We start from the raw sequence: 115,343 nt of genomic DNA on the forward strand, positions 1-115,343 counted from the left end.
TTGAAGGATTTGTGTTAACCCATTGGTCGATCTCTAGGCGTTTGTTCAGGTGATAAGGTATTCTTAGTCGACTCGATAAGTTATCCACCTAACTATTTACTTAAGATCGTCGAACATTCGCGGGTACCAGATATGAAACTTGGTTTGACACTGCCACTGATCGCTTGCTTGTGCATATCCCTTAGCTGTATGGCGGGAAATGATAAACAGGATGATCGCAACCAATCTCGTAATCAAGGGGCTAAACATGAGCAGCGTCGCCTCGTGGTTAACAGCCCAGATCAGGCCGTGGCTATGGTGCAGCGCCAATACCGTGGCAAAGTGCTGAGTGTGCAATCGAGTGGTACTGGCTATCGCGTCAAAATCCTCAATAACGATGGGCAGGTCTTTTCCGTATCGGTAGATGCCGCCACGGGCCGGGTGTCGAGGAACTAACTATGCGACTCTTATTGGTTGAAGATGATATCGAACTACAGAGCAACTTAAAGCAACACCTGCTCGACGCCCAGTACAGCATAGATGTTGCTAGCGATGGTGAAGAGGGGCTGTTTCAAGCGCTTGAATATAATTACGACGCCGCCATTATCGATGTTGGCTTACCCAAACTCGATGGTATCTCCCTGATCCGCAGTGTGCGTCAAAAAGAGCGCGATTTTCCGATCCTAATCCTCACCGCAAGGGACAGCTGGCAAGATAAAGTCGAGGGTCTAGACGCGGGTGCCGATGACTACCTGACAAAACCCTTCCATCCCCAAGAGCTAGTCGCCCGCCTGAAAGCGCTGATCCGCCGCTCGGCAGGTAAGGCGAGTCCGTTGATTTATAATGGCCCTTTTAGCTTGAATACCAGTAGTTTAGAAGTGCGCAAGGGCAAGCTGCTCATTAATCTCAGCGGCTCCGAATACAAATTATTTGAAATTTTTATGCTGCATCAGGGTGAAGTGAAATCGAAAACTGTACTCACGGAACATATTTATGATCAGGATTTTGATTTGGACTCCAATGTTATCGAAGTCTTTATCCGCCGCCTACGTAAAAAACTCGACCCTGATAATCAATACAATCTGATTGAAACCTTGCGCGGCCAAGGCTATCGCCTAAGAGTGTTAACACCAGAGCAAGGTGCCGATGAGTAAACGCGCCTTGGCATGGCAACTACTAAATTCCCTTAAAGCACGGCTCGTTCTCAGTGCACTGTTATTTATTTTAGTGTTACTGCCACTGATCGGCGTCGCCCTCAACGACGCCTTTACCGAGCAGGTAAAGAGCGCGACTAAAAATGAGCTCAGTGCCTATGTTTATTCGGTATTGGCGGTCACCGAAGTTGAAAATAAGCGGATTTTCATCCCCGAGTTGGTACTCGAAAACCGTTTTAATCTTATTCAATCGGGGCTTTATGCCATAGCTACCACTGAAGATGCAAAGCAGGAGCAAACCATAGTCTGGCATTCGCAATCCTTTATGGGTATCACGCCACCCGAGCACTTTACCATTCCCCCCACGGGCAAAAGCGCCTTCGAACAAATCGACCTTGCTGGGGCGCCACACCTTATCTATAGCTTTAGCGTGAGCTTTGCGAGTTTGAATGAAAATGTGCCCGTCACTATCCATATCATTAAGGATGAGCGAGAATTCCAACAACAAATTGACCAATTTAATCAACAGCTTTGGACTTGGTTAGCGATTCTCATGTTAGTCATGCTCGTGTTCCAATTGAGTTGGTTATTGTGGACACTCAGACCGCTGGCACGCTTCACCCAAGAACTCCACGATGTTGAGCAAGGTAAATCGACCCAGTTAAGCAGCCAATATCCTAATGAATTACAGGCGGTGGCGAGGCAACTCAATATCCTGCTCAATACCGAACAGACCCAGCGCAAGCGCTATCGCAATGCCCTCGCGGATTTAGCCCATAGCCTGAAAACGCCACTGGCGGTTATTAAGAGCCAAGCGGATTTAAGCGAGGCCTCGAGTGAGCAAGTGTCTAATATCAGTCGGATCATTAGCCATCAGCTCAAGCGCGCCCAGACAGCCGCGGCGGCCTCTTGGCATTTGGGGATCCGGGTCGACGAGGTCGGCACAAAACTGCTGCGAACCTTAGCGAAAATCTACCGAGAGCCGCAGATAAACCTGACTGCTGACATGGCCGAGCACGCGGTATTTAAGGGGGATGAAGCCGATCTCACCGAGATTTTAGGCAACCTGCTCGACAATGCCTGTAAGGCGGCAAAATCCACAGTCAAACTAACCGTAACGGGTGATGCCTACCAATTGCAGATTTGTATCGAAGACGATGGCCCAGGGATCAGTGAAGCCCTGCAAACTCAAATATTTGAACGGGGGATCCGTGCAGATTCCTATCGCCAAGGAAATGGAATTGGGTTGGCGATTGTCCGTGACTTAGTTGACAGCTATAACGGCCGAATTTCCGTATCGCGTTCAGAAACTTTAGGTGGTGCCAAATTTAGCCTCAGTTTTATTCACTCTGCTTAATCTTTATTTTCAATAAGATAAATAACATTTAAATAAAAATAGCCCGGCGACACACTGTTGGGCACCGCAAAACACTTTCAGCTTATGTTCATATTCAAACGCCTATGATGCCAATAACATCCTCAAACAGGATTATTGGAGCACATCATGAACAGATTACATCGATGGAACTGGCTAGTATTATCGGTGGCATTAGTTGCCCTACCGTTCACTGCACCAACCCAAGCTGCAGGCGTATCGGTCAGTCAAGGTTCAAACACCGCGATAGGTCAGGCCGAACTCGAGCAAATGTTAGCACCGATTGCACTCTATCCCGACAGTTTGTTGAGCCATATTCTGATTGCCTCTACCTATCCACTCGAAGTGGTTCAGGCACAACGTTGGTTGGAGGATCATCCTAAGTTATCGGTCGAGCAAGTGATGTCACGCACCGAAGATAAGGAATGGGACCCGAGTGTTAAAGCACTGATGGCCTTCCCCAATGTATTGCAGAAAATGAGTGAAGATCTGGACTGGACCCAGAGATTAGGGGAAGCCTTTTTAGCCGATGAAGCTCAGGTTATGGATGGTATTCAGTCACTCAGACAACAGGCGGATAAGGCTAACAGTTTGGCCAATATGGACAATATGGCCATTACCCGCGCGAATAACCAGATCATCATAGAACCAGCGCGCCGTGAAGTCGTGTATGTGCCTTACTACGATCCCCGAGTTGTCTACGGCACTTGGCGTTGGGGCGTGGCCTATCCTCCCGTTTATTGGGAGTTTGGCGGCTATGTTGGCTACCCTTATCGCCCAAGCCATAGTTACTTCTACTGGTCACCCGGGATCCATATTTCCTTTAACTATTTTTTCAGCTCATTCCATTGGCATAACCACAGGGTCGTAGTGATTGACCACCATCATTCCCATCACTATCGCCCACGGGAGAGATACACTGTCAGCTATGGTGCTCAACCTTGGAAGCATAAACCCGAGCACAGACGCGGTGTGGTTTACCATAACCCCGTGGTGAAACAACGCTACTACGGTGACAGTAAGTTCCGAGGTCGCGATTCCCACTCTAGTGGCAGTGGTCAGCACTTTACTAGTCAGTATTCAAAATCGAGGGAAAACCAAGATGCACGGTATAATCGTGACAACAAAGTCCCTAGCAACAGAGGCCACGATAAGGACAAGGGCAATAACTACAGCCGTGAACGTGCCCCTAGCTTCCAAAACACCCAAGCCGAGTTAAAAGAGCGTCGTGTGGCACCAACAAACTCAGCACAAGCCAACAGGGAAGGTTACAAGAAAGAGCGTAATGACAATGCCCGCCATGATAATCAGGTAAGACAAATGCAGGCTAAGGCATCGAGGGAACAAACCAAGGACAACCCACAAAAGGCAGTATCAAAGCCGTGACTCGCAGCCACGCAATATTGAGACACGAGCTCAGCCACAAAGACAGGAAATACGCCCAGAGATAAAACGTGCCGAACCACAGCGCATGGAACAACCTCGTCAAACGGCTCCAAGACAGCGGGAAGAAGTACGAGTAAGACAGAGCGAACCCCGCCAAAATATACAAACGGCCCGCAGCGTCGAGCATAACCAAGGCAGATCGGCACAGAGCCAAGAGCGTCGCCACAGGGAATAAACATCAAGCATAAAAAAGAGCGCGAATATTCGCGCTCTTTTTTATGCTTAAGTGCTTAGAACTTTAAGGTCAAGGTCTGGCCTTCTCCTAAACCCTGCCACTCGAGGGTCAACTCCATTATCTCGTTGATAATATGTTCAAAGTCCGATTGAGATACCTCGGGCAGCGCTAATTTGCGATTACCGCAGCTCTGCTCTAACAGGTATAAAAAATCCGGCATAGGTCGGCGTATCGGCAGACCACAGCAGAGATTGCAGGGATTCGACTATCGACTCGGTTTGCCAGATTTGGGTCTTCTCCGCAACGGCGAGGGAGGCTTCATTATGCTCGAGGGAAAAGCTGATATCGGCGCCAGCTCGGACTTGAGCAAAAAATGCTCCTTGAATATGCAGACGTTTTTCAACTACATAATGGATCATATCGTGGGGTGCTATCCCCTGTTCGGGCATTTGAGTCTGGGTTGCGCTGCCATCCATACGGACACAGCGCAATTGTCCATAACGCTTCGAACCTTTGGTGAAGATAACTTGCATAAAGCCGTCCTTAATTTATCCATCTTTCCATCGCCAGATTTAGCCAAGTATAGTTCTAAATGGATAAAAAACGGCTTAAAAATTGCGCTCGATAAAACGGGAACAGTCATCTGCAGCCAGTGGTTTACTAAAATAATACCCCTGCACTAAATCACAGCCCATGCTCGAGAGCAGCACCAGTTGTGCCTCATTCTCGACCCCTTCGGCCACCACGGTCAGCCCCAGTTCGTGCGCCATTGAAATCGTCGCCGCACTGATGGCGGCATCGTTCGGATCGTTCTCAATATCCTTCACAAAGGATCTGTCCAACTTGAGTCTGTCTAAGGGCAATAACTTCAAATACGAAAGTGATGAATAACCCGTTCCAAAGTCATCAATCGCTAACTCGATACCATGCTGACGCAACTCGGCCAGTAACTTGGCATTTTGCTCGGGATACTGCATGGCGACACTCTCGGTAATTTCAAGTTCGAGCGCCCCCTTTGGCAGTTTGTGCTTGGTCAGCACATTGATAATATCGGCCACTATGGTGTCTTTGCGTAGTTGATGGGCCGAAAGATTAACCGCCATCCGCAGTCCTTTAGCGCCCTTTTCGTGCCATTCGGCCAACTGAACGAGTGCTTGTTCTAATACCCATTGGCCGATGGGGATAATCATGTCTATCTCTTCTGCGATAGGAATAAAACGATCGGGGGCAACCAATCCCAATTCAGGATGTTGCCAACGGATCAGCGCCTCAACACTCACCATTTGTCCGGTGTTGATATCGATTTGTGGCTGATAATGCAGTCGTAACTCATCACGGGCAATGACCTGCCTGAGCCCAGTTTCGATTTGCTGGCGCTCGGTCACTAAGGTATTCATCGCGGCGGTGAAAAACTGATAGTTATTGCGCCCCGCCGCTTTTGCGCGGTACATGGCCATATCGGCATTTTTCATGAGCGCCTCAACACTGTCACCATCGGTTGGGAACAGGCTGATGCCTATGCTAGGTGATGAATGTAAAGGCTTGCTATCAATGATGTAGGTCTGATTCAAACCACTACGCAGGGCTTCAGCCACCTTAGCGACCCTATCGTGATCCGTATCGGACAACACCACCACAAACTCATCGCCACCCAAGCGCGCAACGATATCGTCACTGCTCACAATACTCTTCAAGCGCCGCGCGACTTCGAGCAACAACATATCGCCGACATGGTGCCCCAAGGTATCGTTGATATTTTTGAAATGATCCATATCGATAAACATCACGGCAATCTGGGTTTGACTGACGAAGGCCTCCTGAAAAACCGTCTCCAGACGCGATTGCAGACTCAAGCGATTCGGCAGCAGAGTCAAAGAATCGTGGTGGGCCAAGAAGTGAATACGCTCCTCATTCACTTTGCGCTCGCTGATATCGGTAAAGCTGCCAATGTAATGACTGACCGACCCCGCTTCATCCCGCACCACTGACATCATCAACCATTTTGGAAAATCATATCCATCCTTATGCCGATCCCAAACTTCACCCTGCCAAAATCCGGTCTGCTCGAGGCCGGCACGAACTCTGGCATCGATACTGCGGTCGGTGCGGTCGGCTTCAAGGAAGCGGCAGTTTTTGCCTATGATCTCGTCCCTTGAGTAGCCAGTGATCTGCGTAAAGGCGCTATTCACATCCACTATGATGTCATTGGCATCCATGATGGTGATGCCTTCACCACTTTGTTGGAATACCTGAGCCAATAGATTCACCCGAGCGACGGTGCGCTCCTGTTCGGTAATGTCCTCCACAATAAACAGGATGAGCTGCTCACCATCGTCGGCAGTGACTAGGGAGCCATTCAGCCTCACCGCCACCATCCGCCCATCCTTATGGCGGTAATGCTTCTGGTATGGACCATAACGCCGTGTTTGCTGGAGGCGTTCGAGTTGCTCGATTTCACTCAAGCGATAACGAATAGGAGTGAGTTCCCAGGGGTCTAGGGCCTGCAATTCCTCAAGGGTATAACCGGTAATATCAATAAAGGCTTGGTTGATGGCGACAAACTGCCCATCCTCTAGCCGTTTTAAGGCGTGTCCCACCGGCGCCTTATCGAACAGGGTACGATACTTTTGCTCACTCTCCATTAAGGTGGCTTGGAAGGTCTGGCTACGGGCAATCTCCTTTGAGAGTGCCATGGTTTTTTCCGCTACCTTTTCGGCAATACGGTAGCGCTCCCCCGAAGACACTAACGTCATACCGCCTACTATGGCGCAGGTAATAAAGGCGAGCAGCAACATCAGCAGCGACAGGCTAAAGGTGTCACCCATCAAGGTGGAGTAAGACTCGTAAATCACTATATGCCAGTGCCTGTCGGCCAGCATTAGGTTAGCCTGATAATACTGGCCCATCCTGTCACTATGAATATTGCCTTCAAAATCAGGAAATTTCTTCTTACTATTGGTGTAGAGCAAGGCCCCGCCAGCACTCATGTCAGTCAGGCGCCAATGCAAGCCTTTGACCTGCTCCACTTCGTTGATAATCGATTGCAGATCGATCACCGCCGAGCAAAAACCCTCTATATTGCCTAAACGGTCGAATACTGGCGCAATGAAGAGTGTACCGCCTGGACCATTAGGCTCCTCCACTAACTGGATCTTACCCGTCATCACGGGCGATAACGTCATACGAACTTTTGCAATGGCGAGCGCCCTAGCTGGTTCGCCATTGATATCAATGCCAAGGGCGGCTCGGCTGGTATTCAAAGGTTGTACAAACTTAACCGGCACCAACCAACCATCGGGATTAGGCTCTCCACCGTCTAAGTATCTAATCTTATAGGGCTCACCTAACTCGGCGCTGGTCTCGGCCTCAAAACTGTCTTTATCACTCGCGGCAATCAGTGGCGACCAAGCCCAAGCCCGAAAGCCATCTAATTGCAGTTGGTTACGCTTACCAAACTGAATAAATTCGTCCTGAGAGACCTGTTCGCTATTATCGAATAAACTCGCGAGTGCAATCACTTGCTGTAGATTCGACTCCTGAAAACTCTCAACACTATTGATAATAGCATTAGACTGAATTTGAAACTTATCTTGCAGTTGTTGCCGTTGGTTCATATCCGAGTAGTAATAAATCCCGACACAGAATAAAAAACCGACTAACAGCGGAAGTCCTGTCTGAATGCGCCTTGAGCGCCAAATGGAACGGTGGTCGAATATCAGCATAGTGAGCGGGATAAAGATCACCGCCCCGAGTAAGTCACCAATCCACCAATTTACCGCACTCCCTAATACATCCTTAATAGGAATAGTGCCATTGGCCACCAAGGCGGCGTTAGCAAACAGCGTGGCAATCATGCAGGTCAAGGCGAGGCTGAGGCAGGATTTAATAACAGTGTTGGGTTTATCTAAGGTTACCAAGGGGTCAATACGACGGACCCAATTGGCGGAGACATAGGCCTGTAAGCTAGATGCAGATGCGATCACTAAGGGCAGCCAACCTAAATGAAGTGCTCCGCCGATATTGATATTAAGCAGCCAAGAACCGAGCAAGATGCCAAACCAAGGCGAATGCTTGCTCCACAGGAGGCAGGAGGCAATGGCAATTCCCGCCGCAGGCCAGATGGCAGCTGAATAACCTGGCGGTAAGGCAATCAACAACCCAATTTTGCCAACAGCAAAGTAAGCCAAGGCAAGGAGTAAATTGACCTTAAGAGAATGAGCAAATGCTTTGATATTCAATCCTTTTTATTACTAAGCCGCAACTCAGATAGGCTCCATAATGCCTTAATCCACAAATCAATCTCAAGCTTAGTAAATGCTAATTGTAAATTCAGTATTAAATCGCCTCCGTAAACTCCCCGTGAAGAGTCTGTTTGCTGCGGTGAAATCTGCTAGACCCGCGCCAAGCGCTCAATGAGGTATTGAAATGGAGAGCATTGAGGGAGATATTTAGTCAGCTCAAATTTCGTGTAGATAAGTGCGCTAAAATGGATGGAGCAGCGGTGCATTTAGGTGATTTTCACGCCTCAAATTGTTCACATTTAACCCAAGACATTTTCTGATTTAGCTCACATTAACCCTATTTTTGCGAGCGTAATCCATATAAATTAGGTTAAATTGGTTATCAAATTGTTTTAACTTGGTTTTAATTAAGGTTTTTTAATGCAAATGCCGTTTTGAGCCTGGGATCCACTTTCAATCAATCCCCGCTTCTTGTTATCCTCCCGCCCGCACAAAAAAGTTGCAGCTTGAATTTTTATTCAGCCAACGATTTCCTCCCGTTCAGCCGGACCTGTTAATTGAAATTCGCACTCAGCCAATTTATCGCTGAAGGATTGAATCTCGTTGCGAGGTTCTCCCACTTCAGTATGACAAACCTAACCCTACTTTTTGGGTTACTGTTTGTGCTGCCCGCAGCTGACTTAGTGTCAGTGATGGTCGGCGGCTGTATCGATATTGGTGAGTTAATCACCTTGAGCGATGGATTTTTAATCGAGTTTTTCGGCGCCACGCTGCTGAGCATATTACTGCTCGACCCCCAGATTATTAAGCAATTGTGGAATCTGTTCGACAATGGCTTCAAGTTTTTCAACAGCTTAGATTTAACTAATGCTGCCCAGTTTTTAGCACCCCCAAGGCTAAAATCCCTCGAGCACCTTGCGCACGGTTGTCGCGCCCCACCATTGTAACTCTCTGTTTTAAAATTCAAATTTAGCATTAAGCGCTGAAAGTCGATCCTCAATCTTGCATTGGGGTGGTAGGCATTTTTTGTGCCGCGCTCGAGCCACTTTCGGATTTGCCTTCGGATAACACCGCTCAATGCTACTGCCAATCTCTCTGGGCAGAGTTGTAAACCTTAGGGTTAGAGGAATCTTCCTTTGTTAATTCGAAATTTAAGTAAAGTAGCATTCGCGGCGATCGCCCTGATGCTCGCAGGCTGTGATGGCGGCGTATTGGATCCCAAGGGCCAGATCGGTGTCGATGAAAAGCACCTGATCATCATCGCTACCCTACTCATGCTGATTGTGGTTATCCCCGTCATCTTCATGACTTTGTTCTTCGCATGGAAATACCGCGATGGCCGAGATCATGAGGTTTACGCCCCTAAATGGTCCCATTCAAGTGCGATTGAAACCGTGGTTTGGATTGTGCCGATTGTGATCGTTGTGATTTTAGGCGTGATCACTTGGGGCTCGACCCATGATCTCGACCCTTATAAACCGCTCAAACACGAAGCAAAACCGATTACGGTTGAAGTGGTTTCGATGGACTGGAAATGGTTATTTATCTATCCAGAACAAGGCATCGCATCGGTAAACGAGTTGGCATTCCCAACCAATGTGCCAGTGAACTTTAAGATCACCTCAGATACCGCAATGAACTCTTTCTTTATCCCGCAGTTAGGTAGCCAAATCTACTCAATGGCTGGGATGACGACTAAGTTGCACCTGATTGCCAACGAACCCGGTACCTATGACGGTATTTCCGCTAACTATAGCGGCGCAGGTTTTGCGGGCATGAAGTTTAAAGCCATTGCCACGCCAACGGCGGCCGACTTCGATGCTTGGGTAGCCAAGGCCAAACAACAGGCGACTAAGACCTTAGACTCTGCGACTTACCAAGCCTTAGCACAGAAAAGTGAAAACAATCCTGTTGAATACTTTGGCTCAGTGAGTCACGGCATGTTCGATCAAATCGTTATGCAATACATGCACATGGACTCAAACGAGAACATGGCAGGCCATGAAGGTATGGAACACATGAGTGCCGACCACAATATGGCTGGCATGCACCACGATATGGCGCATATGGCGAGCGACCAGAAGATGGCCGACATGGAAGGCTCAACCCATTCTGACACTTCATCTACAGAACACTCATCCACTCACCAAGTGGAGGCGGAGTAATCATGTCTTTTCTCGGTAAATTAAGCTTAGATGCGATCCCGTATCATGAGCCTATCATCATGGTGACCCTTGCGGTTGTTGCCGTGATAGGCCTGTACGTCGCAGCCTTGATCACTAAACACAAAAAATGGGGCGTGCTTTGGCACGACTGGTTAACCTCGGTTGACCATAAACGCCTCGGTATCATGTACATAGTGCTTGCCTTCATCATGCTGATCCGCGGTTTTTCCGACGCCATCATGATGCGTACTCAACAGGCACTGGCCACCAATGGCGCCGCAGGTTATCTGCCACCAGAACATTACGACCAAATCTTCACTGCCCACGGCGTGATCATGATTATCTTTATGGCGATGCCATTTATGATCGGTCTAATGAACTTAGTGCTGCCACTGCAAATCGGTGCCCGCGACGTTGCCTTCCCCTTCTTGAACAACCTCAGCTTCTGGTTAACTGCGTCTGGTGCCGTGCTGATCAATATTTCATTAGGTTTAGGTGAATTCGCCCGTACCGGTTGGGTAGCTTACCCGCCGTTGTCTGAACTGGCTTACAGTCCGGGAGTTGGGGTCGATTACTATATCTGGGCACTGCAGATTTCGGGCATAGGGACAACCTTAACCGGGGTCAACTTTATCGCGACTGTGCTTAAGATGCGCGCGCCAGGTATGAAGCTGATGCAAATGCCAATCTTCACTTGGACTTGTACGTGGGCGAACATATTGATCGTTGCGTCATTTCCTATCTTAACCGCTGTGTTAGCTCTGCTGACACTCGACCGTTACATGGATTTCCACTTCTTCACCAATGACGGTGGCGGTAACGCCATGATGTATATCAACCTGTTTTGGGCGTGGGGACATCCTGAAGTTTACATCCTGATTTTGCCTGCTTTTGGTATTTTCTCCGATGTGATCTCAACCTTTACCTCTAAACGCCTGTTCGGTTACACCTCTATGGTGTGGGCGAGTGGTGCGATTTCAATTCTAGGTTTCATCGTTTGGTTACACCACTTCTTCACCATGGGCTCAAGTGCCAACGTCAACGCCTTCTTCGGGGTGATGACTATGGTGATTGCGGTTCCAACCGGGGTAAAACTGTTTAACTGGTTGTTCACTATTTACCGCGGCCGCCTGCGCTTAACTGTGCCAGTGCTGTGGACCTTAGGCTTTATGGTGACTTTCACCATAGGCGGTATGACGGGCGTGTTATTGGCCGTACCTGGTGCCGACTACGTACTGCACAACAGCTTGTTCCTGATCGCTCACTTCCATAACACCATTATCGGTGGTGCCGTGTTCGGTTACTTAGCCGGTTTTGCTTACTGGTTCCCGAAAGCGACGGGTTTCCACTTAAATGAGCGTTTAGGTAAAGCTTCATTCTGGTGCTGGCAAATTGGTTTCTATGTGGCCTTTATGCCGCTGTATGTACTCGGTTTTATGGGTATGACTCGCCGTATCAACCACATTGATAACCCTGCATGGAACATGTGGATCTATATCGCTGCCGTGGGTGCTTGCATCATCATGGTCGGTATCATTCTGCAATTCGTGCAACTGTACGTGAGTATCCGTGACCGCGACCAAAACCGTGACACCACGGGCGACCCATGGAATGGCCACACACTGGAATGGTCAACCGCCTCACCACCACAGTTCTACAACTTTGCTAAGTTGCCACAAGTGTCTGATATCGATGCCTTTACCGATGCCAAAGAAAAAGGCACCGCATATCAACGCCAAAAACACTATCAGCCAATCCATATGCCGAAGAATACCCCGAGCGGTATCTTAATGGCGCTGGGCATTACCGCCGCTGGTTTTGCTGCGATTTGGCACATTCTGTGGCTCGCGATTGTGGGCATGGTGGGCGCGTTTATCGTGTTCTTATTCCGTGCTTATAACAACGATGTCGACTATTACGTTCAACCCGATGAAGTGGCACGCATTGAAAATGCTCACTTAAACAATGTAGTAAGGGGCTGATATGAGTGTTGCAATCCCAGCTGATTTAGAAGTTGCTCACGCCGAGGAGCACCACGAGCACCATGATACGGGTGGCAACACCCTGTTTGGTTTTTGGCTCTACCTGATGACCGACTGCATCCTGTTTGCATCGGTATTTGCCACCTACGCCGTGCTCTATATGAACACCGACGGCGGTGTATCGGGTAAAGACATTTTCGAACTGGACTTTGTGCTGATCGAAACCGCAGCCCTGCTGCTCAGTAGTATTACCTATGGTTTCGCGTTGATTTTCGCTAAGCGCCACAACAGGTTGACGACTCTCACTTGGTTAGCCATTACCTTTGCACTGGGCTGTGTGTTTATCGGCATGGAAGTCTATGAGTTCCATCACCTGATCGAACATGGCAATGGCCCACAACGCAGCGCCTTCCTGTCATCTTTCTTCACCTTAGTGGGCATGCACGGCTTGCACGTGACCGCTGGGTTAATTTGGATGGCGATTATGATGATTGAAGTCGCCAAAACGGGCTTAGGTAACCGCAGCATCACTCGCCTGAGCTGCTTAAGCTTGTTCTGGCATTTCCTCGACATAGTGTGGATTTGCGTATTCACCGTAGTGTACTTATTGGGAGCACTGTAATGGGCGCACATACTCAATCACATGACCATAGCCATGGCGCAGATGATCTGGCCGCCAGCATCAAGTCCTACTTAGTCGGTTTTGTGCTGTCAGTGGTGTTAACTGCCATCCCATTCTGGGCGGTAATGACCCATCACTTCGAGCAATCGACGACGCTCGCCATCGTCGTTGTCGCGGCACTGGTGCAGATTTTGGTACACCTTAAGTACTTCCTGCACTTGGACTTCTCTAAGGAAGGCAAGATCAACACCTTCTCCTTCCTATTTACCGCGCTGATCATCGTGATGGTGGTTGGCTTGTCGGTATGGATCATTCTCGAAGCTAACGCTTTGATGATGTAACGAGACACAGCAAATGAACACACAAGCTAGATTGACATCGACGCAATGGAAAGCACGCTTCAAAGGGTATGTACAGGTCACTAAGCCTGGCATCATTTTCGGGAATCTGATTTCCGTTGCTGGCGGCTTCCTATTGGCCGCTAAGGGCGATGTGGATCTGGTCTTGATGCAGGCAAGCTTAGTGGGATTATCCTTAGTCGTCGCCTCAGGCTGTGCGATTAATAACTGTATCGACCGTGACATTGACGCCAAAATGCAGCGCACCTGCAAACGCGTCACCGTCACAGGCGAAATCCCCCTAAGCCATGTCTTGCTGTTTGGCATCGCCTTAGGCGTACTTGGATTCGGCATCTTAGCCCTGTTCACCAATGCCTTAGCCCTGCTGTTTGCCGCTATTGGTTATGTCGTTTATGTCGGGATTTATAGCCTCTATATGAAGCGAAACTCGGTTTACGGCACCTTAGTCGGCAGCTTTTCGGGCGCAGTACCGCCCGTGGTGGGCTATTGCAGCGTGACAGGTCAAATGGATATGGGCGCAGTGATTTTATTACTGATGTTCAGTCTCTGGCAGATGCCGCACTCCTACGCCATCGCGATTTTCCGCTTTAATGACTATGCAGCCGCGAAGATCCCCGTGCTGCCCGTCGCCGAAGGGATGGCCAAGGCGAAGCACCATATAGTGCTCTATATCGCAGTGTTCGCCTTGGTCAGCACCATGCTGCCACTCGCAGGTTACACAGGTACAGCATTTATGGCCGTGACCTGTGCCACCAGCCTCTGGTGGCTAACTATGGCCCTCAAAGGTTATCGTCAAGATGTGGATATGCCACGTTGGGCCAGACAAGTGTTTGGTTTTTCAATTATTACCATCACAGCACTCAGTGTAACTATGGCGCTGGATTTTCAAGCGGTCAGTCAAACCCCACTGTTTACCTTAGTGCGATAAACATAACCTTTATTCAAAAACAAAAGCGCTAACCTAGGTTAGCGCTTTTTTATTGCCATTCCCATCAAAGACAACCCAAGCTCTTGTTCTTAGAGCCAAATCAACCCAGACATCATTGCTTAAGCAAGTTAGCACGCGTCTGCTCGATATCCACACCTAGCATCTGTAAGAACCCATCGACGCCGCCATATGACGGTTCGATTGTCTCGAAGAATATTCCAGCTTAATTAACATTCTATCCAACCGCTTTTGCGAGCCTCCCCCATTCACTACTGACATCCTATAAGCTGCAGTATGCGCTTTGCCATCATAGGTATAAGTGTTCGAGGTTAAATAGCCGGCATAACACCCCAAACAACTACCTCTTTATGGGTAGTTGCAGCTAGGAACTACCTCTTTTTAGGTATATGATTTTAAAAGGGTTTTTGCACCAAACTTGTACAACCATTGTTAAACCTGCCCTGTTGTTGCGCAAAAGTTAAGCCTCACTAACTCGGTAAATTTTAAAAAATTGTTGTAAATCATCACTGTTTCATTTTTGGCCTAGCTGTTGCTTATACAGTTCTACTCAATAGAGGGGGACTGCCAGTGAAGCTAATTCAGACAAACTGTGCCTACTGCGGTGTAGGGTGTGGGATCAGAGTGACAGAACGTGCGCAACAATACTCACTTAAAGGTGATGCTGAGCACCCTGCGAACTATGGTCGTCTATGCCAAAAGGGCGAGCGTCTACTGCAGACGCTGCCAATGCCCAATGCACTGCGTTATCCCCGTCTGGGTGTAGATGGCAAACAACTCAGTTGGGATGAAGCAACAGCACTTATCGCCAACAAATTTAGTGCAACCATTGCTGAACATGGTAGTGATTCGGTTGCCTTCTACCTCTCAGGTCAACTACTCACAGAGGACTATTACGTCGCCAATAAACTCGCCAAAGGCTATTGGGGTACCGCAAACGTCGATACCAATTCGCGGTTATGTATGTCGTCGGCGGTCAGCGCCCATCTGCGCGCCTTTGGTGAAGATGTAGTACCTGGTTGCTATCAGGACTTTGATCTGGCCGATGTGATTGTCTTGGTCGGAGCCAATACTGCATGGACTCATCCAGTCTTGTTTCAGCGTATTCTGCGGGCCCGTGAAAGTCGCGGTACTAAGTTAGTGGTCATAGATCCTCGTCGCACAGCTACCGCGCGCCAAGCCGATCTGCATATCGCCATTAGCCCTGGCCAAGATTTGTGGCTATTCTCGCTGCTATTTAAACATCTCGCGCAAACTGATTGTGTCGATCATGACTATATCGCCCAACACACCAATGGCATGAGCGATGCTCTTGCGCAGTTAACTTCTTGGCTTGGCAGCGATACCGTCGCACTGCAACAATGTGGTGTGTCAGCCTCAGCATTCCAGCAATTGCTGGCGCTATACCGTGACCATCAAGCGGTGATGACCGCGAGCTGTATGGGCGTAAATCAGTCCATGACGGGCACAGATACCACCAATGCCATCATCAATTGCCATTTGCTCAAGGGTCATATCGGTCTGCCTGGCTGCGGCTTCTTTTCACTGACTGGGCAACCCAACGCCATGGGCGGCCGTGAAGTCGGCGGTTTAGCCACCCAGCTTGCAAATCACATGGGCTTTAGCATTGAGGAGCGTCAGTTACTGGCAGATTTCTGGCCCGCGAGCAACATAGCTTCGAAAGCTGGACTGACGGCGCTGGAGCTTTTCCAAGCCATGGATGAGGGAAAAATCAAAGCGGTATGGATTATGGCGACTAATCCTCTAGCATCCTTACCCGACTCAGCCCTTGTGCGCCGAGCGCTACAAACCTGCCCCTTCGTCGTGGTTTCCGATATTAGCAGCGATACCGATACCGCCAAGTTAGCTGATTTATTGCTTCCAGCCCAAGGCTGGTCAGAAAAATCGGGCACAACCACCAACAGTGAGCGTCGTATCAGTCGTCAACGCGCCTTTAAATCCGCCTTGGGTGAAGCACGCGCCGATTGGCAAATGGTGTGTGATGTCGCCAGCGCCATGGGCTATCCAGGCTTTGACTACCCCAATGCTGCCGCGGTATTCCGTGAATACGCCAAACTGTCAGCCAAGGTTAAGCAGGCATTCCCCTATAAACAATTTGATTTGAGTGAATTACAGCATCTGTCCGATGCCGATTATGAGGCTCTGAATCCAGTGCAATGGCCCGTCACTCAGCAGCTCACCCATTCCCGTTTATATAGCGATGGGCAGTTTTCCTTTGCAGACGGTCGCGCCCGATTTGTCTTGCCCGTAACAACTCCAGTTCATCAGCAAACGACGGAACATCAGGGCTCCTTGCTGCTGATCTCTGGTCGCAGTCGCGATCAATGGCACACTCGCAGCCGTACTGGTCATGTGGCGCAGTTGGTGTCCCACGAACAACAGCCCTGTGTGTACGCCCACCCAGAGACTTTGGCGGCGCAGCGGCTCACCTCGGGCCAGTTGGTCACGCTTACTAGCCAAAACCACACAGAATTTACCCGCGAACTCTTAGTGCAAGTGCTCGCCGACGAAACGGTACAATTCGGTCATCTGTTTATGTCGATGCACTGGACTGGCCGTGAAACCGGTATTGCCAGTGTGAATCAGTTACTCGATAGCCGCTTCGATCCGATCTCCAAACAACCCGCCTTCAAAGGTCAGAGGGTTTCTATTACCAGCCGCGCCGAGGTGTTGCAGGGCATTGAGTGGGGCAATATCACCGCGATTGCAGACCAGCTTTATCAGTTCGATCAAGTTTTGCTCGAAGGCTCATGCCGCCATTTGGCGATTCGCCAAGACGACTCACCCACGGCTACCAACGGCCTCAAATGGGCTGTGGGTGATGTTGAAATCCATTGCCAACTCAATGTTGGCCGTATTAGTGCTATTCGTCTGTTGTCACCACTGCGTATCGCTATCGATAAAGAAGCAGTGCTTCGGCTCATTGGTGACATTGCCAACGCCCAATCCATTGGCAAGTTAGAGCGGCTAGTATGCACAGGCGATAGCCCTTTGGTCTGTGTCTGCAAAGGCGTGAGCCGCGATCAAATCATCACAGTGGCACAAAGTTTCACGCCAGCAAAACGCTTGGAAGCGGTGCAGCAATTAACAGGTTGTGGCACAGGTTGTGGCAGTTGCCGCGGTGAGTTGCTGTCAATTCTGGAGCAAAGCTTTGCCGCATCCGTTTCAGCGGTAACCATGGGAGGAGTTCAAGATGCAGAATAATATGCACACTTCGTTGCAGGTGCTTTTGCAAAACAACACCTTACCATCACTCTGCGCGGGCAGCGTCGCGCTCGTAGGCGCGGGTTGCGGTAGTTTGGGCAATCTAACATTGGCCGCACTGAAACTCATCGCCAGCGCCGAAGCCGTGGTTTTTGACGCGTTAGTCGATAGCGATATTTTAGTGCTGCTTCCCGAAACCTGTGAGCGGTATGACATGGGCAAGCGCGGCGGCAATGTCTCTGCGAGCCAAGATGCGATCAACCATAAATTGCTGGAGTTGGCACAGCGCGGCTTAAAGGTCTTGCGTTTAAAAGGCGGCGATCCTGGGGTCTTTGGCCGTGGTGGTGAAGAAGCATTATTTCTAGCGCGCCACGGGGTGAAAAGTCAGTTTATTGCAGGGGTTACCGCGGCGTTGGGTTGCGCCGCCTCGGCGGCAATCCCCTTAACCCATCGTGGGGTTGCCCGCTCTGTGACCTTAGTGACAGGCCACCAGCAGGACGGTGAGACCACTCATCATTGGCGTACTTTGTTAGCACTGGGCAGCACTTTGGTGTTCTACATGGGCAAAGATCAGGCGCAAAAAATTGCCGCGTCCTTATTGCTTGCAGGCGCCGATGCCACATTGCCGATGGTATTTATCAGCGCAGGTTGCCGCGAGCAGCAACAGTTGTTTTACGCCACAGTCAGTACAATGACTGCGGCCGCCAAGCAAATCCATACGGATGGCCCGACACTGATGATCTTGGGCGAAGTGGTCGCCGTTGGCAGTGAGTTACAACAGTTGCTGACAGATATTGATAGCGGAGGACTACGCCATGCTGTCGCCGGTTAATGTTGAATGCAATATCAGCGCCCGCGAACTGGTACATGCGCTGGCCGCTGGCCCTAAAAAAGCGCGCAGCTTAAACGTCAATGAGGCCCGTGCCATGGTGCATCTGTGGGCCAAGGGCGAAATGGATGATGTGCAATTTGGCTCACTGCTGCTCATCATGCGTCATCGCGGTGAAACCGCCGATGAAGTTGCGGGAGCGGCATTGGCACTGCGGGATTTCAGTGTATTTACCAGTGTTCCAGAGCTGAATGCCACTTTAGATTGGCCCTGTTACGCGGGCAAACGTGAACAGTTTCCCTGGCTGCTATTTTCCGCCCTGCGCCTTGGTAAAAAAGGCCAACGCATTGTGCTCCATGGTGATGAATTGGCCTCGCCAAAGCGTAATCATGTCGGTGCCTTTGTGAAGCAAGTGGGGATTCCCGTTGCCATCGATGCCGCCAGCGCAGCCAAGGCCTTGGACGACCAAGGTGTCGTGTACATGGGCCTCGATAGCATGCTGCCATTATGGCCACGAATCCGCTCACTACACCGCATATTGGCGCTGCGCACATTACTCACTCAGGCGGTGCGCTTCTTTAATCCTGCCAACTGCCGTTACGGTGTTCGAACCTACTTCCATCATGGGTTAGATGTGCATTACCAACAGGTGTTGGCGGCGATGGCCCCCCATTGCCCTGAGCTGGAATTGGTGATTTTTCGCGGTCATCAGGGTGAGGCGGAAATCAATCCACGGGTGGAGAGCGAACTACTGTTCTGCCGCAGCGGAACCGTGCAAGCCATGACCTTGCCCATCTGCGCACCAGAAGGTACGCAAGCCCAGTTACAACAGCTTGGCAGTGATGACGAAGTGCTCCAACGCTTCACTCGCTGTGCACGTCCAGGTGCTGGCGATAATAGTCTGCAAGCAGCCACAGTTAACGCCACATTAGCCGTCATTCTGCTGTTACTTGGGCAAGAAAAGGACATCTGCACGGCCCTTAAACTCAGCTACGGCGGTAAAGTGGCAGCCAACCCGGCCATAGAAGCCCTGTGCCAAATGCTGGTTCAACAGGGATGCAGCAACGAATCCGAAGCCTTTCAATTGCTTCGCGCACAATCAATGCGTACTGGCATAGGGATGGAACAACTGGCAACACAACTGCTGGCGCAAGTCGCGGCAGCATAATGCTGAAAACGCCTACGGGCTCAGCATCGGGACAGGCAATTTAACGGCTCGTCCAAATAAAATCGGGTAATTAATCATGGCAATGGCGCCACACTCCTAACAGAGGAGCGTGGCGCTATTTGTTTTTATAGCTTTAGAAATGGCAGCGAAAGCACGGGAGATCCTATGTCAAACCTCAAACCCAAACTGGTTGTCGTCGGCAACGGCATGGTAGGCCACAACTTTGTTGAACAACTGTGCGAGCAGGGACTTCAACAGCAATTGGATGTACTGGTGATTGGCCAAGAGAAACGTATGGCCTATGACCGTGTGCAGTTGTCGTCTTACTTTAAAGGTGCCAGCTTAGATGATTTAGCGCTCAGCACCCGCGAGCAATATGCCCAGTGGGGTGTCCAAGTCAAACTCGGTGTTGCTGTGGTGGGGATTGATACCGAGACCAAACAGCTCTTCTTGGCCGATGGTAGCCGCGAAGCCTACGACAAACTGGTGTTAGCAACAGGCTCCTATGGCTTTGTGCCGCCGGTGAATGGCGGTGAGCGTCCTGAGTGTTTGGTCTATCGCACCACTGACGATCTACTCGCCATTGAAGCAGCAGCAAAAAATGCCAAAACTGGTGTGGTGATTGGCGGAGGCTTACTCGGGCTAGAAGCCGCACATGCGCTCAAATTGTTGGGCTTAAAAACCCATGTCGTTGAGTTTGCGCCACAGCTGATGCCAGTGCAATTGGACGCCAAGGCCGGAGCACTGCTTAGCGCGAAAATTGCTGCCCTTGGGGTCGACATTCACACAAGCAAAGCCACAGAAGAAATTGTCGATGGTGAAACCGGACGGCTACGCCTGAAGTTCGCCGACGGCGAACAGCTGGATGCCGACATGCTAGTGTTCTCCGCAGGCATCCGCCCCTTTGACAATCTGGCCGGCGGCGCGGGTCTTTGTAAAGGCTCCCGCGGTGGTTTTGCGGTAGATAACTATTGCCAAACTTCAGTCAACGATATCTACGCCATCGGCGAATGTGCCAGTTGGAATGATCGCATCTTCGGCCTAGTCGCCCCCGGCTACCAAATGGCTAAGGTGACCCTTGGACATATCGCCCAATCCCTCAAGCTAACCGATGCAGCGAGCGGCAGCTTCACCGGCGCCGATATGAGCACAAAACTTAAATTAATGGGCGTCGATGTGGCCGCTATCGGTAACAGCCGTGGTAGCGATACCAGCCGTTTTGTCGAATTAATGGACGAACCTGCGGGTATCTACAAAAAACTGTGGCTCAATGATGAGGGCAATGTCATCACTGGCGCCCTGTTGGTGGGGGACACCAGTGACTATGGCACGCTGCTCAATCTGTATCTCGGCGGCCAAAAGATTGAAGGCAGTGTAGCGGCGCTGCTGCTATCGGGTGATGCGCCTTCGCTGCCCAAATCCGAAAACGATCTTATCTGCTCCTGCCATCAGGTCAGTCGTGGCAACATCCTCAAAGCAGTGACTGCGGGTGCCCATAACTTAAGCGAAATCAAACGCTGCACTAAGGCGGCTTCAGGTTGTGGCGGTTGCGCCAATAGCGTACAGAAGGTGATCAACGAAGGCTTGGCAGCCCAAGGCGTTGAGGTGAGCAAGGCACTGTGCAGCCACTTCGATTACAGCCGTCAGGAACTGTTCCATCTTTGCCAGGTTGAAGGCATTAAGGACTTCGCTACCCTGCTCAAAAAACACGGTAAGAGCCATGTGCACGGCGTAGGTTGTAACACTTGTCAGCCGGCCGCAGCGTCAATTTTTGCCTCACTCTATAACGGCCACGTGTTGGCGGATAAACGCGATCAGCTGCAGGACACCAATGATGCCTTTCTCAGCAATCTTCAAAAGGACGGCACCTACTCAGTCGTGCCGCGTATCGCTGGTGGAGAAATCACCCCAGACAAGTTAATTGCCATAGGTGAAGTGGCTAAACGTTACGATCTCTACACCAAAATTACCGGCGGCCAACGTATCGATCTGTTCGGCGCCCAGCTCTCTGACCTGCCAAGTATTTGGGAAGAGCTGATTGCCGCAGGCTTTGAAACTGGCCACGCCTACGGCAAATCGCTGCGCACAGTGAAATCCTGCGTCGGCAGCACTTGGTGTCGCTACGGCGTGCAAAACTCGGTCAGCATGGCGATTGAATTAGAGAATCGCTACAAGGGACTGCGTTCCCCCCACAAGTTGAAGATGGCCGTTTCAGGTTGTACCCGCGAATGCGCAGAGGCCCAAAGTAAAGATATTGGTGTGATTGCCACCGACAAGGGCTGGAACCTGTATGTCTGTGGTAATGGCGGCATGAAGCCGCGCCATGCCGATCTATTTGCCAGCGATCTTAGCGACAGCCAACTGGTCGAACTCATCGACAAAGTACTGATGTTCTACGTGCGTACCGCCGACAAACTGCAACGCACCTCGGTGTGGCTTGAGAACCTCGAAGGCGGTTTGGACTACCTCAAGCAAGTCATTTTACAAGATTCACTCGGTATTGGTGCCGAGCTGCTGACCCAGATGCAAACCGTGGTCGACAGCTACCAATGCGAATGGAAAACCAGCGTCGAAAATCCTGAGCTTCGTGCTCGCTTCAATGAGTTTGTCAATCCGCAAGCTGCGCCAGTCAATGCACAGCTTAAGTACCAACGCATCCGGGAGCAACGGATCCCGGTGTCCATCGTCACAACAGCAACCGAGGAGGAAACCCTATGAGCTGGGAACGAGTATGTGATACCTCCGCATTGCCGGTAGGTAAAGGGATCGCGGCCTGGGTTGCCGGGCGTGCTATCGCGATATTCAACTTAGGGACACAGGGTGTTTACGCCTTGGATAACCGGGACCCTGCCAGCGGCGTTAGCCTGCTCGCGCGGGGGCAAGTATGTGAGTTGGACGGCGAGTTATACGTCTGCTCACCGCTGTATAAACAACACTATCGCCTGACAACTGGGGCGTGTTTGGAAGATCCACAGTTACGTGCTCAAAAAGTGGATATCCGTATTGATGAAGCCGGCGTTTGGCTGGCGGGAGCATAATCATGAGTCAGGTAGAAAAATTCAATCTGTTTTCCTTCAAGGGCAAAATGAAAATCATGCACCTGAGTTGGATGGCATTCTTCGTCTCATTTGTGGTGTGGTTTAATGCCGCGCCCTTGATGGGTCTGATCAGCGAAAGCCTAGGTCTGACTAAGGATGAGGTAAAAACACTTTTGATCCTCAACGTGGCACTGACCATTCCGGCGCGCGTGGTCATAGGTATGGTGACCGACAAGTTCGGCCCGCGCAAAGTCTACTCTGCACTGATGGTCATCTGCGCGCTACCCTGCTTTATGTTTGCTTTTGCCAACAACTTTACCCAGTTGGCTATTGCACGCTTCCTGCTGGGCTTTATCGGCGCGGGGTTTGTGATTGGTATTCGAATGATCAGCGAATGGTTCCCGGCTAAAGAACTCGGCACCGCCGAAGGCATCTATGGTGGTTGGGGCAACTTCGGTTCCGCGGCGGCCGCATTCTCTTTGCCAGTGCTGGCGTTAGCCATCGGCGAGCCCTACGGTTGGCGCGTCGCCATCGCCTTAACTGGGGTGATGAGCATTGTGATTGGTGTGATCTACTATTTAGGCGCCAGTGACACCCCCAAGGGCTCAACTTACTTTAAGCCCAAAAAATCCGGCGCGATGGAAGTGACTAGCACGGGCGACTTTTGGTTGTTACTGGTGATGAAAGTGCCCATGTACGCCACCTTGGGATTACTGTGCTGGAAGCTGTCACCTGGGGGCGTCAATATGCTCTCTAACACTCTGGTGTGGTTGATTGCAGCACTGCTTACCCTGTTACTGCTACTGGATTTTTACAAAACCTGGCAGGTTAACCATCACCTGTTCGACGAACCTGTGCCTGAGTTTGAGCGTTATCAGTTCAAGCAAGTTGCTGTGCTAAACGTGTTGTACTTCTCGACCTTTGGTTCTGAGCTGGCGGTAGTATCTATGTTACCAATGTTTTTTGCCGAGACCTTTAGCCTAGGATTAGCACAGGCGGGGATGGTAGCGTCATCCTATGCCTTTATGAATCTGATGTCCCGCCCCGGCGGTGGCTGGATTTCTGACCGCTGCGGCCGTAAGTCAACCTTAATGATCCTGACGATGGGGCTCGCCGTAGGCTACTTCACTGTGGCGCAAATCGATGCCAGTTGGAGTTTACCAATGGCCGTCGTTGCTGTGATGGCTTGTTCTTTCTTCGTGCAAGCGGGTGAAGGCGCAGTATTTGCCGCGGTTCCGTTAATCAAACGCCGTTTGACCGGGCAGATTGCCGGAATGACGGGCGCTTACGGTAATGTGGGTGCGGTGTTCTTTTTAACTGTGTATTCACTGGTATCGGTGCAGGCATTCTTCTACACCATAGCGGCATCAGCGTTGTTTGGTGTAGGCAGTTTACTGTTTATGCGTGAGCCTAAGGGTCATATGGCTGAAGTGGATGAACACGGCCAAGTCACTCTCATTAGTGTCGGTTAACAGGTAGCAGACAGTCTTTCACTGGGAGTCATGCAATGAACCAAGCAGCTCAAGCAAGTGTGCCATCAACCGCCCAAGGCGAGCTTCCCCAAGCCCATGGCTTGCGGCTGCTTGTAGGTCAGTGCACAGAAGCGGGACTTAAACCTCGCAATGAAGATGCCATCGGTGTGCGTATGCCACAGGATGAGCTGCTGCACAGCAAAGGGATTGCTGCGGTGATTTGCGATGGTGTCAGTGCCGCCGAAGAGGGACAGCAGGCAGCTAGGGTGGCAGTGAGCAGTTTTCTCTCCGACTACTATTCGACGCCCCAAAGCTGGTCGGTCGAAACGGCCAGTCAACGGGTGCTTGCCGCCATCAATCAATGGTTGCTGGGACTGGGGCGGGATTACCGCGATGCCAGCCGCGGCTTTGTCTGTACCTTCAGCGCGGTCATCTTCAAATCATGCAGTCTACATTTGCTGCATGTTGGCGATGCCCGTGTATACCTGTGGCGTAAGGGAGAACTGTCACGTCTCACCCGCGACCACTCCTGTGGCAGGGGGAACGGCCAAGGTGTGTTCCTCACCCGCGCGTTGGGATTAGCTCCCAAGCTTGAAATTGATTACAGCAGCTTATCCCTAGAGGAGGATGACGGCGTGCTGCTCGTGACAGATGGTATTTATGGCAATGTCCCCGACACTGTAATCGCCGCACACCTGCGCAATCATCCCACCCACGATGACAATGATTGTGAAAATCTGTGTCGTGCGTTGGTGTTACTGGCAATGGCGGCAGGCAGCGACGATAACCTCAGTTGCCAATATCTGCGGGTTAAAAACTTACCTTCGATGGATAAAACCGATCTGTATTTGAGCCTCGCTAGCAAGCCTTTTCCACCACCACTTGCCGTTGGACATCTGCTCGATGGCTACCGCGTAAAACAGATCATCCATGAGAGTGAACGCAGCCAAGTGTATCTAGTACAAGATACGGATGGCAGATTTGCCTGCATGAAAACCCCTTCGGTGAATTATCTGGACGATGCGGCTTATATTGAACGCTTTATGCAGGAAAGCTGGATTGGCAGCCGCATTCGACATGGCAACGTGGTGGCATTGCTCGATCAACAAAAGCCCAAATCGGCACTCTATTATTTGACTGAGTATCTTCACGGTAAACCGCTGGATCAATGGCTGGCGGGAGAATGTTGCGATGCCGACACTACCCTGCATCTAGTAGCACAAATGGAAGCAGGGCTACGCGCCATGCATCGCCGTGAAATGATCCATCGCGATCTAAAGCCAGGCAATATCATGGTGACGGCTGATAAACACATCAAGTTGCTCGACTTTGGTTCTTGCTATGTAAAAGGTCTAGCTGAGATAGCGTCACCGTTGGAGCGCGATCATATACTCGGCACCGCCGATTACTCAGCGCCAGAACTGTTACTTGGCCATAGCGGAAATGTTCAGAGCGATCTGTTCTCGCTGGCCGTCATCACCTACGAGATGCTTGCTGGCAAATTGCCATTCTACGGTAAACAAGCCAGTTGCCGCAGCCCCAAGGATTTTGCCGCGCTTAAGTATCAACCCATCAATGAATTAGCACCTAACGTGCCATCCTGGATGGACAATGCCCTGCGGCGCGCGCTCAGTATCGACCCACGGGCGCGGCAGATCGATAGCCATGAGTTTTTCCATGAGCTTTCTACCCCAGCGCGCGCGGCCAATTCTGGGCAATTTGTCCCCTTTATCCAGCGTGAGCCGCTACGTTTTTTTAAACTTATCTGCGGTGTGCAAAGCCTAGTCATCATACTGCTGTTGCTGCTCTGGCTTGGCAATTAATGGCATTGAAAACAATGCAGAGTAATACCTCGTCTAAGTAGGCTTTTCAGCCACGCGCGTTTAGCGCGCAATAAATTGTTGAGACGAGAGCACAGGGATGCGAAATACCGTTTATCGTTTGTGATGTTCTTTGGGAAACGAGGATTAGTCATATATTTCTAGCGTATGCGGACAAGGTCCGTGATTGCGATGAAAAACTGGCGGTATTCGCTCCCAATGGCCAAGAGTATCCGTAAAAAGCCACTCTCTACGAAAATTGAATGGCTTACGATTATTTTGGCGAATGCTCAGGCCGAATCGCTATTTCGCTGTATCGGCATCCGCTTCGGTATCAGCACTGAATGCTACATTAATGCAATTCAGTTGGAGATTACCCATGCTGGTAATGTCAAACAGATCTTCAGTGCTAGGGAGGTTCTCGAAGTGGACGGCGACACCCATCGAGACAGCAGAGCCAGCCAAAGCACTTGCAGAAGAGTTAGCCGCAGCTTGGATATACGCGATAATATTCATCGCCACACCCATATTAATTTCCTCACCTAGGATCGAAAGTTATTTAAATAGCGATAGAAATACAAGTCGTTTACTGGCCCTTTGCTATTAATCCTTGGGGCCAGCCGCTATTAGTTCAGGAAAGCCCCGACCACGTGTTTGATAAAATCGGCCATTGTCCCAGGCCCGGACGCTCGGTCTTTAATGTGAATGGTCAAATCTTCACGCTTGGACCAAATTAGCCGGCACAGCTCGGCCCGAATGTCATCCGCCAAGCCGCCGCCCATTACCACAATATCAATAGCATGGGTGTCCAGTTGCTGTATCACCTCCTCGGCATTTGTGGCTCCGTGGATGAGAACCCGCTCGTCGCTGAGCTCATCGGTCAGCTTGTCGACTATGCTGGTCAAGCGGCCCAGTAATAATATATTTTTCATGATGATTCACTCCTATGGCTCTGGATTAAATAAAGCTTTGCATGCCGTTGTTATTTCTGGGCTCAGAATCAGCTCAGGGAAGCCAGTGTGTTTTCGAGATTGCCATTCGAGGCTGCTGGTCCATCTCATTGACAATACGTTTAGCCACCTCGCCGACATCAACCTCGGGGCGCCTCCGGTTTAACTCGGCGCCCAAGGTTTGGTAATTCTCATAGCCTGTATGGCTGAAGCCTTGCTGCGTTTCGACCAATTTGGTGTTCATCCCCGGAGGTTCTAGGTTCAGTACCTGGATCCCGAACGGCATGACCTCCTGCCGCAGGGTTTGGCTGTAGAAGGTCAGCGCAGTCTTGCTCACCGCGTATGCTCCCTGCAGCGGCGGTGCACCTCTGGCACTGGCCGATGAGATGTTCACTATGAGTCCACTGCCGCGCTTGCGCATGGCTGGCAAAAAAGCACGCACTAGGCGGTGTGGACCAATGAGATTCACATCTATTAGCCTAGTTAGCTCCTCCGCCGGAATTGCCTCCAATGGGCCGGAAATGGAATAGGCCGCATTGTTGATGAGGATATCTATATCCCCTATCCGTCTGGCGGCCTCGACAATAGATCTCTCATTGGTGACATCCAATGCGCAGCTTGAGGTCACCTTCAGATCGCCGAGATCGTCAAGGTTGCGCGCACTTGCCACCACCTGATGACCAGCTTTCATGAGCTCCTGCGCTAGGGCCCGACCCAAGCCCCGGGACGCACCGGTAATTAAGACTCTTGCCACGCTGCCTTCCATCCATCATCAACGACCATGAAGCAAGCATAATTAATTCATATCATCTGGTTAACAGCGTCTTTTTGTTTTCTTTATTTCACGTATGAAATAATCTGCACATTCCGGCAACACATGGGGAAGAGTCATGATCGACCTGAATGAAATGTTGGTATTTGTGAAACTGGCTGAAACGGGTAGCTTTATTCAAGCATCGCGGGCGCTAAAAATGCCGGCCGCCACCGTCAGCCGTCGCATCGCCAGCCTTGAGCAACGGCTCGATGTGCGCCTAGTGCATAGAACCACCCGCCACGTCGGCTTAACCGACGAAGGGCAGCGGCTGTTTCTGCGCGCCGCCCCAGTGATACGTGAAGCTTTGGAGGTTGAGCAATCCATATTGGCCATGCAGCCGGAACCCAAGGGACTGTTGAGGATCACCTCTACGCCACTGTTCGCCAAGGAGTTTCTTAGCCCTACCATCGCTAGGTTTCTGCAACGCTATCCTGACGTCGAAGTGGATCTGGTGGCGACAACCCGCAGGGTAAATCTGATTGATGAAGGCTTTGATCTGGGCTTTCGCAGTGGCCCGCTACAGGATTCAAGCTTGAAGATGAGGCATTTGTTCCCCGGGCAATCGGTCATTTGTGCCAGCCCGGACTATATAGCGCAGCACGGCAGGCCAGAAAAGCTGGAAGATCTGCAGACCCATGATTGCATCATCTTCGCCCAACCCGGGCGAACGATGATCGAGTGGAGTTTTGACACCGATAAGGGGCCACTAAAACTGCCCGTCAATGGTAGGCTGAAAGTCAATTCCCTAGAACTTGCCTGCAACGCCGCAGTCAATGGCGTTGGCATTGCCAAAATCCCGGCCTTTATTGCTGAGCCGGAGATTAAGGCAAATCGACTGTGCCTGTTGCTGGAGGGGATGGCCGAGTCGTCACTCACCCTGTTCGCCGTCTACCCAGCCCACAGACAACTTTCGGCTAAAACCCGCAAGTTCATAGATCTATTAATTGAGCATATGGAGAAAAATCAATGATCTAAATATCCATAGTTACAGTAGTCTCTCAAAATGGGTCAACATGTCTGTGCTTAATTTCTTATAGCTAGCTTTCCTGACAAAGGGCATTTTCATTTTTACTAATTTTAGTTAACTGCCATCCACTCTTGTAGCGTGTAGTGGCATAGTGAACTTGGCCACCTAATAAGAAATATTATGATCTCACTCATAACCCATTTAGGTGACAACATGAATAAAAGTAAACGTGCACGATATAGCGCTGCGATTAAGCTCGAAACTGCTCAATTAGTCGTTGATCAAGGCTACACAAGAAGCGGCGGCGAAAGCCATGAACGTGGGAAAACCGACGGTCAATAAGTGGGTAACACAGCTTCAAATCGAGCGCCAAGGGCTTGCTCCTAAAGCCTCACCAATGACGCCTGAATAGATTGAAATCCAAGCACTTAAACGGGAAATTGAGCGCATAAATCTCGAGAAAGAAATCCTAAAAATACCCAAGGGGCACACCGAGGCTACCGCTCTATTGATGTTGGACTCGCTGAACAATTCTCGATAATCGAGAAACTCAATCGGAGCAACAAATACCCTATTTCAGTGTTATGCCGTGTATTTGATGTACACCGTAGTAGTTACCGTTATTGGACGAGCCGCGAGCTTTCTGTAACACCAGAGTAGCGGCTTTTAGAATGTGAAATTTAAAAGTTTTATTTTGTTATAATTTTTCAAAAAGTCCAAAGTATGCCAGCTTATGGTTATAACGACATTTCTGTTGTAAGAGTACCAAGGCTAGAGCCTCAGCGTTATTTCATGGCCGATTTCACATAGACATCGAAACGGTTTTTCTTTGTTTCGATCACCATACTGGGCTTAACACCCGCTAAATCTTCGGCGTAATCGGGGCGCTTTACTACCACGCGTTTTGTAGCCAACGCCATCGCTGGGGCGAGTAGGCCATCGGCATCGAGATCGGCGCCGACTAAGGTTTGGAATACCCGCATTTCCTTTTTAACCAAGGCTGATTTGTCGCGGTGAGGATACATAGGATCGAGATAAACCACATCGACGACTTGGTTCAGCTTAGCTAGCGCTTCGAGGCTCGAACCATGGAAAAGCTGCATACGCTCTCGCATCCAATCGCCAATTTCAGCATCTTGGTAGGCACGGCGCAGACCGTCCTCCAGTAAAGCGGCCACTACAGGATGACGCTCTACCATAGTCACAGTACAACCAAGGCTTGCGAGCACAAAGGCATCACGCCCCAATCCCGCAGTGCCATCGACAACACTCGGCGTTACTCCTTGCTTTAACCCAACAGCTTTGGCGATGGATTGGCCGCGGCCACCACCGAATTTACGCCTATGGGCCACGGCACCAGTAACAAAGTCCACCATTATGCCATCGAGCTTAGGTTCATCCCGCTTATGCAGAGTTAAAGCATCTGATTCAAAACGCAACTCAAATGGCGCTTTCGCATCAAAAGCGAGTTGCCAACGGGCACAAATATCCACAAGTGTTGGGTATTGCTGATTAAAAAAATCGGGGTCACAGGCTGTCTTCAAACCAACGAGAATGATGGCCATTATGCCTAAAAATCTCGCTCATGAATATGTAAGTAAGCAAATCACCTTGCTAAGGTTCATCATTGTCTTAGTCAATTTGTCTAAGTATTCCCTTAAAAAATCAAATAAGAATCACAATGTAATCCACTGATTTATATAGACAGAGAACTATTTGTATAACAATTTAGTGATTTATGCTATATGTCACAGTCCCAGTCAATCTTAGCGACTTCTGTATAGAATAAGGACTTTTATTGCTTCAACGGCTGAAAGGTTTTTTGTTTATCAGGGAGCAAGACTTTTTAAATCCCGATAGAACGATATTAAAAACCAGTTTATTGCGGATTATTCTGCTTAGTGGCGCGGTGCTGACCACTAGCATAGTGCTGCATAGCTCATTCATTGCGTATGAGTTAAACCTCACTTTTATTATCTGCATTACAGTCAGTTTTTTAGTAGTACTGTTTTTGTCTTTATGGTTTACGCGCAAATATTTACTTGCCAGCTCAATCAGCTTGCTGGCAATGGTGATCGCCGCCTGTTTATCTATACTGTTGTTTATTCCAGACTTTAACTTATCGCAGGCGGGAATTACTTTTCTATATACGCTACCGTTAATGGCACTTTTCCTATTTAGCAGGAAAGCGGCCTTCGTTATGATGTGCTTCAATGTATTACCTTTTTTACTGCTGCTGCGTAACCAAAATCTCCCCACCATTATCGATATTGATATCAGCCTGCCCGCGACCCACGCTTATCTGAACGGGTTGCTATTTATGTTTTTTAATATCTGTATTCCCTTATCTGCGATGCGCCTGTTAAAGACCCAAAAAATCCATGCACAGCAGATGATTCGACATCAAAAAACCCTGCAACGCACCTTAGATCAATATGCTGAAATTTTTGAGAATAATGGTACAGCTTCTTTCTTCTGTAATGAGGAGGGGGTTATTCTCAACCTGAATAATGCAGCGAAAGACATTGCCGCAAATGTCACACTCAACAACACTCACCTATGTGATATTTTTGAGCTGAACGAAGATACCAGCATCAATTTACTTGCGGCGTCATTTCAGACCCGTTTGAAAAACAACGACAACTGTCGATATCTGCTGCAAAAAGCCTCATTGGAACACCATGATACTTTGTTGTTCCACTGCCACGATATTACGGCACAGGCAAACCATGCGATGGAATTAAACAGGCTCAAAAAACATCATATCAGCACACATTTCTATGATTTAGTGACCGGGTTACCAAACGAAAACCACTGGTATAATCCGGCCCCAAGCACCCTCCATCAAGAAATGACAGTAGCCTTAATTAAAATTGATAATCTGAGTCAAATCAACACTATATTTGGGATCAGCATCGGAGATGCCATTCTAAAAGCCTTTGTCAGCGAGCTCAAAGATCGCTTCGGCCATCAGGCAAAAATATACCATTTTAGGGGCTCATCCTTTGTACTTGAATTGACTAACCTACCGCTGATCTCCCCTGAAACCCTCGCACAACAGTTACGCCAGCACATTCCAACTAGCATAAAGTTAAAGCAAGAACAGCAGATTGAATATCATCTCGAATGCCGAGTGGGCTGCTGTTTGGGTAAAAAATCTGCGCCGCAGCAGGCAGCAGAGCAATGCTTAATGGCCATAAAACAAACCACTCAAGCTAACCCTATCATGGTGTATTACATTGGTTTGATTAGTAATTTGCTAGAGGCATCATCACAAGAAGTCAAAATCCGTGACGCGTTAAAGCACAACCGCCTAGCAATGTGGCTACAACCCAAAGTCATGGCAGATGGTCATATCATTAGCTTTGAAGCACTCGCCAGAATGTTTGATAACGACGGCAATATGATCATGCCCAACACTTTTATCCCCATCATAGAATCATCGCAATTACAGGCGATTTTTGCGATAAAAGTGTTTAGGCAGTTACTACAACTGATCCGTTCTTGGCCAAAAAATGTGCCTATGGTCAGAATCGCCTTCAACCTATCAGGGCAGGATATTCTGTCGGATCGCTTCTTTAAGGTGTTGATTCAAACCTATATGAATCATCCCGAACTCATCCCATTATTAGAAATTGAAATTACTGAAACCTCTGTATTTTCAACTCATAAAGAAACTGGCCGACGCTTAAACACCCTTGCCCGTATGGGCGTTTCGATTGCGATTGACGATTTTGGCACTGGCCATGCGTCATTGAGTCAGTTGGTTGATATCAGTGCTGACACGATTAAAATCGACCGTTACTTCGTTAGCCAACTGGGCATTAGTGAGCGTCACACGCAAATTGTTAACGCCGCAATTCTGTTAGCAAAGAGTTTAAAACTGAATGTGATTGCAGAGGGAATAGAAACCGAAGCCCAATTATTACAGCTTACAGCACTGGGGTGTGAACAATTTCAAGGCTATTTATTTGGTAAACCGGCGCCCGCAGCGCTTTGGCTAAAAACGTTTCAACTGCAAACACCCACCCACTGGCTCACCCATAAAAAGAGTGCTAACTGAGGCATTAATTTTACGCACTAGCGCATCCTAGGTATAATTGGCGACATGCATTTGCCTCCCTTTGCTTTGTTTGCAAATAACTAGGATCCCCCATGTTAAGTTACCGCCACGGTTATCACGCCGGCAATTATGCCGATGTGTTGAAACACGCTATTTTGCTACAAACCTTGCAGCTGATGCACAAGAAAGACAAACCGCTCGTGTATATCGATACCCATGCGGGTGCGGGTGGTTATGCCTTAACGGATGAATTTGCCCAAAAAACCGGTGAATACCTCGAAGGTGTGGCCAAGCTTTGGGATAAAACAGACCTGCCGCAATCGCTGCAGGACTATGTTGCCGCCGTGCGTCATTTTAATGAAGAAAATCCTGACGAACTCAACTTCTACCCAGGTTCGCCTGCCATTATAGACATGGAATTGGGGCCTAAGGATCGCATGGTGCTGCATGAGCTGCACAGCACTGATTATGTGTTGCTGGATGATTATTTCTGCGAAGACAGACAAGTTAAAGTGATCAAGGGTGATGGTTTAAAAGGCCTTATTGCCGCAGTGCCACCCTTAGAGCGACGCGCTCTGGTGCTCGTCGATCCCAGCTACGAGATGAAAACCGACTATCAAGATGTCGCCGAAACCCTAATTAAAGCGCACAAACGTTTCGCTACGGGTGTATTTATGCTTTGGTATCCCGTGGTAAATCGCGCTCAGACCGAGGGCATGCTATCGCGCCTCGCCAGCAGTGGTATTAAACGTCAGCTAAGAATTGAGCAGGCGATTAAACCCGATTCGGATGAGTTTGGCATGACAGCGGCAGGATTATGGATCATCAATCCACCATGGCAGTTAGATGAAATTGCAACTGAATTAATGGATTACTTAGGTAAGACACTCGGACAAGCGGGCGGTAATATCACAGTAAAATGGGAAGTCGGCGAGTAATATAACAACCCAAACAGGGGCAGCGAGCAGACTTTGGTTCTCGCTGCCACGCGACTAAACACAGCTCTAAGCCCCTTTCAAACCTCGATAACGCTTCAGCAGGATTTGCACCCGCTCAACATAGGCCTGGGTTTCAGGATAGGGTGGAACACCATTGTATTGGGTGACGGTTGTTGGCCCCGCATTATAGGCGGCGCAGGCTAATGCTATGTCACCATTAAACTGTTTTAGCATTTGCGCCAGATACTTACTACCACCTAAAATATTTTCCTCCGGCAGAAACGCATTAGTCACGCCCATTTCTTTAGCTGTTTCAGGCATCAATTGCATCAATCCCATTGCACCTGTACGGGACAAGGCTCTGGCATTGAAGGCCGATTCGGCATGGATCACCGCGCGAATTAAGGCGGGTTCCAATTGATGTTTATGGGCCGCATTGGTGATCAAAGTGTCATAGCTCTGGGTAAATAGCCGGATGCGCTTCCAATCAATAGTGGAATCTGGACGACAGGCAAAACAGTCGAACAGTAAAATCTGATATTGGCTGTTACTTGGTGCTTTATCGGTAAATACTGTGACGCCATTGGCCTGTTGATATTGATAGACTTTAAATTTCTCCTGCCCTTCACTGCTGGCGATACCACTGTCGGAATAACGCGCCACGATACGAGGTTTAGGGTTAACCGCGCTTTCCTCCGCGTTGGCACAGGGCATCATCGAAAACAAGATCACCCACAGGCTAAACCCGAGTTGACGAGTGAGTGTAGATGACGCACGAGTATGCAGTGGACGAGTAAACGACATTAAAGCCCCGTGTGTTGATTAAGTTTAAGTACTTCAATAATAGCAAAGAGTTGCTTCATCTCACGGTTTAACTGGCTAAATTCTGCTGAAAAACTCGCACCATGGAAAATAGATTGCATTTGAAAATGAGTTCGATGATTTGGCAGAAACATAATCAACTTACTTCTGAAAAACGCGCATTGGATCTCGCCGTTAAAATGTTTGGCAAGTTCCAGTAAGCGCGCCATAAATGCGGTATTGAGCAAATAGCGAGACTCAATCTGATCCGTTGAAAATACATCGAACTCCTTTTCGAACAGGGGATCTTCGAGTTTAACGCGCACCAACCCTGCATGACTGTCGGAAAAGAAGTTGGTTAGCCCGCCGCGATCCCTCAGCACGACAGTATGACCCATAAACGTCTTATGACTGCTTAACTCCACGACTAGCCCACGGAATCGAGTTTCGGTCCGCGTCATGGTTCTGCGCCTATTCGTACTGATATCCAACTCTTCGACCTTCACATCCTTAGTCAAAGTAAGCTCATTGACGATAAGCTCTACCCCTTTATATTGGCCGTGAATATAGTCACCGAAACTCACTTTGTCGTAATTTGGCAGGACTTTCGCCGCTGAGAGCCGATTCATATCGACACGCATTTCACGGTTATAGATAAAGTCATCACCAAAATACTTAAACATGATGGGGTAAATTTCCTGCTGCACCTGACGTTTAAATTGTCGAGTAGGAGCAAGGCTCCATAGGCTTAGGCCCAGTAACGCCAGCAGCGGCAGTGGGAACAGAAAAAGCCCTCGATTCCAACCCACCACAGCCAATAAAACAACACCTAAGACAATCAGTAAACTCAAATATAAGCGTTTACGCGTGGCCTTTAGGCAAGCGACTCGCTTTGTCTCATATGTCTTGGCTATGGGGGCAAGGTGCGTCTGGTAATAGGCTTCCAACTGCGGTAACTCGGCTAAATCCGCAGACAGCGCAGAGGGCTGACGCAGAGCTTTAATCGGACGACCTAAGAGAAAGGACAATATATTCATCTATATTGTCCTCTTTGCAGGGCATGACACCCCGCCACAAAAACTTAGGGATTTAGAGATAATCAGCGGCATCGATAGGCGCCTTGGAAGCCTCATCCACCTCATAAAATGGCATCACCTTAATGCTCGCCATGGAAGCGATGATCGACCCAGGAAAAATTTCAACCGCCGTATTCAACTCAGCAACGGCCGAGTTGTAAAAGCGTCTAGCGGCGGAAATATGGGCTTCCACCTCGTTATAGGTTTGCATCGCCTCTAACATAGTATTATCGGATTTAAGCTCGGGGTAATTTTCCACACTGACCATCAGCGCGCCCATTTTGCTATTGAGTTGCTCGGCTTGAGCGATATGCTCTTTTACGGCGCTAGGGTCAGTTTTGTTATAACTTCGGGTGAATTGCGCTCGTAATTCAGTGATCTCTGTGAGTAATGATTTTTCATGATCCATAAATCGTTTAGCGATTTTAAGGATATTGGGTACCAGATCGGTGCGCTTAGCGAGCTGCACATCGATACCCGATAATGCCTCAAGGGCGGTATTGCGCTTTTTGACTAGGCTGACGTACCAAAGGTAGGTCACGATAAAAATCAGCGTTAATCCCAATAACAGTTTGTCCATCTTCCATCCTTAGTGTTTATTGTTGTTTTTAATGGCTACAGCTAATCATAAATAGGCAAAAATTTCATCTAAAGCACAGAGTGAAGCAATGAAATAATGATATTCCTATCACTGACCAGAGCATTTACAGTCTAAGGATTGAGCTAAATAATCATCTAAGAGATAGAAATCCCTCAATATTCAGCTCCTATACAGCAAGGGGCGTTTATTATTAGCTCGCACAACATTAGAGCAACCGAATTTTGCTCGTGAATACTGGACTCCTCGAGAGTCCATTTTTTTTACTGATTGTTAGCCTTAGTCATATAACCACTCCATTAAAAAGCTACAGATCAACAGGAAAACCCCGAGATTAAACACTAAGGCCTGCACCTTCGCCCTTGGAGTCTTCTCCTCGCTTTGCAACATGACTTGGCTGAGCGGTATGAAAAACATTTTAGGTTCGAGCCCCATACCCATAAAAAACACGGCTACGGCGACGCTGCGGATTAATTCGGGAGGCACTAACATCTGCCAATAAAACGCATATATACCATAGGCCAATATTCCCAGCGCTATGGTGTGGCATATTACTCCAACGATAAGTTGCTTAGTCGCAAGGCTTGCCATCGATGACACCATTCCACCCCTAAACTGACAGTACTGCACTGATTATGATTGATATTTGGCGCGCAGTTTATCTCTTCTACCATTTAACTGCATCCAAAGAGTCCAACCAAATAGCACGCCACTCGCAGGGTAAATGGACAGTGCCAATTTTAGTGCATCCCAAAATGGCGTATCAGAGATAACGTAATTAATTCCCGTAACCAAAAGTGAAGTCAAGCTGCCCCAATACAGCACGCCAACCACTAAGATGAAGTACCACTTTCCCCTAGCAAGAGACTTATCTAATTTGGCTAACTTATCCAGCTTAGCTAACGTCTGTGCCGACATCTGTTTCTCCTTATCATGAGCCTGACTCCCTCAATATGCCTAAACTGGCTTAGACAGGCTATCCATCCTTGTAACGATAATTGATATAAAAAAGCCCTGCAAATGCAGGGCTTAGATTTAATAGGATTTAGCTTATTCAGCCGATGTCGGCTTTTCTTCTTTCGCTTTTCGCTCTCGTTTACTAAAGATCCGCTCTACGATCACGAAGAACAGCGGTACAAAGAAAATACCTAAGAAAGTCGAACTCATCATACCGCCGAGCACACCTGTACCGATAGCGTTTTGGCTACCTGAGCCCACACCCGTACTGATGGCTAAGGGGACGACACCTAAACCAAAGGCGAGAGACGTCATCAAAATGGGGCGCAAACGCACACGTACCGCATGCAGAGTCGCCTCAATTAAGCCCGAACCTTTCTCGTAGTACTCTTTGGCGAATTCCACGATCAAGATGGCATTCTTAGTCGCTAAACCCACTGTGGTTAACAGACCCACTTGGAAGAACACGTCATTAGGCAGGCCGCGACCATTCATGGCAATTAAGGCACCGATAATCCCGAGTGGGACCACAAGCACAACCGCAAATGGCACAGACCAACTCTCATACAGTGCTGCCAGTACCAAGAAGACCACTAAGATCGACAGGGCGTACAAGGCTGGAGCTTGGTTGCCCGATAGGCGCTCTTCGTACGATAGACCGTTCCACTCGACACCAAAACCAGAAGGAAGCTGCTTAGCTAAGTCTTCCATAATCGTCATGGCCGCACCGGTACTGAATCCAGGTGCAGTTGCCCCCTGAATGTTCATGGCAGGTAAGCCGTTGAAACGCTCTAAGCGGGGAGAACCATATTCCCACTCTCCTGTCGCAAAGGCAGAGAAGGGCACCATATCACCCTTGTTGTTACGCACATACCAAGAGTCTAAGTCCCCCGGCTGCATACGATACTGGGCATCACCTTGTACATACACTTTCTTCACGCGGCCACGGTCGATAAAGTCGTTCACATAGGAACCACCCCAAGCCGTTGCTAATACACTGTTCACGTTAGAAATTTCAACACCGAGTGCGCTCAACTTCGCATGATCAACATGTAATTGATAGATTGGCGCATCTTCCTGACCGTTAGGGCGAACACCCACTAGGTTTGGATTTTGTGCTGCCATACCCAGCATTTGATTACGCGCCGCGAGTAACTTGTCGTGACCTTGACCGTTTTTGTCCTGTAGGTACATGTCGAAACCGTTCGCCGTACCCAACTCGATCACCGCTGGCGGTACGAAGGCAAACACAAAGGCATCCTTCATTTGGCTGAATACGCCCATAGCGCGGCCCGCAATAGACTGTACATCCATGCCTGGCGCTTCACGTTCCGACCAATCCTTCAAGCCCACGAAAGCGATACCCATGTTTTGCCCTTGACCCGCAAAACTGAAACCCGCCACACTAAATACCGATCTCACGCCTTCCTCAGCCATAAAGTGATCAGAGACTTTCTCTAACACTTTCAGTGTGCTTTCTTGGGTTGAGTTTGTCGGTAAAATGGCCTGAGTAAATAAAATACCTTGGTCTTCATCGGGTAAGAATGCGGTAGGCATGCGAACAAAGATCCAGCCCACGGCAATGACAAGCACAACATAAATCATCATTACCCTAAAGCCGCGCTTAATGATGCCAGCAACGCTCGACTCATAACGATTGGTTAGCCTATCAAAACTCCGGTTAAACCAACCAAAGAAGCCAGTTTCAATATGACCATGGCCCTTCTTGAGGGGTTTTAACATAGTCGCACAGAGTGCTGGGGTTAAAATCAAAGCCACCAGCACCGATAACGCCATCGCAGACACGATAGTGATAGAGAACTGACGGTAAATCACCCCTGTTGAACCCGACATAAAGGCCATTGGCACAAATACCGCCGACAGCGTCAGACCGATACCGACTAAGGCACCAGTAATTTGATCCATAGACTTACGCGTCGCCTCGAGTGGACTCAAGCCCTCCTCGGACATCACCCGCTCGACGTTTTCCACCACCACAATCGCATCGTCCACCAACAAACCGATGGCGAGCACCATAGCAAACATGGTGAGCGTGTTAATCGAGAAACCCGCTAAGGACAGAATCGCAAACGTCCCCAGCAATACCACAGGTACCGCAATGGTCGGGATCAAGGTCGCACGGAAGTTCTGCAGGAAGAGGTACATGATGACAAACACCAGCACGATAGCCTCAAGCAGAGTGTGAACCACGCCCTCAATCGATTGTTCCACGAAGGGCGTTGTGTCGTAGGGATAAACGACTTCTAAGCCCTGGGGGAAGAAGGGTTGCATCTCATCGATTTTTGCCCGCACGGCAGCGGCGGTATCGAGGGCGTTTGCGCCTGTCGCCAGCTTGATCGCTAACCCTGTTGCCGGCTTTCCATTGTACAGAGAGACCACGGCATAACTTTCGGAACCTAACTCGACGCGTGCCACATCACCTAAGAATACGTTTGCACCCGATGTATCCGATTTAAGGATAATCTTGCGAAACTCTTCCGGCGTTTGTAAGCGACTCTGCGCCGACACTGTCGCATTAAGCTCCTGCCCTTGTAATGATGGCGTGCCACCTAATTGTCCTGCCGACACTTGCGCGTTTTGCGAACGAATGGCAGAGATAACATCTAGGCTTGTCAGATTGTATTGGGTTAGTTTTAACGGATCTAACCATATCCGCATCGCATACTGCGCACCAAATAATTGGATTTCACCCACACCCGGCACACGGCTCATCGGCTCTTGAACATTAGAACCAACGTAATCCGAAATGTCGTTTTTATCCAATGAACCATTGCTAGAGACAAAGCCTAATACCATTAAGAAGCCAGAGCTCGACTTGTTAACGTTAACCCCCTGGGCTTGAACCTCTTGGGGCAATAGGGTCATTGCACCCTGTAATTTGTTCTGTACTTGTACCTGCGCAATATCCGGATCGGCTTCGGCATTGAAGGTCAAAGTAATTTCAGCATTACCAAAACTATCACTGGTGGAGGCGATATAACGTAAATGGTCAATCCCCGTCATGCGCTGCTCAATCACCTGTGTCACTGAGTCTTCGACAATCTTAGCGGATGCACCAGGATAGTTAGCACTGATCACCACGGTTGGTGGGGCAATGCTAGGATACTGGGATACTGGCAACCCAAGGATAGATAAAACCCCTGCCAGCATAATAATTAAGGCGATCACCCACGCAAAGATGGGGCGATCAATAAAAAAACGTGCCATAGCTATGCCCTATTGTGCTTGCGTTTCAGAAATAACTTTTGGGGTTACCGGTGCACCTGGACGGATTTTTTGCAATCCTTCCACAATCAACTTATCACCCACAGCAAGACCCGCAGTAATGCGCCACTGATGATCGACCACTTCCGCAGTAGTCACAGTTCTCGCCTCCACTAGACCCTGATCATTGACAACCATAGCAACAGCTTCGCCCTTAGAGTTACGGGTAATGGCCTTTTGCGGGATCATAATGGCCTGGGGATCTGTACCCGCATTTAACATAGCGCGGACATACATACCAGGTAATAGGATACCTTCAGGGTTAGGGAACTCGGCACGCAGGATCACCGAACCCGTATTTTCATCTACACTCACCTCCGCAAATTGCAACTTGCCTGGGTAAGCATAAACAGAGCCGTCCTCGAGTAATAACTGCACATCGGCATTATCCCCTGCCAGTAATTTGCCCTGTTTTAACTTAGCTTTAAGACGTAATAACTGGGCACTCGATTGCGCGATATCCACATTGATGGGATCAAGCTGTTGAATCGTGGCTAAGGTCTGACTCTGGTTTGCCGTTACAAGTGCACCAGCTGTCACACTCGACTTACCAATACGACCAGAAATAGGTGCCAATACTTCGGTATATTGCAGATTGATTTTTGCCGTATTGATTGCCGCTTCAGCCACCGTCACGCTCGCCAGTGCTTCTTTATAAGCCGCTTCGGCTTCATCAAAGTCCTGCTTACTGATTGCGTTGGTTTTAACCAGTTGCTGGTAACGGGACGCCTTAGCCTTTGCCGATGCTAAACTCGCATTAGCCCTGGCTAAATCCGCATTCGCACTCACAAGTGCGGCCTTATAGGTGGCAGAATCAATTTGATACAATGATTCGCCCTGTTTAACTGTTCCGCCTTCAACGAAGCTACGCTTAGTGATAATACCGCTCACCTGTGGGCGAACCTCTGCCTCGAGGAAAGCCTTACTCCGCCCAGGTAACTCCACTTGGATGGCCTGTGGCTTAGCAACAACATTCAGAATTCCCACTTCCATGCTCTGCGACCCAGTGCCTGCATGGGCTTTTTCCTCTTGGGGACTGCAAGCTGCCATCCATAACGCCACGCTTATAACTGAGGCAAGTTTAATTGTCTGCCGCATGAGAACTCCTTCAAAGATGAACGGCCTACATATCAACACACTTATTTGTGCTGATATGGCCGTAATTATAACTAAATATTAAATCCGTTATTTATCGCACACCCGATTAGGATCAACAAGGAAGATTAGCAAACTAAAGTGTAAACTAATGAAAATATTTACCCTTCGACTAATACTAAATTCAATCAGTTGTTATTCCATTTAAACAGTATGTGAATAATCGAAAAGGTTGTTAGAAATATAGAATCTAAAGCATATTAACAGCCAACTCTATCGTTAGAATGTTGCAAATTTGTTCCATTCAACTCATGACACAGTAAATAAATGCTTATCGATGTCCTTCAAGTGACGACCGGCGGTGTTTATATGTCTGTCTCGATAAGGGTTTAATAAGCAATCACGCACAGACTTTCAACTAAAACCTTCGAGCACGCCATTCTAGTGGTAAGCCCGAGTCAGGGCAAATTTGCGACAGGCTTTTATGCCCCATTAAATGAAACCCATATTCCCATAAATAGCACTTCTATTATTGGAGTAATTACTAGCATCCCATTATCGCAATGAAAAACGCTCGCTTCATTTTTCATAATGAATTTATACCGTATGCCAACCCATCATTTATTTCGTGCCGAGACTAAATTTACCTAATGTAGCCATTACGATGTCCCTCTTATTGATAAGCCCAGTGAATTTGGCGGCTCAAACTGAAGCCTTCAATAACAGAGGTGCAGTCGTATCGGCTCTCGCTAATATTTTTTTGAGAAAATGCCTACAGCAATCGTCTTGATAACGACTAAAGTTAAGACGTAAGGTCAGTAAAAAACAGGGTTGGAGTTGGAACTGGAGTTAGTGTCTATGGAGCTTTTTTACCATCCATTATCGCGTTATTCACAGAAAGTGCTGATCGCACTCTATGAAAAACAAGCAAATTTCTACCCACGTATCACTGACTTACGCGATCCATTACCGAGAAAAGCGTTCCAGCATTTTTATCCGCCCGCTAAACTGCCCCTGCTTAAAACACAAGATGGTGCATTAATCCCCGAATCCAGCATTATTATCGAGTATTTAGACAGACATTTTACGAACGGTACTCAGCTTCTCCCGCAGGAATCGCAACGCAATCTACAGGTGAGATTATACGACCGAATTATTGATAACGACATTAACAATCCTTTGTTTCAATTAGAAAAATTAAAACGTGCTGACGAAAAACGTGAATTTGAAATCAAACAAATTGAGAAGCAAATGCTCACGCAGTTTCAACGCTTAGATACGCATTTAGCTCAAAACCATTGGGTTTGTGGCGATAGCTTTACCTTGGCCGACTGCGCACTAATACCTTGTTTAAGTTATAGTTTTAAACACTTAAATCTATTGGAATTAGATGAACTAGTTCGTTACTGGCAACAGGCACAACTCCGTGGTGCTTGGATGTTGGTGCTTGAAGAAGTGCTACTCGCAGAGATGGAGGAAGATACAGGGCTAAGAAGCATACCTTAGCCTAAGCTATATTCCACTAGCATCACATATTGCGTTCTTTCTTCAATTGTAGGAACGCTTTCCACTTTACGATTTCTGGCGGTAACTCAGGTGCAGCATCGGTATACCCCGCCTCTTTCACTAACACATCGAGCGGCACTTGCTTACCCTGGCACACAAACACACCGCGCACATGCACGATACAGTGCAGGCCGCGCTCACTCACAAAGCGTTGTTCAATATAGAAATATTTCTCGTCCCAACCGACAACTTTGGTTTCAATCTCAAAGGTTTTTAGCGGTTTGATATCGCGAATATAGGTAAATTCGGCGGCGTTGACTATCGGCATCCACTTCAACTTTAAGAAACGTTTCAGCAGACCCATCTCGGCCAACATATAAGTCCGAGCGAGATCCATAAACGCCGGATAGCGGGAGTTAGTCAGATGGAAATTGATATCGCAATCGCTCGGTAAAGCACGATAAGTGATGCGGCTTGTCCCTAGAAAATCGATCTTACGGCAGTGGCGTGTGCGCCAAAATAACAACCAAAACAAACGAAAATACAGATTCATAACGAGTCGCCCTTGAAATAAGAGCCACAGGCTAACAGAGGTCATACCAGATAACAAGTGGGATCTAGCTCACAAAAAAGGCGCCATTAGGCGCCTTTTTATCGTTTGGTTAAGCCAACTACCCAGAGATAATCAGCACGATACATTGGGCTGGTTTATCAAAGCTAACCATCGGTTATCTAGCCAACTTATGCCGCAATGCCCGAATGTCTTAACAGGGCATCGATATTCGGCTCACGTCCCATAAACTGTTTGAACAAGTCCATAGGTTCGGCCGAGCCACCCATTTCGAGGATATTGTGCAGGAAGCGACGGCCCGTTTCAGGGTTGAAAATACCTTCCTCCTCGAAGCGGGAAAACGCATCCGCCGACAGCACTTCAGCCCATTTGTAGCTGTAATAACCTGCGGCATAACCACCCGCAAAAATGTGGGCAAAACCATGTTGGAAACGGTTAAAGTCTGGCGGCGTTAGTACGGCCACCTGACGACGCACTTCGTCTAGGGTTTCTTGAATGCGCGCACCTTTGGCGGGGTCGTATTCATGGTGCATTCTAAAATCGAACAGCGAAAACTCGAGTTGGCGCAACATCATCATGCCAGACTGGAAATTTTTCGCCGCCAGCATCTTATCTAACAAGGCTTTAGGTAATGGCTCGCCCGTTTCGAAATGACCAGAAATTTCGGCCAATGCCTCTTCCTGCCAGCACCAGTTTTCCATAAATTGGCTCGGTAACTCGACCGCATCCCAGGGCACACCATTGATACCCGACACACCTGCAACATCGATTTTGGTCAGCATATGGTGAATACCATGGCCAAATTCGTGGAACAGCGTTGTCACTTCATCATGGGTAAACAGCGCTGGTTTGCCATCGACTGGACCATTAAAGTTACAGGTCAAATAGGCCACAGGCTTTTGCAATCCATTGGCGGTTTGACGGCGTACACGGCAGTCATCCATCCAAGCACCGCCACGCTTACCCGTGCGGGCATATAAGTCGAGGTAGAAACTGCCCCTATGTTCACCGGTTTCGTCGAAAATATCGAAGAAGCGGACATCTTTATGCCAACGATCAAACTCGGTTTGCTCAACAATCTTCAAGCCAAACAAACGCGATACAGTGTAGAACAGCCCCGAGAGCACTTTATCTTCGGGGAAGTAGGGGCGTAAAATTTCCTGCGAAATCTCATACTTATGATGCTGCAACTTCTCGGCATAGAAACTTAAGTCCCATGAGGCCATTTCAGTTACACCGTAATGTGTCTCGGCAAAGGCTCTTAACTCGGCCAATTCGGCTTTGGCTTGATCCTTTGAGCGCAGCGCCAATTCATTTAAAAATGCCATCACCTGCGCTGGCGTCTCAGCCATTTTGGTCGCAAGGGATTTTTCAGCAAAACTCTCAAATCCCAGTAACTGCGCCAGCTCGTGGCGTAGCGCAAGAATTTCATCCATTAATGGGCTGTTATCGAACTGCCCCGCATTTGGGCCCTGATCAGAGGCTCGGGTTACGAAGGCACGATAGCATTCTTCCCGCAAACTACGGTTTTCACTGTAGGTCATGACGGGTAAATAAGAGGGGAAATCTAAGGTAAATAACCAACCGTCTAACTCACGGGACTGCGCCATCGCCTTCGCGGCAGCCTTAGCGGAATCGGGCAGACCCGCAAGCTCGGCTTCATCCGTGATTAACTTAGTCCAGGCTTGCGTCGCATCGAGTAGTTGATTCGAAAAACCACTGGTGAGTTCTGATAGGCGTTTTACAATTTCGCCGTAACGTACTTTTTGCGCATCATCTAAGCCAATGCCCGAGAGCTCAAAATCGCGCAGACTGTGTTCAATCACCGTCTGCTGGGCTTGGCTCAATTGCGCAAATTCATCTGATGCACGCAGAGCCTTATAGGCTTGATATAGACCTTGATGTTGACCAACATAAGTGCCGTATTCCGACAATAACGGCAAACAAGCATCGTGGGCTGCACGCCATTCATCGGTGCTAGTGACTGAATTCATATGGGAAACGGGTGACCAAATTTGGCTTAGCTCGTCGTCGACCTGTTCGAGTGGCGCGACTAAATTCTCCCAAGTGTAGGGGCCTTGGTGCTGCAGCACTTCATCTATCTTAGCGCGACACTGAGCAAGGGCATGCTCAACGGCAACTTGAATATGTTCAGGTTTTATCTGTGAAAAAAGCGGTAATTTTGCGCCGTTAAGCAAAGGGTTGCTCATAATGATTCCTCGACAATCTGTGTAGCTAATAAATAAGGGCTGAACACGCATTTATCAAGGCGAGAAAACCGATTGCCGTCTTCTGCTCGTCGCCTATCCAGAATTATCACCCAAAAAAGTGAACCAAATCCCAATTAATCTATACACCTAATTTACTGAGTGAATCTTGATATGTTGATCGCAAATTAGATCCATTCTCATTAACAATTAGATTTATCGACGTTAGTATCTGCACCAAATCCACACCGTTAGCCTGATTGGCAAGCCTATGACCACCAGCTCAGTCAATTCTATCACTCGCACACTCTGTACCTTAGGTCTGTTATTTCTCAGCCAAACCTCAAGTGCGAATGAAAGTTTATCCCAAACAGAAAGCCTTTCTAGCGCTACATTGCAGACTCAACCTATTGAACCTTGGGCAATAAACTTGGATTTGGGCTGGGATAGCAAATACATCTCACAGGGGCGAAATAATTTACCACAGGGTGGCATCTATTGGCTAAACGCCTCACTCCAATATGACAATCTAACCACCTACGCCTTAGTCGGCCGCGGCGATAGTCAAGCCTATACGGAGTGGAATATCGGCCTCGAATATCGCTTGAATTTGACTGACAACCTAGAAACCAATCTGGGATATCAACGCATTGAAGGTTACAGCAGCGACCGCTGCCAAGATAACGAATTTTTTACCGAGCTTGCGTACACGGCCACACCATGGCTAGTGCCCTCGGTAAGTTATGTCTATTCCACCGAGGCTGCGGGCTACTTGGTCGAGGTAAGTGTACACAGTTATTGGGATATCACTGAGCGATTCACTCTTACCCCATATATCACCCAAGGATTTGACTTTAAATATCGAACAGAAGCGCACGACGGTCGAAACAACCTACAATTTGGCCTAGAGGCCGCCTACCAACTACGCCCCAATATGAATGTCAGTGGGCATATTAGCCATAGCATTGCCCAGGGTGATATTGAGCAAGAAGCCGCGGCCAATGGCGATTTGGGCTCACAGGATCAAACCTACGCGGGGGTTCACTTCTCGATGACTTTTTAAGCTCATCTCAACATGCTCCCAATATTAGGCTGAATTTGGCAAAATCCAACCCGCTAACTACACTCAAAACGTCGACGGAGCGACGTTTATCTTCACACTATTTATGCCGAGGAACAGGGAATGTTAGCGCATCATTTATACTTCACCCGCACTGCATTTATGGCTTTTGCCATATTTTTTATATTGTTAACAGATTCAGCCAATGCACGTCAGGCACCCAGCCCCAGTTTAGAGTCTTTGCCACAACCGGCACAGGCTGAGCCTTTGCCCTTAGGCACACTGCGGGACAGCAATGGTAAGCCGATTGCGATTCCTAGCGAACCGCAGAGTGCGTTCGAGTATTCGGCACCCAATATTACCCCGACAGAGCCCCCCACAACTAAAGCGACGAAAGCAACCAAAGCGACTAAAAAAACGACAAAAACGAAGAAACCATCTCGCAAACAACAGCTTGCCAGCCGTGAGCGCGTCGCAAATGACCCTAACTGCCGCTGGCTCGACCAACGTATGGCTCAGTTAGAGTCCCAAATGCGTAGCAAGCAGGATAACACCAGCCAATATCATGCCGATGAACTCAGTGCCCGCCAACAGGAATGGCAGTGTTTAAAATGTGGCGCCGAAGGGCCAAATCAAGACGATCACTCCCGCTGCCAGTATCGCCGCTAAATGATTTAACCCAAACGACCCGACTCAACCCATGCAACAGACTGGTCTGTGAGCACAATCCACCCTACAATGGCTTTCTGCAGTTACAGCATCTCATCCTTGAAGTAAGACGGAGAAACTCATGGCTCAACATTTTGACTATATCTGCCTAGGCGCAGGCAGCGGTGGTATCGCCTCGGCAAACCGAGCCGCAATGCGTGGCGCTAAGGTGCTGCTTATCGAAGCCAAACACGTGGGTGGCACCTGCGTAAACGTAGGCTGTGTGCCGAAAAAAGTCATGTGGTATGGCGCCCATATCGCCGAAGCTATGCACCTTTACGCTAAGGATTATGGCTTCGACGTCACTGTGAATAAGTTCGACTGGAACACCTTAGTCAACAGCCGCGAAGCCTACATTGGTCGCATTCACGATGCCTACGGCCGAGGTTTTACCAACAATAAAGTGACCTTGCTCGATGGCTATGGCCGCTTTGTGGATGGCAATACTATTGAAGTTAACGGCGAGCACTACACCGCCGATCATATCCTGATCGCCACTGGCGGCGCGCCGACCATTCCGAATATTCCTGGCGCCGAATATGGTATCGACTCCGATGGTTTCTTCGCCCTACGCGAGCAACCTAAGCGCGTTGCAGTTGTTGGCGCGGGTTATATCGCTGTTGAAGTCGCCGGAGTGTTACACGCCCTTGGCAGTGAAACCCACTTATTTGTGCGTCAACATGCGCCGCTGCGCAACTTCGATCCCATGCTTATCGATGCCCTAGTCGATGCCATGGCCACCGAAGGGCCTAAATTGCACACCCATAGCGTACCAAAAGCTGTGGTCAAAAATGCCGATAACAGCCTGACATTAAGCCTAGAGAATGGTGAGAGCGTCACTGTCGATTGTCTGATCTGGGCGATTGGTCGCTCACCCGCCACAGGCAATATCGGTTTAGAAAACACTGATGTTCAATTAGATAGCAAAGGCTATGTCATCACTGATGAGCAGCAAAATACCACCCACAAAGGGATTTACTGTGTCGGCGACATTATGGCGGGCGGCGTAGAATTAACCCCTGTCGCAGTTAAGGCGGGCCGTTTGTTATCCGAGCGCTTATTCAACGGCATGACAAATGTCAAAATGGATTACAGCTTGATCCCAACCGTAGTGTTTAGCCACCCACCTATCGGCACTATGGGCCTGACCGAACCCGAGGCGCGTAGCCAATATGGCGACGAGAACATTAAAGTGTACTCCTCGACATTTACCTCAATGTACACGGCCGTCACCAGCCATCGCCAAGCCTGTAAAATGAAATTAGTTTGCGCTGGCGCGGACGAAAAGGTGATTGGTATTCACGGCATAGGTTTTGGAATGGATGAGATCCTCCAAGGCTTTGGAGTGGCACTCAAAATGGGCGCGACCAAGGCCGACTTCGATGCCGTTGTCGCCATTCACCCAACGGGTGCCGAGGAATTTGTTACACTCAGATAGTTATTTAAGAGTAAGGATTAAGGCCAGTAGCATACTGGCCTTTTTTATATTAGCGCGGTTCTCAATCTTGCCACCACTATTGGCCTATGGCGGTTTGGCTGAGTAAACAAATTTATCGCCTAGATTTAGTTTGCTTTATCCACAGCCAAAGGCCGCTCAGTGATACCAGCAATAATGCCAATCCAAAAATATCCCATAGCCACACGGCGTAGGCGCCAAATAAGCGGCCGCTGTGCAAATCTAGCATCACTCTTTCCCAATTGAGGTTTGTGCTGCGGGCGTATTGAATCAAATCAGCGTCCACTAAATCCTCTGGCATGACCCACTGCAGCGGCGCTAATGGCTGCTCCGGTATCCAATCGATAAGATTTTCGTCGGCTCGAAAATAGCCCGAAGTGGTTTTGAGCCAAACACGATTTACGGCTTCGTTGCGGGTGGCATCGAGAGGTAACGACTCTATGGCTAAGGCCTCTAAACCTCTGGGTAAACCTGTACTGCTATTTTGAGTTTCCTGTAAGTGCCCTTGGCTATCAAACAGATAAAGTTGATCATTATCAATAGCGATCAATAGATTAGGTAAAAATGCCGCACTGATTAATTGGTTTTGAGCCTCGAGTATTTGTTCACGCCCCAACCAAAGTCGATTATCTGTGATAAATAGCGGCTGGGCTTCACTGCCAAACTGGGCAATATGATGGGGCGTCGCAATCCCGTAATAATCCAACAGCCAAGTTTGTTGCACTGGGGATTTATTAAGGTGTAATGCTTGGCTGTGATTGATGGCGACACCCGTCACGACAAGCAATAGGATAAATAAACAGCTTAAGATACCCAGTCTACGGTGCCAAGGGCGAAGCGCGCGGGAAAGTTTGTAGCTAATGGTCTGTATCGATTGTGATTTGTGCTTTCGAGTCATAGTTACATTTTACGTCTGGCTATTTGACTATTATTGACTCTTTTCGGCTTTGGTAACATGGTTATCGAGCCACAAAGCAATACGAGACAGTTTCGTCAAGGCTCTGACCGACAGGGTGGCGCCGGTAATACCGTCAATATGCTGATCGAGTTGTGTTTGATCGTCGAGTTTGGCTGATTTGAATTGATCCGTAAAGAAATCATGGCGAACTTCATCGCCTCGGCTTTCACGATAAACCAATACCTTAGTTCTGACTATGGCTTGATCTTTAATATGGATCCCGACAGTGATCGGCGCTTCTTTGCCTATCTCATCTAAAATCCACACGGTTTCATTGTCTTGCTGCCAATAACGAAGGCGCATCTTATTGAAACTATGGGCAAGTATCGATTCGATAACCTGTTTGGCATTATCGTCGACCCAATAGACCTTAGTTGTGCCTTGATTGCCATTAAACGCCTGTTGAATAAAAGCATCGGCACTTTGATATTCGACGGCGCTTAGCTGTAGTGGGCATACCGCGAGTAATAATATCGTTAGGCTACTAATCAATGATCTGCCAAGGCGCTGACTCGCCGTTGTCAGTGCTGCGAAAAATCTGCCCATAATAACCTTCAGAGGAATTGAATAAGGCCACACACCGACAGATGTGTGACCCGACTCGAGTGAGAAACAATGTTTAGAACTGGTAACCCACACCTAAGTTGAAACCGTCGGCGTCTTTAGCACCACCCACTTTTTCATAATCGGCTTTAAACACCACGTTTTCATGTAACCAATAATTCACACCAATGTTGGTTTGGGTGATTTCGGTGTCAGTATCATTGCCAGCCTTGTTATCCCACGCATTGTAACGGGCGAATACTCCAAAGCTTTCGTTGAAGCGATACGATGGCTCAATGTAATAGCCTTTCTGCTTATCTTGTCCTAGGGCCTCAGCCTCTTTACCATCGATATCCCATTGAGCATAAAGCGCTTTAATGGTGAAGTTTTGAATGCTGTAGATAGCGTGCGCAGTTAACAGCGTGGCCGATGCCGTATCGACATCCGCAGCTCCCTGGGTTAAATCCGATTGATATTGTGCAGAAGCGGCCAACTCTAAACCTGGCACTGCGGTGTATTTCACGCGGGCGGTATAAGCTAAATCTTCACCCTTAGCGTTAGATACTTTTTGGCGGCCACTACGAATATTAAATGCTTTGTCGCCCGTTGTGGCAACCGCAAGACCGCTAGTCACTGCGGTATCAAATGCAAGGCCAGGTGCTGCTTTAATATTTAACGCTAGACCCGCTTCCCACCACGTTGCAGGGATGATGTCAGCTTCCACCGGATTACGCTCAACACCGTAAAATACAGGTGGCTCGTGGGTTTCGTTGGTGATGCCGACGGGCATCAGGAATAGACCCGCTTTACCCGTGAAGCTCTGATTAAAATCATGTTCGATATAGGCTTGTTCTATCTCAACTTCACCCTTTTTACCTTCGCCAGACAATGCATGTTCAACTTCTAGCTCGGAGAAAAAACGGGTGTTTTCAGTAAATTCATGGCCAAAAAACAATACAAAACGATGAAAATCGAACTCTTTCTTGTCTGTGCCTTTCATGTTGTCTGAAATATTGTTGTAGTGCAGTTCGCCATAACCCCCAATGGTTGTTGCACTCTTGCTTGAGCCGGTTTCTTCAACGGCATCGGCGGTTTTTTCAACTCGTTTTTCAGTTTCTTCTAAGCGTTTTTCAAGATCCTGCAACACTTGCTGTTGCTGCTCAATCACTTTACGCAGTTCTTGTGTTTCATCTGTGGCGAGCGCTTGATGGCTAGCAAAGAGACCTAATAGCGCAGTAGCGAGTAGTGTTTTCTTCATTATTTTCCCCAAAAATGGTCACTATTTGTAAACATATGTAAAAATTTGTGACGATTTTACACATTGGTTTAAATAATGCAAACTATTCGCATTTGAATTTATGATCTAGATCAATTCTTATTTACTAAATTACAACCCAAGCAAACTCGATGCCCACAACGCACCTTTAGAAGTGCCAAATGCCCTGAATCCCAATAAAAATCACAATTCAATAAATTACGCGCTAAATAAACCGAAAAAAATGAATTATCATTATTTTTACGGTTATATTTTGATAATTTATCATTTAACGCTAACCTGATTTAGATTTTGATTATTTTAAAGCCAAGGTTAGTGATGTTTCACAAATCCAGTCATTGCAACTGTGATACCTTAGGCGCCCAAAAAAGCGTGTAGGGGGAGTTACGCAAACATGAAGAGCAAGAGTTTATTAGGCAACATTGGTGTGCAAGTGGTTATTGCCATGATTATTGGCGCACTGGTCGGTTTTATGATGGGTGAAAGCGCGAGTATCTTTGCACCGCTTGGTACCATTTTTATCCATTTAATCAAAATGCTAGTGATTCCACTGGTGCTAGTTTCGATCATTAGCGGCGCCGCTAGCTTAGGCGACAGCCCCTCGGCGGGTAAGATTGGTGTCGGCACCTTCGGCTTCTTCATTGTGACCTCAGGCTTTGCTGTGGTACTTGCGTTGGCGATGGGTAATCTCTTTCAGCCGGGCGCTGGGGTCGATTTTACCGCCCACAGCGGCACAGACTTAATGGAAGTGACTAAGGATCATGGCGCACTCCCCGGGGTGATGGATACCTTTATCGGTATGATCCCAACCAATGTGTTCGAGTCGCTAAACGGCGGTAACATCTTACAAATCTTAGTCTTTAGTATCTTCTTCGGTATCGCACTGACCAAGGTCAAAGGCGATGGCGCTAAGCCTATCTTGGCCGCACTCAATACCGTCGTTGATGCCTTTGTGTGGATGATCAACTGCGTGATGATCATTGCTCCTATCGGTGTGTTTGGCTTAATGGCCGATTCCGTCGGCACCTTCGGCTTCGATGCCTTAGAAGTCGTGTTTAAGCTGTTTGCCGTGTTTGTGGCCGCGATTCTGCTCTACGGCTTTGTGTTCTTCCCCTTAGTTGTACAGCTGTTTTCTAAGGTATCGGCACGCCAGTTTATTTCGGCGATGAAAAAACCCCAGGTGATGGCGCTATCGACGGCTTCATCTATGGCGACGCTGCCAGTGAATATGGAAACCTGTGAAGAAGATCTTAAGATCTCCAAGGCAACTACCGCCTTCGTGCTGCCCTTAGGCGCAACGATTAATATGAGTGGCAACGCGATTTACTATGGTTTAGTCGCCATGTTCTTCGCGCAGATGTACAACGTCGATCTATCGATGACGGCCTATGCCGCGATTATCTTTACCTCCACCTTAGGCGCCATTGGCCAAGCGGGTGTGCCAGGTCCGTCATTTTTAGTGGTTGCAGTACTGCTGGCCGCAGGTATTCCAATTGATGGTTTACCGCTGTTATTCGCCCTCGACAGGGTGTTTGACATGATCCGCACCGCACTCAACATCACGGGCGATGCGGCCTGCGCCGCGATTATGGATAAATATACCGCCGAGCAAGCGAGTAACGAGCCAAGTACAAACTAGCCCAGTTTAATCATTAATGGGCTTGAATAGGCTTGCTTATTCAAGCCTTTTTTATGCCCGAGCGTTGGATATACCGTACTCTAGCCCACTGATTTAGTATCACTTAATTGAGATTAATGTGATCTTGGCGGCGCCTTGGACTAAGCTCGAACTGCTTGGCCTCGCAATTCGTATTTCTTTATCCCACTCGCCACTCCGAGGAGACGCGATTCTGCGATAATCACTTGGCGCTAATATCTAATATCCAAAGGAGTGTTGCATTATGTCTGTATTTGCCCCCGCAAGCCCCTTTGCCGACTTTATCTATCGCCACTTTCGCGCCATTCACGCCCTTAAACTCGGCCTTGCCCTGCTGATTGCCATCACCATTAATGCCATTTGGTCGCCGCCGCATTTTATTTGGAGCATGGTGACGATAGTGATCATTATGATGAGTCTGCCACAGGTGGGCGGTGCGATTGAAAAGTCCCTGCAACGGGCGGTAGGCACCTGTTTAGGCTCGGCTTATGGCGTGATGTTAGTGGCGACCATCGACAGTTATTGGCTGATGATGGGGCTGTTGATCTTAGGGGTCACGCTTATCTGTTTTATCTCGGCGGGTCGCTACAGCTATGCCTATCTAGTGGCGGGATTTACCATCATCATAGTCGTGGGCGATGCCAACCATGACACCTCAGAGGCACTGTGGCGCACGGCTAATATTCTGCTCGGCTGTGTTATCGCCATTCTGGTGTCACTGTTTATCTTCCCGATTAAGGCCAAGCAGGACTGGCGCAGCCAGCTCGCCAATGCCATCGATAATATGGCCAAGGTGCTCACCCAACATTTACAGGCTCCCGCCAACCATGATTTAGATTTTCGCGCCGAACTTGAGGCGGCGATGAAGGCGGTATTAACCCAGAAGAAACTGTTTTTCTCCCTCGAGTGGGAAAGCCAAACCCTGAAAAAACATAAGGTGCTGCTCGCGGAATTAGTCAATAAACAGGTGCGGCTGATCACCCTACTCGAGTTATTACCTTTGAGTCGCTGGCAAGAGGCCGATAAAGAGGCTTACCATCAAATCAACAGAGTCGCCGCCGAGCTTACCGCTTATCTCCAACGACTTGCCGAATTTGTGGCGGGTAAAACGGCCACATTACCGACGCTACCCAGCGCCCTAGAACAAGAGTTGCAACACAGATTACAACTCAGCCTGGCTACCCCGACGCCTGCATCAGTCCCTTTGGAAAATGAAGTCGCACAGGGATTTGCACTGACCGGATATGGCTGGCTTATCTATCAACTCGCCATCGCCGTCGAAGCACTTTATGCCGATATTGAGATTATCGAAATCGCCTATAGCGGACAAACCGTGTTACATAAAACCGCCAAGCCTTCATAGGCCGTTACCACGGGTCATTGCGGCCAAAAACCCTCGTTGCAAACCAAGATAAACCCTTGGCAGCCCTTGCGCTTACTGGGGGTTTAATGAAAAGATACCGCCCTAATAAAAATTCGATATATGGACTCTTTTCATGCGCTTGTTTTCCTTTTCCGTTGTCGCCATAGCCTGCTTATCGGCGGGATCATTATTAACTGCCAACTTAGCCCTCGCCGCGAATACTGAAGCGACTAAAACCGAGGCAACTAAAACTGAAGTTGCTAGCGCCGAGGTTACGAAAACCGAAGCCACGCAAACCACAGTGGTTGAAGCCAGTGTAGATAACAGCACCACAGAACCCACAGCCGAAGCAGCTCCCGAAGCCAATGTGGTCGCAACACCGACTCGCGCCAATACCTTTGTGAATGATGCCATTCTACCGCCGAGCATCACTTGGCACGGTGGCAGCGAAGCCCTGTTACTTAGCGCAGATCACGAATGGGCGACGCCCTTCGAGCAAAACAACGGCAGCGAAAGCCCAAGCTATGACGATACCATCGCTTGGCTCGACCGACTGGCTGCCGAAACCACCAAGTTGCAGAAAGTCAGCCTAGGTAAGAGCCCTCAAGGCCGTGATATTTGGATGTATGTCGCCAGCAGTGATGGCATAAACGAATCGGCGCGCCTTAAGCAAAACACTAAGCCGACGATTCTGGTGCAGGCGGGGATCCACTCAGGGGAAATCGACGGCAAAGACGCCGGCATGATGCTGCTGCGGGATATAGTCAAAGGCGATAAAAGCGACCTGCTCGAAAAGGCTAACCTGCTGTTTGTGCCTATGTTTAGCGTCGATGCCCATGAGCGCAGCGGCGAGTTTAATCGCGTAAACCAACGCGGCCCGGTGAATATGGGCTGGCGCACCAATGCCAATAACCTCAACCTCAACCGTGACTACGCTAAGGCCGACACCTTAGAAATGCAGCATATGCTGCGGGCAATCAATGTGTGGCAACCGGATCTGTATATCGATGTGCATGTCACCGACGGTATCGACTACCAGTACGACATCACCTTCGGCTACAACCTCGCCCAAGGCTTGAGCCCAGCCAGTTTCCGCTGGCTCGAAAATAGCTACCGCCCAGCGGTAGAAGCTGCGCTAAGTGCCCAAGGCCATATCCCTGGCCCGCTGATTTTCGCTGTCGATAATACCGATATCACTAAAGGCATGTCGCTGTGGAACCCAAGCCCACGCTTCTCCAATGGTTATGGTGATGCCCGCCATCTGCCCACTATTTTGATTGAGAACCACAGCTTAAAACCCTTTAAGCAGCGCGTACTCGGCACCTATGTGATGCTAGAGCAAACCCTAAAAACCGTTGGCGACCAAGCGACCAAGTTAAAGAGTGCGATTCAAGAGGATAAATACCGCGCCTCGCCGCTGATCACCCTGACCTGGAAATCGGCGCCACTGGCTAAAGGTTGGGATTTTAAAGGCATAGATTACCAGCTAGAGCAGAGTCCGATTAGCGGCACCGAGGTAGTGCGTTGGACGGGCGAGCCTAAGCTGTACCCTAATTTACCTGTGGTTGCCGAAACCGTGCCCGATATTAAAGTCACTCGCCCGAGCGCTTACTATATTCCCGCCCAGTGGACACATGTGATCGACCGCTTAAATTTACACGGCATTCGGATGACGCGTTTAAGCAAGCCAACAGAGCTTAAATTGCAGCAATATAGCCTGAGTAATCCGGTATTTAATACCAAGGCGTTCGAGGGACGACTCACAGTGAAGGCCGACTCGACGCTGGCGAAACTGACCACCACCTTGCCAGCTGGCACGGTGAAAGTCAGCACAGATCAACCCTTAGGCGATCTGGCGATTTTACTGCTCGAGCCACAATCACCGGACTCGTTACTGCAATGGGGCTTCTTTAACCCTATCTTTACCCGTACCGAATATATTGAGGACTATGCCGTAGAGCCGCTGGCCGCCAAGATGCTGAAGGAAGATCCAAAGCTACAGGCTGAATTTAATAAAGCACTGGAAAACCCAGAGTTTGCCGCCGATCCCGAGGCTCGCTTACGCTGGTTCTATGAGCGCAGCCCTTACTACGATAATCAATATCTTAAGTATCCGGTCTACCGTAGCCGTTAATCCCCGCAGTTAAAAACAGCAAGGATTAAGCAGGCTTACGCGCGCTGATGCTATACACCAAGGGCACATGCTGCCCTTGGTGTGTTAACACATAACGGCCATCGGCTTGCGCCTCTAGCCCTGCGAAACAGTTATAGGGGCTAAACGCAAATTCGTGGAAGAACGCTAACTCCAACCCCGCCTGCAATAAGGCATTGATCACCTCAGACAAGCTATGCGACCAGCACATTAAGGTTTGCTGCTCATCACCGGCATTCTCGGTATAAGTCCCTTCCTGCTCTATATCTGGCTCACCTCGATTAAAATAGCTATAACCATCGAACAACTGCTGCGCCGGATGAAACTCGGCCATATAAAACTGTCCGCCGGGCTTTAAACAAGCCACAATGGTCTGCGCCCAGAGCATTAAATCCGGCAGCCACACAATGGCGCCATAGGAGGTAAATACAATATCTTGCGGCTCTATCTTGCCCACCACGCTGTAGACATCGCTACAGATAAACTCGGCGGACAACTGGGCCTGCTGCGCCAACTTGCGCGCTTCGGCAATCGCCACCTCGGATAAATCTACCCCAATCACTTTAGCGCCCATTCGTGCCCACGACAGGGTATCTAGGCCAAAATGACATTGCAGATGCAACAAACTTTTGCCTGCCACCGCCAGCTCACTCAGTTCGATTTCCGTTAAGGAGGTGTTGCCACTCAAAAAGCCTTCAACATCATAAAAATCAGAGGTTAAGTGCACCCGAGTGCGTGCATCCCAGGCAATCTTATTGGTCGTTAAGTAATCCATTTGAATCCTTTCTGGTTAGGCTTTGAATCAAGCGGGATGAGTGGACACACGCTAACCGAATAAGTGGGTAATTTCACCACTCTTTGGGAAAAATCACTGATTCGGCGGACATGTCCGCCAACGTGGTCGCGGACACTTTAAACTTATTTAATTGATAATTAAGTAATTTTAAAGTTGGCATAGGATGTGCTATCACAATTTATATAAAGTTTATCGCTAACAGTTCTGCACTCAGTCTGTCATCGAGTGTCAATAACAAGGAAGAAGAAAATGTCACTACGCCCTTTTATATTCACCCTCGGATTTATCGCCGTCTTTACCGTTGGTGTGTCACTCACTGGCTGCATTATTAATGTTAACGCCGCCGGCATGCCGGATTTAGACCATCAGCAACGTGAACTCACCCTCGATGCTCAAGACCTACAGGAGCTCGTCGCCGAAACGGGTGCGGGCAGCCTTGAGATCATAGGTGTCGAAGGCCTGACCCAAATTAAGTTAGTCGCAGATATCTATAGCAATGACGATAGCAAAGTGATTCTCACCCTTGAGAAAAAGGCCAATAAAGCCATGCTTAAGGCCGATTTTGAGCAGGAGAGTTTCAACGACTATTCACCCTATATCGAGCTTAAGCTGCAGGTGCCAATGGATCTCGCCTTAGATATAGATGACGGTTCTGGAGCCATCTTGATCAACGGTATGACTGCAAATATCAAAGTCAAAGACGGTTCCGGCGAGCTGGTTATTCAAGGCGGCAATAATGTCAGTATTGATGATGGCTCAGGGGCGATTGAGGTCAGCCAAGTGACCGGCAACCTAGCAATAGTGGATGGCTCAGGCAGTATTAAAGCCACTGATATTAAAGGCAATATCAATATCGATGATGGTTCAGGTGAAATTGAAGTCGCCAATGTGCAAAGCACAGTCACCATCAATGATGGCTCAGGCGATATAAATGTAGTGAACACTAAGGGCTTAACGATTCTCTCATCAGGCTCAGGTGATGTGACATTCGATAAAATTGATGGCCCAGTGAGTAAACACTAAGCCCGTTAGACCAACAGAGTTACCGCTCAACCAACTTCCCGGCGTAGAGACTGATGTTGCAGTACCCAACCAAATGTCAGTCTTCTACCCACCCCTTTTGCGTTACCGTTCCATGGACAATCTTATGCACTTTATGCCACTAACCCCTTGTAGTGGCATCTTTTTTTGGAAGGAATCTAGCTTTACAACATTAAACGTTTACTTAATAGTGGATTGATAGCTATGTTTAATAGCTGATTTATAAATAAAATCATTCAACAATTAAGCACTGTCATTCCAGTGACACGCCGTAAATATGTCCCTATAGGCTCGACGGCGGCATCCATGCCGCCAACGGTCACTTCCATGACAGTGCTTAATTCCGCGAGCTAAATCGTATTCTGTTAGCCTTAAAGAGCACATAAGGTGTGACGTGAAAACTGAACGAACATATATCTTTGAGCAAGTTTGGCACGAACCAATAGCTTATATATGTGCCTATTCAATCTTTACATAGCAAAATTTAGCAGTGGGTGTCTCGATAAACCAATAATTTGTTTGTTAAAACGACCTTACCCATAAAGGTGAACACTCTTTGTACCAGTGGTCTACTTGCATTAATTCATCTTTATCGTTGAAAAAGAAGCTAATACCCTCGATGATTACAGACGATGCAAATTTCTTATCGTCCCACGATTGGTGATTATATTGTTCTTTTGCTTTCTGGATACCCAATTTTGATTGTGCAATCTTTAAAAGTTCGCCTTTGGAAATAGAGCTGTTAACAAATTGAGATAAAACAAAATTATCACGCTTTAATCTAGAGTGAGCTTCAATAGTGTAACTGTGCTTTGCGAACCAAAAAATCAAGTAAATATTCAATATAAAACTGAGAAAAAACAACACCTTTAATAACACTTATGCCATCCCTAATTAGTAATTACAATGTTTTTTCGATGCTGATAAAACATATTACATTAACAATTTAGAGGGTCTATCCCTATGCTTCGCACATGTAAAAATCTTATAGGTTCAAAAATGTATTTTTTACCATTTATAATAATAGATGGTAACTGGACAGAGTAATCTTCCAATTTATACTCAATATCGCTCGAAAAAATACTTATTGATGCGCCAGAATTAAAGTACTTTTTACCAAATAATGTGTTATAACCAAAAAAGGTATTACCAGTTATCTTCGATGTTGGAATTACACTGAAATACCCATCATTCTTAGCTGACTCATCAGAATTAGCGTTTGGAATGTTCTCCGCCCGTGTAATCAATTCAGCTATCTTTACACTCCATGTTTTGTTTGTTGTATTGTCAGAAATTAAAATTTCATCGCTCGAAAATTGAAAATATGTTCCAGATGGAGCAATAATTGAAGCTGAAAAATGAAAATTCTTAAATCTCTCATTTTTTGCTGAACTCGAGCTAGATACTTCGAGTTCAACACCTTCACTAAGCGATATTGATATTTTATCCGAAGGGCCAGAACCTCCGCAGCCACTACTGTGTGTAACTCCTTCGCTATATATTGGCTTATAGTAATCTCTAACTACAGGCGCACACGAGACAGATATTATTGAAAGAGAAATTATAAATACACCTTTTTTTAAAAGCATATATGGCGCAAAATTTCCTTTGAAATATAATACCTTAGTACGCATGCGCGTTAACCTCATTAGACCAGTAAAAGTGCATATAGTTAATCACTTGTAATAAAATAAATTTATCAGCATTTCAATAAATACACCATCACGAAAACGACATTAAAACGAGCCAGCGATATTTTAACTCTTCTTTTAGCTGCTCAAATTTATCGAGACACCCTCTGTTAAATTTTCTCCGAAAGCTAACTCGATTTTCTTCAACGCCCCTCTGCGACTTCGCGGGGGAGATGAACTTCTGAACCTCCGATGCAGGCTGTTAATCCCACAAGAGTTTTGCCAGCCCTATCATTCCTGTAAGAAATTTAACAGTGGGTGTCTAGATAAACTGTTATAAAGGGATGTCATGAGCTTTCAGGGTGCATAGTATCGCATATGAATACTCCTTATCTGGCAGAGCTTCCTGTCCCAAGCTTTTTAAAGCGGCATTACGAAGAGTTTCATTGTTTGTTCTATAACAAGCATTAATAGCCAAGATAAACTTCTCAATGCGTTCTTGTCTCTGCTCAATCAGCTCTGGTCGATTTAATCCTAAATCTGTTATGGTCAATTCCCCACGCTCAGACCCATTCTTCGGGAACAGAACCCAGCCATGAAATACAATATGCGCTTCAGGATTTTCAGCATACGGGTCTATATACGGTGTATCTGCAATGTATTTATCGTGTTTATGTCCATTACAGATTTCGCAGGAATAGCCAAGATTCGACCAGACAAATTCTAGTTCTGGGAATTTATCAGCAGCTTTAGGCTTAATATGTTCAATATGAGCATGGTCTACGTGCGATATTTTTGATTCACAGTACATGCATTTACCAGAGGCAGCATTTCTCAATGCCTCCTTGTTGTTGGCGTGCTTATAATTCCCTTTTTCTAGTGCTCGTGGATTTGGACAATCAGGGCGTGTCAATTTGATCATTTCCAATCCTTCGATAATTTCAAAAGCGCGTCTGGGAAGTAGTCAGAAAGTCCTGCTTGGAATAGCTCATCCCTAAGACTCGCAAATTGAGCCTCAGGATTTTGAATATTTCTGTATTTTGAAAGAATTTTATCTAGTTCACTTTCTGCCCATATTGGCATTGTTACTGGAACGCCAAGCACACTGTTGAGAATGTGTGATGCAGTTTTAGCCTTGTTAACCATATCAAGCTCTTGGCTAACAACCCTATTTGACTCATTATATGAAAATGCATAAACGCTAGATTCTTTGACTGATCCAACGACAAGGGGACTATGAGTTGAAACTATGAATTGCGTGTTAGGAAATGCAGCTACAAGATCCGGAAGAATTCTTCGTTGCATTGATGGGTGAAGATGATTTTCAATTTCGTCAATTAGAACCACAAGCCCACCATCTTCCGAGCGCTCACAGTTATATATCTGCCACGACAAATCTATTAATGCACTAACTCCACCAGAAACGGCATCTAGCATGAAGTCACCGGATTCCGTCTCAAGAATAATTTCATAAGAACGAACAGCAACTTTTTTAAACCCTAAACTTTCTGGTAAAACTTTCTTTAGAACCAATTCGAAACCTAAAAAGTATTCACGCATTTCTTGGTCAGGAGTAATAAACTCGTTTCCAGAGCCGCTAATAGCCCAACTCAAAAGTGTTTCTTTTATGTAATAGTTTGACGATTGGGAATGCCCATTGTTATATCGTTGCAATGAGCTTTGCATTACCAAGTTGTAAGCCTCATCTTTTGTTCGCTTCCGCGTTGAAATGTGCGGAACTTGTTGGTAAAAGTACACAGGCCTGTGAGACGGAATATTGATACCCTTTAAATGCTGTGGGTTTGGAATTTGAAGATGGTATTGTGGGCCATCTTGTCGAGGAATCTGTAGCTCAGAACTGCCTTTATCATATTGAATTTCACCAATTTTTATGAGGTGCTCTGATTTCCGCCAAAAAATCTTGGGTATCCAACTAAATATTCCCGTGTCATCGTTCTTGGTCGGTGTAAATAGTTCAAGTCGATTCCATCCGAAGTGTCTGCTTAGGACTCCAAGAACCGTCGTTTTTCCAGAACCATTGGCTCCTGTTAGAATTGTCACCGAAGGATGAAATGTAATATTGATGCTCTCAAACTGCTTCCATGATCCGATTGAGATCGATTTGAATTTCATTTTTACTCCATTATTTTTTGTTCAATCTTGAACGGTATATTAAACAAAAAATTCCAATCACTCATTTTAAATAAAAAACATAATGTACTTTTGATTTGTCTTCAATCAACTCTTGCGAAAAGCGCTTATTTATGAGAGTTGGAGAGTTTCTTTAGACACCCACTATTGAATTCTGCTGTGAAACAACAAAATTGGAGCATATAGGGCTAAAAGAATACTCTGTGGTTAATTGGATTAAGCACTGACATGGAAGTGACCGTCCGTGACATGGATGTCACGGTCGAGCATACAGGGACGTACTTGCTGCGTGTCACTGAAATGACTGTGCTTAATCATTACACGCGTACACCAATGATTTAGCTCTTTTATATCGCACTACCTCTGTTCAGCAGATTCAATCAACGCCAATTTCTGAGCACGACCCAGTTTCTTAACCGCAATCTCACGCTTTAGAGCATCGCTGCGGGTGCCGACTTGTTCTTGATACATTAGCGTTAATGGCCCTTTGCCGCGCAGATATTTTGCCGCCTTGGGGCCATTGGATTGATGCTCATTAAAACGCCGCGTCACATCTGTAGTAATACCAGTATACAAGTGGCCATTGGCGCAGCGGATGAGATATAGATACCACATCGAGACTTGTTCTATCTCTGACGTCGCTCCTTGCTCCGAAGTAACAGCTTGCTCAGCTCCTAGCGCTTCTGGCTTGCTCGAAAGCAGAGCTTGGTTAACAGCAGGCGCTTGGCTAGCCCCTTGCGAGGGGCTAGCCGAGGGATGTGAATTTGAAGACTTAACGACTAAATCGGTCACCCGTTGGCGCCTACTTAGTCATGCCGAGCAGGCTTAAGAAGAAGGCATATTCTTGGGCGGTGTCTTGATACTGGCGGTAACGGCCACTCTTGCCGCCGTGGCCAGCATCCATATCGACGTTGAATAACAACACCTTATCGTCCAGTTTGTACCATTTATTTTGCACTTCACGCAGTTTCGCCACCCATTTGGCGGGCTCGAAATACTGCACCTGTGAATCATGTAAACCTGTGGTGACTAACAGATGGGGGTACTCATGGTCGGCGACATTGTCGTAGGGCGAGTAACTCAACATATAGTCGAAATAGGTCTTCTCGTTTGGATTACCCCACTCGTCATACTCATTGGTGGTGAGCGGAATCGACTCATCGAGCATGGTCGTGACCACATCCACAAAGGGCACATGGGCCGCGATGGCAAAGTATTTATCTGGCGCCATATTGGCAATCGCGCCCATTAACAGCCCGCCTGCACTGCCGCCCGAGGCCACCACTTTATTCTTGTCGCCATAACCTTGCTCGGTTAAGGCCGTGGTGACATCGATAAAGTCATTAAAAGTATTGTTTTTATTCAGTAACTTGCCCGCATCGTACCAAGGGCGGCCTAACATTTCGCTGCCGCGCACATGGGCGATGGCATATACAAAGCCGCGGTCGAGCAGACTTATAACCGACGAAGAAAAGTCAGGCTCTACGGTATAACCATATGAACCATAACCATATTGGTACAGAGGGTTAGTGCCGTCTTTCTTGAACTTATCCTTACGATACACCAAAGAAACCGGCACCTTAGCGCCATCGCGGGCGGTGACAAATAAACGTTCGGCGCGGTACTGACTAGCATCGAAACCGCCGAGCACTTGTTCCTGCTTAAGCAGATCGCGTCTATCTGGATTGCTTAAGTGGTACTCATAAATCGCCTCAGGCGTGGTCAGGCTCGAGTAGAAAATCCGTAACTTGTCGCTATCTTGCTGGGCGTTTACATCTAAGCCGAGCACATAGGCGGGTTCGTCGAAACTCAGCTCGAAGGGCTTTTGACCATTGAATGGCATCACTTTAATGCGCGTCAGGCCATTCTCACGGGTTTGAATAATCAGATGATCCTTCAGCACTAATTTGTCTTCAATCCGCGCATTGGGATTATGGGCAACCACCTCCTGCCATTTGGATTTATCGGCGGCTTCTTTTACCGCCACTTTCATTAAGCGGAAGTTAGTCGCCTGCCAGTTGGTCAGAATGTAATAACTGTCGCCCAGTTTAGAGATGCTGTATTCGTGACCTTCTTCCCGAGGTAATACTGGCTTAAACAGACTTAAAGCATCATTGGCATCCAGCACAGACACTTCACTGGTGGTGGTGTTCTCGTGGAATAGCACAATTTGCGATTCATCTAAGGTTTTGCCAAGGGCAATATAAAACGAGTCATCCTGCTCCTCATACACCAACACATCGCTCGATTGTGGCGTGCCCAACTCGTGGCGGTACACTTGATAGCCCAGCAGGGTTTGCAGATCTTTGGCGATATAAAACACATGGCGATTATCGTTAGCCCAAACCACTCGGCCTTCAGTATTTTCAAGCACATCGGTGATCATGTCGCCCGAGGCTAAGTCTTTAAAATAGATCTGATAAACCCTGCGACTTAACAGATCCTCACCAAAGGCCAACATGGTTTCATCCGGACTGACACTGGCACCGCCTAAGCCATAAAACTCATGGCCCTTAGCGCGCTCGTTCACGTCCAACATCACTTGCTCAACGCCATCGGCCCCCTTACGGCTGATCAGTGGATATTCGCTACCCTCTTGATACCTGTGGTAATAACTGTGCTGATGCCATTGGTATGGCACGCTGGACTCATCGGCAACCAGACGCTCGGTCAACTCTTTAAAAAGTCCATCCTGCAGCGGTTTGAGCGGTTTGAAATAGGCCTCTGTATAACGATTCTCAGCGTTAAGGTGAGCTAACACTTTAGGATCTTGGCGCTTATCGTCACGCATCCAATAATAATCATCGGTACGAGTCACGCCATGCAAAGTCATCACATGGGGAATTTTTTCCGCAACGGGGGCGGGAACTTGCCCTTTTTGAGCCGAACAACCGGATAACAGCATGGTGATTCCTAAAGTTAACAACAGAGAGCGCATTTATACGTCCTTGTGACGTCCATAATGACCATCGCACAGGACGATGGCGGTCAATTAGCTTATATGTTCAATATGATAGTGGGCTGGTGTGCCCTAGCGCAAACATTGAACATACTCAGCCGCCATTCTATTGCCATTCGATGCAAATAAGCGCAACATAACCGCGTTTTTAGGCCTAAACAGCCTTAAAACAAATTCTCAGGGCGGGGTGAAACTCCCCACCGGCGGTAAATTGGTACTGGCTAAGTGATGATATTACCGAGCCTTATCAAAAGCCCGCGAGCGCCCGAAAACACTTTCGGGGTCAGCAGATCTGGTGACTTAGGTTTTCTCGCCATGGTTAACGCCTAACGAGATCAGCCCTAATATTCCAGAGCCGACGGTAATGGACTGTGTGCTTTTATGGCAACAGTGCTGAGTCCGGATGGAAGAGAATGTAAGACAACACTAGGATGCAGGCACTATTAGCTTAAACTTTGCCATCATCCAAAATGTTAGCCTCATATTTTGCAATAACCTGACTTAGGTCATTGAGCTTAAAATGGGTATATTGCTACAGCTTAATCCTCTTCGTGGTAACGGCTGTATTTCTGCACGCCCTGATTCTGGATATTCCAATGTCGTATTTTTGAAGGATATTAACCATGAATCAGTCTTTACTTGCTCCTTTTGGTACTGCTATCGAACGCGTTGAAGCGGGTCTAAATGCCCTACGTCAAGGCCAAGGTGTATTGGTCGTCGATGACGAAGATAGGGAAAACGAAGGCGATTTAATTTTTGCCGCCGAGACACTGACCAATGCCCAAATGGCCATGCTCATTCGCGAATGTAGCGGTATCGTTTGTCTGTGTTTACCGGACGAAAAAGTCAAAGCCCTCGAACTGCCGCCCATGGTTGAGCACAACTCGAGCCAATATGGCACGGCGTTTACCGTGAGTATTGAAGCCAAAGTAGGCGTGACCACAGGTGTTTCAGCCGCCGACCGTGTGACGACAATTAAAACCGCGATTGCCGCTAATGCTAAACCCAGCGATTTAGCACGCCCTGGACATGTATATCCACTTCGCGCCCAACCGGGTGGCGTATTAACCCGTCGCGGCCATACCGAAGGGACTATCGATCTGATGCAACTGGCGGGCTTAACACCCGCAGGAGTGTTATGTGAAGTCACTAATCCCGATGGCACTATGGCGCGTTTACCCGAGATCATCGCCTTTGGTACCCAGCACAATATGCCAGTGCTGACGATCGAAGATATTGTTATTTATCGTAAAGCATTACTGGCGAAGGTAGGCTAACCCCCATAGCCCGATAAGAGGCAACGCTATACGCCCGTTATCCCCAAAGACGCTTGCAACCGCAGCGTCTTTTTTTATATTGCTTCGCCACCTAATTCGCAAAGGGCTCGCTGAGCAATATGCCGCTCCATATCACAGACAAGTGATCACTTTGTTTGATAGGTGAATAATACATAAACAAAAAGAATATCTTAGATACATATATAACAAACCGCTTAATTTCGTGACCTAGATTAGATATCCATAAACTAGGGGTCGCGGCACTTCTCTGTCTATGTTAAATATCCATAGCCAGTGTCTGGTCTTTTACCACTCAATACTGCATCAAGGCGAATGCCTTGATTTTTTATGTCTCCCGCCAGGCAAATGGAGTAGGAGTAAGTTTGCATGCCATCCACGCTACATCACCTCAGTCTGAAGCAGAAGCTCATTCTGTTTTCACTATTGCCATTGCTGATGATGAGCTTGTTTGTGCTTACACGTATGTATGTTCTTGCAAAGGAATACCACGCTGCGGCTCACAATCATCTGGCGATACAAACAACGGCACAAATTACTGAACTCCTCTATCAACTACATAACGAATACAGCCTAAGTTTCCAACCTCATCAAACGGCAAAATATCAAGATCAGACAGGGTTACTGCAGCAGCAACAGAGCACGACTAAGGCATTGGATGAGTTACTCAATGGGCCGTCTCTCATCGGCTTAATTGCCACCTTAGACAGTGACAGACTGGGGGCGACACAGTTGCAGGAACGGCTCGATGCACTACGGCTTTCGAGCCATAGACTCATATCGGCCCGTCTGGATGTGTTGAAACAATCTCCCCACGTTTTCATCAACTTATACAATCAACTTAGTGCCCAGCTATTGCAGCTGATCCAACTGCTACAACTGCAAACCAACGACATTAGCCAGTCCCGTGCCTATGCCGATTTATTAAGTCTACTTATGGTGCAGGAGCTTGCTGTCAAAGAACGCAGCGCCATTAATCGTATGCTTTTATCAAGCTCATTAAGCATCAATGATTATCGGAGCATAAGTACGATAATGTACGAATATGGCCAAGCCATTTTGCACGCGAGTAATGCCTCCATTTCAGATAAGCAATCACTTATCCGCCAAATACAAGCTTCACCAGAAAACCTACGAATACTCAATATCAGCCAACAGATTGAACAGCAGTTCCGTGTCAGCACTTTAGTGCAAAACATCAATGCCCATTTAGGCTTTGGCGGTTTGATCGATAGTTATCAGGACTATTTGCTCAGGGGCGATGCCACCTCACTGGATAAATTCAATCGGGCACTGACTGTTATCCAACTGAATCTCGACGAGCTAAATCATGAGATCCGCAATCAGCCAAGCTTGATACCCACAGTGAATGTTATCGAAGACAGCATTGACCAATACCAATTTTGCATGTCTAAGCTACAACAAATGCAGCACCAAAAACTGTCCCACGAAGAGATCACCGCCCTCGCCCATGTGAATGATACAGAGCTGAGTGGGGCGATAGAAAAACTCTTGATGCCACCCCATCCTGTGAGCAGTAAAGATTGGTGGTCGCTGACAACGGATCGCATCAATGAACTGCATGTCATCAGTAATGAGATCACTGAGTCTATGGCGCTGCAGAGCGAAACCCAGCAGAACAACGCCCTGACGCTTCTCGGCTTATACCTATTTTCCGTCTTTTTTACCGCCACCATCACACTCTGGCTGGGACGTAAGATCATTCGCAGCTTTATCGACAAAATCACTAAAATTGCCAACGACATGCAGCAGATGGCGGCCGATCCTCAGCTCAATATCAATATCAATGTTTCAGGTTCGGATGAACTCGGCCGCATGGCCCGTGCCATGAACCTGATGATTAGCGAGCGCCAAAAGGCTAACCATGCGCTAAATCGCGCCGCTGCCGTATTCAATTATTCCGCCGAAGGCATCATGGTGACGGATGCGGATAACCATATCGAACTGGTCAATCCCGCATTTAGCCAGATCACTGGCTACACTCTAGAAGAAGTTAAGGGCCGGAGCCCATCGATTTTAAGTTCGAAACGCCACCCCACTCACTACTACACCGCCATGTGGGAAGCGCTACAGAAAGAAGGTAAATGGGAAGGCGAGATCTGGAATAAACGCAAAGATGGCCAAGTGTATCCCGAGTATCTGGCTATTACCGTGGTGCGAAATGAACAGGGCGAAATAATCCAACATATTGGTTTATTTATGGATATCAGTAAGCGTAAGCAATATGAGCAGGATCTCTGGTATCAAGCAAACTTCGACGCGCTGACGGGGTTGCCTAACCGCAAACTATTTAATGAACGCCTACAGCACGAAATCCATGTTGCACAACACGATTCACGTAAGCTGGCAATCCTACTGATCGACTTAGATCAATTTAAGTACATTAATGATGTACAGGGCCATGCCACCGGCGATCTGTTACTGCAAGATGTGGCAAAACGCCTAGAAGGGATCATAGGTAAAACCGATTTTATCGCCCGCATCGGTGGGGACGAGTTTGTCCTCATATTGCCACGCCTAACGAACGAACTCGCCATCGAGCATATGGCAACTCGCATCATTGAAACCCTATCCACACCTTTTATCCTGAACGAACGGGAGATCCAGATCTCCACCAGCTTCGGTATTGGCGTGTATCCCGAAGATGGCCTCGACGTGAGTTCCCTCACCCGCAATACCGAAATGGCCATGTACCAAGCCAAAGATGCCGGACGAAACACCTTCAAATACTTTACCGCAGGTATGAATCAAACCATGTATGCTCGCATGGAACTGGAACAACGCCTGCGACGCGCCGTAGCGCAAAATGAATTTACCCTGCATTATCAACCCATAGTCGAGATGAAAACGGGCCAAGTGTGTAGTGTTGAGGCGCTTATCCGTTGGCAAGATCCTGATTTTGGCCTGATACCGCCGGATCAGTTTATCACTATCGCCGAAGAGACAGGGCTGATCGAACCTATGGGTGAATGGGTGCTCAATCAAGCGATGCACGACCTAAGGCAGTGGCAAAAAAGCGGCTTAAATATCAATGTCGCCATTAATGTTTCCAGTCGTCAATGTATCAATACCCGCGGCATGGGCTTCGAGCAAGTGCTGCAGGAATGCTTTAATCGCCACCATGTGAACCCGCGCAATGTGCATATTGAGATCACCGAAAGCATGTTGATGGGGGATGCAAGCCACTGCTTAAGTACCCTAGAAGCCATTCGCCATTTAGGCTCGCAAATCTATATCGATGATTTTGGTACTGGTTATTCCTCATTGAGTTATTTGAAAAAATTCCCTATCTCAGTGATCAAAATCGATCGTAGTTTTGTGGAAAATGCCTTAGATAACTGCCCTAACGCCAATCTGGTGAAAGCCATTGTAATGATGGGCCAAAGCCTTGAAATGGAACTCGTTGCCGAAGGCATAGAAACCGAGGCCCAATGGCATTTTCTGCAGGGATTAGGCTGCCATTTCGCCCAAGGCTATTTAATCTCGAAACCGCTGCCATTCGATGAGGTGACACCGTTACTCAAGGTAAAACTGCCCTTGTTTCTGCGCGAAAATCAACAAGATGAATGTGTAAACAGCTGATTTAATTGTAAAAGATGATGATAACATGCAGCCAGCCCTCAGCGGTTAGGCTGCTTGCCCTTGAAGAATTGTCACGAGATAAGCCCCATACAATACCAGCAACAAAACACCTCGCCTGCGTTCAATGGCACCTGTGCGTGTAGGGTAAGTGCACACCACGGCCATAAAACCGAACATCAATGTCATTGCGACTTCACGCCATGCAACTGTTATGGGATGAATGATGGCCGCGATTGCGATAACCAAAATTCCATTGAGGATATTGCTGCCAAGGATGGTTCCCAAGCCAATCTCGTCATGTCCGCGCAGCTTGGCAACGACAGTTGTCGCTAGCTCCGGTACGGATGTGCCCACCGCCACAATAGTGGCCCCGATAATAAATTCATCGAGACTAAAGGCAATCGCAATGCCTTTTGCGCCAGCAACAATGAGGTTACCGGCAGCAATAAGAAAGCCAAGGCCAATTGCGCACGAAAGAACAACCAGCCATCCCCTATGTTCCCCAAGAACCTCTCCCGCAGCGCTTCGTTGCTTTCGGACCTCGACAATGGTCGTGACCAACCAAGCGAGGAACATACTTAACAGCAAAAAACCATCGATTCTGGAAAGCACGCCATCAAGAAATAGCACACCCGTAATGACGGGGATCAACAACGCCACAGGAAAATCCCGCTTTACACTGTCACGGGGGCTTTGGATACCAGAAATGACCAGCGTAAGGGCAAGAATGAATGCCACGTTGACCACGTTACTTCCGAGGGCATCTCCAAGTGCAATTTGGGGTGTCCCAGCCAGAGCGGCATTGATTGAGACCGACAACTCAGGGCTTGAGGTGGCGAATGCGGCAACGGTTACCCCGATAATACCAGGTGAAATTCGCGCCCAATGGGCGAGGCCAACCGTGCCGCGCACAAACAGCTCCCCACCGATGGCGGCGCACACAAGGCCCAAAATCAAAACAGTGTAATGGTTCATTGCAACTCGAGTAGTGTTAGCAGCTCTTCAAGTTTTGCATAAACTTCTGTTTGTTGGTTCAAAATAGCAAATAGCGAACCCAAAAAAAGCAGCCTAGGCTGCTTCTTATCGGATAAGAGAGAGACTAAGCCTGCGGCTGACTTTGGCCATTCATAATGCTTTCGCCACCTTTAGAGGCTAACTTAGCTAAATCTTTATCAATAAAGAACAACGCCTTACCGTCCTCACCCACTAAACGGATCTTATCGACTATGGACTTAAACAGCTTTTCTTCTTCGTGCTGCTCGGCCACATACCATTGTAGGAAGTTGAAGGTGGAATAATCTTGATTAGAAAATGCGGCATGGGCCAACGCGTTGATTTGGCGAGTGATTAGTTGCTCATGCTCATAGGTCAACTCGAACAAGGCGAGTAAGGATGAAAACTGTGACTGTGGAGCCTCAATTGCGCCTAATAACGGCAAACCACCGGTTTCGCTCACATAAGTAAACAGGCGGCGCATATGGCCCATTTCTTCGTCCGCATGCTCACGCATAAACTTAGCTGCGCCTTCAAACCCTTGATCTTCACACCATGCGCTCATTTGCAGGTATAAATTAGAGGAGAAGAACTCCATATTAATTTGCTCATTCAACTTTTCGATCATGGCTGCTGACAGCATAGTAAACCCTCTTTGGCATTCGAACTGAAATCTTGATCCATTGTCATTAAGGGGGGCAAGAAAAGCAATAAAATTTACCTTTGGAAATTTAGCTAACTTAATGATTATTTGATAAAAACGATTTTCATTTGTTCATCGACTCGCGTTTAAGTTTGCGATTTTATGTTAAGGCAATTCAGCATAACGCTCCCGCTTTCTTAAACTCTGGCAGCAAAAAACGGATTGCCCATCACAGAAACTCGCATGCAGATCATGGCCATCGCCGATCACCGTGGCATAATAAGCCCAATGTTGCTATACAACTCACCGCATATAAGGAAGACCCGATGTCCGTAAAAGCCGATCCTTGTTCGCAACCTAGCCTAATGCATCCCGATCAAGCTATTCCCCTCTTGCTCGAACAAGTTAGCCCAATTTCAGACACCGAAGTTGTATTATTACCCCATGCCTTAGGTCGAGTGCTCGCCGAAAACTTGGCTTCCTGCATCGATCTGCCCCCCTTCGATAACTCATCAATGGACGGTTATGCTTTCCGTTTTGCTGACTTACAGCATCAGACAGAGCAAACGGCTTTACGCCTTATCGGCAGTTCCTTCGCCGGGCATGGGTTCGCAGGTGCCGCCCAAGCGAATACCTGCATACGGATCATGACGGGGGCCCCCGTTCCTGCGGGTTATGACACAGTGCAGATGCAAGAAGAGACCCAAGTTCAAGGTGAATTCATTCTTATCAATCACCCCAAGGGCAAAGGCGCCAATGTGCGTTGCCGTGGTGAAGAACTCACCCAGGGCACTCAAGTCCTCAATGCGGGGATCCAAATCGGTGCCGCCGAACTGGGTGTATTAGCCACCATAGGCGTTAGCCAAGTCAGGGTTTACCGCCAGCTTAAAGTTGCCTTTTTCTCTACCGGGGATGAACTACGCCCAGTCGGCAGCGAATTAGCGCCGGGGCAAATTTATGATTCTAACCGCTATTCAATCCAAGGCTTACTCAGCCGCGCCAATGTAGAGTGGTTGGATTTAGGGGTAGTTATCGACGATCCCGAGGCGATTCGCCAAGCGTTTCGCCAAGCCGCCAGCCAGTCAGATTTAGTGTTAACTTCGGGCGGTGTTTCGGTAGGCGAAGCGGATTTTACTAAGCAGATTCTCGATGAAGAAGGCCAAATTACCTTCTGGAAGCTCGCCATTAAACCGGGTAAACCCTTCGCCATGGGACGGATTGGCAAGGCGATATTCTGCGGCTTACCGGGTAACCCCGTCTCTTCCATGGTGACTTTTTATAAACTTGTTTGGCCAATATTGAATAAGATGCAGGGATTGACCCCTAAAGCGCCACTCATGCTGCCCGCCATCCTAACTACGCCAGTGCGTAAACAGCCCGGTCGAGTCGAGTATCAGCGCGGCATTTTATCCCGCAATTCACAGGGCGAATTGGAAGTAGCCATCACAGGTAGCCAAGGCTCGGGCATGTTGACCTCTATGAGCCTAGCAAACTGTTTTGTGTTGTTGGAGCAGTTCCAGGGTGACACGCTGGCTGGCACAAAAGTCACGGTTGAACCCTTTAACAGCGTACTCTGCTAAGGCCTCTTTATGAATGAACAACCTGATATTCTCAGCGACAGCGAGCTCACCCGCTACAGCCGCCAGATATCCATCAAGGCGATGGATATCGACGGCCAAGAGCGCTTAAAACTCGCCAAAGTGTTGATGATAGGTGCAGGTGGCTTAGGCTGCGCGGCGGGGCAATATCTGACGGTGGCAGGCATTGGCGAGTTAACTTTAGTGGATTTCGATACGGTCGAACTCTCTAATTTGCAGCGCCAAGTGCTGCATCAGGATGCCACTATCGGCCAAGCTAAGGTCGAGTCGGCCAAACTGAGCCTTAATCGGCTCAATCCTCACGTAAAAATCAATACGATCAATGCGGTACTCGATGACCATGAGATCGATACCTTAGTCGCCAGCCACAGCATCGTGGTCGATTGCACCGATAATGTCAGTGTGCGTGAGCAATTAAACCAGAGCTGTTTTAGGCACAAGATCCCGCTAGTCTCGGCCGCTGCAATTCGCATGGAAGGCATGATCACCGTCTTCGACTATCAAGCGCAAACACCTTGTTATCATTGCTTTAGTTCACTCTTTGGCGAACAGCAACTCAGCTGCGTCGAGTCCGGCATCCTCGCCCCAGTGGTCGGCATGGTCGGCTGCTTGCAAGCCGTCGAGGCCATTAAAGTCATCACGGGAATGGGAAAAACGCTCGCCGGACGGATTTTGATGATCGATGCCATGACCATGGAATTTCGTGAAATGAAACTCCCCAAACAACCCCACTGCAAGATCTGTAGTCAGTAACAAGGTATACTCGGCACGCTTTCAATAATTAAGGATATAAAAATCAAATGGATTCTGAAAACAGCGTATTCGACCGCCGCACCACCAATGACACTCTCATAGGGGCGGGACTTTATAACTTAGTGATTGGCTTAACCCTTGTTTGGGGTTTTGCCGTCAACTATATAATGGTCAGCCATATCGACCCAGAAGCGATTGCCAGCGTTAACCCGTGGATTTTCTTTATAGGTTACTTCGCCTCCTGTTTCTTTGGGATTTACCTATTTCAACGTTCCAACAATCCCGTGATCAGCTTCATTGGCTACAACTTTGTGGTGGTGCCCTTCGGCTTAATCATCAATATGGTCGTCAGCCAGTACGATCCAGAGCTGGTCACCGAGGCAATTAGGATAACCGGCCTAGTCACTATCGCCATGATGTGTTTGGGGACGCTGTTTCCGGCTTTCTTCCAGAAAATCGCTGGGGTGCTGACTATCGCATTGTTACTAGTGATAGTCGTAGAACTGATTGAAATATTTATCTTTAATACCCACCATGGCATTTTGGATTGGATAGTCGTGCTCATTTTCTGCGGTTATATTGGCTACGATTGGGGCCGCGCGAATCAAATCCCTAAGACGGTCGATAATGCCGTCGACAGCGCCGCCGCTTTGTATATGGATATCATCAACCTATTTCTGCGTATCTTGCGGATTTTAGGACGCAAATAAGTCACTCAACGACAAGGAAAACTGCATGAAATTAACATCACCATTGTTAATCGGCCTGGTCATTTGCGGCAGCTTAGTCGGCTGCGGCGAAAAAACCGAGCCAGTAACGCAGGCTCCCGCCGAAGTAAAAACAGAAACCAAAGCAGGTACTAAAGTTCAAATCGCCAACCCTGCCGCCGAATACTGCGTCTCACTGGGCGGCACCTCGGAAATCCAAAAGACAGCTGAAGGTGAGCTTGGCATTTGTACTTTGCCAAGCGGTGAAAAAATTGATGAGTGGGCGCTGTTTCGCCGCGACCATCCGCAGGAAAAAGCGCAGTAATGGGATATTGCTTCAAACCCACAGGCGCGTTAAGCGCCTTTTTATTTTGTCGCGCTTAGGATCTCATCGCGCCACTGCTGACGCTTAGCCTGTGAATGGAAACTCCACGCGAGCACCCGAGTGATTTTATTGCCCTGCTGCATCTCAATGGTTTTTACTGTGTCGACCCTAAGCTTTGTCAACGCCTGATAACAGGGTTTTAGGTTTTCCTTTTTCGACACTAAGCTAGTAAACCACATACACTGCTCGGCAAACCCTTGGCTCTCGCGGATCATAGTCGCCAAAAATTGCTGTTCACCACCTTGGCACCAAAGTTCCGCCGCCTGACCACCGAAATTCAGCTTCGCACTTGCAAGCTGCGCCTTTCCCCCTCGGTTTGCAGCAAGATTGCGCACCTTACGCAAAGACCCCTCGCTGGCCTCGGCAAGCGATGCGTGAAAAGGAGGATTGCACAGGGTAAGCTCGAAGCGATCATCGGCCTCTATAATTCCCTTAAACACGGCCTTTTCATTCGGTTGTAATCTTAAACTTAATCGCCCTTGCAGCACTGGGTTACGCTCGATAATGCCCTGCACATTGGCGAGTGAATGGGCATTGATATCCGAGGCAACAAACTGCCAACCGTACACTTGGCTGCCCAATATGGGATAGATGCCGTTTGCGCCGGTGCCTATATCTAATACCCTAGCGTTATCCAGAGCCCATGACTTATCACCTTCGACCAAAAGGTCTGCCAAGTAATGCAAATAATCGACTCGACCGGGTATGGGCGGGCAAAGCGCTCCCTTAGGAATATCCCAAGATCCAATCCCATAGTGATGTTTTAGGAGTGCGGCATTGAGCGTCTTCACCGCCAAGGGATCGGCAAAATCTATCGATAAAGCACCGTAGGGCGTTGGACGAACAAAGGTTTTGAGTTGGGGAAATGCACTGGTTAGCGCCAAAAAATCATAGCCATTAAGGTGAATATTGCGCGGGTGCAGGGCTTTCTGTAACGGCTTGTCACCCCGAGAGCTGGCATTGGGTTTAAGGGTGGATTTCACGGCAGGTTTTGACATAGGGGCTCTGGTCGCGCAGCGGGCCAACATGTGTCGGCCCCTGGAAATAGTAGTGCAAATTAATCGTACAGATAAGAGGTAAAGAGTAGATTTACGATCAAAGGTTTACCCGCTTCTTTGGTGATGAGATTATTGACCATATCGAAACACTCGCGTCGAATTTCTTCACGACCAGTGAGTGATTTAATCTTTTCTTCCGATTGATTGCCCAATACCTCAATGATCGCGGCACGCAGTAGTGGATCATGGCGTTCAATAATGATGAGATCATCGGGATCCTTCACCATTAATTCGACACTGATCTTCACAAAGCCAAGTTTTTTACGGTTCGAAATATAGTTAGTCACGATCTCAGGCTCGAAGCCGTAATAAGCATATTCGCTCTGTGTTGCGGGCGGCGCTTCTTTTTCGTCGGCCGCATAAGCATTAAAGGCTAAATTGAGCAAAATCAGGCAGGCTGATAATATTTTTTTCATAGCGGCTTACGGCTCCCTAAAAACAATAATGGTCGATGGAAGAAACTTCCCAATCTATCTGGTAGACTGCCGACGTTTGCTTATATTGTAACGAGTATTTAATGAATGTGACCAGCTTAAGCTTTCCCTATGGCGAATCTATTCAATGGTTTTGTGCCGATAACGCCAAGAATCTTCCCTCTTCTCCCCTTAAAGAATGGTTACTGGCACCGGGAAGCCTGACACAAAAGCTCAAGGGCTGTTGCGATAAGTTCGAAGTCAACATCCTAGGTGAAGGCCAATGCACCCCGCTCGAAGGGGAATATCCCAAGCAAAACGCCGTTTGGGTGCGAGAAGTGTTACTCTGCCTCGACTCTGTGCCTTGGGTATTTGCTAGAACCTTGATCCCACAATCTTTATTATCGACTCGCCAAGCCGATTTTTTAGGTCTAGGAACACGTCCACTAGGCGAATTGTTGTTTAGCCAAGACAGTTTTGTGCCAGGTCGCATCGAAATCGCCCGCTTTACCACGGATAGTCGCCTCGCCCAGCTTGCTCAGAGTTTAGCGCAAAACGTCGAACACGAACTCTGGGGCCGACGCCGATATTTTCACCATAATGAGGAGGAAATGTTTGTCAGCGAAATGTTCCTCCCCGCCGCCGTACAAGCGATGGCTAGACTACAACCCTAGCCCCCTGAGTTAAAAACAAAAATGCCTCTATATAGAGGCATTTTTCATTAGCTTATCGGCGCTGGCAGCGCCACGCAAGACCACCGAGCAGCATAAGGCTCAGCCAGCTTAGACTGCCACCACCGCCACTTGAGGTTTCACTAGGTGTCGTTGGCTCAGACACGGTAACGCTTGAACTGCTGTTGGCAGTGGCATTTTGTGCATCAGTCACTGTGAGTGTGACAGTGTAAGTGCCAGCCTTGGCATAGGTGTGTGATGTCGCAGCTGCGGTACTTGTCGTGCCATCACCAAAGTTCCAAGCGTAACTGTAAGCCCCTTCGCCTCCTTCAGTGATAGCCCTCACAACCACAGTTTGCCCAGTTTGCGTCAGGCTAATCGTGGCAGTTAACGGGGTTAACGCAGGAGCAGCATTGGCATTTGCTAAACGGATCACCGCCGTGCTGTTGTTACTCACTTGGGATAACACTTCCATAGTCACCCCAAGCTTTTGTAACACCATCCCCGACTGAGGTTGTAGCGGTGCACTGTAATCTAAGCTGTCATCGAATAAGGTGACCGCAGTCAGGTGATTATCCTCAGCATAGGCGGTTTGCCTTACCGTGCTAAAGGCGGCGTCACGGATCTGCTCATCGGTTGAGCGAGTGCCTATCATATTTTGGTCGGCATCAATCAGCCCAATCAAGCTATGGCCGGCATGGCCCGACACATTATTATCGCTATAACTGAAATCCTCTAACCACAGGAGCACCCCAGGGTCAAAACCTTCGTACTTTAAGCCTGCGTCTACGCCATTGTGGCTGCGCAGCTGGATAAGGTAACGGGATGCGGCACCAGGACGAGTATTGGTGATACGGCTATAACCCGCTAGCGTGGCTTTGTTAGCGACCTCAGCATTATCAGCATAAAGCTCACTCGAACCTTGTTTAATGCTGATATTATCTATGGTGATCCCCGACTCAATTGCCGCCTCATCGGTCACATAAGTGATCTCTATAGTGACAGCCTTACCAGCATAACTCGATAAGTCATATTCCAAATTCACCCAAGCATCGCTGCCCACCGCTGTCGAAATAGTCGATGATTTATCGGTAATAATATGCTGGGCGCTGTTTATCAGGTTAGTCGCCTTAGTGTAGTTACCTGCAATCGCTACACCATTCACTTTTACCTGCATATAGTCGTAGTCGGTTTCAATTTCCCAACTCGCCTGCATGGAGAGCGTGAGTTTATCCGTTGTGGTCGGCAAATTAGTCGTAAAGCTCATGCTGTTATTCAGCATATTCCCTTGACCAGAATAGTACTGGTAGCTGCCCTGATAGGGAGCCTTAAAGGGAATGGGTGCGGCAGGTAATGGAATCGCGATCTGGTTAACAACCTCTTGATTAACCGCTTCATTTAGGGTGATTTCCATCCCAGCCTTAGGAATGCTTTCTAGGGCGATTTCACGCTCATTGAGCCATTTGCCTTTGTATCTTGTCTGTAGATAAGAACGAGCATAGGGACTAAATCCACTGGGTTGTGCACCGGGTATAGTCCCAGCCCAACTGCCACCGGACATTAATGACCAGAGACCCACTGGCGAGCCATCTTTATCTTCAGCATCAGAAGTATCGTACTCATCGGGTAGGCCTAGATCGTGGCCAAATTCATGGGTACAAACCCCCGTTGCCGCATCAATAGGTTGAATGGTGTAACCAAAGACTTTTTTGGCTGAACCCGGAATACTGTAACCCTGAGTGCTCTGGTCAACGTAATAACGATGCGACCAGATGGCGTTATCCCCTAATTTTCCGCCCCCGGCCTCTTCACCTATGCTGGAGTGGAAGATCATCACATGGTCGATAATGCCATCGGGTTCGCTGTAATTACCGTTACCGTTTAAATCATACGGATCTTCAACATCATAGCTTGCTAGCTCGACCGTTGACATATTAGCGGCGGCTTGGGATACCGCCTCTTTTACGAGTTCAGTCACTTGAGTGTCACTGCCAGTGTCAGGATCATTGGCACCATAGTATGCTGCATTTTGACTGGCGCTATACCAGCCCTTTACATCCCCAGTGAAGAAGAAACTCTTACCCGAAACCGCTTGATAATACTGATATCCAGACGTCAGTGTCTGTCCCTGTGGGCCTTCAAATCCCGTCGTTGAAAAGAGCAAACCTTTATAGTGTGCCGCGGGGTAACTGGAGTAATACATGGCGGTATCACTGGCAGTTAAGCCGTTGTTATTAAATTTTAAGTCTGGAAAATCAATCAACACAGTTAAAACTTTAACGGTTTTGGTCACATCGGCATCGGCCAACACACTTTGTGCAGGGGAACGCAGCATCTGGGATGATTGGGCTTTTTGCTGACGGGCACGTTCGGCTTCAACCTCGATTCGAGGTAACTTGGGTTGTGCAACCATGGCCCGCTGAATATAAGCCTGAACTGCGGCCTGCTTGGTGCTCTCACTCGCATCGGCAGACACTTCGCCCCGCTTAATCAGCCAATATAAAATACGATCTTTATTGATAACACCTGCATCCGCGGGTGTTTGCAGGGGTGCAGCCATACTGGCACCGCTGATCAATGCCAGCATTAATCCAAATGCCGTCATGGCCTTTGTTGTTTGCATCTTCAGTTTTCCTTCCATAACGACTTTTGCGCCTCACGCCAAACTACTTTAAGGCTAGTGCCCGTTGCTAATAAGACAAGTGCGCCTTTATATACGGCAAGATTGAGTTAATTCTTCCAGCCTAGACAGGAAGAGAAGCGTCAACATTATCAGCACCACATCTGAGTAACAACTTGATATATTATTTTACAGAGTTGATGTTATATTTTGTCAGCATCCATTCAGCTAACCGCCAATGGGCCACAGATTTTAGTTCTTCGGCCATAAAAAAACCGTATCAACGCTAAGTTAATACGGTTTTTTTAACTAAATAACTGATCCTAATTATGCTACATCGTAGGGTAACGCAGGCATGCCATTAACGCTTCTCTGGGGGCTTCTCTGGGGGCTTCTCTGGGGGCTTCTCTGGGGGCTTCTCCGCGCCAAGTGCATCCCTACACAAAAGCCAGTTCGCTCCATGGCTCACGTTCGCAGCGTATCACTGTGCGATGCTCACCATATAAAGTGATCTACCGTTCGAAACGGCTATTTAGGGGCATTTTAACCCGCGGTTTTCATGTAATTTGAAACGCCATCGAGGAACATTTGTACCGATATCATCACCAGTACCATACCCATTAGGCGTTCAACGGCGGTTAATCCCTTTTCACCCAACATGCGGGTAAAGAGCTTATAGAACATTAAGATAATCGCACTCGCTCCCCAGGCTGAGACTAAGGCTATGGTCCAGTCCCCCATACGGGAGCTGTCGGTGTGCGCCAGTAAAATCAGCGCCGCAAGAATCGATGGTCCCGCCATTAGCGGGATCGCCATAGGTACGATAAACGGCTCTTCACCTGCGGCCAAACCCACAACGCCGCCGGGTTGGGGGAAAATCATTCGAATGGCGATCAGAAACAGAATAATGCCGCCCGCAATACTCACGGATTCGGAACGAAGATTTAAGAAACTTAGAATAGCTTCACCCGCATAAAGGAAGGCAAGCATGATCACTAATGCAAAGAGTAACTCGCGGATCAGCACCCTACGGCGCTTTTTCGGATCGATATGCCGAAGAATCGCCGCAAAAATTGGCAAATTCCCGAGGGGATCCATGATCAGAAACAACATTACCGCTGCAGAAAATATATCCATTTAACTTTATCAACGCCTAAGCCAACATAAGCCCATATTGTATAACCTTTTCTCGCCGTAGATCTGAAAATTTATCCGCTAAATGACGAAAGTAAATAAAATGTCCCCTTCCAATTCGACATAAAAATGTCAGTTTGGTAAATTGCCGCCAAGTCGCTGCTCATTTGTGTTACAACTGGTATACTATGGCGTTTTTTCAGTAAATTTCCGTGGAATTCATGCTCTATCTTCTTGCTAGTTGTATTGCACTCTTAATCGGTCCATTGTTTTACCGCTACTTTTCATCGGGCAGCGGGCTACAGAAGGGGCTTGATGGCTTTATATTCGTCTCCTTAGGCGGATTAGTGCTGATCCATATTTTGCCGGAACTACTGGAACATGGCGGCCTGCTGGCGATCGTCTTTGTGGTACTGGGTTTATGGGGGCCGACGGCCAGCGAACGCTTATTCCATCGCTATTCTGAAATCACCCATAATCTCACGCTATCACTTGGGATTGGTGGACTATTACTGCATACCATCACCGATGGTGGAGCTATGGTGTTAGCGCAACAGGAGGGTAACTCTAGCCTACTCGCCCTTGGAGTGATTTTGCATCGTCTTCCCGTTGGTCTAGCCATTTGGTGGCTACTCAAACCCCAGGTCGGTACCCGTTGGGCAAGTTTAGTGCTCAGTGCCATGATGCTACTCACCAGCGTAGGTTACTTTGCGGGCGAACAACTATTATCGCAACTCAGCCTAGATAACACCGTCTATTTACAGGCCTTTGTCACTGGCTCGATTCTGCATGTAGTACTGCATCAACCCCACGGCCAACACGATACCGATAAGCAGGGTCAGTACGAATATCAGGCTGGCATTGGCAGCTTATTGGGAATTGGACTATTAATGGCACTGCTGTTGATGGATTCAGGTGGCCACGAGCATGCCCACCACGACCATAGCACAGAGCAGTTGATGACTTGGCTAATGACTATCGCCCCCGTACTCCTGCTCAGTTATGCCGTCGCCACGCTGCGTTTTAAATGGGGGTTAACGCCACAGGACAGCAGCCTGTTCCGTCGTTGGTTCCAACGCTTAGCAGGCCCAGAGGCGCTGGTTATCACCGGACTATTGCTCGGCCCTTGGCTGGCACTATTCCAGCTGCTGGTGATTTTTATCCTGAGTGCTTATTTGAGCCACACTCAGGTTGAAATCACAGATCCCCACACTAAATTACCAAGCCAAGCCCTGCGTTTTGGTTTTGCCCATTTAGTTGACCGCAGTGCGCCTTGGATTTTACTCAGCCTAGTGCTGGTCAATCTAATCGGCCATCCATCTGTCCCCTTAAGTAATCCAATGCTACAGGTCGTAGTGTTATTGTTAGTCTTTTTACCTATGCGTTTCTGTAACTTAGGTGCAGCAGTGCTCGCGCTAGCCCTCGCTTACAGCGGTTGGAGCCCACTGGCGATCATGCTGCCTTTGATAGCCGCACCGGTACTCAATATTGCCCAGCTAAAATTGATGACATGGGCACAGAGAGGCATTTTGCTGGCGATAATTGCTGTAGCTTTAATCGCTGCATTGCGTTTGCCTATGTGGTTCTCATTGATAACATTGCCGGAAACCATCAATCTAGTCGCATTACTCATGCTATCTGGACTCTTTGCCGCGAGTTTATTGCGCTTAGGCCCTCGGAAATTTTTACGCCGCCTGATGTTGGTAAAACCAGTCCCCCACCGCCATGAGCATTCCCATGGACATTCCCACGGCCATGAACACGCACACCCGTCATCGGCACAGGAACAGCAGGCTCACGCCGATAAACACAGCCACCACTAATGCTGTTCATTTGTGGGTAGACAGGCTAAGTTAATCCTATCGTTGGATTAATTTAGCCTATCATGTGCATACTCTTCGTCGCCCTTAATGCTCATCCTAAGTATCCCCTGATCATCTGCGCTAATCGCGATGAATTCCACCACAGGCCAACGGCGCCGGCGCATATTTGGCCGCCGGAGCAAAATATACTCGCGGGTAAGGATTTACAGGCGGGTGGCACTTGGTTCGGTGTGAATAAGCAAGGTCAAGTTGCGGGCGTAACCAACTTACGCATGCCACAGAAGCACCAAGAAGCCATACGCAGCCGCGGCGAACTTATCACTAAAGCATTGAGTTCAGGCTCGCTGATTTGCCCTAACTGGCTCGCCGAACATTGCGATGATTATCAACCCTTTAATATGGTTTTTGGCCAAGGCACCGATCTGTATTGTTTTAACAGCGTTAAGCGGGAGACAGGAAAATTAACCGATGGTTTCCATGCGATTAGCAATGGTGCCCTCGATGATATTTGGCCTAAAATGGCCAAGGGACAGCAGGCATTAGAAACCCTGATCAGACAGGCGAGCCACTTAGACGTGCAGGCACTTATTCAACTGATGCAGGACGACTCCCAGCCCCAAGATAGTGAGCTACCCAACACAGGTGTCGGGCTCGAATGGGAGCGGCGTTTAGCAGCAATTTATATTCGTCACCCCGACTACGGCACCCGCTCCACCAGTATTTTGCTCGAAGATGTATTGGGTACGATCCACTTTACCGAGGTAAGATACGATGGCAAAGGCAGACGGCTCGGGCAGCAGGATTTTCACTTTACCCTGCCAACAGCACGCGTTGAACCTAAGTGTTCGCAGCGCTGATCTGAGCCCATTAATCTGAGCTGTGATCCATAGTGATCACCCAGCGGTCATCAATCTTTTCCACCAAGAGGGTAAACACCCCCGTTGGTGCATCCTTTTGACGGTGTAAATCCCAACGCCCCACCACCATAGCCGCATAATTACTAAGCATCTTGATTTCCGCAATAGTGAACTTAAGTTCCCCTAAGGCAGCCTTGTTCGGGTAGTTTTTCTTATAGGCGGCAAGGGTTTCATCCCAGCCGTAACGAAATTTACCATTAGAAACAAATCGCAATTGGCCACTCTTCCAGTAACCTTGCATATAAGCGTCGAGATCACCGCGGTTCCACGCATCTTCCTGTCCCTTCAGCATCTGGGCGATCTCATCCGAGGGTACCGCACTGGCATAACAGCTCAGTAGCAGTAACAACAGAGTGGACCCCTGCAAAATGTATTTTTTTATCCATCCTTTCATCAGCATAGTATCGCTCCCTAAGAATCAGGTTAGACTGTACTATAGCTAATTCGGTACAGACTATCTTGTCTAAGCCGATTTATAATTCAAAAAAGCTAATGATATTATTAATTTTTCGACTCTGAGCACTGAACTATGTTTACAAGATTATGCTGCTGGCTACTGAAGATTTTCGGGTGGCAGATTGAGGGGGAGCTACCCATACTGAAGCAATACATTGTGATAGTGGCGCCCCATACCAGTAACTGGGATTTTATTATTGGCGTCCTCGCCCGTGGTGCTTTAAATACTCGAATTCACTTTCTCGGTAAGCACCAGTTATTTATCCCACCTTGGGGTTGGTTCTTTCGCGCCATAGGCGGAAGCCCGGTAGATAGAAGAAAAAACAATAATTTAGTCGATTCTGCCGTACAACTTTTTGAGTCTAAACCCGACTACAAGCTGGCGTTAGCCCCGGAGGGAACCCGCAGCCCCGTTAAACGCTGGAAATGCGGTTTCTACCATATTGCCAGCAAGGCGGGAGTACCCATAGTTCCCGTAGGTTTAGACTTTAGCCGCCGCACTGTGGTGATCCATACCCCACTGCAACCCAGTGGGGACATTGTCCAAGATATGGGTGTGATTTTAAATTTTTACCGTCACATTAAGGGCCGTCATCCGAAAGTTATCCCCGATTATGCCCCAGATGCAAAACACTAGCGGTCCAGTATTCTGTGCCGCTATCACAGTATTAATCGACCTTAACGGCTTTTAAACTGCGAATATCGTTACCCGTTGGCGCTTGGAAGGCCTGTAGACCAAACTCCGGCAGGACCGCAAAGATATGGTCGAAGATATCGGCTTGAATCGCCTCATAAAATGCCCAGCGGGTATCGTTAGTGAAGATATAAATCTCGATCGGCAACCCCTCGGTCGTTGGTGCGAGCTGGCGCACCATTAAGGTCATGTCCTTGTGCACCTTATCGTGACGCTGCAGATATTCTTGCAGATAAGCGCGAAAAGTCCCCACGTTAGTCAGATGGCGACCGTTGACTATCATATCGAGATCGGAAACCTTAGCATTAGACTCACGGATCTCATTGATTTTTGCGGGAAAATACTCTTTTAAACAATTGATTTTACTGAGACGATTCCGCTCTTCCTCGGTCAAAAACTTAATGCTGTTGATATCAATATTCACCGCACGTTTAATCCTACGGCCACCCGACTCCGACATACCCCGCCAGTTACGGAACGCATCCGACACTAAGGCATAGGCGGGGATCATAGTGATGGTTTTATCCCAGTTACGCACTTTGACCGTGGTTAATGACACTTCCTCCACGGCCCCATCGGCGCCGTATTTGTCCATCTGGATCCAATCGCCCTTGCTCACCATACGGTTTGCCGCTAACTGAATACCCGCCACAAAGCCTAAAATAGTGTCGCGAAACACCAACATCACAAAACCCGTCGCTACCCCTAAACCACTGAGGAAATACACGGGAGATTGATCGGCCAGCACTGAAATCGAAACTATAAGCCCCACGAAGAACAGGAATAACTTAGTGAGCTGCACAAAGCTCTTCACCGGTAAACGTCGACTGACTAAATTTATATCTGAGATTTCATTTACCGCATCTAGGCCGGCGTAAATGGCGCGGATCATCAGCACCACCAGCCAAATGCTCAGTAGGCGATCGACGAGACTACTCAATACAGGGTGCTCAGTTAATGCGATAGGTACCAATAAATTCAGTACTATCGCTGGCACTAGCATGGCGAGCTTTTCGAGCACTTTATAGCGCATAAACACATCGTCCCAAGTCACCTTAGAACGCTGGATCACCATATTCACCGCGCGAATGACCCCGCGACGCATAATAAAATAAGCGATTGCCGCTAACAGCACACATGCCAGCAGCATCACACTGGTCGATATGCCATCCGACGGCTGGCTGTCTATTCCTAGACTCGCAAACCATCTCGATATTTCGAGGCGCATTTCCTGATCCACAATACCACTCCAACTTAGGCGCTAGTGCAACAAACCCATACAAAGGTAATGCTCGAGTTGTTCTCGGTTAAACACCACCCCATAAACAACACCAATCGAGCCACAAAAAGTTTACAAACACTTATTTTAAAAGAGATTTTATCATTTTGAATTGACCCAACACAAAGGAAAATGAACAATCTTCAATCTGGTCCCAAGGAACTCATCCCATGTGTCGCTATTCATATCCGCTAGCCTGCCTGAGCATTGGACTGTTGAGTCTATGCCAACCGCTTAGAGCGGCCGAGTATAACACTTCACTGCCATCTGTTATGTCGGATGTCACTGAGAATACCCCTTATATCGCGCTGATGCTCGACTACGTCCCCAACGAGGATAGTCTCTACGGTATTACAATAGCCCCCTATCATTTCGATGATAATTATCAGCAATGGGGTTATTACTTAGGTTATGCCCGCAGCCGCGAAACCGATATTACCGTGCCAGAACCCGCGCAGTCCAACCGCCAAGACAGCCTCTGGCGTTTAGGTTTAAGCTACAGTTTTACTCAGGATTTAAGCTTTTATGCGGGCGGCAGTGCCTACATTAGCACCACAGCTTATACCAACAATATTTCACCCAGAATTGTCGATGGCAACCCCACTTGGGAAGAAGATAAAACTACTCAATGGGGCGCCGAAGCGGGTTTTAGATACCGGCTCACCGAGCATCTCATACTCAGTGCCGGGTATAACTCCAGCACTGAGTCGGCGTTATTTAGCATAGGTTATGCGGGTTAATGCCACTGTCATGCGACTCAAGTTGTATCCTACGATAAAAATCAACTTTATTCCCCCAAATGCGACTTAGGCAGTGACTAATGCGCAGTAAATTGTTTATGTTAGGGCAGAATATTGACTCAGACGGTTATCGGAGCCTGAAATCTAATGCAAACTTCACTACGCCTTAGCGTACTTAGCTCATTGTTGCTGCTATCGTCATCGGCTATCGCGGCCGATGTTGCAACAATCACCCTTGAAAATGGTGCCCAAGTCCGGCTTAAAGACGACTTTACCTGGGAATATGTGGTGACAGAAACCAAAGCGGCCGCAGCGGTATTAACCCCCCAAGCCGTAGCGCCAGCGGTAAATGCCCCTGTGGTCGCCACGAGCGCCGCCGTTGCTGAAACTGCCGTTGCAACTACCGCACCAGTCACGACCCTTACCGCCAACGCCATAGCCAGACCCGAACTCTTAGGCTCTACCGCCAAAGACGGTATTAAAGTCAGCTTTACCGACAGCCAGTGGAAGGGCGATAAACTCGGCCTTAGCTTCGAACTTGCCAGCACTAGCGGTGAGCATGTGACCTTAGTTGAAGTCGAAGCCAGCTTCTTTGCCGACGACGGTACTTTGCTCAAAACTGAGAAACTCGAAGTATGGGAAGCCATTTTCCGCATGCCAGAGACTTATTTGCGTAAAGGTGAGCAACGTAAGAGCCCTGTTATTTGGGTAGAAGGCATAGATAAAAGCCAATGGCAGAAACAGCTTATCAATCTCAAAATCACTGAAATCAACTCTCGCTGATTTAACCTACAGAGATAAGGAATTGAAAGCTGGCTTTCAATTCCTTGCAAACCTTCTTCTAAGCTTGCTCTCCCCAAATAATCCTAGCGTTCCCCTACTCAGCACTGGGTTAACCAGATAAGCGTGAAATATACCTTTGGCACACTAAGGTAAAAAGTGTCCACTGACCGCTCGGACACATTAGCGGACACACTCGAGCCTCGACGCAGGAACCATTCGGACAACCACAAAGCTATCGCACTGATAAATAATATAAAAAATCATGGCATAAATACTGAATAACCACAGAGATGCTTAGCTGATGCAAGCTGTAAATTCCGCTTAAACACAAGGAGACACTATGAATGCAACTACTAAAATCATTGGCAGCCTTTTTATCCTCGCGTTAGCCCCAGCCACACTCTGGGCTACCCAGCAAACGAGCCAAGCAGCTCAACACAATATTTCTGTCATAAGCCAAAACCAACCTGATTTTTCATGGATCTATGTGCAAAAAAATGGCGAGATGACGGTAGGCGCGGGTAATCGAGACGATTGGGAAAAACTCACACGCCAAGGTAATCCTTACCAAACGGATTACCTGTGGTTCAAGAGCGCTGGCATAGCCTATGTGATCACCGATCCTGTATTGGTCGACCAAATCAAAAGCGCCATTATTCCAATGCAACAACATGGGGATAAAATGCAGGCTGTGGGCGAAAAAATGCAGCAAAAAGGCGATGCTATCAGCGCCCAAACGAACAAACTCTTACTCAATCTCACCTCTGGTGAAGAAGACCCTGAGGTCAAATCACAAATCGATGATCTGAGCGAGTCGATGGAAGTTCTCGGCAAGGAGATGGAACAACTCAGCATGGTTCATCAACAACTGGTCAACCAAGCAGAAAAGCAGGTGACAGCCCTCGTCCAAGAAGCCATTAAAAAAGGGACAGCAACAGTCATGCCTGCCAGCAAAAAACAGATTTAATTTAACGTGTACAAAATATGTTGAATATTTCTGTTTATATTGATTGAATTTCCTAGTGAAATTGACTATTTTCACGCCGTTTGTCACTTCACTAGGAAAAGGATCAACATGGAACAAGTTATTACCGCAGGGAACGATAATCCCATTCAGATGACGGATATTGTCTATTCGAAGGAAAAATCGCTGTTCACTCTGTTAGCCATTATTTCAGGGCTCGTCTGGGCAGGATTGATCATAGGCACCTTAGGTGTCGCACTCATTTATGTATTGGCATTTTTCATAATCTACCTCTTTAGCCATTCCGCCTTTATTAGTTACTTAAAAGGTACTGCAGTTGAGATCAGTGCGGAGCAATTCCCTGATTTACATAAACAATATTTAGCATGCTGCGCGCGCTTAGAAATAAAAGAACCACCAAGGGCCTACTTACTGGCCGCCGACGGTATGCTTAATGCCTTGGCCACCCGCTTCCTTGGACGCCACTATATAGTGTTGTTCTCATCGATTGTGGATGCGCTTGAGTCAGATAAAGATGCCCTCAATTTCTATATTGGCCACGAGCTAGGCCACATTCGCCGCAATCATATAGGCAAAGCGCCTTTATTAGTGTTTGCCACTTGGTTGCCCCTCATAGGTGCAGCCTATTCCCGCGCCTGTGAATATACCTGCGATCTCCACGGGCTGCGCTGCTGCAACAGTTTACGCTCGGCCACCAATGCCGTTGCCGTATTGGCGGCCGGGGTTGAGCAATGGAAACGCATGAATGTGGATCAATATATTCGCCAAACCCAAGAATCGAGCGGATTTTGGATGTCACTGCACGAGCTTAATGGCAGCTATCCTTGGCTAACCAAACGTATGGCGAGAGTCCAAGCCAAGGCGCAAGGAACGGAATACACGCCGCCATCACGCAGTGCATGGGCGTTTGTATTTAGCCTCTTTATGCCGCGTATGGGCACAGCAGGCGGTGGACTCATTATTTTTGCTGCGATTATTGGTGTTGCCGCCGCGGTGGCGATTCCCGCCTATAAGGAATACCAAGAAAAGATGGGCGCGGGTGTGAGTTATGAGGCGCCAGCGGATGAAGCTCAGTCTTTAACCTTAACCGTTCCCGACACTGACGCTGCGGTTAAGCATATAGAACAATTGCATCAATCATTAACGCCAATTACCGACACCTTAACGGCCTACTACCAGGCCCACAAAGCTTGGCCGACGGAATTGGAAGTCCTAGGGCTCACGGATGCGCAACTGGCCACTTTCAATCTCTACACCGATGGCATAGTCGGATTTGTTGGAGGCGAAGCCCTAGGGGATTACCAAGACTATGAGGTGTATCTATCACCCCAAGTCGATGAGCAAGACAATGTCACTTGGGTGTGCAGCAGTAGCGGTATTCCCGACGAGTATTTACCCGCGGATTGCAAGGGCTAATCTTAGACTTACGACACCCAATATTGAGGTGAAGGCCCATCTCCTCACCCATAAATTAAAAAGGCACAAACGATAAGTTTGTGCCTTTTTCTTTATTTTTAATGCTTATACCTTAATTAAAAGCTTGGCAGTGTGCCCTTTGGCAAGTAAGCATTAAAACTTGAGGTATACAGCAGATCCGTTGCCGCCTCGATATCTGGTGCGAAGTACCTGTCTTTATCATAGTAGGCGACCACTTCGCGTAGCTCGGCCTTCGCCTGCGCCACCGCTTTGCTTGGCATTAATGGCGCCCGGAAATCCAGACCTTGGGCCGCCGCCAATAGCTCAACCGCCAATACGCCGCGGGTATTTTCACTCATATCCCGCAGACGACGCGCCGCGAAGGTGGCCATAGAAACATGGTCTTCTTGGTTGGCCGAGGTGGGTAAGCTGTCTACCGATGCAGGGTGGGCGTAGGTTTTATTCTCGGATGCCAGTGCCGCCGCTGTCACTTGGGCGATCATAAAGCCAGAGTTCACGCCGCCATTTTTCACTAGGAATGCTGGCAGTTTAGACAGACTAGAATCGATCAGCAACGCAATACGACGTTCTGCAATAGAGCCTAACTCGGCAATCGCAATCGCCAGATTATCCGCCGCCATAGCGACAGGCTCGGCGTGGAAGTTACCGCCGGAGATAATGTCACCGGTATCTTGGAATACCAGCGGGTTATCGGTCACGCCATTGGCCTCAGTGCCTAATACTTCGGCCGCGTGGCGAATTTGCGTCAAGCAAGCGCCAAGTACCTGTGGTTGGCAACGCAGTGAGTAAGGATCTTGCACCTTCTCGCAGTTGATGTGGCTTAAGCTGATCTCAGACTCTTCACCCAACAGATGACGGAACACCATGGCCGAATCAATTTGTCCCTTCTGACCACGGGCGGCATGAATACGTGGGTCGAACGGGCTGCGGCTACCCATGGCGGCCTCGACACTCATAGCACCGATCACAGAGCTGGCGGCAAATAAGTCTTCGGCGTGGAACAACCCTTCCAGCGCCAGTGCCGTAGAAGCCTGAGTACCGTTAAGCAGGGCTAAGCCTTCTTTCGCGGCTAAATCGATGGGCTTGAGGCCAGCAATTTCTAAGCCTTCGGCGGCGGAAATTAACTCGCCTTTATAGCTCATTTCACCTTCGCCCAGCAGCGGCAGACACATATGGGCTAACGGTGCTAAGTCGCCGGAGGCGCCTACCGAACCCTTTTCAGGCACGCAGGGATAAACTTCGGCATTCACTAGGCTGATAAGGAAGTTAATCACCTCTAAACGAATGCCAGAGAAGCCACGGCTCAGGGAGTTGATCTTTAACACCATCATCAGGCGCACAGTGGCGTCCTGCATATATTGGCCCGTGCCAGCCGCGTGGGATAACACGATAGAGCGTTGCAGTAATTGCAGATCTTCTGGGGCAATTTTAGTGTTAGCTAACAGACCAAAACCTGTGTTAATGCCGTAAACCGTTCGGCCTTCATCCAACACCTTTTGCACGATTTGCGCGCTGGTGTTGATGTCGGTGATTGCCTCTGGTGCCAGTTCTAGTGTCAGCTTATGGCGGCTGATTTCACGCAATTGTGCCAAGCTTAAGTTGCCGGGCGTTAATACTAAATGATTGACTGATTTCATTTTTACATCCGTATTCTTGTCGTTGTTTTTCACGGTTTGTGTTGAACAGTTAGTCTTTAAGCATGGGCAGATCTAAGCCCTGCTCTTTTGCGCAGTTTTTCGCGATCTCATAACCCGCATCCGCATGGCGCATCACGCCTGTCGCGGGGTCGTTCCACAGCACACGGCCAACACGTTTAGCCGCGGCCTCAGTACCGTCACACACGATCACCACACCCGAGTGTTGGCTAAAGCCCATGCCGACACCACCACCGTGGTGCAAGGATACCCAAGTTGCGCCGCTGGCAGTGTTCAGTAGGGCGTTCAGTAATGGCCAGTCAGATACTGCGTCTGAACCGTCCATCATAGATTCGGTTTCACGGTTAGGGCTGGCGACTGAGCCTGAGTCTAAGTGGTCACGACCAATCACGATGGGCGCCGACAGCTCGCCGTTTTTCACCATTTCGTTAAAGGCTTGGGCTAAACGCGCACGGTCCTTTAAACCAACCCAGCAGATACGCGCTGGCAGACCTTGGAAGGCGATACGCTCACGGGCCATATCTAACCAGTTGTGCAGGTGTGGATTATCGGGGATCAGCTCCTTCACTTTGGCGTCGGTCTTGTAGATATCCTCAGGATCGCCAGATAGCGCCACCCAACGGAACGGACCGATACCTTCGCAGAAGAGTGGACGAATATAGGCAGGCACAAAACCTGGGAAATCGAACGCGTTTTTAACGCCGGTTTCGAAGGCCATTTGGCGAATATTGTTACCATAGTCTAAGGTCGCTGCGCCTGCCGCTTGCAGATCCAGCATGGCTTGCACCTGCACCGCCATCGATGCTTTAGCCGCTTTTACGACGGCAGCCTCATCGGTTTTCCGCATGTCAGCCGCTTGCGCCATGGTCCAGCCCTGTGGCAAATAGCCGTTCAGCGGATCGTGGGCAGAGGTTTGGTCGGTAACAACATCAGGGGTAATGCCACGTTTAACCAATTCGGCAAACACATCGGCGGCGTTAGCCAGCAGGCCGACTGAAACGGGTTTGCCAGCAGCATTGGCGTCGTTGATCATGCTTAAGGCTTCATCTAATGAAGTCGCCTTTTTATCCACGTAACGGGTACGCAGACGAAAATCGATACGGGTTTCATCCACTTCACAGGCGAGCACAGAGAAGCCAGCCATAGTACCCGCCAGTGTTTGCGCGCCGCCCATGCCACCTAAACCACCGGTGAGGATCCACTTACCGGCAGCCACACCACCAAAATGTTGTTTTGCCACGGCAACGAAGGTCTCATAAGTACCTTGAACAATGCCTTGGGTACCGATATAAATCCAAGAACCCGCGGTCATCTGGCCATACATGGCCAAACCTAATTTATCTAACTCGTTGAAATGCTCCCAGTTCGCCCAATGTGGCACTAGGTTAGAGTTAGCGATCAGTACGCGCGGCGCATCCGCATGGGTGCGAAATACGCCCACAGGTTTGCCCGATTGCACTAATAGGGTTTCGTCGTCTTCGAGGCGTTTTAGCACTTCGATAATCTTGTCGTAGCAGTCCCAGTCACGGGCTGCGCGGCCGATACCGCCGTAAACCACTAAATCCTCTGGGCGCTCGGCCACATCGGGATGTAAGTTGTTCATTAACATGCGCATTGGCGCCTCGGTTAACCAGCTTTTACAGCTTAATTGGCTGCCATGGGGCGCAATAATGCGGCGGCTTGGATCGTGTCGCTTGTCCATTGAGATGTCCTCTTTCAACCTGTTGAACTCACTCGCCTTTTGGCTAAGTGCTATTGTTTTTATTGTGTTTTTGTCGCTAACCATCGGATGAATGCCATAAGCCTTAACCTCTGATCGCGTGCTGTTATTTATTGAATGTCAGGTGACCGCCGAGTTTAAAGCGGCTACCTGGGTGTACTAATTTGGCAAAACTCACCACCCCTTGGCGTGACCAAGTGCGGCGCGAAATCTGTAAACAGGGTTCGGTGGCGGGAATCGCCAACCTCTGTTGCAATTCGCTACTGGCAATAATCGCTTCTATGGTGTGATGCGCCTCGGTCAGCGGAGCCACCTGCGACAGATATTCATGGGGCGTCTGTTCGCTAAAGTCCTGCGCCAGATAGTCGGGTGCGAAGGCAGGATTCACATAACGCTCCTCGACTTGGAGCGGCACGCCCTGCTCGCAATGCACTAACACCGAATGAAACACCGGACTCCCGAGTTCCAGCGCCAGTGCGATGGCGATGGGCGCGCTGGCATTCACTTGTCTCAGTGCTAACTGCTGCACACTGTAACCATGACCTCGGTCTTTGATTTCATCGGCAATATTGCGAATGGCGAGCATGGAGGATTGCGACTTCCGCCCCGCCACAAAGGTGCCCAGCCCCTGGGATCGCTCCAGCACGCCGTTATCTGTGAGTTCAGTTAATGCGCGCCGCGCCGTCATCCTGCTGCAGGTAAATAGCTCGGCCAGCTGATTCTCAGAAGGCACGCGGGCGTTTTCTTCCCACTCACCCGATTCAATACAGGTGATAATGTATTGCTTAATTTCTGCAAACTTAGGGATAGCCAAAACATTTCCTCGGTATAAAATTCTAGGGGCTAGGTGCTCTTTCAAACCTTCAAAATTGCGGCTACAATCCTAGCTTGTATATACAAGTAAATACAAGCTAGCTCACATAACTTTCGATAATAAAGAGTTTGCGGGGCCAAAAAGCCAACGCAGCGAGGGATAACAATGTCTTGGGATCAGGTTTGGATAGACGTTAACGTAGCAACAATGGACCCTTCCATATCAGCACCTTACGGCGCAATTACCAATGCGGCCATTGCCGTAAAAGACGGCAAAATTGCCTGGCTTGGGCCCCGCAGCGAACTGCCCGCCTTCGATGTATTGTCCATTCCTGTTTACAGGGGCAAGGGCGGCTGGATCACCCCAGGATTGATCGACGCCCACACTCACTTAGTTTTTGCCGGTAATCGTGCCAATGAATTTGAGCTACGCCTAAAGGGCGCCACCTACGAGGAAATCGCCCGTGCCGGCGGCGGGATTATTTCCACGGTTAATGCCTGCCGCGAGGCGGATGAAGCAGAACTATTTGAACTGGGTCGCCAGCGTTTAAATGCTTTGGCAAAGGAAGGCGTCACCACGGTAGAGATTAAGTCTGGCTATGGCTTAGATACCGAAACCGAACTCAAAATCCTGCGCGTGGCCCGCGAACTCGGCCAGCATCACCATGTGGATGTGAAGACCACCTTCCTCGGTGCCCATGCGATTCCACCCGAATTTAAAGACAATAGCGATGGCTATGTCGACTTAATTATCAATAGGATGCTGCCAGCGGTGATCAAAGAGAACCTCGCCGATGCGGTGGATGTGTTCTGCGAGAATATCGCCTTCAATCTTGAGCAAACCGAGCGCGTACTCAGCGCCGCCAAAGCCGCAGGCTTAGAAATTAAGCTCCATGCCGAGCAGTTAACCAATATGGGCGGCTCGGAATTAGCCGCACGCTTAGGGGCAAAGTCGGTTGATCATATTGAATATTTGGATGAGGCAGGCGTAAAAGCCCTAAGCGAAAGCGGCACCTGCGCCGTGCTACTGCCGGGCGCGTTTTACTTTTTGCGTGAAACCCAAAAGCCACCTATCGATTTACTACGCCAATACGGCGTGCCAATGGTGCTTGCCAGTGACTTTAATCCCGGCTCATCGCCCATTTGCTCGACCCTGCTGATGCTCAATATGGGCTGCACCCTATTCCGCTTAACGCCAGAGGAAGCCCTTACGGGTCTCACCTTAAATGCCGCCAAAGCACTTGGGATTGAAGATACCGTCGGCAGTTTAGTGGTCGGCAAACAGGCGGATTTCTGTCTATGGGATATCGCCACTCCAGCGCAGTTAGCCTATTCCTACGGCGTAAACCCCTGCAAAGATGTAGTGAAAAACGGTAAGTTAGTTCATCAATAAATGGCTAAAGCGCAAGATGAATTATGCTTTTCTGAATTAACTCTTGTTTAAATAAAGTCTTTTAACTGTAAGCCAAGTGGGGATAACTAAAATCCCCATTTGGATTACCAATTAACGATGACAAACATGGTAAGTATCTTCCTAGATCCCGCACATACATCTCCCCCACATTCGGCACTAAATTAGGGCTCATTCCAACAAATTTATTCCCCAGCACACTTATTGCAATAATGTAATAATTACGTGTAATGTATGTAATTTACAATATAAGCGACCAGCTTGCATAATTGTTGGTTGATTAATCTATAAATCATTTTTAAAGGACATTTGTCGTAAGGATGCACTCTTCATGAAGCAATTTTTACTGCTAATCTGCGCCTGCTGGCTACTAAGCGGTTGCATACAACCCATCTCAAAGTTAAAAAACGATCAAGACAGGCCGCTCGATAGCAACACTGGCTATTTACTGATGTCGGTCGATACCAATGTAGACTTACACAGCATAATGCTTAGCGGCACTAAGTACCTGCAACTGACTGCACAAGATTTAAAATTTGGCTCTAATTACATCATGGTTGATGTGCCTGCGGGTGACTATGAAATTAGTGATATAAAATTAAATCGCTATCTAAAAATAGAGCTAACAGATGATATGTGGAATTTTCATGTTGAACCTGGGAAAATAAACTATATTGGCCATTTGAGCATTGATGCAATATGGAGTTATTTTTCATTTGATGGCGTTAGAGCTATTTTAGAAAACCAATCAACCAATGCACTTGAATATTTAGAAGGTCATTTCCCCAAAATTTACCAAGTAAGAGAACTGAATTACGCAGGCCCAGGGGAAGATCATTTCTTTGAGTACGCCCGTAAAGTTAAAGAAGGGACTGCACAATGAAAAATCTATTTATACTCTTTACTTTTATATTTGGATTAAGTGCAATAGACACCATTGCATCCCCCATTCCTGCAAATAAATTATTTGCCAACTCAGCATTAAGCAACCTGCAATTTTCACCCGATGAGAAATATATTTCCGGTGAAGTCATCGAGGACAAAGGTAAGTTCCTATCATTAATTGATGTAGCAACCAATGAATATACTAATATTATTCAGCTAGATGCCGATGAAAGCATTACAGAATATGCTTGGCTCGATAATAACAGTATCTATGTGAAATATTTGCAAGGGCGGAACAGTTTTCAAGCCGTGCTAGACATCATCCATAAGGATGGCGTTGTGCGGTCAAAAACCAATCGATTAACGTTCGAAGGTTCCCTTGTTAGGGTAAAACCTGACTCAGGCACCCTATTATATGGTTATACAAGCCGTAATAGTGAGAACCAAAAGTTATACGAAGTCACTGTAAATGAATTAAAGAATAAGACATTTTCATCAAAAAACTTAATTGATGATGATCTTCGAAATGTTTTTGGTTATTTTTTTGATGAAAACAAAGAAATGCTATTTGCATTAACGCTGGATAAAGATGCCAAAAAAGTTGATTTCCATTATCGACCCCTTGCGAATAAAAACTGGCAACATTTATTTAGTTTAACATCGGGTAAAGAAACCTTTATCCCGCAACATATTATCGATAACAATACCATGTATGTGCTTAGTAATAAGAGTACAGACAAAGTCGCGTTGCATAAATTCGATATAAAACAGCAAAAAGTGACCGAACTCGTTTATGAAAACCCCAAATTTGATTTAATAGACAGTACTTTTGATGAAAATAATCAATTGCAGTCCGTATCATTTTACGAAAATGGCCAGTTAAATACACAATATTTTGATCAACAGGCTAATCTCCAACAGGCTGTTTTTAAGCATTCATTCCCAAATAAGCATACTGTAGTGACAGCGACCTCACCGAGTGGCAAGTTCAGTGCATTATATGTTTATGCTTCTGATGATCCAGGCACTCGCTACGTCTATAACAATGAGACGAAAAAAGCGTTTTTGCTCTCTAAAGTGCTACCCAATCTCGAAGGCTACACCTTAAGTAAAACCGAAGCCTTTACGGTTGAATCCGATACTGGCGTATCCGTCGAGTCATACCTCACACTGCCCCAATCGGATAATGCAAATGGTGTGCTATTAGTTATGCCCCACGGCGGCCCAGTTGGTATCCGCGATTACGATGGTTTTAATCCGGAAAGCCAATACTTCACTAGTAGAGGATTTGCAGTATTAAGGGTGAATTTCCGCGGCTCAGTTGGATATGGCAAAGCCTTTCTTGAAGGTGGTGTAGGTCAATTTGGATTAGATATAGAAAAAGATATCACAGCAGCGGTGGAACATGTTCGAGCGAAACACCAATTTAAGCGTAGCTGCGCTATAGGTGCCAGTTATGGTGGCTACTCATCAGTGATGCTCGCCATTAAACATCCAGATCAATACCAATGTGTCGTCGGCGCATACGGTGTTTACGACCTACCTTTACTCTTTAATTCCAGCAATATCAAAGCAACCGAAGAATTTCGCCAAATGACGGCAAATGCCGTCGGTAAATACAGTGCAGAATTAAAGGCAACATCACCGGTTTATTTGTCCGATAAAATCGATGTTCCCTTACTATTAATTGCTGGCACTGAGGATATGACTGCCGAGCTAGAACATAGCCACAGACTTGAATACGTCCTAAAAGCTAGGGGGCGAGCACCAGAAACCTTGTATTACAAGAAAACCGGACACGGGCACACTAGTCTCTATTGGCTGCAGCATGAAACAATTAGCACGGCAGATTTTTTACAGCGCACATTAGAGCTACCCGAGTACGAATCTACAGTCACGGATAAAAAGGCGTTAGCCGCACTCGCCGAAGATTATGTGACCCTTGGTGATGCCCGTAACTGGGAGACTAAGATAGAACTCAATAAAGGGCTAGCCATGGAGTATTACCTTAGGGCAGCTAAAATGGGCAGTGGTCGAGCAAGCTTTCTCGTTGGCATTAAACATTATGATAACGAAGAAAAGCTCGCTTCAATTTCTTGGTTCGAAAAAGCCGCGGCGGCAAATTTTGCGCCTGCTAACTATATGCTAGGACTGATGTTCACTGGTGAAGATGGCATGACCACAGATCTGGCCAAATCCTTTCACTATTTTGAATTAGCTAATGAGCAAGGTGCCGACGCTAGGGCAAGGCTAATGATGGCCAAAGCGTTATGTACAGGCGCTGGTGTTAGCAAAGACGTAAGTCGTTGTGCAGAACTCCTTGCCTTAGCTGACTTGAAAGCTAAGCCCACTTACTTACAAAAAAACGAAGTTACTAAAGCGAGTTTGTCTTTGCAATCACAGGTAATCGCTGAGATTTTTGCTGAGACTGATTTTAATTCGAGTGAGCTGCAGCTGTTGCAGAATATGATAGATAGCGAACTGAAAATTAAGCTAAACTCTTTGTCTCTCGATGATGTCGCGGCAGGCATTATCATTGATTCCACGGGAAGCAAGGGTAAGAGTGAGATCCAAGTCGCTAAAAACATAAAGTTTAATCCCGGCGATGTTATTGGGACGGTATTTGCAGTTGATATGGCATCCAAGCAAGATAATGTAGGTTTAACATGCAACTGGAGTTACCTAGACGCCGAAGGAAATAGCAAATCACTCCATAATCATTTGCTATGGGGTAATAGCAATAATGAGGAGTGGAGCTGTACTCACAAAATACTTCCTGAGGATCAGTCAACAGGGACTTATATAGTCACCTTACGTGATCTGTCGGATAGTGTCCTGTTAGTAAAAGAATTTACCATGATTCAATAATTGGCAATGACACACCCAGACTAAGCACTTAATGATGACCGTATAATGTTCCACAGGATATAGCCCCTAGGAGTGGTGTTACTGCGCTTAAGCTTATCTCGCAACAAGCCGTCCCTCTGAACCACTCAGGTACAGAGGGACAGCTTAGGCCTCCCCCTTCCAACAAAGTGAACTAAAATTCGGAACTGCCATTTAAATATTTTGCCCATTTCACCAACCAAGCGAGACTCAAATCAATGCAGTTTCAGCCCTAAACTGCATTTTATTCCTCAGACTCACTATTTCACTGGCATCCGAGAAAGCCAGCGTCATTAAATAAGCAACAGAATAAAATAAATAAACAACATGACATGCAGTTAATTACTTACAACGCTTATCTCTCCATATATAAATATTCATTTATAGAACGACAAACCGATTAATACCTGCATAAACACTGAATATCTTTTGCCCCAAAAGAAACCACTTATTTCGATGTAATATGCCCAATATTGGCAAGATAAGTCATTAAAATCGCCCTTCAAGCCGATTTTTGGACACAAAAAATTAACAGCAATTACACTTTAATGACATTCTGATTGTGGCATAATGCGGCGGTTTTTCTCGATTATTACTCTTAATCGATTGAAACAACATAATTCTGGGGTCCAGTATTAGCCGATATAAGGCCAAACTGAAAATAAAATAATAATGAGTAATGTTGATGATAAATAAATCCAAAATCGCAATATCTATGTTTATGGCGGGCTTGGCATTGAATGCCAATGCCGAACTGTTAATTAGTGAAGTGCTATATGACACACCCAATAATGACAGTACCGAAGAATATATCGAACTCTTTAATCCAGGCTGTGATGCTATCGATTTAAGTCAGTATCAATTAAATGATAATGGTGCCAGTTTAAATCTCACTGGCACTTTAGCGGCGGGTCACTATTTGACTGTTGCAATCAATGCCGCGGGTTTTAACAGCCTCTTTGGCATAACCGCCGATATCGCCCCCATGCCACTCACCTTAGGCAACTCAGGGGACTATGTTCGCCTCACCAAGGGTGCAGATGAAATTGATCTGGTCGCTTGGGAAGGCGGTATTTCAGGCTGGAGTCTCAATGTTCGTGATGTATCCCTCGTGCGAACGACTAGCCTCAACACTAAGTCTCAAGCGGATTGGGCCGCAGCTAGCAATGCAGGAACGCCGGGAAGCGGCAACTTAGCTTCCCTATGCGATACCAGTGGTGGTGGCTCGACGCCCCCAACGACCAATGACAATCTGCTTGAACCAGGCGAGAGCCAGCTCAACCTCAGTGCGACTCAGGGCCAAGTGCTTAAATTTGTAGCCGATGTGCCAGAAAATGCCACTGAACTGAGCTTTACCATGAACGGTGGCAGCGGTGATGCCGATATGTATGTCCGTTACGGTAACGAGCCAACGACCAGCCAATATGACTGCGCACCTTACCTTTCTGGTAACAATGAATCCTGTCCTATCGCAAACGCAGCGGCGGGCCGTTATTACGTCAATCTAGTCGCTTATCAAAGCTTTAGCGGTATTAGCTTAACGGTTAATTACACTATACCCACCCCCACAGATCCCGATAACGGTTCTGGCGGAAATACTGGCGGCACAACACCCGATCCCGATGGCTATAGCTTCAATACCTATTATGCGAATGCGATAGGGAAAAGTGGTAGCTCGCTAAAAACCAGTTTAAATCTGATTATTCGGGATCAGACCCAATTTAGCTATGCGCAGGTTTGGGATGGGCTGAACTATACCGATGAGGATCCTAATAACAGCAACAATGTGATTTTACTGTATACGGGCCGCTCAGAACCGAAAACCAATCGTGCAGGCATGAGCAGTTCCTTAGATGCTTGGAATCGGGAACATGTTTGGGCCAAAAGCCATGGCTTCCCCAATAGCAGCCAACACGCTTATACCGACCTTCACCACTTACGCCCAGCAGATGTGACAGTCAACAGCACTCGCGGTAACAAGGACTTCGCCTTAGGAGGCACTCCGCTGAGTGAGGCGCCAGCAAACAAGACCGACAGCGATAGTTTTGAACCTGCCGATATGGTTAAAGGTGATGTTGCACGTATGGTCTTCTATATGGATGTTCGTTATCAAGGTGGGGATAACAGTGGAACGCCAGATCTGAGCGTAGCGAAGGGCATGACGGGAGAAGGTGAGCCCTTACTCGGCGATCTCTGTACCTTGTTAGGCTGGCATATCCAAGATCCCGTAAGCGATTGGGAACGCCGCCGCAATAATCGCGTTTATGAGCAACAACACAACCGCAACCCGTTTATCGATAACCCACAATGGGCTGCGGATATTTATAGTGCCTCATGTAACTAATCTTTAGATCTCGTCCTCACGTATAAGCCCGGCCACGAGTCGGGCTTATTACTAACGACAAAAAAAACATTAAATAATTAACTTTAAAAGATTAAACCGACCACTCATACCATAACAACCCACTAACCACAGCTGTCATCCATAAACGTTCAAATCCTAGGTGATAATTAGAGCCTAACCTTTGGATATAAAAGACAGAAGTGTTGATTTTAATAAACATCAAACTAAATTTGATCGCAAAACATCCTCAGTTGTCAGACTATAAACTAACGACCCCAATTCCCTATCGACTATCTACTTTTTCCTTGTAATATAAAGCCCTTATTATTGTTAAGAGCCAAGAAAGACAATGTATATACCCAAGAACATGATCATGTCAGGCAATGAGGCCATCACAAATTTTATTGCCCAGAACAGCTTTGGGTTGATGGTTTCAGGCTCACTTAATGCGACCCATATTCCCTTTGTGCTCGATGCGACAGCGGGCGAAAACGGCGTGTTATATGGTCATGTCTCAAGGGCTAATTCGCACTGGCAGGAAATAGCAAACCAACGGATATTAGTCGTTTTTAGCGGGGCACACTCTTATATTTCCCCCACTTGGTATGATGCTAAACCTGCGGTGCCGACATGGAATTATGCGGCGGTACATTGTTATGGGATAGCACACTTACTTAATGATGACGAAACCCAAGCCGTTTTAGATAAACTAGTGGTGCAGCATGAACCAAAACTACTGCAAGATAAGCAGCTTATGCCCGATGAGTACCAACTAAAGCTACGACAAGCCATAGTCGGTTTTAAGATTGTGATTGATGAAATACAAGCGAAGGAGAAACTCGGTCAACATAGATCCAGTGGCGATCAACAGGGCGTATTTAGCCGCTTAAATGCCAGCACCCATCCCGATGCTCAACAGCTAGCTCAATATATGCTGCAACGCGATATAGGTAGAGGCAATAAATCAGATAACTAACCTCGTTATACTCAGTTTCCTATCTGTTAACTTCTCTGCATATAGACTCTAGAAATAGGCTGGCCAATTTGAGAGAAAATACGCCAGAGGCAGAAAACTTAAGATACTTACGCAGCCGATCAATAGCCCCAGCTAATTTGGAATCGGATTGTGGTAAAAGATAGCCTTATCTTCGTCGATCTGGCTATCATCTCTTTTACGCTGTGAGTCAATCCATGCCTTCACTGCAATCCTAACTGCACATGGGACGAAGTTAGTTTAAAACCCTTTCATCATGATCATCAACTTGATGATAAAACTTAACTTCTTTAATCTTTTGCTCTGACTCTTCTTCCGTTAGCACTTCTTGTTTAACTAGCCATTTGAATTTGTTGATCTCATTATTCAACTCATTCTCAGGGTTGATATCTGCATACCAATGGGCCAGCTGTGCTTTGCGGCGCGCCATTAACTCTTCAATCAACGCATCATGATGTTTGTCTTTGATAATAAAGATATTGGCACCTTCAGCTTTAAATACTGTGTAAGTTACCTTAGTCATTAGTGCCCATGTTAAGCAGGCGGCCCCAATAAATATCCACATGGGGTCAAAGTAAAAAGCACCTCGCGTAAAACTGCCATAGCCACTTTGAAACAGGCCAAGCAAGATCCACAATACACCTACGTTTCTAAGCCAATCATTTTGCTCTGTTTGCTCAGAACGTTTAAGGGGTAAATCACCATAATAAACTTCAACATCACCTTTAGCTGACCCATCTTCATAGGCGTATTCAAACTGCTCTTGCCCTAAACTAAAGGTATGTTTGTTTTTTCCCTTCTTTTGTATAACTTCCATTTTTTGTCCTTTTATTGCTCGCTCATCCAAAACAATGAGATTTAAGCAACTTATACATTGAGTCGTCAACAAGTTAGCAACAAATAACGATTTTAAGCATGTAATAAAATGAAAGTCGTGGTTTAAAAGCAGCTCTGACTTTGGTCCACTCAAAACTAGCAACAAAATTCTTGCAGTTTGGGTGCAATAAACTGCTAGGATAACCGCTCAACTTTGAGGTTGATCACATTTACGCATGGTTTAACGCTTTAGGTTTCCCAGCCAAACCACGGCTTAACCTGATACCCACCTTATGAGTAACCCGATGAAAAGAATAATAAATGCTTTAATGCTGGCCCTATTAGCGACAGGCTGTAGCGATCCAAACCAGACAGCTACCAATCAGACAACTGAGCAGGCCAAGGCCGAAAATACCACTCAAACTGTGAGCCTTAAACAACAAGTCGCTCCCCTAACCCAGCGTTATTTTGCCCTAAGACCCGAGATCGCCACCTATTATGGCGTACCCGATGCAGAAGCGGGCAAAGGGGTGATGTCGAAACTCACCGACTACAGTCCATCCGGCGAACATCAGCGCCGAGAAGCCCTTAAAACCATACTGAGTGAGCTGAATGCTATCGATAGCAGTACACTTAGCGCCTCCGAGCGAGTCAGCCTTAACTCGATAACATCCGAAGTGAAAGGCGCGCTACTTCCCGCCGAAACCGTGGCCTATGGCACTATGCTCGGCGAGTACGGAGTATGGTTTTTACCTTATGCCGTCAATCATTTATCTGGACTGCATGTTGAGTTTCCGGGATATATGGAAGATAAGTTTGCGGTCACCACCCCAGAGCAAGCTAAGGCCTATCTTAACCGTTTAAGCCTGTATCCCGCGGCGATGGGCACCTTAATCGACAAACTCGCTCAAGATGTGCAGATGGGAGTGATCCCACCGGATTTTATTATCGATAAGACGATAGCCAATTTACAACAACAGTTAATACATCATGCTAATGAGCATCCCTTAGTCAGCAGTTTTAAAGCCAAATTAACCGCCGCCAAAGTACCAGAAAGTGAGGCGTTGGCGAACTCTGCCGCCGAACTGGTGGAGACTAAGTATTACCCCGCCACGCGCCAGCTGATCTCTGCGCTGCAAAGCGTGCGGTTAAAGGCATCTCACATTGCGGGCATAGGTCATTTACCCCAAGGGGCTAAGTTGTATCAGGCGATGATTAAGCATCTTGCCAACTCGGATAAAACCGCCGAGGAAATTCATCAGCTCGGCCTAGCAGAGGTCGCCCGTATCACAGCTGAAATGGACGCTTTACTGAAACAAGTCGGCTATCGCAAAGGGTCTGTGGGTGAGCGTATGCAAACACTGCTACAGGATCCTAAATATCTCTACCCTGATACCGCCGCAGGTAAGCAGCAGTTAATGGCGGATATTCAAGCCGATCTTGCACTAGTCAATGCCAAATTACCCCTATGGTTTGGCCGTTTACCCGACCAACAAGTCGCAGTTGAAGCTGTGCCCGACAGCCGCGCCGCGGCCACTAGTGGGGCATTTTATGATGCGCCTTCCCAGGATGGTACGCGTAAGGGGACATTTTGGATAAGCCTGTACGATATGGCCGCACTGCCATCTTACTCGCTGCAAACGTTGACCTATCATGAGACCAACCCTGGCCACCATCTGCAAACCATTATCGGTCTGTCGGATAGCTTACCGCTGCTGAGCACCATTTTTTACTCTAATGCCGCTGGCGAAGGTTGGGCGCTGTATGCCGAGCGCCTCGCGGCAGAGATGGGGATCTACCAGGACAATCCCATCAACAACATTGGCCGCTTACAATCTGAGCTGCACCGCGCCGTGCGTCTAGTGGTCGATACTGGTATGCACACTAAAGGCTGGAGCCGCGAGCAAGCGATTGATTATGCGATTAAAACGGAAGGAATCCACCGCTCCGAGGCGACGGGCGAAATCGAGCGTTATGTGGTTTGGCCGGGGCAAGCGCTGGGCTATAAGTTGGGTGAGCTAAAAATTATCGAGTTGCGGGCAAAAGCCAAACAAGTGCTTGGTGATAAGTTTGATATCAAAGTCTTCCATGACAGGCTGCTCGAAAATGGCGCCCTACCATTGGATCTATTAGAGCAAAAGATTGATCAGTGGCTCGAAGCGGCAACGGCTCCCGCAACAACGGCTTAGGGCGTTGTAAAACCAGCAAGATAAATCAGGGGCAGTCCAATACTGCCCCTGAATATTTAAAGACTTAAACGTTTTATTCGCCAATTGACCTTAGTACCCCAAAGATCACCACAGGGCCAACCTGTGTCAGGTCCTACATCAAAAAATGCTGCGGTGTTTATGCCATTAACATCCATTCAACGTCTTTTATACGGCTCACACTGCATGCGAAAACCGCCGGTTGTGGCGCTGTAATAACCCAAAAATCACTAATACGCCAAAGGTTGCCGCAAAGAGGGTTAAGGCTCTGGCTACGCCGTAAAAATCCGTCAGATTAAAGGAAATACCATCGGACCAAAGCACCACTAAACCCAGTGGGGTTTGCAGGGCCACTGCGGCAAACCAATCGAATGGCAATCGAGGAAAAAGCCGCTGATATGTGAAAAGTATCAGCCCCGAGAGCAAGATTAACAGCCCAGCATCATGGGCACCCAAACCGAGGTAGGCAGGGCTATCGTGGCTAAGATTAGCGACACTGCCGAGCAAGGCAACCATATAGCCGGCACTGGCGACCAGTGCAAAACTGACAAAACTCAATACCGCCAAGAGAATACCTAAGCCGAATGCAGGTAAATATTTCATAAACTGTCTCATCATTGCAGGGCGCGCTCGACCTAATCCCTAAAACCATAAAGGTGAATAAATTAAGTCGAAAGATAGTAAAGCTACAATAACAGCCAAAATTTCCCTTAGCTATTAAGACCATAGTCTTATGATCACCATAACCCTATGCGTAATACGCAGAGAGCAACTAGGCAAAAATGTTCGCGCCCACAGTGAATAGGCTTATTGATTCGCCTGATACTCTGCTAACTGTTTACTGTATTTATTTTTGAAGAATGGATGATCAGTTAATTCAAGCGCTTGCTTTTCATACTTAATGGCCTTAGCCAGCTGACCCTGGCTCGCATATACACTTGCCAATGCATGGCTGGCCTCGAACGCAGTAGGAATCGCTTTTAAGGTTTGCTGATAAATATCTATGGCTTTGTCGGGATCGGTCGCCTCGAAAGACCTTGCCAACGCGATAAGCGAATCGGTAGCGGGCACGTCAAAACCATATTTGTCGTCCGAGAGCGTTTTATAGTGCGCCAAAATAGCAGCCGCCCCCTGCAGTGAAATGGTCGAGTCAGGCTTAAGCACTTGGTGTACATCGTTAAAAATAGCTTCGATACCATAAGCCGTCGCTAAAACGGGTTGCGTCATATAGTAAGTGCCATCGAAGTGCTTGATGCGGTAGTCGAGTGAATCCGTGGCATTCGCCTTGATGATGGCTTCAAGCTTGGCAAAGTCAGCTAACTGATTTTGTTCGAAATCACTGTCGCTAGTGCTCATAAAAAGGAATCTTGGCTTGCCTTTCATCCCTGCGAGCTTCTTAGCTGCATCTGCCATCACAAAGGCGTAGTTATCATCCAGTACGGGACTTGCGGCGATGTAAGCATTAAATAGGCTTGGGCGATTCAACAGGGTGTAGAGACTAAAAGTGGCATTGCCGGTGAAGCCATTGAGGATCCGAAAGCCATTAGTACGATATTGCTTATCGATGGCGGGCAGTAGATCTCGCTCCATAAAATCTAAAAACTGCTGATTTTCTTGCTGCTTAATGGCTAAGGTTTTTAACTCCCCCAAGCCTGCATGACCATCTGGCGCCGTCACTATTATCGTTTCCTGCCAAGGCCAGCCACCGTTATGGCTCATCCAATCTTCCATCCCAGCGAGAAAGCCGTGACTACGAGGATGTAAATCCAGCAGCACCACATAGCGTTTATCAGGTTTCGACTGGTAACTGGCCGGCAATGTCACCTTAAAGTCAGCGGGCTCAGTTAACAGGCTCGAACTGATCTTTAACATCTGTGGCTGAGCGGGGAGGGTATCATCGGCATTTGCTGACACATTAACGAATGCAAAGCTGTAAATCACCAGCAGAATTAATAGCGTACGCATATATTTCATTCCTTGAAAATCAACTAGATGGGTATAGTCCAAAGTTAACACTCGTATTATAGAAAGTAAATTCGATATCGCGGCATCCCCCTTCAGACAAGCCCATGACGCACATTAAGCATACCTACTTTGGCTGTGATAGCTGTCGAAATACACTAGCCAATTGTGCCAATAACGCTTAGGATCGGGGTTGCATTTTTAAGCCAACATATTGTGGAGTATCAAAACATTATGGGTATCAGAGCCATAGTCGTAGACACAGCGGGCACCACGACAGACCTAAACTTTATCCAAGATGTACTATTCCCCTATTCTGTCAAAGCCTTGCCAGACTTTTTAGCGCAGAACCAGCACAATGTATTGGTTGAAAACTGTATCTGTGACACTAAAGATATCGCCCTAGAGCCCGATGCGGACTTAGCGCGCGTGACCGAAATTTTGCAACAGTGGGTCAGCGAAGATCGTAAAGCTACACCACTTAAAACCCTGCAGGGGTTAATTTGGAAACAAGGCTACGCCCAGGGTGAATTTAAGGGCCATATCTTCCCCGACTTTATTGAAGCGGTGAAACGTTTAAGTGCGCAAAAGCTGCGCATTTACAGCTTTTCATCGGGCTCTGTCGATGCACAGAAGTTGTTATTTAGCCACAGCGATGGCGGCGATTTAACTGCGATGTTTAACGGTCATTTTGATACCCGAACGGGCAACAAATTAGATAAGCAGGCTTACTGCAATATCCTCAACACTATCAGCTTAAGTCCAAAACAAGTGTTATTTGTGTCCGATGTGGTTGAAGAATTAAAAGCCGCCGAGGCTGCAGGCATGATGACCTACCAAATGGTACGCGATAGCAAACAACGTACTGGTGAGTTCCGCAAAATCAGCAGCTTCGATGAGCTAGTGATCGAATAACGCGATAGCGACTCACTCCACTAGCTAACTTAGTCCATAAAACGAAAGCGACCAGAAGGTCGCTTTTTTATTCGACTGTTTAGCTACTCTTCGCCACCAACGGAAACGCAGCCGAGATACACTTTTTCACTTCAAAGCGATAACCATAATGCGCCTTTTTATCCGGCGTGATCTGTAATATCTCGTAATCATTCAATTCAATCACATTAGACTCGGCGGGTTTCTCACACCGTGAACGACTATTGGCCTCGAATGTAAAGGCAAAACTCGCTAGCAATTGTCGCACTAAGTGCTGATATTGAACCCGCACCGATGCATAGGTTTGCTTGCGTTCTTCCTCCTCGAGCTCTTCGGTGCTTGGCACCCGTGCATTAGCACCTTGGTCATTTTCAAGGGTTGGCTTAATCAGGACCAAATCAAGGGCTGGAGCCTTAGTCCCCCCTGTTGCATCCGGTATCAGTCCCAATGCTGGTTCAATGGCACGCTGTTCAGAGGTTTGTTGGCTTGCCGTGATTAAGTCGGCAAATGACGTTTCAATACTGCCCTCTAAATCGATAAGCAGGCTCAAGTGGTACAGCACCACAGACGCTAACACAATGCGGATCAAAAAGGTTGTTTTACGAAATGAGGTATGCGAGGTGAGCCGTAACGATTTGACCCCTAAAGGTTTAAGTAAAAAGATCAACACTAAATAAATAGGAATAATCAGCTGCAATGCCAGTAGCACAATCGCACTCACCATCAAAAACCAAGCGGGCATATAGAGTAAAATCGCCAAGTTATGGGTGTAATCCAGATGACTTGCCGAGACGCCAACCACTTCGTTCACTATGGCACCAGACCATCCTAAGGCAAAGTTGGCAATAATGGCATAAAACAGCAGTAACACAGCTTTGCCCGCGAGGCTGTGCCAGACACGTTCGAACACAGGCCAGAACTCGATGGCCATAGCGATCACGGCAACCAAGGCAACTTGCCCCATCCAATTGGAGCTAAAAGCGAGTATCAAGGCAATAAGATACAACTTCTGCGCAAAGGATAACTTGGCGAACCCTTGGCTAAAATGACGCCACAACTTGCTCAATCCTAGCTGGAGCTTGCTAGGCAAAGGCTGGGTGACTTGCAGTAAGTGCTGACGAGCAGATTCAGTGTAATGACCTAAATTCATTGTTATTTTAAATTCCGTTTACGATTAAGATGTGCATCAGTTGCCGATGTAAGCTGCAAAACCTATGGCGACGCTCATGTCACCTATGCCAGTGTAGCGACTAACTTTAGCAATTCACTAGCAAAACCTGCCGAATCATCCCTTAGCGACGAAATGAATCTCCCACGAGATTCTATGTCGATGACTCGGAACAGAAAAGCCGTTTAAATGGATTTGAAAGTAATACCAGTGAGTAAAATCAAAGCGACCTTAAGATCGCTTCACTAAAGCGTTATGAACCTGACTCAAGATGAACTCAAACAACACTTAACTCCCGCTCGGCAAAGACCGATTTCGCGACGAACATGCCATTCAACGCTGCGGGAAAACCAGCATAAACAGACATTTGCAGTATCACTTCGACGATTTCCTGCGGTGCACAACCGACATTTAACGCGCCGTTGATATGGACGTTTAACTGTGGCTGGCAATGCCCTAATGCTGTGAGCGCCGCGACAGTCACTAGCTCCCGCGTCCTAAGATCGAGCCCTTCACGCTGATAAATATCCCCAAAAGGATACTCGATAATATACTTGCCCAAGTCGGGGCAAATATTTGCCAGACTGCCGATCACTTTCTCACCCGCCTCGCCATCGATTTCAGTCAGCTTAGCTAACCCCTGCACATACCTTTTATTACTCATCTCTGACTCCTTTGGATTGGACCACAGAAGTAGCTTACGCCTTAGAGTTAACTCTAAGTCAACGGCTGATTGATGAATAATATAGGCAGTCCTGTGATGAAGTAGAAAGACAACAGCAACAGATAAAAGCGAATAATATTAGTCGATTCATTCTTAAACGAGGAACTTAGCGACGGCGCCGAATCGTTAAGTTTAGTCACTAAAATGTGTTTGATAATAGCGGATTTTTTGCTCGAGGGCGATCAGGTGCGCCTGCTCTTGGCGAATACGCTCGGCCAGTTGTGCGGCATGCTGCTCAAGCAATTGCTGCCGCTGGCCTGCGGTTGTATCGCCTTGAGCACGCAGTTCGGCATAGGTCAAAATTTGCTTTAGTGGCATGCCCGTTTCTTTTAAGCGATTGATAAACTCGATCCATTGTGCCTCTTTCTCCGCATAGTCGCGGTGCCCGCTCGCATTTCGCACCACAGTCCGCAGCAGGCCGATTTTCTCGTAATATCTGAGCGTGTGCACCGACAGTCCAGTGAGTGCAGCAAACTGACCTATGTTCATAATCTAACGATCCGCAGGATGGTTAACGCCATCATTAGTGGGCACATTGCCTAACTCGAATGGATTGACCCCTTCGAGGCAACCAATGTTGTAACCATATTCATGGGGATTAGAACGCCGCTGGTGATGGGTGTAAATACCACAGAGGGAGCAGAAGTAGTGCTTGGCGGTTTTGGTATTGAATTCATAGCATTTCAGCACATCTTCACCCTTGAGGATCTTGATCCCCGCCAGCGGTACAGAGCCAACAATCGCGCCCTTACGACGGCAGATGGAACAGTCACAGCGACGAGGATTTTCGATGCCATTAGGCAGTGAAAGCTCCAACACCACGGCGCCACAATGACAAGACGCTTTGTGCTTCGGTTGAATAAGAGTATTGCCCACTTGTTTAATCACATGTGACTCCTTATTTTGCTATTAAATTCTATAATCCTAAGCTTCCTAGTCGCTGCGCCTGCGCTCGCCATTGTTGCAATTGCGCCTCCCTAGCAGCAATCACAGGCCCCCACATATTAGACTTAGCTCGCTTAAAGCCACTAAAAACTAAGGTGGCGGTATCAAGTTGTTTAAGCGCTGGCGAACCTTGAAACCACTTGTAATACCATGGCGGCGTGTCCATGGTCATGATAATTCTCGAGGTTTTACCCCGTAACAACTTAGCGGGTATAGATTTACCTTTCTCATATTGAAATGCAAACCCAGATAAAAATGTCCTATCTATTAAGCCCTTAAACTTAGCCGGAATACCACCCCACCAAATCGGGGTAATAATCACCACATGTTCGGCCCACTGGATATCAGCTTGAAACGCCAGTAAATCGGCTTCGAGTGGCTGATGTTGACGATAACCATGGGTCAGATTTGGGTCAAAATTCAGCTCGGCTAATTTGACGATTTTCACTGAGTGTTTATCTGCTGCCGCTTGGGCATAGGTTTCAGCCAAATGCTCGCAAAAACTCTGCGCCTTAGGATTACCACTGATCACTAAAATCTTTTTTGCCACGATAAAACCCTATAACAGTCAATGTGGCAAACAGCATAAACCCTGCCCCTAAGGGGAGAGTCAAGCCAGAGTTTAAGCTGGTGATTCGCAGGACTCTAAACCATGAATACAAACATCGAGCCGGACTAATTTATCTTCTAACTCGATAATCTGCCTTTGAAAATCGGCTTTTATGCTCAGAAGAAACTGTTGTACTGACTCAAGCTGTATCGCTTGATCCCCTTCGGTCGACAAGGCCTTAAGTTGTGAGAGTTTGATGCCTAAGGTTTTGGCTTCTTTGATCAACAATAACTGGTTAATATCGGTTGTGTCATAGGTGCGATAACGTCCCTTGCGCAGCGGCGCACGAATCAGCCCCCACTCCTCATATAACCGAATTGCTTTTATCGACAAGCCAGTTTGCTTTGCCACTGCACCGATATACATAGTATTTAATCCATTAAAATAATTGAAAAAAACAGCTTAACCCAACAAGTCTCATCCAGCTGTTCACTGAGGTTAACGCTTGTCGCTCGTTCTTTATACTGCTAGTCTGACCATCTTAAACGAGCGTTTCAACTCGGATTTTTATATAGGCAATTCAATGCAAAATACACAGGAAAGTACAATGGAAAAGTTTCTCGCGCAGCATCCCATAGTCACAGAAATCCCCGTCGCGTGGGGTGAAATGGATGCCCTGCAACATGTAAATAATGTGGTGTATTTCCGTTATTTTGAGACGGCCCGTATCGACTTCTTCAATCGCCTCTTCCCGCTGGATGCCCTGTATAAATCCGGTGTTGGCCCAGTGATCAGCGAGAATCAGGCCCGCTATAAACGCCCGGTGACTTTCCCCGATACTCTATTGGTGAGTGTTAGCATCAGCGATATTCACAGCGATAGATTTACCATGCATTATCAAGCTTTTAGTAAACAGCAACAGGCCGTAACCACCTTAGGCACCTCGGTCGCCGTGATGTTTAACTTTAAAACCGGTAAAAAAGCCGAACTACCGACAGAATTGCTCGCCATTCTCAAACAGTACGAACAAGCGTAAGCTAACCGAGTCCATGGTTAAATTGCCAGCACACTTTAGGTCATACTCAGAGGGAAGCATGTATGTCAGACACAGTGAAAAATGAAATAACCATTGAACATCAACAGGATAAACAGCGTTTTATTATCCCCTTCGAGGGTTATGAAGCCGTATTGGAATACCAAGTAAGCGGCAAGAATATCGATTTTAATCGCACCTTTGTCCCCAATGAACTGCGCGGCAAAGGCCTTGCCGAACGCTTAGTTCGCCACGGCTTAAGGTGGGCCAAAAGCCAAGATTTGGCTATCCAAGCCAGCTGCTGGTATGTGCAGAAGTTTTTGAAATGATAAGCAACTTCTGCATAAATATTTTTACATTTAATTATCTAATATTAAAATACTCTGCAAATATAAATTGTTTTTACGAGCTGCTTTAAAATGAATAATGATATGTTGAATGCTAAGACTGAGAAGAAAAACTTCAGGGAATACATGTCTGACTCGAACACCTTAATAAGCTTTTTACTGACATTGCTAGCAGTATTAGCTCCCACATTCAGAGGTTCTGATTTTTTAAAACAACTTATTCAACTAAATATTGATGGATTACTTCTATATCAGGCTATTTTTGCTTTTTTAGCCTTAATATCCGCATTTGCGATATTATTCATAGTAAATCGATTAGTTAGTCATGCAAAGGTAAGAAATGCGTGGCACAGATATGGATATTACGTATTTGTATTTGCCATGCTTGGTGCTCTGTCTTTAAGCCTGAGAGAGTTTTATGCTCCTTCATCTTCACTTAGTAACTACTTTTTAGAGAAAGAAGAACATATCAACTATGCCTCTGTACAAGTAGAAGCTGGTCTAGAAATCGAATTAGAATACTGCTCTAAATCAGGTTCCCAAGTCACCTGTAATCTTGATGTTCGTAATGTTTCAAATGAAGATTTAGAAATCAGTGGCGTCGGTGGCACCAGAATATTCGATCAAGAGAATACAAAAGCCGAGTTGGAACGTATACATGTAGCGAATGAGTTCATACGGTCTTACCAAAAAATTTCACTGACCAAAAAGTCCTCGACATCTTTGAAACTATTTTTCAAATATCCCACAGAATCCAATCCCACTGTAATTAAAAAACTTGGCTTTAATTTAGATTATTCTGAAGGAAGAAGAGCGTTCGCATTCCGGAACATAGCGATTACAAGCGGCATTTAATCTGAGAAATCAAACTAAATGAGCGCAATAACAATTGCGCTCATTTATAACTTAGCTAAATCCAATAAACTGGGTAATGACGCTTAGGATCGGTGGAGAGATTATTAACCACCAGCGCGACCAGCAGAAGCAATACTGAACCTAAAAACACCGGCATTAGCGCGTAGAGGAATCCGAGTTGATGCACGTTTTCACCCCCAATCACGGCGATCAATGCCGTTGCACCACCAGGGGGATGAAGGGTGCGGGTCAGGTACATTAATGCGATAGATAGGGATACGGCTAAGGCGCAGGCAAGTACCATATAATCGGCAAAGACTTGGTAAACGGCGACCCCAATTAAGGCAGATAACACACTGCCACCAATCAAGTTTCTGGGTTGAGAAAACTCCGCCAGCGGGGCACCGTACACGAGTACAGCCGAAGCGCCAAAAGAGCCGATAACAAACATGGTCCCCATAAAATTGGCATTCATATAAGTCGCTAGGCTGGCAACTAAATAGATGCCACAGAAAGCCCCAATCCATGACCAC

General features: G+C 47.7%; 95 protein-coding genes, 3 pseudogenes and 1 riboswitch (1 of these 99 only partly in view). Of the genes and pseudogenes, 53 read left to right on the plus strand and 45 right to left on the minus strand.

What is annotated here, in order from left to right; translation table 11 throughout:
• The first annotated feature begins 132 nt into the window (after positions 1-132).
• From SOHN41_RS18655 to SOHN41_RS18670, 4 genes and pseudogenes are all read left to right on the plus strand, one after another.
• Positions 133-435: a PepSY domain-containing protein gene (locus SOHN41_RS18655; RefSeq protein WP_037459675.1), complete on the plus strand. Its 303-nt coding sequence runs from the start codon at positions 133-135 to the stop codon at positions 433-435.
• Between the two features lie 2 nt (positions 436-437).
• Positions 438-1,133, plus strand: coding sequence for a response regulator transcription factor (locus SOHN41_RS18660; protein WP_007652072.1), 696 nt, complete (start codon positions 438-440; stop codon positions 1,131-1,133).
• Entirely contained in the window at positions 1,126-2,490 is a 1,365-nt protein-coding gene (locus SOHN41_RS18665) for an ATP-binding protein (RefSeq protein WP_007652074.1), read from the plus strand. The genes SOHN41_RS18660 and SOHN41_RS18665 overlap by 8 nt, the downstream gene beginning before the upstream one ends.
• A gap of 147 nt (positions 2,491-2,637) precedes the next feature.
• Positions 2,638-4,129 (plus strand): annotated as a pseudogene (locus SOHN41_RS18670) (DUF3300 domain-containing protein).
• 55 nt (positions 4,130-4,184) lie between these two features.
• Here the strand turns inward: SOHN41_RS18670 and SOHN41_RS18675 are convergent.
• Together SOHN41_RS18675 and SOHN41_RS18680 are read right to left on the minus strand one after the other, a co-directional pair.
• A pseudogene (locus tag SOHN41_RS18675) lies at positions 4,185-4,662 on the minus strand (cytoplasmic protein).
• Between the two features lie 75 nt (positions 4,663-4,737).
• Positions 4,738-8,367: an EAL domain-containing protein gene (locus SOHN41_RS18680; protein WP_007652082.1), complete on the minus strand. Its 3,630-nt coding sequence runs from the start codon at positions 8,365-8,367 to the stop codon at positions 4,738-4,740.
• 629 nt (positions 8,368-8,996) lie between these two features.
• On the opposite strand from SOHN41_RS18680, the gene SOHN41_RS18685 reads away from it, so the two are divergent.
• The 13 genes from SOHN41_RS18685 (at position 8,997) to SOHN41_RS18745 (ending at position 25,999) form a co-directional block, all read left to right on the plus strand.
• Positions 8,997-9,317, plus strand: coding sequence for a hypothetical protein (locus tag SOHN41_RS18685; RefSeq protein WP_007652083.1), 321 nt, complete (start codon positions 8,997-8,999; stop codon positions 9,315-9,317).
• A 189-nt stretch (positions 9,318-9,506) separates the two neighbouring features.
• A complete protein-coding gene (cyoA, locus tag SOHN41_RS18690) occupies positions 9,507-10,535 on the plus strand; it encodes a ubiquinol oxidase subunit II (protein WP_007652084.1) in 1,029 nt (342 codons plus the stop codon).
• Between the two features lie 2 nt (positions 10,536-10,537).
• The gene (gene cyoB / locus SOHN41_RS18695; protein ID WP_007652085.1) at positions 10,538-12,517 is read left to right on the plus strand and encodes a cytochrome o ubiquinol oxidase subunit I; all 1,980 of its coding nucleotides are present in this window, start codon (positions 10,538-10,540) and stop codon (positions 12,515-12,517) included.
• Between the two features lies 1 nt (position 12,518).
• Positions 12,519-13,139, plus strand: coding sequence for a cytochrome o ubiquinol oxidase subunit III (cyoC, locus tag SOHN41_RS18700; RefSeq protein WP_007652087.1), 621 nt, complete (start codon positions 12,519-12,521; stop codon positions 13,137-13,139).
• Entirely contained in the window at positions 13,139-13,480 is a 342-nt protein-coding gene (gene cyoD, locus SOHN41_RS18705) for a cytochrome o ubiquinol oxidase subunit IV (protein ID WP_007652088.1), read from the plus strand. Before cyoC ends, cyoD begins: the two co-directional genes overlap by 1 nt.
• Before the next feature lie 13 nt (positions 13,481-13,493).
• On the plus strand, positions 13,494-14,426 hold the full coding sequence (gene cyoE / locus SOHN41_RS18710) for a heme o synthase (RefSeq protein WP_007652094.1): 933 nt from the start codon (positions 13,494-13,496) through the stop codon (positions 14,424-14,426).
• A gap of 588 nt (positions 14,427-15,014) precedes the next feature.
• Complete coding sequence (locus SOHN41_RS18715; protein ID WP_083820807.1) at positions 15,015-17,669, plus strand: molybdopterin-dependent oxidoreductase; 2,655 nt, start codon at positions 15,015-15,017, stop codon at positions 17,667-17,669.
• Complete coding sequence (gene cobA, locus SOHN41_RS18720) at positions 17,659-18,501, plus strand: uroporphyrinogen-III C-methyltransferase (RefSeq protein ID WP_007652096.1); 843 nt, start codon at positions 17,659-17,661, stop codon at positions 18,499-18,501. Before SOHN41_RS18715 ends, cobA begins: the two co-directional genes overlap by 11 nt.
• Positions 18,485-19,666 (plus strand): ANTAR domain-containing protein, encoded by a 1,182-nt coding sequence (locus SOHN41_RS19655; RefSeq protein WP_007652097.1) that lies wholly within the window; start codon positions 18,485-18,487, stop codon positions 19,664-19,666. Before cobA ends, SOHN41_RS19655 begins: the two co-directional genes overlap by 17 nt.
• A gap of 165 nt (positions 19,667-19,831) precedes the next feature.
• Positions 19,832-22,384, plus strand: coding sequence for a nitrite reductase large subunit NirB (gene nirB / locus SOHN41_RS18730; RefSeq protein ID WP_007652098.1), 2,553 nt, complete (start codon positions 19,832-19,834; stop codon positions 22,382-22,384).
• The gene (nirD, locus tag SOHN41_RS18735) at positions 22,381-22,704 is read left to right on the plus strand and encodes a nitrite reductase small subunit NirD (RefSeq protein WP_037459681.1); all 324 of its coding nucleotides are present in this window, start codon (positions 22,381-22,383) and stop codon (positions 22,702-22,704) included. The genes nirB and nirD overlap by 4 nt, the downstream gene beginning before the upstream one ends.
• A 2-nt stretch (positions 22,705-22,706) precedes the next feature.
• Positions 22,707-24,176 carry a NarK family nitrate/nitrite MFS transporter gene (locus tag SOHN41_RS18740; protein WP_007652100.1) on the plus strand — a complete coding sequence of 490 codons (1,470 nt, stop codon included), beginning with the start codon at positions 22,707-22,709 and terminating at the stop codon, positions 24,174-24,176.
• Positions 24,177-24,211: 35 nt separating this feature from the next.
• Entirely contained in the window at positions 24,212-25,999 is a 1,788-nt protein-coding gene (locus SOHN41_RS18745) for a bifunctional protein-serine/threonine kinase/phosphatase (protein WP_007652101.1), read from the plus strand.
• A gap of 300 nt (positions 26,000-26,299) precedes the next feature.
• Here the strand turns inward: SOHN41_RS18745 and SOHN41_RS18750 are convergent, their stop codons facing one another.
• The 3 genes from SOHN41_RS18750 to SOHN41_RS18760 all read right to left on the minus strand — a co-directional run bounded on the left by SOHN41_RS18750 (position 26,300) and on the right by SOHN41_RS18760 (position 27,712).
• Positions 26,300-26,512, minus strand: coding sequence for a hypothetical protein (locus SOHN41_RS18750; RefSeq protein WP_139058413.1), 213 nt, complete (start codon positions 26,510-26,512; stop codon positions 26,300-26,302).
• 110 nt (positions 26,513-26,622) lie between these two features.
• A complete protein-coding gene (locus SOHN41_RS18755; protein ID WP_007652103.1) occupies positions 26,623-26,928 on the minus strand; it encodes a hypothetical protein in 306 nt (101 codons plus the stop codon).
• Positions 26,929-27,001: 73 nt separating this feature from the next.
• Positions 27,002-27,712 carry an SDR family oxidoreductase gene (locus SOHN41_RS18760; protein ID WP_083820808.1) on the minus strand — a complete coding sequence of 237 codons (711 nt, stop codon included), beginning with the start codon at positions 27,710-27,712 and terminating at the stop codon, positions 27,002-27,004.
• 124 nt (positions 27,713-27,836) lie between these two features.
• Between SOHN41_RS18760 and SOHN41_RS18765 the strand changes: the two genes are divergently transcribed.
• Entirely contained in the window at positions 27,837-28,730 is an 894-nt protein-coding gene (locus SOHN41_RS18765) for a LysR family transcriptional regulator (RefSeq protein WP_007652106.1), read from the plus strand.
• Between the two features lie 210 nt (positions 28,731-28,940).
• Positions 28,941-29,384, plus strand: a pseudogene (locus SOHN41_RS20145) (transposase); the annotation flags it as partial.
• A 128-nt stretch (positions 29,385-29,512) separates the two neighbouring features.
• Here SOHN41_RS20145 and SOHN41_RS18775 read toward each other — a convergent pair.
• Positions 29,513-30,292, minus strand: a complete 780-nt coding sequence (locus SOHN41_RS18775; RefSeq protein WP_007652112.1) for a class I SAM-dependent methyltransferase — start codon at positions 30,290-30,292, stop codon at positions 29,513-29,515.
• A 233-nt stretch (positions 30,293-30,525) separates the two neighbouring features.
• On the opposite strand from SOHN41_RS18775, the gene SOHN41_RS18780 reads away from it, so the two are divergent.
• On the plus strand, positions 30,526-32,790 hold the full coding sequence (locus tag SOHN41_RS18780; RefSeq protein WP_007652113.1) for a GGDEF domain-containing phosphodiesterase: 2,265 nt from the start codon (positions 30,526-30,528) through the stop codon (positions 32,788-32,790).
• A 92-nt stretch (positions 32,791-32,882) separates the two neighbouring features.
• A complete protein-coding gene (locus SOHN41_RS18785) occupies positions 32,883-33,728 on the plus strand; it encodes a 23S rRNA (adenine(2030)-N(6))-methyltransferase RlmJ (protein ID WP_007652116.1) in 846 nt (281 codons plus the stop codon).
• 66 nt (positions 33,729-33,794) lie between these two features.
• Here SOHN41_RS18785 and SOHN41_RS18790 read toward each other — a convergent pair whose 3' ends face one another.
• The 7 genes from SOHN41_RS18790 to SOHN41_RS18820 all read right to left on the minus strand — a co-directional run bounded on the left by SOHN41_RS18790 (position 33,795) and on the right by SOHN41_RS18820 (position 41,543).
• Positions 33,795-34,532 (minus strand): lytic transglycosylase domain-containing protein, encoded by a 738-nt coding sequence (locus SOHN41_RS18790; protein ID WP_007652118.1) that lies wholly within the window; start codon positions 34,530-34,532, stop codon positions 33,795-33,797.
• Positions 34,532-35,566: a DUF3137 domain-containing protein gene (locus SOHN41_RS18795; RefSeq protein WP_007652120.1), complete on the minus strand. Its 1,035-nt coding sequence runs from the start codon at positions 35,564-35,566 to the stop codon at positions 34,532-34,534. Before SOHN41_RS18795 ends, SOHN41_RS18790 begins: the two co-directional genes overlap by 1 nt.
• Positions 35,567-35,618: 52 nt before the next feature.
• A complete protein-coding gene (locus SOHN41_RS18800; protein WP_007652122.1) occupies positions 35,619-36,185 on the minus strand; it encodes a LemA family protein in 567 nt (188 codons plus the stop codon).
• A 297-nt stretch (positions 36,186-36,482) separates the two neighbouring features.
• Positions 36,483-36,794 carry a hypothetical protein gene (locus SOHN41_RS18805; RefSeq protein ID WP_007652124.1) on the minus strand — a complete coding sequence of 104 codons (312 nt, stop codon included), beginning with the start codon at positions 36,792-36,794 and terminating at the stop codon, positions 36,483-36,485.
• 42 nt (positions 36,795-36,836) lie between these two features.
• Complete coding sequence (locus tag SOHN41_RS18810; RefSeq protein WP_007652126.1) at positions 36,837-37,121, minus strand: hypothetical protein; 285 nt, start codon at positions 37,119-37,121, stop codon at positions 36,837-36,839.
• A gap of 132 nt (positions 37,122-37,253) precedes the next feature.
• Entirely contained in the window at positions 37,254-40,388 is a 3,135-nt protein-coding gene (locus SOHN41_RS18815; RefSeq protein WP_007652128.1) for an efflux RND transporter permease subunit, read from the minus strand.
• A 9-nt stretch (positions 40,389-40,397) separates the two neighbouring features.
• Positions 40,398-41,543, minus strand: coding sequence for an efflux RND transporter periplasmic adaptor subunit (locus SOHN41_RS18820; protein ID WP_007652130.1), 1,146 nt, complete (start codon positions 41,541-41,543; stop codon positions 40,398-40,400).
• An 855-nt stretch (positions 41,544-42,398) separates the two neighbouring features.
• Here SOHN41_RS18820 and SOHN41_RS18825 point away from each other — a divergent pair.
• The gene (locus SOHN41_RS18825) at positions 42,399-43,046 is read left to right on the plus strand and encodes a glutathione S-transferase family protein (protein ID WP_007652132.1); all 648 of its coding nucleotides are present in this window, start codon (positions 42,399-42,401) and stop codon (positions 43,044-43,046) included.
• Positions 43,047-43,068: 22 nt separating this feature from the next.
• Here SOHN41_RS18825 and SOHN41_RS18830 read toward each other — a convergent pair whose 3' ends face one another.
• Entirely contained in the window at positions 43,069-43,599 is a 531-nt protein-coding gene (locus SOHN41_RS18830; protein WP_007652133.1) for a thioesterase family protein, read from the minus strand.
• A 188-nt stretch (positions 43,600-43,787) separates the two neighbouring features.
• On the minus strand, positions 43,788-45,827 hold the full coding sequence (prlC, locus tag SOHN41_RS18835; protein WP_007652134.1) for an oligopeptidase A: 2,040 nt from the start codon (positions 45,825-45,827) through the stop codon (positions 43,788-43,790).
• 268 nt (positions 45,828-46,095) lie between these two features.
• On the opposite strand from prlC, the gene SOHN41_RS18840 reads away from it, so the two are divergent.
• The 3 genes from SOHN41_RS18840 (at position 46,096) to gorA (ending at position 49,030) form a co-directional block, all read left to right on the plus strand.
• Positions 46,096-46,887, plus strand: a complete 792-nt coding sequence (locus SOHN41_RS18840) for a hypothetical protein (RefSeq protein ID WP_007652135.1) — start codon at positions 46,096-46,098, stop codon at positions 46,885-46,887.
• 120 nt (positions 46,888-47,007) lie between these two features.
• Positions 47,008-47,553: a hypothetical protein gene (locus tag SOHN41_RS18845; RefSeq protein ID WP_007652136.1), complete on the plus strand. Its 546-nt coding sequence runs from the start codon at positions 47,008-47,010 to the stop codon at positions 47,551-47,553.
• A gap of 121 nt (positions 47,554-47,674) precedes the next feature.
• Positions 47,675-49,030: a glutathione-disulfide reductase gene (gorA, locus tag SOHN41_RS18850; RefSeq protein WP_007652138.1), complete on the plus strand. Its 1,356-nt coding sequence runs from the start codon at positions 47,675-47,677 to the stop codon at positions 49,028-49,030.
• A gap of 112 nt (positions 49,031-49,142) precedes the next feature.
• On the opposite strand, the gene SOHN41_RS18855 is transcribed toward gorA, so the two are convergent.
• The 3 genes from SOHN41_RS18855 to SOHN41_RS18865 all read right to left on the minus strand — a co-directional run bounded on the left by SOHN41_RS18855 (position 49,143) and on the right by SOHN41_RS18865 (position 51,807).
• Positions 49,143-49,946: a PepSY-associated TM helix domain-containing protein gene (locus SOHN41_RS18855; protein ID WP_007652140.1), complete on the minus strand. Its 804-nt coding sequence runs from the start codon at positions 49,944-49,946 to the stop codon at positions 49,143-49,145.
• A gap of 30 nt (positions 49,947-49,976) precedes the next feature.
• The gene (locus SOHN41_RS18860; RefSeq protein WP_007652141.1) at positions 49,977-50,552 is read right to left on the minus strand and encodes an FMN-binding protein; all 576 of its coding nucleotides are present in this window, start codon (positions 50,550-50,552) and stop codon (positions 49,977-49,979) included.
• 73 nt (positions 50,553-50,625) lie between these two features.
• Positions 50,626-51,807, minus strand: coding sequence for a porin (locus SOHN41_RS18865; RefSeq protein WP_007652143.1), 1,182 nt, complete (start codon positions 51,805-51,807; stop codon positions 50,626-50,628).
• A 412-nt stretch (positions 51,808-52,219) separates the two neighbouring features.
• Between SOHN41_RS18865 and SOHN41_RS18870 the strand changes: the two genes are divergently transcribed.
• The 3 genes from SOHN41_RS18870 to SOHN41_RS18880 all read left to right on the plus strand — a co-directional run bounded on the left by SOHN41_RS18870 (position 52,220) and on the right by SOHN41_RS18880 (position 56,979).
• Positions 52,220-53,464 carry a dicarboxylate/amino acid:cation symporter gene (locus SOHN41_RS18870; protein WP_007652145.1) on the plus strand — a complete coding sequence of 415 codons (1,245 nt, stop codon included), beginning with the start codon at positions 52,220-52,222 and terminating at the stop codon, positions 53,462-53,464.
• Positions 53,465-53,726: 262 nt separating this feature from the next.
• Complete coding sequence (locus SOHN41_RS18875; protein WP_007652147.1) at positions 53,727-54,845, plus strand: FUSC family protein; 1,119 nt, start codon at positions 53,727-53,729, stop codon at positions 54,843-54,845.
• Between the two features lie 133 nt (positions 54,846-54,978).
• Positions 54,979-56,979: a M14 family metallopeptidase gene (locus tag SOHN41_RS18880; protein ID WP_007652149.1), complete on the plus strand. Its 2,001-nt coding sequence runs from the start codon at positions 54,979-54,981 to the stop codon at positions 56,977-56,979.
• Between the two features lie 25 nt (positions 56,980-57,004).
• Here the strand turns inward: SOHN41_RS18880 and SOHN41_RS18885 are convergent, their stop codons facing one another.
• Positions 57,005-57,772, minus strand: a complete 768-nt coding sequence (locus SOHN41_RS18885; RefSeq protein WP_007652150.1) for a class I SAM-dependent methyltransferase — start codon at positions 57,770-57,772, stop codon at positions 57,005-57,007.
• A 270-nt stretch (positions 57,773-58,042) separates the two neighbouring features.
• Here SOHN41_RS18885 and SOHN41_RS18890 point away from each other — a divergent pair, with 270 nt between their 5' ends.
• A complete protein-coding gene (locus SOHN41_RS18890) occupies positions 58,043-58,816 on the plus strand; it encodes a DUF4097 family beta strand repeat protein (RefSeq protein ID WP_007652152.1) in 774 nt (257 codons plus the stop codon).
• A 956-nt stretch (positions 58,817-59,772) separates the two neighbouring features.
• Here SOHN41_RS18890 and SOHN41_RS18900 read toward each other — a convergent pair.
• From SOHN41_RS18900 to SOHN41_RS18920, 5 genes are all read right to left on the minus strand, one after another.
• Positions 59,773-60,468, minus strand: coding sequence for a hypothetical protein (locus tag SOHN41_RS18900; protein WP_007652153.1), 696 nt, complete (start codon positions 60,466-60,468; stop codon positions 59,773-59,775).
• A 331-nt stretch (positions 60,469-60,799) separates the two neighbouring features.
• On the minus strand, positions 60,800-61,387 hold the full coding sequence (locus SOHN41_RS18905) for an HNH endonuclease (RefSeq protein WP_037459689.1): 588 nt from the start codon (positions 61,385-61,387) through the stop codon (positions 60,800-60,802).
• Complete coding sequence (locus SOHN41_RS18910) at positions 61,384-62,598, minus strand: AAA family ATPase (RefSeq protein WP_007652154.1); 1,215 nt, start codon at positions 62,596-62,598, stop codon at positions 61,384-61,386. The genes SOHN41_RS18905 and SOHN41_RS18910 overlap by 4 nt, the downstream gene beginning before the upstream one ends.
• 375 nt (positions 62,599-62,973) lie before the next feature.
• Positions 62,974-63,408, minus strand: coding sequence for a GIY-YIG nuclease family protein (locus tag SOHN41_RS19945; protein ID WP_007652156.1), 435 nt, complete (start codon positions 63,406-63,408; stop codon positions 62,974-62,976).
• 10 nt (positions 63,409-63,418) lie between these two features.
• Positions 63,419-65,554 carry a S9 family peptidase gene (locus SOHN41_RS18920; protein ID WP_037459691.1) on the minus strand — a complete coding sequence of 712 codons (2,136 nt, stop codon included), beginning with the start codon at positions 65,552-65,554 and terminating at the stop codon, positions 63,419-63,421.
• Between the two features lie 190 nt (positions 65,555-65,744).
• Positions 65,745-65,994, plus strand: a riboswitch (FMN riboswitch).
• A gap of 204 nt (positions 65,995-66,198) precedes the next feature.
• Between SOHN41_RS18920 and ribB the strand changes: the two genes are divergently transcribed.
• On the plus strand, positions 66,199-66,852 hold the full coding sequence (gene ribB / locus SOHN41_RS18925; protein ID WP_007652160.1) for a 3,4-dihydroxy-2-butanone-4-phosphate synthase: 654 nt from the start codon (positions 66,199-66,201) through the stop codon (positions 66,850-66,852).
• Between the two features lie 387 nt (positions 66,853-67,239).
• The gene (locus tag SOHN41_RS18930) at positions 67,240-70,473 is read left to right on the plus strand and encodes an EAL domain-containing protein (RefSeq protein WP_007652161.1); all 3,234 of its coding nucleotides are present in this window, start codon (positions 67,240-67,242) and stop codon (positions 70,471-70,473) included.
• A 45-nt stretch (positions 70,474-70,518) separates the two neighbouring features.
• Here the strand turns inward: SOHN41_RS18930 and SOHN41_RS18935 are convergent, their stop codons facing one another.
• The gene (locus tag SOHN41_RS18935) at positions 70,519-71,448 is read right to left on the minus strand and encodes a sodium:calcium antiporter (RefSeq protein ID WP_037459693.1); all 930 of its coding nucleotides are present in this window, start codon (positions 71,446-71,448) and stop codon (positions 70,519-70,521) included.
• 124 nt (positions 71,449-71,572) lie between these two features.
• Complete coding sequence (ftnA, locus tag SOHN41_RS18940) at positions 71,573-72,109, minus strand: non-heme ferritin (RefSeq protein ID WP_007652174.1); 537 nt, start codon at positions 72,107-72,109, stop codon at positions 71,573-71,575.
• A gap of 326 nt (positions 72,110-72,435) precedes the next feature.
• On the opposite strand from ftnA, the gene glp reads away from it, so the two are divergent.
• Genes glp through SOHN41_RS18960 form a run of 4 tightly spaced genes read left to right on the plus strand, consistent with a single transcriptional unit; the run spans position 72,436 to position 75,492 of the window.
• On the plus strand, positions 72,436-73,689 hold the full coding sequence (gene glp, locus SOHN41_RS18945; RefSeq protein ID WP_007652176.1) for a gephyrin-like molybdotransferase Glp: 1,254 nt from the start codon (positions 72,436-72,438) through the stop codon (positions 73,687-73,689).
• A 9-nt stretch (positions 73,690-73,698) separates the two neighbouring features.
• Positions 73,699-74,460, plus strand: a complete 762-nt coding sequence (moeB, locus tag SOHN41_RS18950) for a molybdopterin-synthase adenylyltransferase MoeB (RefSeq protein ID WP_007652178.1) — start codon at positions 73,699-73,701, stop codon at positions 74,458-74,460.
• A gap of 47 nt (positions 74,461-74,507) precedes the next feature.
• Positions 74,508-75,170, plus strand: coding sequence for a Bax inhibitor-1 family protein (locus SOHN41_RS18955; protein WP_007652180.1), 663 nt, complete (start codon positions 74,508-74,510; stop codon positions 75,168-75,170).
• A 25-nt stretch (positions 75,171-75,195) separates the two neighbouring features.
• A complete protein-coding gene (locus SOHN41_RS18960) occupies positions 75,196-75,492 on the plus strand; it encodes a DUF333 domain-containing protein (protein ID WP_007652181.1) in 297 nt (98 codons plus the stop codon).
• A gap of 41 nt (positions 75,493-75,533) precedes the next feature.
• Here the strand turns inward: SOHN41_RS18960 and rlmF are convergent, their stop codons facing one another.
• Both rlmF and SOHN41_RS18970 read right to left on the minus strand, forming a co-directional pair.
• Positions 75,534-76,580 carry a 23S rRNA (adenine(1618)-N(6))-methyltransferase RlmF gene (gene rlmF / locus SOHN41_RS18965; protein WP_007652182.1) on the minus strand — a complete coding sequence of 349 codons (1,047 nt, stop codon included), beginning with the start codon at positions 76,578-76,580 and terminating at the stop codon, positions 75,534-75,536.
• Positions 76,581-76,609: 29 nt separating this feature from the next.
• The gene (locus tag SOHN41_RS18970; RefSeq protein WP_007652183.1) at positions 76,610-77,026 is read right to left on the minus strand and encodes a flagellar basal body-associated protein FliL; all 417 of its coding nucleotides are present in this window, start codon (positions 77,024-77,026) and stop codon (positions 76,610-76,612) included.
• 101 nt (positions 77,027-77,127) lie between these two features.
• Between SOHN41_RS18970 and SOHN41_RS18975 the strand changes: the two genes are divergently transcribed.
• Positions 77,128-77,697 (plus strand): chorismate--pyruvate lyase family protein, encoded by a 570-nt coding sequence (locus tag SOHN41_RS18975; RefSeq protein ID WP_007652184.1) that lies wholly within the window; start codon positions 77,128-77,130, stop codon positions 77,695-77,697.
• A 52-nt stretch (positions 77,698-77,749) separates the two neighbouring features.
• On the opposite strand, the gene SOHN41_RS18980 is transcribed toward SOHN41_RS18975, so the two are convergent.
• Both SOHN41_RS18980 and SOHN41_RS18985 read right to left on the minus strand, forming a co-directional pair.
• A complete protein-coding gene (locus tag SOHN41_RS18980; protein ID WP_007652185.1) occupies positions 77,750-80,317 on the minus strand; it encodes an immune inhibitor A domain-containing protein in 2,568 nt (855 codons plus the stop codon).
• A 540-nt stretch (positions 80,318-80,857) separates the two neighbouring features.
• Positions 80,858-81,451 (minus strand): YhgN family NAAT transporter, encoded by a 594-nt coding sequence (locus SOHN41_RS18985; RefSeq protein WP_007652187.1) that lies wholly within the window; start codon positions 81,449-81,451, stop codon positions 80,858-80,860.
• Between the two features lie 218 nt (positions 81,452-81,669).
• On the opposite strand from SOHN41_RS18985, the gene SOHN41_RS18990 reads away from it, so the two are divergent.
• Together SOHN41_RS18990 and SOHN41_RS18995 are read left to right on the plus strand one after the other, a co-directional pair.
• Positions 81,670-83,271: a hypothetical protein gene (locus SOHN41_RS18990; RefSeq protein ID WP_007652190.1), complete on the plus strand. Its 1,602-nt coding sequence runs from the start codon at positions 81,670-81,672 to the stop codon at positions 83,269-83,271.
• A gap of 62 nt (positions 83,272-83,333) precedes the next feature.
• Positions 83,334-84,128: an NRDE family protein gene (locus tag SOHN41_RS18995; RefSeq protein WP_007652192.1), complete on the plus strand. Its 795-nt coding sequence runs from the start codon at positions 83,334-83,336 to the stop codon at positions 84,126-84,128.
• Between the two features lie 10 nt (positions 84,129-84,138).
• Here the strand turns inward: SOHN41_RS18995 and SOHN41_RS19000 are convergent, their stop codons facing one another.
• Positions 84,139-84,588 carry a YybH family protein gene (locus SOHN41_RS19000; protein WP_007652193.1) on the minus strand — a complete coding sequence of 150 codons (450 nt, stop codon included), beginning with the start codon at positions 84,586-84,588 and terminating at the stop codon, positions 84,139-84,141.
• A 129-nt stretch (positions 84,589-84,717) separates the two neighbouring features.
• Between SOHN41_RS19000 and SOHN41_RS19005 the strand changes: the two genes are divergently transcribed.
• Positions 84,718-85,281, plus strand: a complete 564-nt coding sequence (locus SOHN41_RS19005; protein ID WP_037459697.1) for a lysophospholipid acyltransferase family protein — start codon at positions 84,718-84,720, stop codon at positions 85,279-85,281.
• Positions 85,282-85,312: 31 nt separating this feature from the next.
• Here the strand turns inward: SOHN41_RS19005 and SOHN41_RS19010 are convergent, their stop codons facing one another.
• Positions 85,313-86,578: a mechanosensitive ion channel family protein gene (locus SOHN41_RS19010; protein ID WP_007652198.1), complete on the minus strand. Its 1,266-nt coding sequence runs from the start codon at positions 86,576-86,578 to the stop codon at positions 85,313-85,315.
• A gap of 209 nt (positions 86,579-86,787) precedes the next feature.
• On the opposite strand from SOHN41_RS19010, the gene SOHN41_RS19015 reads away from it, so the two are divergent.
• The 4 genes from SOHN41_RS19015 to SOHN41_RS19030 all read left to right on the plus strand — a co-directional run bounded on the left by SOHN41_RS19015 (position 86,788) and on the right by SOHN41_RS19030 (position 90,541).
• Complete coding sequence (locus SOHN41_RS19015; protein ID WP_037459699.1) at positions 86,788-87,357, plus strand: outer membrane beta-barrel protein; 570 nt, start codon at positions 86,788-86,790, stop codon at positions 87,355-87,357.
• Positions 87,358-87,504: 147 nt separating this feature from the next.
• Positions 87,505-88,140 (plus strand): DUF3157 family protein, encoded by a 636-nt coding sequence (locus SOHN41_RS19020; protein WP_007652201.1) that lies wholly within the window; start codon positions 87,505-87,507, stop codon positions 88,138-88,140.
• A 340-nt stretch (positions 88,141-88,480) separates the two neighbouring features.
• Complete coding sequence (locus tag SOHN41_RS19025; RefSeq protein ID WP_007652203.1) at positions 88,481-89,107, plus strand: hypothetical protein; 627 nt, start codon at positions 88,481-88,483, stop codon at positions 89,105-89,107.
• A 108-nt stretch (positions 89,108-89,215) separates the two neighbouring features.
• The gene (locus SOHN41_RS19030) at positions 89,216-90,541 is read left to right on the plus strand and encodes a M48 family metallopeptidase (RefSeq protein ID WP_007652204.1); all 1,326 of its coding nucleotides are present in this window, start codon (positions 89,216-89,218) and stop codon (positions 90,539-90,541) included.
• Positions 90,542-90,657: 116 nt separating this feature from the next.
• Here the strand turns inward: SOHN41_RS19030 and hutH are convergent, their stop codons facing one another.
• The 3 genes from hutH to hutC all read right to left on the minus strand — a co-directional run bounded on the left by hutH (position 90,658) and on the right by hutC (position 94,751).
• On the minus strand, positions 90,658-92,199 hold the full coding sequence (gene hutH / locus SOHN41_RS19035; RefSeq protein ID WP_007652206.1) for a histidine ammonia-lyase: 1,542 nt from the start codon (positions 92,197-92,199) through the stop codon (positions 90,658-90,660).
• Positions 92,200-92,248: 49 nt separating this feature from the next.
• The gene (hutU, locus tag SOHN41_RS19040) at positions 92,249-93,919 is read right to left on the minus strand and encodes a urocanate hydratase (protein ID WP_037459701.1); all 1,671 of its coding nucleotides are present in this window, start codon (positions 93,917-93,919) and stop codon (positions 92,249-92,251) included.
• Between the two features lie 124 nt (positions 93,920-94,043).
• The gene (hutC, locus tag SOHN41_RS19045) at positions 94,044-94,751 is read right to left on the minus strand and encodes a histidine utilization repressor (RefSeq protein WP_007652210.1); all 708 of its coding nucleotides are present in this window, start codon (positions 94,749-94,751) and stop codon (positions 94,044-94,046) included.
• A gap of 165 nt (positions 94,752-94,916) precedes the next feature.
• Here hutC and hutI point away from each other — a divergent pair, with 165 nt between their 5' ends.
• The 5 genes from hutI (at position 94,917) to SOHN41_RS19070 (ending at position 103,252) form a co-directional block, all read left to right on the plus strand.
• Positions 94,917-96,143, plus strand: coding sequence for an imidazolonepropionase (gene hutI / locus SOHN41_RS19050; RefSeq protein ID WP_007652212.1), 1,227 nt, complete (start codon positions 94,917-94,919; stop codon positions 96,141-96,143).
• 349 nt (positions 96,144-96,492) lie between these two features.
• Positions 96,493-97,044: a hypothetical protein gene (locus SOHN41_RS19055; RefSeq protein ID WP_007652214.1), complete on the plus strand. Its 552-nt coding sequence runs from the start codon at positions 96,493-96,495 to the stop codon at positions 97,042-97,044.
• Positions 97,041-99,914 carry a prolyl oligopeptidase family serine peptidase gene (locus SOHN41_RS19060; protein WP_007652216.1) on the plus strand — a complete coding sequence of 958 codons (2,874 nt, stop codon included), beginning with the start codon at positions 97,041-97,043 and terminating at the stop codon, positions 99,912-99,914. Before SOHN41_RS19055 ends, SOHN41_RS19060 begins: the two co-directional genes overlap by 4 nt.
• Before the next feature lie 703 nt (positions 99,915-100,617).
• Positions 100,618-102,276 (plus strand): endonuclease, encoded by a 1,659-nt coding sequence (locus SOHN41_RS19065; protein ID WP_007652218.1) that lies wholly within the window; start codon positions 100,618-100,620, stop codon positions 102,274-102,276.
• Between the two features lie 349 nt (positions 102,277-102,625).
• Complete coding sequence (locus SOHN41_RS19070; protein ID WP_037459704.1) at positions 102,626-103,252, plus strand: FMN-binding negative transcriptional regulator; 627 nt, start codon at positions 102,626-102,628, stop codon at positions 103,250-103,252.
• A gap of 253 nt (positions 103,253-103,505) precedes the next feature.
• Here SOHN41_RS19070 and SOHN41_RS19075 read toward each other — a convergent pair whose 3' ends face one another.
• A complete protein-coding gene (locus SOHN41_RS19075; protein ID WP_007652220.1) occupies positions 103,506-104,087 on the minus strand; it encodes a hypothetical protein in 582 nt (193 codons plus the stop codon).
• 304 nt (positions 104,088-104,391) lie between these two features.
• On the opposite strand from SOHN41_RS19075, the gene SOHN41_RS19080 reads away from it, so the two are divergent.
• Positions 104,392-106,275: a DUF885 domain-containing protein gene (locus SOHN41_RS19080; protein ID WP_007652221.1), complete on the plus strand. Its 1,884-nt coding sequence runs from the start codon at positions 104,392-104,394 to the stop codon at positions 106,273-106,275.
• 195 nt (positions 106,276-106,470) lie between these two features.
• Here SOHN41_RS19080 and SOHN41_RS19085 read toward each other — a convergent pair whose 3' ends face one another.
• Both SOHN41_RS19085 and SOHN41_RS19090 read right to left on the minus strand, forming a co-directional pair.
• Positions 106,471-106,896, minus strand: coding sequence for a hypothetical protein (locus tag SOHN41_RS19085; protein ID WP_007652222.1), 426 nt, complete (start codon positions 106,894-106,896; stop codon positions 106,471-106,473).
• Between the two features lie 204 nt (positions 106,897-107,100).
• Positions 107,101-108,258, minus strand: coding sequence for an alpha/beta hydrolase-fold protein (locus SOHN41_RS19090; RefSeq protein ID WP_007652223.1), 1,158 nt, complete (start codon positions 108,256-108,258; stop codon positions 107,101-107,103).
• 231 nt (positions 108,259-108,489) lie between these two features.
• On the opposite strand from SOHN41_RS19090, the gene mtnC reads away from it, so the two are divergent.
• On the plus strand, positions 108,490-109,170 hold the full coding sequence (gene mtnC, locus SOHN41_RS19095; RefSeq protein WP_007652224.1) for an acireductone synthase: 681 nt from the start codon (positions 108,490-108,492) through the stop codon (positions 109,168-109,170).
• A 79-nt stretch (positions 109,171-109,249) separates the two neighbouring features.
• Here the strand turns inward: mtnC and SOHN41_RS19100 are convergent, their stop codons facing one another.
• The 6 genes from SOHN41_RS19100 to SOHN41_RS19125 all read right to left on the minus strand — a co-directional run bounded on the left by SOHN41_RS19100 (position 109,250) and on the right by SOHN41_RS19125 (position 113,001).
• Entirely contained in the window at positions 109,250-110,338 is a 1,089-nt protein-coding gene (locus tag SOHN41_RS19100) for a hypothetical protein (protein ID WP_007652225.1), read from the minus strand.
• A 295-nt stretch (positions 110,339-110,633) separates the two neighbouring features.
• Positions 110,634-111,020 (minus strand): carboxymuconolactone decarboxylase family protein, encoded by a 387-nt coding sequence (locus tag SOHN41_RS19105; RefSeq protein ID WP_007652226.1) that lies wholly within the window; start codon positions 111,018-111,020, stop codon positions 110,634-110,636.
• Between the two features lie 192 nt (positions 111,021-111,212).
• Positions 111,213-111,569 (minus strand): MerR family transcriptional regulator, encoded by a 357-nt coding sequence (locus tag SOHN41_RS19110; protein ID WP_007652227.1) that lies wholly within the window; start codon positions 111,567-111,569, stop codon positions 111,213-111,215.
• Between the two features lie 3 nt (positions 111,570-111,572).
• A complete protein-coding gene (locus tag SOHN41_RS19115; protein ID WP_007652228.1) occupies positions 111,573-111,968 on the minus strand; it encodes a GFA family protein in 396 nt (131 codons plus the stop codon).
• Between the two features lie 28 nt (positions 111,969-111,996).
• Entirely contained in the window at positions 111,997-112,575 is a 579-nt protein-coding gene (locus tag SOHN41_RS19120) for an NAD(P)H-dependent oxidoreductase (protein WP_007652229.1), read from the minus strand.
• Between the two features lie 72 nt (positions 112,576-112,647).
• Positions 112,648-113,001: a MerR family transcriptional regulator gene (locus SOHN41_RS19125; protein ID WP_007652230.1), complete on the minus strand. Its 354-nt coding sequence runs from the start codon at positions 112,999-113,001 to the stop codon at positions 112,648-112,650.
• Between the two features lie 181 nt (positions 113,002-113,182).
• On the opposite strand from SOHN41_RS19125, the gene SOHN41_RS19130 reads away from it, so the two are divergent.
• From SOHN41_RS19130 to SOHN41_RS19140, 3 genes are all read left to right on the plus strand, one after another.
• Positions 113,183-113,611, plus strand: a complete 429-nt coding sequence (locus SOHN41_RS19130; protein WP_007652232.1) for an acyl-CoA thioesterase — start codon at positions 113,183-113,185, stop codon at positions 113,609-113,611.
• Positions 113,612-113,673: 62 nt separating this feature from the next.
• The gene (locus SOHN41_RS19135; RefSeq protein ID WP_007652233.1) at positions 113,674-113,937 is read left to right on the plus strand and encodes a GNAT family N-acetyltransferase; all 264 of its coding nucleotides are present in this window, start codon (positions 113,674-113,676) and stop codon (positions 113,935-113,937) included.
• Between the two features lie 90 nt (positions 113,938-114,027).
• The gene (locus tag SOHN41_RS19140) at positions 114,028-114,810 is read left to right on the plus strand and encodes a hypothetical protein (protein WP_139058417.1); all 783 of its coding nucleotides are present in this window, start codon (positions 114,028-114,030) and stop codon (positions 114,808-114,810) included.
• A gap of 55 nt (positions 114,811-114,865) precedes the next feature.
• Here the strand turns inward: SOHN41_RS19140 and SOHN41_RS19145 are convergent, their stop codons facing one another.
• Positions 114,866-115,343 carry the 3' portion of an HPP family protein gene (locus tag SOHN41_RS19145; protein ID WP_007652237.1) on the minus strand. Its footprint extends 71 nt past the window's final position, so only the last 478 of its 549 coding nucleotides appear in the window; its start codon lies off the right edge, out of view; the stop codon is at positions 114,866-114,868.

The organism is Shewanella sp. HN-41, assembly GCF_000217915.1.
GTDB lineage: Bacteria > Pseudomonadota > Gammaproteobacteria > Enterobacterales > Shewanellaceae > Shewanella.

Coding starts and splice junctions, on each gene's coding strand:
- SOHN41_RS18985 (WP_007652187.1), bottom strand. CDS start 81,451: ATGGATATATTTTCTGCAGCGGTAATGTTGTTTCTGATCATGGATCCC.
- nirB (WP_007652098.1), top strand. CDS start 19,832: ATGTCAAACCTCAAACCCAAACTGGTTGTCGTCGGCAACGGCATGGTA.
- SOHN41_RS18970 (WP_007652183.1), bottom strand. CDS start 77,026: ATGAAAAAAATATTATCAGCCTGCCTGATTTTGCTCAATTTAGCCTTT.
- SOHN41_RS18775 (WP_007652112.1), bottom strand. CDS start 30,292: ATGGCCATCATTCTCGTTGGTTTGAAGACAGCCTGTGACCCCGATTTT.
- SOHN41_RS18845 (WP_007652136.1), top strand. CDS start 47,008: ATGTTAGCGCATCATTTATACTTCACCCGCACTGCATTTATGGCTTTT.
- SOHN41_RS19130 (WP_007652232.1), top strand. CDS start 113,183: ATGGAAAAGTTTCTCGCGCAGCATCCCATAGTCACAGAAATCCCCGTC.
- ribB (WP_007652160.1), top strand. CDS start 66,199: ATGAATCAGTCTTTACTTGCTCCTTTTGGTACTGCTATCGAACGCGTT.
- SOHN41_RS19135 (WP_007652233.1), top strand. CDS start 113,674: ATGTCAGACACAGTGAAAAATGAAATAACCATTGAACATCAACAGGAT.
- SOHN41_RS18745 (WP_007652101.1), top strand. CDS start 24,212: ATGAACCAAGCAGCTCAAGCAAGTGTGCCATCAACCGCCCAAGGCGAG.
- SOHN41_RS18960 (WP_007652181.1), top strand. CDS start 75,196: ATGAAATTAACATCACCATTGTTAATCGGCCTGGTCATTTGCGGCAGC.
- SOHN41_RS18870 (WP_007652145.1), top strand. CDS start 52,220: ATGAAGAGCAAGAGTTTATTAGGCAACATTGGTGTGCAAGTGGTTATT.
- SOHN41_RS18795 (WP_007652120.1), bottom strand. CDS start 35,566: ATGAATATATTGTCCTTTCTCTTAGGTCGTCCGATTAAAGCTCTGCGT.
- SOHN41_RS18790 (WP_007652118.1), bottom strand. CDS start 34,532: ATGTCGTTTACTCGTCCACTGCATACTCGTGCGTCATCTACACTCACT.
- SOHN41_RS18685 (WP_007652083.1), top strand. CDS start 8,997: ATGACAAACCTAACCCTACTTTTTGGGTTACTGTTTGTGCTGCCCGCA.
- SOHN41_RS18905 (WP_037459689.1), bottom strand. CDS start 61,387: ATGATCAAATTGACACGCCCTGATTGTCCAAATCCACGAGCACTAGAA.
- mtnC (WP_007652224.1), top strand. CDS start 108,490: ATGGGTATCAGAGCCATAGTCGTAGACACAGCGGGCACCACGACAGAC.
- SOHN41_RS18995 (WP_007652192.1), top strand. CDS start 83,334: ATGTGCATACTCTTCGTCGCCCTTAATGCTCATCCTAAGTATCCCCTG.
- SOHN41_RS18785 (WP_007652116.1), top strand. CDS start 32,883: ATGTTAAGTTACCGCCACGGTTATCACGCCGGCAATTATGCCGATGTG.
- SOHN41_RS19140 (WP_139058417.1), top strand. CDS start 114,028: ATGAATAATGATATGTTGAATGCTAAGACTGAGAAGAAAAACTTCAGG.
- rlmF (WP_007652182.1), bottom strand. CDS start 76,580: ATGTTGGCCCGCTGCGCGACCAGAGCCCCTATGTCAAAACCTGCCGTG.
- SOHN41_RS19025 (WP_007652203.1), top strand. CDS start 88,481: ATGAATGCAACTACTAAAATCATTGGCAGCCTTTTTATCCTCGCGTTA.
- SOHN41_RS18820 (WP_007652130.1), bottom strand. CDS start 41,543: ATGCGGCAGACAATTAAACTTGCCTCAGTTATAAGCGTGGCGTTATGG.
- SOHN41_RS18810 (WP_007652126.1), bottom strand. CDS start 37,121: ATGTCGGCACAGACGTTAGCTAAGCTGGATAAGTTAGCCAAATTAGAT.
- SOHN41_RS18885 (WP_007652150.1), bottom strand. CDS start 57,772: ATGGATTACTTAACGACCAATAAGATTGCCTGGGATGCACGCACTCGG.
- SOHN41_RS19015 (WP_037459699.1), top strand. CDS start 86,788: ATGTGTCGCTATTCATATCCGCTAGCCTGCCTGAGCATTGGACTGTTG.
- nirD (WP_037459681.1), top strand. CDS start 22,381: ATGAGCTGGGAACGAGTATGTGATACCTCCGCATTGCCGGTAGGTAAA.
- SOHN41_RS18930 (WP_007652161.1), top strand. CDS start 67,240: ATGCCATCCACGCTACATCACCTCAGTCTGAAGCAGAAGCTCATTCTG.
- SOHN41_RS19070 (WP_037459704.1), top strand. CDS start 102,626: ATGTATATACCCAAGAACATGATCATGTCAGGCAATGAGGCCATCACA.
- SOHN41_RS18920 (WP_037459691.1), bottom strand. CDS start 65,554: ATGCGCTCTCTGTTGTTAACTTTAGGAATCACCATGCTGTTATCCGGT.
- SOHN41_RS18765 (WP_007652106.1), top strand. CDS start 27,837: ATGATCGACCTGAATGAAATGTTGGTATTTGTGAAACTGGCTGAAACG.
- SOHN41_RS18805 (WP_007652124.1), bottom strand. CDS start 36,794: ATGGCAAGCCTTGCGACTAAGCAACTTATCGTTGGAGTAATATGCCAC.
- cyoE (WP_007652094.1), top strand. CDS start 13,494: ATGAACACACAAGCTAGATTGACATCGACGCAATGGAAAGCACGCTTC.
- SOHN41_RS19125 (WP_007652230.1), bottom strand. CDS start 113,001: ATGTATATCGGTGCAGTGGCAAAGCAAACTGGCTTGTCGATAAAAGCA.
- cyoC (WP_007652087.1), top strand. CDS start 12,519: ATGAGTGTTGCAATCCCAGCTGATTTAGAAGTTGCTCACGCCGAGGAG.
- SOHN41_RS18825 (WP_007652132.1), top strand. CDS start 42,399: ATGGAGCTTTTTTACCATCCATTATCGCGTTATTCACAGAAAGTGCTG.
- SOHN41_RS18740 (WP_007652100.1), top strand. CDS start 22,707: ATGAGTCAGGTAGAAAAATTCAATCTGTTTTCCTTCAAGGGCAAAATG.
- SOHN41_RS18935 (WP_037459693.1), bottom strand. CDS start 71,448: ATGAACCATTACACTGTTTTGATTTTGGGCCTTGTGTGCGCCGCCATC.
- SOHN41_RS19055 (WP_007652214.1), top strand. CDS start 96,493: ATGAAGCAATTTTTACTGCTAATCTGCGCCTGCTGGCTACTAAGCGGT.
- SOHN41_RS18760 (WP_083820808.1), bottom strand. CDS start 27,712: ATGGAAGGCAGCGTGGCAAGAGTCTTAATTACCGGTGCGTCCCGGGGC.
- hutH (WP_007652206.1), bottom strand. CDS start 92,199: ATGAAATCAGTCAATCATTTAGTATTAACGCCCGGCAACTTAAGCTTG.
- SOHN41_RS18750 (WP_139058413.1), bottom strand. CDS start 26,512: ATGAATATTATCGCGTATATCCAAGCTGCGGCTAACTCTTCTGCAAGT.
- SOHN41_RS19075 (WP_007652220.1), bottom strand. CDS start 104,087: ATGGAAGTTATACAAAAGAAGGGAAAAAACAAACATACCTTTAGTTTA.
- cobA (WP_007652096.1), top strand. CDS start 17,659: ATGCAGAATAATATGCACACTTCGTTGCAGGTGCTTTTGCAAAACAAC.
- SOHN41_RS18855 (WP_007652140.1), bottom strand. CDS start 49,946: ATGACTCGAAAGCACAAATCACAATCGATACAGACCATTAGCTACAAA.
- SOHN41_RS19110 (WP_007652227.1), bottom strand. CDS start 111,569: ATGAACATAGGTCAGTTTGCTGCACTCACTGGACTGTCGGTGCACACG.
- cyoD (WP_007652088.1), top strand. CDS start 13,139: ATGGGCGCACATACTCAATCACATGACCATAGCCATGGCGCAGATGAT.
- SOHN41_RS18890 (WP_007652152.1), top strand. CDS start 58,043: ATGTCACTACGCCCTTTTATATTCACCCTCGGATTTATCGCCGTCTTT.
- SOHN41_RS19005 (WP_037459697.1), top strand. CDS start 84,718: ATGTTTACAAGATTATGCTGCTGGCTACTGAAGATTTTCGGGTGGCAG.
- SOHN41_RS19090 (WP_007652223.1), bottom strand. CDS start 108,258: ATGCGTACGCTATTAATTCTGCTGGTGATTTACAGCTTTGCATTCGTT.
- SOHN41_RS19060 (WP_007652216.1), top strand. CDS start 97,041: ATGAAAAATCTATTTATACTCTTTACTTTTATATTTGGATTAAGTGCA.
- SOHN41_RS18830 (WP_007652133.1), bottom strand. CDS start 43,599: ATGAATCTGTATTTTCGTTTGTTTTGGTTGTTATTTTGGCGCACACGC.
- SOHN41_RS19085 (WP_007652222.1), bottom strand. CDS start 106,896: ATGAAATATTTACCTGCATTCGGCTTAGGTATTCTCTTGGCGGTATTG.
- SOHN41_RS18910 (WP_007652154.1), bottom strand. CDS start 62,598: ATGAAATTCAAATCGATCTCAATCGGATCATGGAAGCAGTTTGAGAGC.
- SOHN41_RS18800 (WP_007652122.1), bottom strand. CDS start 36,185: ATGGACAAACTGTTATTGGGATTAACGCTGATTTTTATCGTGACCTAC.
- SOHN41_RS19105 (WP_007652226.1), bottom strand. CDS start 111,020: ATGAGTAATAAAAGGTATGTGCAGGGGTTAGCTAAGCTGACTGAAATC.
- SOHN41_RS18980 (WP_007652185.1), bottom strand. CDS start 80,317: ATGCAAACAACAAAGGCCATGACGGCATTTGGATTAATGCTGGCATTG.
- SOHN41_RS19080 (WP_007652221.1), top strand. CDS start 104,392: ATGAAAAGAATAATAAATGCTTTAATGCTGGCCCTATTAGCGACAGGC.
- hutU (WP_037459701.1), bottom strand. CDS start 93,919: ATGGACAAGCGACACGATCCAAGCCGCCGCATTATTGCGCCCCATGGC.
- glp (WP_007652176.1), top strand. CDS start 72,436: ATGTCCGTAAAAGCCGATCCTTGTTCGCAACCTAGCCTAATGCATCCC.
- SOHN41_RS18880 (WP_007652149.1), top strand. CDS start 54,979: ATGCGCTTGTTTTCCTTTTCCGTTGTCGCCATAGCCTGCTTATCGGCG.
- SOHN41_RS18660 (WP_007652072.1), top strand. CDS start 438: ATGCGACTCTTATTGGTTGAAGATGATATCGAACTACAGAGCAACTTA.
- SOHN41_RS18900 (WP_007652153.1), bottom strand. CDS start 60,468: ATGCGTACTAAGGTATTATATTTCAAAGGAAATTTTGCGCCATATATG.
- ftnA (WP_007652174.1), bottom strand. CDS start 72,109: ATGCTGTCAGCAGCCATGATCGAAAAGTTGAATGAGCAAATTAATATG.
- SOHN41_RS18860 (WP_007652141.1), bottom strand. CDS start 50,552: ATGGGCAGATTTTTCGCAGCACTGACAACGGCGAGTCAGCGCCTTGGC.
- SOHN41_RS18875 (WP_007652147.1), top strand. CDS start 53,727: ATGTCTGTATTTGCCCCCGCAAGCCCCTTTGCCGACTTTATCTATCGC.
- SOHN41_RS18755 (WP_007652103.1), bottom strand. CDS start 26,928: ATGAAAAATATATTATTACTGGGCCGCTTGACCAGCATAGTCGACAAG.
- SOHN41_RS19020 (WP_007652201.1), top strand. CDS start 87,505: ATGCAAACTTCACTACGCCTTAGCGTACTTAGCTCATTGTTGCTGCTA.
- SOHN41_RS18840 (WP_007652135.1), top strand. CDS start 46,096: ATGACCACCAGCTCAGTCAATTCTATCACTCGCACACTCTGTACCTTA.
- prlC (WP_007652134.1), bottom strand. CDS start 45,827: ATGAGCAACCCTTTGCTTAACGGCGCAAAATTACCGCTTTTTTCACAG.
- SOHN41_RS19655 (WP_007652097.1), top strand. CDS start 18,485: ATGCTGTCGCCGGTTAATGTTGAATGCAATATCAGCGCCCGCGAACTG.
- SOHN41_RS18655 (WP_037459675.1), top strand. CDS start 133: ATGAAACTTGGTTTGACACTGCCACTGATCGCTTGCTTGTGCATATCC.
- hutI (WP_007652212.1), top strand. CDS start 94,917: ATGTCTTGGGATCAGGTTTGGATAGACGTTAACGTAGCAACAATGGAC.
- SOHN41_RS19000 (WP_007652193.1), bottom strand. CDS start 84,588: ATGCTGATGAAAGGATGGATAAAAAAATACATTTTGCAGGGGTCCACT.
- SOHN41_RS18990 (WP_007652190.1), top strand. CDS start 81,670: ATGCTCTATCTTCTTGCTAGTTGTATTGCACTCTTAATCGGTCCATTG.
- SOHN41_RS18865 (WP_007652143.1), bottom strand. CDS start 51,807: ATGAAGAAAACACTACTCGCTACTGCGCTATTAGGTCTCTTTGCTAGC.
- SOHN41_RS18815 (WP_007652128.1), bottom strand. CDS start 40,388: ATGGCACGTTTTTTTATTGATCGCCCCATCTTTGCGTGGGTGATCGCC.
- SOHN41_RS19100 (WP_007652225.1), bottom strand. CDS start 110,338: ATGAATTTAGGTCATTACACTGAATCTGCTCGTCAGCACTTACTGCAA.
- moeB (WP_007652178.1), top strand. CDS start 73,699: ATGAATGAACAACCTGATATTCTCAGCGACAGCGAGCTCACCCGCTAC.
- cyoB (WP_007652085.1), top strand. CDS start 10,538: ATGTCTTTTCTCGGTAAATTAAGCTTAGATGCGATCCCGTATCATGAG.
- SOHN41_RS18665 (WP_007652074.1), top strand. CDS start 1,126: ATGAGTAAACGCGCCTTGGCATGGCAACTACTAAATTCCCTTAAAGCA.
- gorA (WP_007652138.1), top strand. CDS start 47,675: ATGGCTCAACATTTTGACTATATCTGCCTAGGCGCAGGCAGCGGTGGT.
- SOHN41_RS19030 (WP_007652204.1), top strand. CDS start 89,216: ATGGAACAAGTTATTACCGCAGGGAACGATAATCCCATTCAGATGACG.
- SOHN41_RS19065 (WP_007652218.1), top strand. CDS start 100,618: ATGATAAATAAATCCAAAATCGCAATATCTATGTTTATGGCGGGCTTG.
- SOHN41_RS18975 (WP_007652184.1), top strand. CDS start 77,128: ATGAATGTGACCAGCTTAAGCTTTCCCTATGGCGAATCTATTCAATGG.
- SOHN41_RS18955 (WP_007652180.1), top strand. CDS start 74,508: ATGGATTCTGAAAACAGCGTATTCGACCGCCGCACCACCAATGACACT.